Source organism: Dactylosporangium sp. NPDC050588, from assembly GCF_040654975.1.
Classification (GTDB): domain Bacteria; phylum Actinomycetota; class Actinomycetes; order Mycobacteriales; family Micromonosporaceae; genus Dactylosporangium; species Dactylosporangium maewongense.
On the sequence record NZ_JBFAJA010000056.1, the window covers coordinates 1 to 94,192 of the forward strand.

The following is a 94,192-nucleotide window of genomic DNA, read 5'->3' on the forward strand; positions in this document are numbered from 1 at the left end:
TCCCCCTTTTCCTTCTTTCTTTTCTCTTTCCTCCGCTTCTCTCTGCGCGTTCTGGGCTCTTTCTTCTTGGGGGGGGGGGGGGGGGGGGCCCCCCCCCCCCCCCCCCCCGGCCAGGGGGCGGTCAGCCCTTGTTCTTGATCTCGGCGTTCCAGTGGTTGATCCACTGGGTCTCGTTCTTGGCGATGACGTCCCAGTCGACGTCCATCGGCTTGAGGTTGAGGTCCGCCAGCCACTGCGGCTTCTCGGAGATCGGCACGGCGGGGATCTGGAAGAAGTCCTTGGCCAGCTTGGCCCGCAGCTCGCCGTCGAACAGGAACTCGATGAAGGTCTTGGCGCCCTCGGTGTTGCCGCCCTTGATCGCGGCGACGCCGTCGACGAGCACCGGCGCGCCGGACGCCGGCATCACGTAGCCGAACGGCATCTTCGACTGCTCGGACTGCAGCAGGATGTCCTGGAGGTTCCAGGCGCTGAGCACGCCCTGCTCGCGGGACATCTTGACGTACAGGTCCGTCGGGTTGGCGGCGTAGTCACCGGTGTTGGCGTCGAGCTTGCGCAGCCAGTCGTAGCCGGGCTGCGGGTTGCTGCCGTCCTTCGACAGGCGCTGGATCATCGAGGCGTAGATGGACCGCATGGTGCCCGACGCGGCCACGTCGCGGATGATGACCTTCTTCTTCCACTTCGGGTCGAGCAGGTCGTCCCAGTCCTTCGGCGCCTGGTCGGCCGGGATCGCCTTGTTGTTGTACATGATGACCTCGGGCAGCAGGATCTCGCCGAACCAGCGGCCCTGCGCGTCCTTGTACCGGGCGTCCATCTGTCCTGCGAAGGAAGGCTGCCACGCCTCGAGCAGGCCGTCGCCGGCACCGGCCGACAGGCCCTGCTGCGTGCCGCCCCACCAGACCGAGCCCTGCGGGTTGGCCTTCTCGGCGCGGGTCCGCTCGAGCACCTCCTGGGCGCCCATGTTGAGCACCTCGACCTTGCCCTTGTACTCGGGGTGCTTGGCGACGAACTGCTCGACGACGAAGTCGGTGACCTTCTTGTCGCGCGCGCTGTAGACGACGATCTTCTCGGCCGGCTTCCCGGAGGCGCCCGCCGAGGCGGAATCCTTGTTCTCATCACTCCCGCAGCCGGTCAGACCGGCCACTAACGTGCTGACCGCGAGGGTGAGGGCAACGCGACGTCTCATGACTTCCTCCGCATGCAGAAAGGGGGGGGTGTTATCGGTGGTGGTTCGTGGTGAGGAAAGGGCCGGGTAGCCGTACCGCGGCCGACAGGGCGTAGCTGATCGCGCCGTGCAGCACCGCCTGATCCCCGAGCACGGCCCGGCGCACCTCGGTGGAGGCCGGAACCCTCGCGGAGACCAGGTCCTGGATGCGGGCCAGCGCCGCGTCGTCGAGCTCTGCCGCCGCACCGCTGAGCAGCACCCGGCCCGGGTCGACGACGCAGGCGCAGGAGATGACGAGCCGGGCCCACGCCTCCAGCACCTCGTCGAGGTAGGCGCGGGCCGCCTCGGACGTGGCCGCGAGCTCGATCAGCTCGCTGACCGGCGCCTCGGGGCGGCGGCCGGGGTTCAGCGCGACGACCCGCTCCGCGATCGCGTTGGCCGACCAACGCGCCTCGAAGGGGCCGACCCCGCTGTAGGCGCGGTCCGCCTGCGGATCGAGCGGGAGGAAACCTATCTCCCCCGCCGCGCCGCTCGCCCCCCGCCGCACCTGGCCGTCGAGGATGAGACCGGCGCCGATGCCGTCGGCGACGTGCAGCAACAGCAGGTCGTCGACGTCCTTCCCGGCGCCCGCCATCCGCTCCCCCGCCGCCATCAGGTTGACGTCGTTGTCGACGACCACCGGCACGCCGAGCTCCTGCTGCACCGACTGGCCGATCGGCCGCGCCTCGACGAGGCCGACCGAGGGCGCCAGCCGGACCGCGCCGTCGGACGACACACCGGGCACGGCGATCGCGACCCCGCACAGCGACGGCCGGTTGTCGGCGACCAGCTCCGCCACGAACTGGCAGACGGTCTCGACGACGTCGCGGCCGAGGCGGGACGTGCGGTGGGCGATCACCGTGCCGTTGCTGTCCGCGATCTCGCACGTGATGCGGGGCGGCTCGAGCGAGACCGCGGCCACCAGCTCGGCGCGCGGGTTGAACTCGAGCATTGCCCGCGGTCGCCCATGCGTGTTGGCGCCCGGGCCGCGCTCGATCAGGTATCCGTCGGCGATCAGGTCACGCACGAGCGCCGTCAGCGTCGCCGCAGGAAGTCCGGTGAGCTCGGCCAGATCGACCCGGGACAGCACACGCGCTTCCCGGGCAGCCGAGATCACCGACTGGCGCTTGATCTCACGCGACCGTTCCCGGCTGACCGGACTTGTCGGTGCTCTCCCCACGGCGATCACCCTTTCTTACTAGTGCGAAGAAAATCGGGGGTCAAGTCACGGAACGATCTCGAAGGGCCACGGTGCCCCCGCGATATCCGACGAGCTGGACATGGCAAAAGGCCAGGTGGCTCGCATAAAAGGACAGTAATGTGGACAGATCATAAACACAAATATGGACATTCATGGTCGGATCGGGACCACGCTCGGACGCGCCTGATCGGCGATTCTTTCTAGAGCGAAGAAAATGCCCGTCCGAGGTGTTGACAGCTCTTTCGGGCGGTCCCTAGCGTTACGCCACAACACCCTTCCAGTGCTGACCGGCTTGCCGGCCGCTGTGATGCATGGCGACTGTCCATTGTGGACGGTCGTCCTGCCGTGCCGGGCGCCGTCGCGTCCACGCACTAATTTCGCAGTCTGAATTAACTCGGCAAACCGCCAGCGGTCCAGGAGTACCCCCGTCTCCACCACACGAAGAAGGTTGCCCTATGAGATGGCGCGGCAAAGCCGTGATCGCCACGTGCGGTCTGTTGATGGTGGGCCTGGCAAGCCCTGCACAGGCCAAACCGAACGCACCGATCGACCTGGACATCATGTTCATCGGTGCGCACCCGGACGACGAGGCCGGACAGCTCGGCATGTTCGGGTACTGGAACGAGTACCACAACATGAAGGCCGGGGTCATCACGATGACCCGGGGCGAGGGCGGCGGCAACGCGGTCGGCCTCGAGGAAGGGCCCGCGCTCGGCATCCTGCGTGAGGCCGAGGAGCGCCGCGCCGTCGGCCGGGCCGGCGTCATGAACGTCTACAACCTCGACGCGCTCGACTTCTACTACACCGCGAGCGCGCCGCTGTCCGAGCAGATCTGGAACTACGAGAAGTCGCTGTCGCGCATCGTGCGCACGATCCGGACCACCAAGCCGGAGGTCATCGTCACGATGAACCCGTCGGCGACCCAGGGCAACCACGGCAACCACCAGGAAGCCGCGATGCTCGCCGTCGAGGCGTTCTACGCGGCGGCGGACCCCAACGCCTTCCCCGAGCAGATCAAGAAGGAGGGGCTCCAGCCCTTCCGGCCCGCCCGCCTCTTCCAGGGCGGCGGCGGCGGCACCAGCTCCAACGGCCAGGCCTGCGAGACCACCTTCACCCCCTCCCAGGCGACCAACACCATCTTCGGCACCTGGCAGGGCTACGAGTCGGCCCGCAACGGCGGCATGCGGTGGAACCAGGTCGGCGTGCTGGCCCGGCGTGAGTACGCCTCACAGGGCTGGGCCGACACGGCGGACGCGCAGACCAACCCGGCGAGCATCGGCTGCAACCGGATCACGATGATCGACAGCCGGACCCCGTACCCGGACCCGAACGTCGGCGGCACCGCCGCGCTGCAGGGCACCAGCATCCGCGCCGCCGGCGGGCTGCCGCTCGGCACGGAGCTGCACGTCCGCTCCGAGCAGTGGGAGGTGCTGGCCGGCCAGCCCTTCGAGGTCAAGACCCACGTGCGGGCCACGCAGGCGATCCCGGGCGCGCAGGTGGCCCTGGCGGCCCCGGCCGGCTGGACCGTCACGGGCCAGGGCGACATCGGCACCGTCACGCCCAACAACAAGGAGTCCGTCGCCACGTTCACCGTCACCCCGCCGGCCACGCTGGTCGCGGGCGAGCGGTTCCAGCTCAAGGCGACCATGACCACCAAGAAGGACGGCACCGGCAGCAACACCACGCTGGTGCAGGCCACCGCCCCGGTCCGCGGCACGCTCGAGCCGCTGCCCGAGGTGGGTGACTTCCGCGAGTGGACGCAGCGCAACCAGGTCCAGTCCCTCGACGCGCTGATCGAGTCGATGCTGAGCATCCCCAGCGGCGGCACCCGGCCGATCCGCGTCGACCTCACCAACCACAGCAACCAGGTGCAGTCCGGCTCGGTGAAGCTCAAGGTGCCCGCCGGCTTCGCCGTGGCCGAGGCGCAGCAGAGCTACAGCGGCCTGCAGCCCGGCGCGCGCGGCTCGGTCACGTTCACGGTGACCAACACCGACGCGTCGCTGCCGACCGCCAACCGGGCGCCCAACGACGGGCGCTACGCGGTGCAGATCGAGACCGGCTACGTCGGTGGCAGCGCGGTCGAGCCCGGTGTCCTCAATATCGTGCCGGTCACGTCCATCCCCAAGGCGGCGAAGGCCCCGGTCGTCGACGGCACGGCGAGCCCGGGCGAGTACGGCGGTCAGGCCATCGACATCTCCACCCGCTGGGAGGGCTCCGCGGCCACGGCGGCGGACATCTCCGGCAAGGCCTGGCTGACCTACACCGACGACGCGATCTACGCGCTGTTCGAGATCACCGACGACGTGCTCGGCACGGTGCTGCCGCCCGAGGACTGCAAGCGTCCCCGGCGCAACGACAACATCGAGTTCGGCATCGACCCGCGCGGCGGCTCGCCGAACACTTCCACGGTGTTCAACGTGGCGCTCTTCCCGGCGACGAAGGACCCGGCCAACGGCAACCCGCCGTGCTACGCCCGGGAGCGGGACAACCACCAGGGCGCCGGCCCGGTGACCGCGCCCGGCATGCAGGTCGCGTCCGTCGTCTCCAGCAACCCCTACACCGGCTACCGCATCGAGGTGAAGGTGCCGTTCAGCGTCCTGCCCGACAACGTGGACGCGGCGAAGATGGGCATGAACATCCTCGTGAACGACTCCGACACGCAGGACCTGGCGGCGCAGACCCGCGTCGGCTGGTCCACCTGGAGCGGCGTTCGGGCCGACCCGTGGCGCTGGGGCGTCGCCAAGCTGGAGGGCTACCAGACCCAGCCCTCCTCGCCGAAGGCGCCGATCATCCCGGACACCGCGGCGGAGAGCGTGAAGTCGCCGCAGACGATCCTGCAGTCGAGCTCGGACATGGTCGCCCCCGGCGGCTGGACGGCGCTGCCCGCGGGCACGATCCAGATCAAGGACGCGGTCAAGCAGCAGAACGGCGTCCAGGTCGAGCTCAAGGCCCGCCAGGCCGGCACCGCCCGGGTGTTCGTCTGGGACGGCAACGCGATCCTGGCGCAGTCCACGGTCGAGTTCGACCGCAGCGGCTCGAGTGCCGTGTGGCTGCCGACGACCGGTGCCCTGCCGGCCGGTGCCACGCTGCTGGTCTCGTACCAGTCCGGCGAGGCCACCACGGGCATCGCCCAGCAGCTGAGCTGAGCACGCTGAGCTGAGCACGCTGAGCTGAACGCACAAGGGAGGGGCCGGCGAACGCCGGCTCCTCCCTTCGCGTCCGCCTGATCCCACGAAGCCCGCGAGGACCACCACCCTCACGGTCACTTCCGCATGGCACGGCGACACCTGGCAGCTGCCACGCCTGTGCCGCCGCCACCGGCGGCACAGGCGCCTCCACCGTCGCCTTCGGCGTCGCGTCCCCACCCCAGATGTGGCTGTTCTCCTTCTGCGCCCACTCTTGAATGATTCGTCCGGGTTTGGTCCCTTCGGGACGTCATGGACTCCGCGCGCCTGCCATCATGAGGGGGGCACCGTCGCCCTCGCGTCGGTGGCGGTGAACATCAGAAGAACGGCCCCTGACATGCCCCGCGTGGAGGCGTGTAAAGGGTGCAGGCAGTGCCGGGCGTCACTGTGCGCGGTCAGGGTGCGCCGGTCAGGGTGCCTATACTCGGGCCGCAGCTTACGGCGAAACCAGAAGGTGACTCTCACGATGACTCTGGCTCAGCAGGCCGAGCACGACGGTGGTGTCCAGTCCGACGAACAGTCGCCCGGCCCGGTGCGGACGGCTGTCTGGAGGTCCGGATGGTTACCGGCGGTGCTAGTGGCGGTCGCCACGGTCGGAGTGCTGTGGTTCTACGACGTGTCACCGGCGACGACCGGGATCTTCGCGGCGTACATCGCGATCGGGATCACGCTGCCGGGGACGCTGTTGTGGCGGCTGGTGCATCGGGGGGCGCGGGCGCTGCCGGAGGACCTGGCGGCCGGGACGGCCATCGGGTACGCGATCGAGGTGCTCGCCTACATCCCGGCCCGCGCCCTGGGGGTGCCGCTGGCAGCGCAGCTGGTGCCGCTGGCGGTCATCGTGGCGTTCGCGGGTGTGCCGAGGCTGCGGCGGTACTGGCGCGGCGCCGGCCCGGCCGCGCGGACGCCGCTGGGCTGGTCGTGGGCGATGGCGGTGCTGGCGTTCGTCATGCTGGCGTGGGCGGCCAACTACTACCGGTTCGTCGGCATGAAGTGGCCCAGCTACGGCATGACCGACATCGACCTGCCGTTCCACCTGGCGCTCACCGGCGAGATCAAGCACCACATGGACCTCGTGACGCCGTGGGTGACCAGTGAGGGCGTCTTCTACCACTGGTTCGTCTACGCGGACTTCGCCTCGACGAGCTGGGCGACCGGGATCGAGCCGTGGGTGCTGCTCAACAGGCTCTCTCTGCTGCCGATGGTCATGGCGTACGTGTTGCTGATCGCCGCGTTCGGGCGCCGGGTGACCGGGTCGTGGCTGGGCGGGGCGCTCGCCTCCCTGGCCGCGTTCCTCGTCCTGTCTCCCGACCCGTACGGCTGGCAGCTGAACGGGTTCTACCAGACGTACGCGTTCAACCCCATGGACGACGGGTCCAACCTGAAGCTGTTCCTGTGGACCAGCCCGACCCAGACGTTCGGCAGCCTGCTGTTCGTGCCGCTGATGCTGCTGCTGGTCGACCTGCTGCGGGAGCACGGCGGGGACCGGCGGCGGTGGGTGCTGTTCGCGCTGCTGCCCGGGGCGATCATGGGCGCGAAGGCGACGTTCCTGCCGACGCTGCTGTGCGGGCTGCTGCTGGTCGTCTGCGCGCAGCTGGTGTTCCGGCGGCGGCTCAACCGGGTGGCGCTCGCCGCGCTCGTCGTCGTCGGGGCCTGGATGGCGTTCGCGAACCTGGTGCTCTTCGGCGGGGAGAGCCAGGGGCTGGACATCGTGCCGCTCGGCGGGATGCGGCACAACCCGGCCGGCGGCACCACCGGCTTCGTGGCCGACCCGAAGATGTACCGCCTGGTGATCCTGCTCGCCCTGACCGTGCTGTGCTGGGTCTGCATGTGGGCCGGCGCCGCCGGGCTGCGCCGCCGGCTGTTCGACGCCGAGGTGCTGCTCATGGCCGGGCTCGGGATCGTCGGCATGGCGGCGCTGATGCTGTTCGCGCACTCCGGCGGGTCGGCCGAGGGCTTCTTCCTGATGGGCGCGCGGCCGTACCTGGCGACCCTGGCCGTCTGGGGGCTGCTGCTGCTCGCGCCGGCGCTGACCTGGCGCACCGCCCGTCCGCTGCTGCTGGCCGTCGGCTCCGGCGCGCTCGTGATCTTCGCGATCCGCGCCATCGACGGCACGCACCTGCCGAAGTTCAGCCCCACGTACCGCACGGTCCAGCTGACCGCGAAGCTCACGTACCCGTACGCGATCCTGGCGCTGGTCATCGTCGTCGCGGCGGTCCTGGCCTGGCGGTACCGGTCCCGGCTCGGCGGCGTCAGGCCGGCGGCGCTGGTCGTGACCCTCATGCTCGGCTTCACCCTGCCGACCGTGGCCAGCCAGATCGCCAACGTGTACCCCACCGCCCAGAAGGACGGCTGGAAGAACGCCGCGAAGCTCTGGCCGATCGTCACCGAGGGCACCCTCGACGCCGGCCGCTGGCTGCGCGACAACTCCTCCTCCGACGACCTGGTGGCCACCAACGCGCACTGCGTGTACCTCACCCCCGAAGACGGTTGCGACCGCAGGCACTTCGGCATCGCCGCGTACAGCGAGCGCCGCGTCCTCGTCGAGTCGTGGGCCTACACGGCCGAGGCGCACAGCCAGGAGCGCACGCAAGGCGTGATGCAGCAGTACTCCATGTACTGGCACCCGCAGATCATCATCGACAACGACGCCGCCTTCACCGCGCCGTCCGCGGAGACCGTCGGCAAGCTGCGCGACCAGTACGGCGTGCGGTGGCTGTGGGTCGAGGACGTCTCCAACTGGTACTACGTGGACAAGCCGCCGTACCCCGAGGAGGTCAACGTCTCACCGGACCTCGGCAAGTTCGCCAAGCTGCGGTACCGCGCCGGACACGTGGCCGTCTACGAGATCAAGTAGCCCGGGGAGCGGTCTCAGAACTGGGCGTGGGTCATCGTGTACCAGGTGGGCACGAACGTCGTCAGGGCCAGCCCGACCAGCACGGCCAGCGACGTCAGCGCACGCCGGGTCGTGAGGCGGGCGGGCTCGGTGGGGCGCATGGTGGACCGGCCGGCGGCGACGAAGGCGGCCACCCCACCGAGCACGACGGTGGCCGGGACCAGCGCGTACTCGCCGCGGACGAGGTGGAAGCCGGCGGCCAGGACCATGGTGAGCGCGAGCCCGGCGGCGGCGAGCGGGACCAGCCGCGGCCTGACCCTGGTGATCGCCGGCAGGATCAGGCCGATGCCGCCGAGCACCTCGGCGACCCCGATGAAGACGATGAGCGGCTGCGGCACCGCGGCGTACCAGGCGACGGCCCGGGGCGCCGCGGCGTAGAGGGCGTCGTCGGCGAGCAGCACCTTGCCGAAGCCGCTGCCGGCGAAGAAGAAGCCCCACAGCACCTGCAGGGTCCACAGCACACCGTTGAGCGTGAAGCGGATCTTGGCGGCGGGCCGGATCGTGGTGGCGGTCGCGTCCATGGTGTCTCCCTGATGTCGTGGTGCGGGTGTCGCTGACGGGAGACAGCTGACCACCGCGGCGGCCCGCCGCGCGCCGGCCGTGGGACACCGTGGGACACCCGCAACGCGCCCCGCCTGCGGGAACACGGGAGCGTTCCGGCGGCGCCGACCGGGACGCGGCTCAGGACGGGCGGGCGCCGGGCAAGATGTGGGGATGGACGGCGATCATCTGCCCTACCCGGCGCGGCGCGGGCTGCAGGCCGCGCGGGCCCTCGCGGGCGCGGCGGACGGCACGCTCGCCGCGACGCTCGCCGCGCTGCGCGCCGGGGAGCGGCACGAGCGCGAGGTGGCGCTGTTCATGGCGCTCGTCGGGCGGGACCGGCAGGCAGTGCTCGCCGCGCTCACCGACGAGGACCCGCACATCCGGCGCAGCGCGCTGCTCGCCTGGGCCGGGTCGGCCGAGACCGCGCCGGAGCCGGTCGCCCGGGTCGTCGCGGACGCGCCCGCCGACACGCGGGTCGGGCTGTACCGGCGGATCCGCGTCCGCGGGCGGACGGACCTCGCCGAGGCGCTCGTCGACCCGGTCCGCGCCCGGTTCGGCGACGCCGAGGCCGCGGCGCTGCTGCCGGTGTGCGGCGAGGCCACGGTCGCCCGGCTGCTGCCGCAGCTGGCCCACGCGCTCGGCGACCGGGCCGCGCTGACCCGGCGCCACCCGCGGGCCTGCCTCGACCAGGCGGAGCGGGAGCTGGCGGCGCTGCCGGAGGCCACCCGCGGACCGTGGTGGGCGCGGCACGGCGCGGGCGTGCTCGCCGCGGCGCCCGCGCTGCCGCACCGGGTGCTGGAGCTGCTGGAGCATTACGGGCCGCGGGAGTCCCTGCCGGCGCCGTTGCGCGCCTACGGCGTGCTCACCGCCGCCGACCCGCTGCTGGTCCTGGCGCTGCTGACCCGGCCTTCGCGGGCGGCGTGGCTGGCCAGGACGGCGCTGCCTCGGGCGGTGCTGTCGCGGCTGGGCCGGCTGCCGGTGGCGGGGCTGGTGGGGCCGGCGCGCCGGCTGCGGGGGCACGGGCCGGCGTTCGCGCGGCTGCTCGCCGCGGTGCCGCCGCACGACCGGGCGGAGCTCTTCACCCGGGCGATGTCCGATGTGGACCGCTCCCGGTCGCTGCCGGAGGCCGACGTGCACCGGGTGCTGCCGGCCGGGCTGCGGGTGGCGGAGGCGCGCCGGGCGCTCACGCTCGACGCGGTGCGGCAGAGCGAGGCGCTGACCCTGGCCTACACCGCGCACCTGCCGTGGGCGGAGGCTGAGGAGCCGCTGCTCGCCGCGACCCGCCGGGCCCGCGCCGAGGACCGCGTCACCGCCTGGCAGCTGCTGATCCGGTGCGCGGCCGCCGAGCTCGACCCGGCCGCCGTCCTCGCCGCGACGCACCACCTGCTGCGGCTGCGCAACGAACAGGACCCGGTGCGCGCCGCCGCGCTGTGGAGCCTCGCCGACGTGCGGCCGGCGCTGCTGCGGCCCGAGCTGGTCGAGCCCCTCGAGCAGGTCGTCGCGGTCGTCGTCCAGGCGCGGGACACCTCACCGATGGCGCTCGGCCGGCTCAGCGACCTCGCCGTGCTGGTGCTGCGCGAGCGGTTCGACTCGCCGGTGCTGGTCCGGTGGGCGCTGCACACGTTTCAGCGGCTCCTCGGCGACGACCGGGTGCCACGCCTCGGCGGCCTGCCCCGGCTGCGGCGGGGGCAGGAGACGCAGGCGTTCGAGGCGGTCCGCGGCTGGGTGCGGCTCGGCGCGGAGCGGGCGAAGTTCGAGCCGCTCTTCGCGATCGCCCGGGCCCTCGGCGAACGGGCCTGGCGGCTGCCGGACCTGCAGTCGATGCTGGAGCGCGCCACCCGCCGCGGCAACCTCGCGAACGTCGCCCGCACCGCCGTCGACCTGTGGCTCGCCGATCCGAGGCACCGCGCCGAGCGGGTCGAGGCGGTGCTGCGCGAGGACCCCTCCGCGATCGCCCTGCCCGCCGTGTGGCGGGCCGTCTGCGCCCGGCGCGGCGACCTGCTCGACGCCGCCCTGACCGGCCCGCCGCCGACCGGCCGGTTCGTGCCCGCCGGGGTCCGCTGGGTGCCGCCGCGCCCGGTGCACCTGCGGCGCTGGCTGCCCCACCAGCACCGGGCGTACGTCGAACGCCAGGCCGAGGTGGTGCGGGACGTGGGCGCGACACCGCAGGCCCGGGCGGCGGCGCTGCGCGACGCGGCCCCGGTCCCCGTCTACGGCGAGGCCCTGGTCCTGGAGTGGGTCGACGCGGGCGACGTGGTCCTGGCGGAGGCGGCCCTGGCGGCGCTCGCCTGGACCGACCGGCCGGCGGCGGCACTGCCCGTGCTGCTCCGCCACGTCGGTGACGACCGCGCCCGGGTGGTGGTCGCGGCGGCCGGCCGGGTCAGCCGCTTCACGCCGCCGTCGGTGCTGCTGGCGGCGCTCGACCCGGCCCGCGGCAAGGTGACCGCCCGGAAGCAGGCGGTCCGGCTGCTGGCGACGCGGTCGGTGCCCGGCGCGGCGGACACGCTGTGGCGGCTGTGGCAGGACCCGGGCCTGCACCGCTCCGTCCGGGTCGCGATCGTGGCCGCGGCCCGGCAGCGCGCCGGCGACCCCGCGATGTGGCGGATCCTGCGCACGGCGGGCGCCGACCGGGACCGTGACAGCGGCCGCGACGAGCTGGCGGAGCTCCTGGCGGCCAGCCCGTGGGCGGTGCCGGTGCCGCTGCGCGGCGACTACGCGGCGCTGGTGGCCGCGGCGGCCGCCGGGCCGGACAAGCACGCGGCGACGTGGGCCTGGGCGATGCTGCCCGACTGGGCGCCGTGGCTGGCGGACGTGACGGGCGCGGCGGTGTCCCGGCTGACCGACCTCGACGACCGGATCGTGTGGCGCCCCGTCGTGCGGGCCCTGGCCGGCCTCGTCGACACCGGCCTCGGCGAGGCGCCGCTCGTCGCCGCCGTGCGGGCCCTGGCGGCGGCCAGCACGGACACCTCCGATGCCGCGCGCGACACCGCGCGGCGGCGGGTCGAGGCGATCGTCGACGCGGTCGTCGCGTGGTCCGACCGGGCGGCGCACGACGCGGCGGGGCGGGACGCGACCGGCGCCGCGGGACGGGCACTGTCCACGGTGGACGGGTACGTCCCGGCGGCGGCGGCCCTGCTGGTCGAGGCCGCCGACCTGGCCGACCCGGCGACCGGCTGGCTCGACGAGGTCCGCCGGCTGACCGCGGACCGGCCGGTGCTCGCGGCGCGGCTCGCCGGGCGGGCAGGCAGGCGGCTGGAGCGGCCGGCCGCCGAACCGGGCACGACCCTGGCGATCGCCACCCGGCTCGCCACGGGGGACGGGCTCGCCGACGGGCTGTTCGGCCTCGCGTACGCCGCCCGGGGCGGCGACCTGGGCTGGCCGGAGCCGTGGCGCGACGTCGTCGCCACGCTGCGCCGCCACCCGGTCGCGGAGGTGCGCGACGCCGCGCTGGCCCTGTCGACGGACCCGACCACGATGAATGAAACCGGATCAATGAACATCGGCTTTCCAGACGGCGTACACCTCGCGTGAGCCATCCCCGAACCCGGCGGGCGTGCCGCACCATGTCCGGCGTGAGAGTTGCGCACTTCTGCGACAGCCATCCCGGCCGCTCCGACGGCGTGGCCATCTCGGTCGCGACGACCGTGGCGCTCCTGCGTGACGCCGGGCACGAGGTCCAGGTGTACCAGCCGGCGCCGCTGCTGCGCGGGCGGGCCGAGCCGTGCGGGGTGCGGTCGGTGCCGGTGCCGCTGCGCAACGTCCGGATCGGGGTGCCGAGGTTCCCGGGGATGCGGCGGGTGCCGGAGGTCGTGCACATCCACACCCAGGGGCCGGTCGGCGTCGGCGGCCTGCGGTACGCGCGGGCCCACGACATCCCGGTCGTCATGACCTGGCACACGGACCTGCTCGCCTACTCGGCGCACTTCATGGAGATCCAGCTCGGCGCCGCCCACGCCGCGCAGCGCCTGCAGGTCGGCTGGACCGTCCGCGACTACCTGAAGCTGACCCGGCCCGGCACCGAGCGGCGGGCCCAGCTGGTGCGGGTCGGCCAGGAGTTCCTGGACCGCACCGCGATCCTCATCGCGCCGTCGGAGAAGACGGCGGCGAGCCTCGCCGAGTTCGAGCGCGTCCCTCCTGTGTGGACGGTGCCGACGTCGGTGGCGCTGCCGGACTGCCCGCTGAGCCGCGACGACCTGCGGCGGTCGCTGCGGCTGCCGGCGGACGCCCCGGTGGTCCTCGCCGTCGGGCGGGCCACCAAGGAGAAGGACCCGCAGCTGCTGCTCGAGGCGTTCGCGCGGCTGCTGCGGCGGCTGCCGGACGCGCGGCTGGTGATGCTCGGCGTGCTGCAGCGGCGGCAGGCGGTGCTGCGGCAGGCGCGGCAGGCCGGGGTGGCGCACGCGCTGCGGCTGGTCCGGCCGGTGCCGCACGCGAGCATGGCCGCCTACTACCGGATGGCCGACGTCCTGGCGTTCGCGTCGACCACCGACACGCAGGGCCTGGTGCTCATCGAGGCGGAGGCGCAGGGCCTGCCGGTCGTCCTCGCGGACGCGGCGCTCGCCGGCACGCACCGGCTGAGCACCGCGCCCGACGCCGACTCGTTCGCCGCCGCGCTCGTGCGGGTCCTGACGGATCCGTCGCTGCACCGCGAGGTGGCCGAGGCCGGTCGGGCCGCCGCCGGGGCGTACTCGACCCAGAACTACCTCGACCACCTGCTGCGTGCGTACAGCGCGGCTCAGGGTGTCGCGAGGGCCTCCGTCGGGGCGAGCCGGGCGGCGCGCACCGCCGGGTAGAGGCCCGCGATCGCGCCGATCACCAGCGTCGCGACGATCCCGCCGGCGGTCGCCCACGGCGGCACGACCGCCGGCCACGATCTCGTGAGCGCGTAGACGCCGGTGACCGTGACCCCGAGGAACACCCCGCCGACCCCGCCGAGCGCCGACAGCAGCAGCGACTCGGCGAGGAACTGCAGCAGGACCTGCCCGCGGGTGGCGCCGAGCGCCCGCCGCAGGCCGATCTCGGCGCGCCGCTCCAGGACCGAGATGACCATCGTGTTGGCCACCCCGACGCCGCCGACGAGCAGCGCGACCGCGCCGAGGCCGAGCAGCAGCCCGGTGAACGTCCTGTCCGTCGCCTGCCGGGCGGCGAGCGCGTCGGACGGCCGGGACACCTTGACCTCGTTGGGCTTCTGCGGGTTCGCGGTCGCGGCCAGCACCGACCGGACCGCCTCCACCTGCTCGTCGCGGGACCGCGTGTAGACGGTCGTCGGGTGCCCGTCGAAGCCGAGGTAGGTCTGTGCCGCCGTCCAGCCGACGAGCGCGGCCGCGTCCAGCTCCGGCGCCAGCGGCACCGGCCGCAGCACCCCGACCACGGTGAACCACCGCCGGTCCAGGTACACCTGGACGCCCTCGCCGGCCGTGTCGATGCCGAGCCGCCGGGCCGCCGCCGCACCGAGGACGACCGCCGGGTAGCGGGCCGTGGCGTCGTTGAGCCAGACACCGCCGGCGAGCGACGCGCCGACGGTGCGCGGCAGGTCCAGGTGCGCGGCCTGGACGCTGATCGCGCCGGTCTGCGCGGCCGGGATGTGGTCGCTGCGGTACACGTGCGCGCCGGACACCTTGCCGGTCGCGGCGACCTCGGTGACGGGGCCGATCCGCGAGATCATCGGCACCGACTCGTCGGGCAGGGTCGCCTCGCCGCCGAACAGGTCGTTGCCGGGGGCGACGGTCAGCAGGTTGGTGCCGAGCGCGTCGAGCTGCCGGTCGAGCTCCGCCCGGCTGGACGAGGAGATGCCGACGACCGCGGTCATCGCGGCGATGCCGATCGCGATGCCCAGCGCGGACAGGAACACCCGCATCGGCCTGGTCCGCAGCCCGGCGCTGCCGACCCGCAGCACGTCGCTGAGGAACAGCCGGGCCGGCCGCAGCGGGCGGGGGGCGCTCGCGGTCGTCATGCCACCACCTCCCCGTCGCGCATGACCACCTGGCGGGGCAGGGCCGCCGCGATCGCCTGGTCGTGGGTGATGACCAGCACGGTCGTTCCCCCCGCGTGCAGCTCGCGTAGCAGCTCGACCACGCCGGCCCCCGACGTGGAGTCGAGGTTGCCGGTCGGCTCGTCGGCCAGCAGCAGCGCCGGCTCGCCGACGACGGCACGGGCGATCGCGACCCGCTGCCGCTCGCCGCCGGACAGCTCGTGCGGCAGGTGGTCGAGGCGGTCCACGAGGCCGACCCGGACGAGGGCCGCCTCCGCCCTGGCCCGCCGCTGGGCCCGCGACGGCCCCGCGTAGAGCAGGCCGTCGGCGACGTTGTCGAGCGCGCTCTGGCCGGGCGCGAGGTGGAACTGCTGGAAGACGAACCCGATCCGATGGGCCCGCAGCGCCGACAGCTGCCGGTCGGTGAGCGCGGAGACGTCGTGCCCGTCGATGCGCACCGTGCCGGACGACGGGCGGTCCAGCGTGCCGATGAGGTGCAGCATGGTCGACTTGCCGGAGCCCGAAGGCCCGACGATCGCGACCATCTCCCCCGGCTCGACGGTCAGCGACACCTCCCGCACCGCGGTGACGCCGCCGGGGTACGACTTGCTGACCCGCTCCAGCGCGACCACCTCGGCCGGTCCGGCGGCGACGGCGTCCCCCGCCGACAGGTCGATCACGGCGGTCATGACGGCACCCCGACCTGCATGCCCTCGGTGAGCCCGCCGCCGCTGACCTCGACCCGCCCCGCGGCGAACATGCCGAGCTCGACGGCGACGACGCGGCCGGCGCCCTGCTCGACGACCTGGAGCCCGTAGCCGCCCTCGGCGAGCGCGAGCAGCGCCGAGACCGGCACCGTGAGCACGTTCTCCTTGCGCGAGGCGGTGAACACGACCTCGACGGTGATCTGGTCGAGCCCGGCGAACGCGGCGCCGTCGTCGGGCGTCACGGTCACCTCCAGGTTCGTCTCCGCCGGGGTGTTGCCCTGCGCGGGCGTGATGACCGTGACGACCTTCACGACCTTGCCGGGCACCGTCTTGCCGGTCGGCAGCTTGACGGTGACGGCGGTCCCCACGGCCGCGAGCCGCTGCTCGGAGACCTCCAGGGAGACGGTGACGACCGGCCCGGTGCCGGTGCAGGTGAGCAGCGCCCCGCCGGCGGGGTCGCCGAGGGCCGCCTTGTGCTCCTCGACGCGGACCGCGCCGACCGCGTAGACGACCCGGCCGAGCTCGACCACGCCGGTCTTCGTCAGACCGAGCTTGCCCTGCCACGCCTTGACCGCGGTCGCCGTCGACGCGGTGTACTCGTCGTCGACGGTGAACCCCTTGTAGCCGAGCGCGGCGAGGTTCTCCTCGAACTGGCGGACGTCGGCGCCCTCCGTGCCGGGTGCCAGGTTCCGGTAGGCGGGCAGGCCGCCGTACAGGAGCACGACCGGCGTGTCGTCCACCTTGTACAGCGGCTGTCCACGCTGGACGGTCGCGCCGACGGCCGGCAGCTCGGTCAGCGTGCCGCTGAGCCGCCCCGACACGGTCGCCGAGGTGCCGTGGCCGAGCTTGCCGTCCTCGGTCTGGGTGTCGACGAGCGTCTGCCGGGTGACCTTCGTGGTCTTCGGCGGCGCCGCCGCGGCCTGGGTGCTCGCGTCGCTGTCCCGGTCCGGCAGCCCCAGCCCGGCCGCGGCGGCCGCCCCGACGGCCGCGACGGCGACGACCGCCACCGCCACCCGCCCCGCCCTGCTCCTCCTCCTGCGCCCGACGGTCATGCGTTGCCGCCGGTCTCGGTCTTCTGGTTGGTGGCGGGGCCCCCGTCGCCGGGCCGCTTCGGGCCGAACTGCTGGCACGCCTGGTCCGCCTTCTTGAAGGCCTCGCTGCCGGGGTCGAGGTTGCTGCCCTGGCCGCCCTCGATGCGGATGCCGCCGTCCTCGCTCGGGTCCGGGAACTCCGGCACGCCGTTCTCCCGCATGCACTGCGAGTACTTGCGCATCCGCTCCTGCATCTCCGGGTCGGCCTTCATCGGCTGGCCGCCGTTGGGCATGTACTGCTTGCACTCGGCGTTCGCGGCGTCGACCTTCGCCTTGTCGGCGCCCTGCGGGAGCATCATGCTGACCCCGCCGCCCTCGAATTGCGGGTCCGGCATGTCGATGCCGTGTTCACGCATGCACTGGGCGTACTTGAGCATGTTCTCCTGGTCCTTGGCCGGGTCCCGGGGCTGGTTCCCCGGCCCGGCGCTCGCGCTCGCGGTCGGCGTGCCGCCGGCGCTCGCCACCCCGTCGTCGCCGCCGCCGGTGTTGCCGCACCCGGAGACGGCGAGGCCGGCGACGAGCAGCAGGCCGAGCAACAGACCCCGTGCCGGGGCTGTCCTGACGCGCATCATGGAGTTCCTCCTGAGAGGGGCCGGGCCTTCGCCGGCCGCTGCGCCGAAGTCAAGCGGGGAGCGCGTCACCGGGCCGTAACCGCGAACGTTGACGCCGGCGTGACGTCACCACGCGTCACCATGGAGGCATGCGCATTCTGGTGGTCGAGGACGAGCCGCTGCTGGCCGAGACGGTCGCGCAGGGGCTGCGGCGCGACGCGCACGCGGTCGACGTGGTCCACGACGGCGGCGCCGCCCTGGAGCGGCTCGACGTCAACGACTACGACGTCGTGGTCCTCGACCGGGACCTGCCGGTCGTCCACGGCGACGACGTGTGCCGGTCCCTGGCGGCCCGCGACGGCGCGGCCCGCGTGCTGATGCTGACCGCCGCCGCCGACATCGACGACCGGGTCGCCGGCCTCGCCATCGGCGCCGACGACTACCTGCCGAAGCCGTTCGCGTTCCGGGAGCTGTCGGCGCGGGTCGCCGCGCTCGGGCGGCGGGCGCGGGCGGCGGCTCCGCCGGTCCTGGAGCGCGCCGGGATCCGGCTCGACCCGCACCGCCGGGAGGTGTTCCGCGACGGCCGGTACGTGCCGCTGTCCCGCAAGGAGTTCGCGGTCCTCGCCGAGCTGCTGCGCGCCGACGGCGCCGCGGTCTCCGCCGAGCAGCTGCTGGAGAAGGCGTGGGACGAGCACGCCGACCCGTTCACGCACACGGTGCGGATGACGATCCTCAAGCTGCGGCGCAAGCTCGGCGACCCACCGGTCGTCCACACCGAGCCCGGCGTCGGCTACCGGGTGGCGTGATGACCACCAGGCTGATGAACAGGCTGACGATCCGGGCGCGGCTCACGCTGGTGTACGGCGGGCTGTTCCTCCTCGCCGGGCTGCTGCTGCTCGGGGTCACGTACGTCCTGCTGTACCAGCGGCTCAGCGGCAACGCGATCATCAGCGGGACCGTCAGCGGGTTGCCCCCGGGTGTCGCCGCGCCGCCGCCGGACGGGCAGCTGTTCGTCCGGCAGATCAGGGACGACATCACCACCGACGCCCGGCAGACGCTGATCGTCCAGGGCGGCATCGCGCTCGCCGTCATCGCGGCCGCGGCGACCGCGTTCGGCTGGCTGATCGCCGGGCGGCTGCTCCAGCCGCTGCACCAGGTGACCGCCACCGCCCGCCGGATCGCCAACGCCCCCGACCGCGGGCTGCACGAGCGGATCGCGCTGCCCGGCCCGCACGACGAGGTCAAGGAGCTCGCCGACACGTTCGACCTGATGCTGGCCCGGCTCGACCACGCGTTCGACGGGCAGCGGCGGTTCATCGCCAACGCGTCCCACGAGCTGCGGACCCCGCTGACGCTCAACCGGACGCTCCTGGAGGTCGCGGTCGACCCCGAGGACGCCTCCCCGGAGCTGCGGCAGCTCGGCAGGACGCTGCTGGCCGTCAACGCCCGGCACGAGCAGCTCATCGACGGGCTGCTGCTGCTCGCCAGGTCGGAGCGGGAGGTGACCGACCGGTCGTTCGTCGACCTCGCCGACATCGTCGAGCACGTCACGGCGCAACTGTCACGCCCTTCCGGCAGCTCCCGGCTGCCACCGGGCAGGGCCGCCGTGGACAGCGCACCGCAGGAGGCCCCGACGACCGGCAACGCCGTGCTGCTCGAACGGCTCGTCCACAACCTGGTCGAGAACGGGGTCCGGCACAACCTGCCCGACGGCGGCTGGGTCCACGTCAGCTGCGGCACCCGCCCCGACGGGACAGTCGCGCTGACCGTCAGCAACACGGGTCCGGTCGTGCCGCGGTACGAGATCCCGCGCCTCTTCGAACCGTTCCGGCGGCTCGGACCCGAGCGGGTCGCGGCCGGCGTGCCCGGCGCCGGGCTCGGCCTGTCGATCGTCGGCGCCGTCGCCCGCGCCCACGGCGGGCGGGTGCGGGCCGAGCCGCGGGAGGGTGGCGGGCTGGTCGTCACGGTGATCTTGCCCGTCGCACCGCCGGATTCCTGACATAACGGGTTGCTTTCGTCCGGCAGACTCGGATCATGCCAGTTCCGACCGACCCACCGGCCAGCACCGCCGAGCTCATCGCGCTGATGTCGACCGGCGCGCGGGTCCGCTTCCTGCACTTCTGGGGGCACCAGCCCAACCGCGACGGTTCCGTCGGGCCGGGCTGCCTGAGCCAGTGGTGGCCGGCCGAGTTCCAGGTCGGCGGCGTGCGGTACGCGTCCGCCGAGCACTACATGATGTGGTCGAAGGCCACCCTGTTCGGCGACGCCGCCACCGCGGCGAAGGTGCTGAAGGCCGGACACCCGAACGACGCGAAGACCCTCGGCCGCGAGGTCCGCGGCTTCGACGAGACCATCTGGAAGCGGGAGCGCTTCGACATCGTCGTCAACGGCAGCGTGGGGAAGTTCGGCCAGCACGAGGACCTGCGCGCGTTCCTGCTCGGCACCGGCGACCGGATCCTGGTCGAGGCGAGCCCCGTGGACCGGGTCTGGGGCATCGGGCTGAGCGCCCAGGACGCCTCCGCCGACGAGCCGGCCCTGTGGCGCGGCCTCAACCTGCTCGGCTTCGCCCTCATGCGGGCCCGCACGATCCTGGCGGCGGCATGACGTCGCTGAAGAAGCAGTCCCGCGAGCCGGAGCCGCTTCCCGACTGGCTGGCGTGGCCGGTGCGGGTGGTCGCGGTCGTCGTGGTCGTGCCGTTCAAGCTGCTGTGGGAGCTGCTCGTCGCGATCCGCAGGTATGTCCTGGAGCCGATCCCCCGGCTCGTCCACCGGTACGTCCTGCGCCCGATCGGCATCGCGATCGACTACGTCCTGCTCCGGCCGCTCGCCTGGGTGTGGCGCACCCTGATCTGGATCCCGCTGGTCTGGGTGCTGCGCAACCTCGTGGCGACGCCCCTCGCGTGGCTCATCGAGCACGTGGTCGCGCCCGCGCTGCAGGCACTCTGGGACGCGACCGTGTGGCTGGCGAAGCGCACCCGCCTGTTCTGGGTCTACCTCGGCAAGGGCGTCTACTACGTCCTCTGGGCCCTGGTCCAGGGGGTCCGGTGGACCGGGATCGGGCTGTACCGCTACGTCCTGCGCCCCATCGGCATCGCGATCGCGTGGCTGGCCGAGACCGGGTACCGCTACGGCATCCGCCCGCTGGGCATCGCCATCGCCTGGCTCGCGGTCGCGCTGTGGCGCTACGTGCTGAGGCCGGTCGGCCTCGCGGTCGCGTTCGTCGTCGGCGTCATCGGCTACTACGGGTTCCGGCCGGCGGGCCTGCTCATCGCCTGGCTCTGGCGCAACCTCGTCGTGCCGATCGGGCGCGGGATCGCGTGGGCCTGGAACCACTCGGTCGTTTTGCTGTGGAAGTACCTCGTGGTGGCCCCGGTCCGGTGGGTCTGGCAGTCGGTCGTCGCCCCGACCGGCCGGTGGATCCGCGATGCGGTCCTCCGGCCGGTGGGGCAGACGGTCGGGCGGGTCCTCGCCGCCCTCGGGCTGCGCTGAGGCGCCGCGCTGAGGCGCCGCGCTGTCGCCGCCCTGGGGGCAGCCCCGGGGCGGCGCTGGGGCTTACGCCACGGGTGCGAGCTCTCGCTCCTCGGCGGCCTCGACCTTCACGTGCGGCAGGAGGCGGTCCAGCCACGCGGGCAGCCACCAGTTGGCGCGGCCGAGCAGCGACATCGTCGCCGGGACCAGGACCAGTCGGACCAGGGTCGCGTCGACGAGGACGGCCGCGGCCATGCCGACGCCGATCATCTTGACCGTCACGTCGGGGTCGAGGGCGAACCCGATGAACACCGCCACCATGATGGCCGCCGCGCCGCTGATGACCCGGCCGGTCGCGGACAGGCCGCGGACCACGCTGCCCTGCGCGTCGCCGGTCGCCAGCCAGTCCTCGCGGACCCGGGACAGCAGGAACACCTCGTAGTCCATCGACAGCCCGAACAGGACGGTGAAGAGCAGGATCGGCACCCAGCTCGACACCGGCACCGAGTGCGGCAGCCCGACCGCCTTCGCGCCGGCGTCGGTCTGGAAGACGGCGGTCATCACGCCGTACGCCGCGGCGACCGACAGCAGGTTCATGACGGCGGCCTTGACGGCCACGACCGGCGCCCGGAACAGGACGGTGAGCAGCAGCAGCGATAGCGCCACCACGAACGCGACCACGATCCACAGCCGGTCGGAGAGCCGGTCGGAGATGTCGGCGAACACCGCGACGAGCCCCGTGACGAGCGCGCCGTCGGGCAGGACGTCGGCACGGAGACGGTTGAGCAGCTCGGTGGTCCGCTCGTCCTGCGGTCCGGTCGTGGGCTCGACGAGGATGACGGCGGCGTCGGCGGTACGGGCGGCCGGCGCCACCAGCGCCACACCCGGCACGGCGCGCAGGGCGGCGACGAGACCGTCGACGTCCGGCACCTTGGCCGTGTCGACGGCGATGACGAGCGGGCCGTTGGCTCCGGCGCCGAACTCGGCGGAGGTCAGGTCGTAGGCCTGCCGGGTCGTGTTGGAGGTCGGCTGGCTGCCGGCGTCCTGCGGCCAGGTGCGCATGCCGAGGACCGGCGCGGACAGCACACCGAGGACCAGCAGCGACGCCAGGGCCGCGACGACGGGCCGGCGCCCGACGAGCGCCGCCCACCGCGCCGTGAGCCCGGGCCGCGCCACCGTGTTCCGCGCCGCCGTGTCCCCCGCCGAGGCGGTGCCCTTGCGGACCGCGCGGGGCAGGACCCGGTGGCCCGCCAGGCCGCACAGCGCCGGCACGAGGGTGATCGAGGCGAGCATGACGGCGCCGACGGCGGCGAACGTGGCGTAGCCGAACGACGAGTAGACCGGCAGCGTCGCCAGCCTCAGGCCGAACAGCGACACCAGCACGGTGAGCCCGGCGACGATGACCGACGCGCCCGCGGTCGCGTTCGCCGCGGCGGCCGCCTCCCGCGGGCTCAGCCCCGCCCGCAGCCCTTCGACGTGCCGGGCGACGAGCAGCAGCGCGTAGTCGATGCCGACGCCGAGCCCGACCATGGTCGCGATCGTGGGGGCGGTGCCGCTGATGTCGGTGACCTTCGCGAGCAGCGCGATGATGGCGCTGGCGACGCCGAGCCCGCTGATCGCCACGATCAGCGGCAGGCCGGCCGCGATGACCGAGCCGAGCGCGAAGACCAGGATGAACAGCGCGGCGACGATGCCGACGGCCTCGGCGGTGCCGGACGGCGCGGAGATGTTCTCGGCGACCTGGCCGCCGAACTCGACCTGCAGGCCCTCGCGGACGAGCGGCTCGGCGGCGGTCCGCAGCGCGTCCATGCCGGCGGTGCCTTCGAAGTCGGTGACCGGGATGGTGTACCGGACGGCGATGAGCGCGGTGTCGCCGTCGGCCGACATGCGCGGCTGCGACACGTCCCCGGCGCTCGGCATCGCGGCGAGCCGGGTGCGGAGCCCCTCCAGGGTCGCGGGGTCCACCTTGCCCTTGCCGTGGACCACGACGCGGGCGTCGGTGCCGGCCAGCTCCGGCAGGTGCTTGCGCAGGAACTCGGTGCCCGCCTGCGACTCGGTGCCGGGCACGTTGTAGTCGTCGTGCGGGGTGCCGCCGAAGCCGGCGGACAGCGCGGTGAACGCGACGAGCACGATCACCCACGCGCCGATGATGCGCCAGGGATGGGCGGCGGCCGCTCCTCCGAGCCGGCCGAGCAAGCGGGACATATGTGGTGCCTCCAAATCGTCTGAATCAGCAGCGACACCATCCCGGGTGCCACTTACAGCCGACTTGGAGGTGACTAGGACAGCACTAGAGCCGCATGACCGGCGGCGGCTGGAACGCACCGGACAGGACGGCCTGGCTCGGCTCGTACACCCGCAGCACCGGCCGGAAGCCTCCCTCCGGCGCCGGCAGCCAGTTGGCGACGTCGTCGGGCCGCTCGTGCTGGATGCGGATGGTGAGCGAGCCGTCGGCCTCGGGCCGCAGCCCCGGTGTGTCCGTGCCGATCGCGCGGCGGTCCAGGGGGTTCGGCACCGGGAAGGAGCCGGGCGCGTCGTACATGGACAACGACCACCCGGCCTCGGCCGGCGGCGGCTCGGGGAAGCGGAGCTCGTAGCGGTGGGCGCCGCTGAGCCGGACGCCGGCCGCGTCCTTGTGCACGGTCGGCGCGACCGACTCGTAGGCGTGGTTGCCCCACAGGCCGGTCCGCGCCGCGACGGCCCGCATCACGTGCGCCTCGTCGCGGTCCGGCATCGTCCACTCCGGCGTGTCCATCGTGCCGACCTCGAAGAAGTCGAGGTTGAAGTCGAACATGTGCAGGTCGTTGGTCCAGCCGTTGACGAGTTCGGCGTGCCGGGTCGTCGCCTCCTCCTCCAGCTGGTCGCGGGCCGCTTCGAGCCCGTCGCGCAGCGTCTCGCGCAGCTCGCGCGGCGCGCCCGCGTACGGCGACGTGCCCGGCTCCAGCAGCCCGATCGCCGCGAACCTGCGCTGGTAGCGCCGCTCCGCCGGCGACGGGGGGAACGCCGCGAGGGCCCGCCGCAGCGTCTCGAAGAACACCAGGTCCTCCGGGACGCCCGCCTGCGGGTGGGGCAGCCCGTCGAGCGGGACCTGCGGGTACATCGGCTCGATCCGCAGCGCGTCCTGCAGCGCGTGCACGGCGGTCGCGTCGTCGGCACCGCCGCAGGCGAACCGCCCGATGAGCGTCGTCACCATCGTCGGGATCCTGATGACCTGGGCGCCGGGGGCCTCCCGTCCGGCCCACCCGGGCGGGACGAGCAGGAACTCGCGCTCGCCGCCGCCGGTGGACCGCCGGCCGACGTACGCGAAGTTGTCCGTCCACGCGTCGACGAACTGCAGCACGTGGTACCGGTCGCCGGTGTCGGGGACGCGCAGCCACAGCGGCCCGCCGGACAGGTCGAGCCGCGCCGTCGAGTGCAGCAGGTCCGGGTTGGCGTTGGCCCGGTCGTCGAAGCGCCGCTGATGCCTGAACGTGTTGTCCGCGCCACCCTCCCGCTCCACGGCGGCGAGGCTGGTCAGCAGCGGGTAGCCGTACTGGAACGCCTCGGCGGCCAGCGTGGTCAGGTCCATCGCGCGGAAGTCCATGCGTCCCTCCCGGAATTGGATCGCCTCCTCTGGACTCCAGCCTGCCCGCCGGCCGTGACGCCGGTGGGTGAGTCGCCGGGTGGCTTCACCCGCATGGGTTCGCGCGGCCTCGGTTGGCTTCACCCGCGCGGGGTCCCGCGCCCGCCGGTGCTTCCTTTGCGCGGGCTGGTGCGTCTGGCCGAGGTTCACTTGCGCGGGTTGGTGCGTCTGGTCGGGGTGGCGGTGGCCGGGTCCTCGGGCCATGGGTGGCGCGGGTACCGGCCCCGCAGCTCGGCCCGGACCTGCGGATATCCGGTGCGCCAGAAGGACGCCAGGTCGCGGGTGACGGCGGTCGGACGCCCCGCGGGCGACAGCAGGTGCAGCAGGACCGCCACCCGGCCGTCGCCGATGCGTGGGGTCTCCAGCCAGCCGAACGCCTCCTGGACCTTCACCGCGAGGACCGGCGCCTCGGGGTCGCTGTAGTCGAGCCTGACGAGCGAGCCGCTCGGCACCGGCAGCCGCTCGGGCGCGAGCTCGTCGAGCCGGGCCGCCGCGGGCCACGGCAGCATGGCCCGGAGCGTCGTCCCGGGGTCGACCGCGGAGAGCTTCGTGACCCGGCTCAGGTCGGTGTGCGCGATGACGGCGGCGTCGCTGACGTCGGGCCACGGCGGGCCGAGGGCGCGGTGGCAGAAGTCCATCCGCTGCCGCAGCTGGGCCGCCTCCTTCGTCCAGCGCAGCCCCTGCTTGGCGAGCGCCTCGCGGAGCGCCCGCTCGACCAGCTCCCGCGGCGGGTCCTTCAGCTCGCGCCGCCGCAGCGTGATCGCGCCGAGCCGCTCCTGGCGCTCCGCGCCTTCCGCCGTCACCTCGTCCACCGTGGACAGCAGCGCGGCGCCGGCCTCGCGGGCGGTGTCCTCGTCGATCGCGGCGGCGAGCCGGACCCTCGCGGAGGCGCTGCCGGGCTGCCGGTCGGCGACGGCGACCGCGAGCCACGGGTGCCCCGTCAGCGCCGACCCCTGTGCCAGGGCCGCCTCGGTCCCGCCCGCCATCAGGTACGCGCCGCCGCGCAGCCGGGCGAGCCGCTCCGGGTGGGCGAGCCCGACGATCAGCCCCGCGACCAGGTCGTCGGGCATCGTCACGGGCGCCCCATCCCCTCCGGCGGCACGCCGCCGGCCGCCGTCCTGGTCGGCGCGCTGCCGGTCGTCGGCGGCGGGCTGCCGGCCTTCAGTGGCGGCGCGCTGCTGATCGACGGCGGCGGGCTGCCGGTCTTCGGTAGCGGTGCGCTGCGGGGCGTCGGGGGCGGCGCTGCGCTGCAGGCGGTCGGCCTCGGCGCGCCAGCGGGGGTCCCGGGCGTCGCGGAGGTGGCGCCAGGCGGCAGCGAGGTCGTCGCCCCTGGCGAGGGTGTCGTCGGCGAGGATCGCGACCACCTCGGCCGCCTTCCGCGCCCCCACCGCCGGCGCGCCGTCCAGCAGCGCCCGCGCCAGCCGCGGATGCGCGCCGACGCGCGACATGCGGTGCCCGCGCGGCGTCGCCCGCCCCGCGTCGTCCACCGCGCCGAGCGCCCGCAGCGTCGCCTGCGCCACCCGCATCGCCGCGTCCGGCGGTGTGTCCGGCAGGGCGAGACCCACCCCGCCCGGGTGCCCCCAGCAGGCGAGCGCGAGGGCGAACGCGCTCAGCTCCGCCACGGCCACCTCGGGCTCGGGCTGCGCCGGCAGCCGCTCGTCGTCCAGTTGCGACCAGCAGCGGTACACGACGCCGGGCCCCTCCCGTCCGGCCCGCCCGGCGCGCTGGACGGTGGAGGCCTTCGCCGCCCGTACCGTGGCGAGAGAACCCAGACCGCGAGCATGATCCGTCCGTGGGACCCGCGCCAACCCGGCGTCGACCACGACCCGCACTCCCGGCACCGTCAGGCTGCTCTCCGCCACCGCCGTCGCGAGCACGACCCGGCGCCGGTCGCCGGCCCTGATCGCCGCGTCCTGCGCCGCCGCCGGCAGCCGGCCGTGCAGGACGTCCGTGGGCAGGTCGGCGAGCTTGCCGCGCACCGAAGCGATCTCCGCCGCGCCCGGCAGGAACACCAGCAGGTCCCCGGCCGTCTCCCGCCACGCCCTGCGCACCACCGCCGCCACGTGGTCCAGGAACGCCGGGTCGACCTTGAGCCCGTGCGGCGGCCTGACCGGCCGCTCCGGCGGGCACCACACCACCGCCACCTCGTGCGGCGACCCCTCCGCCGCGACGACACCCGCCTCCAGCAGCTCCGCGAGCCGCTGCGTGTCGGCCGTCGCGGACGTCGCCAGCAGCCGCAGCTCCGGCCGCAGCGTCTGCCTGCTCTCCACCAGGAACCCGAGCGCCAGATCCGTGTCCAGGTGCCGCTCATGACACTCGTCGATCATCACGGTCCCCACCCCCGCCAGCTCCGGGTCCGCGAGGAGCCGCTGCACGAGCAGCCCGGTCGTGACGACCTCGACCCGCGTCCCGGGCCCGACCCTGCGGTCGCCGCGGACGCTGTACCCCACGCTCTGCCCGACCCGCTCGCCCCGCAGCTCGGCCATCCTGCGCGCCGCCGCCCGCGCCGCGATCCGCCGCGGCTCCGCCACCACCACCCTGCCCTCGAACGCCCCCGCGAGGACCCCCGGCACCAGCGTCGTCTTCCCACTCCCCGGCGGCGCCACCAGCACCCCGGCCCCACCCCCGAGCACGGAGACCACATCCCCGAGCACCCGCTCCACCGCCAGCTCACCCACGCCCCCACTCCTACCCCATCCCGGCCGCGACCCGTGGCCGGGGGCCGGTCATGGGCGGAAGGTGACGGTGGGGAGCGACTTTCGGCGGTAGGCGGGGCGGTGGCGGGCCGGTGGACTGGAGGCATGGGAGCGTTCATCCGCAAGGTGGCGCCGGTGGCCGGGCTGCTCGTGCTGGCGCCGTTCGTCGGGGAGTACCTGCTGGGCAACATCTCGGTGCGGGAGCTGGCCGCGCTGCCGTTCCTGGTGCCGATGTACGGCGCCGGCGCGCTGCTCATCAGGGAGGTGGTGCGGCGGGCCGGGTTCGGGTGGCCGGCGGTGCTGCTGCTCGGGGCGGCGTACGGGGTGATCGAGGCGGGGCTGGCGGACCAGTCGATGTTCAACCCGGCGTTCGAGGGGCACGACTTCCAGTCGGTGACACCCGTGCCGGCGCTGGGGATCAGCGCGCTGCACTCGCTGGCGTTCGTCGTCGGACACGCGGTGTGGAGCATCACCCTGCCGATCGCGCTGGTGGAGCACCTGACGCCCGGCCGGCGCCGCACCCCGTGGCTCGGACCGGTGGGGCTGGTGGTGACGGCGCTGGCGTACCTCGGCGGGCTCTGGATCATCTTCAAGGAGCTGCACGACTCGTCGGGGTTCCTCGCCACGCCGGCGCAGCTGACCGGGGCGGCCGTGGTGGCGGCGTTGCTGGTGGTGGCCGCGTTCCTGACCCGCCGGCCGGGACCGCGCGGCGCGGGCGGGTGGGTGCCGAAGGCGTGGCTGGCCGGGGCCGGTGGCTTCGTGCTGTCGGGGGCGTTCGTGGCGGTGCCGGAGAGCTGGGCCGGGGTCGGGATCGGTGTGGCACTGCTCGGGCTCGCCGCCGTCGTCGTCTCCCGGCTCGCGCGGAGCCCACGGTGGACGCACGGGCGGCACATCGCGCTCGTCGGCGGGGTGCTGCTGACGTACGCGTGGCTCGGCTTCGTCCTGACCTGGCTGGTGCGGCCCGACGACCAGGTCCGGTGGTGGGGCAACGCCGGGTTCGCGCTGGCCGCGGTCGCGCTCCTGACCTGGTGCGGACGGGTCCAGCGCAAGCCCAGCGCAGACTCGGGGCAGGTTCAGCGCGGGTGAGCGCGGAGCGCCGACAGGGCGGCCTCCGCGTCGGCGACCCAGTGGGCGGCGCCCCACGTGGCGGCGACGTCCCGCGACAGCTGGAAGTGCTCCGCCGCCCGGTCGTGATCGCCGAGGAGCTCGAACAGCCGGCCGAGGGTGTACGCGACCGGGCGCATCGCGATCGAGGTGCTGCTCACCCCGGCGATCTGCGTGCGGACCGGCAGCAGCGCCTCGATGACGGCGGGCGCCAGGTCGGTGCGGCCGAGCGCGACGACGGCCAGCCCCCGCACCGCCAGGAACGCGGACTGGAAGTAGTCGGGCCGGTGCCGGTGCTCGCCGACCGCGACGGCCCGCGCCTCGTCCGGCCGGCCCGCCTCCACGAGCGCCAGGGCGAGGGCGTCGTCGGCGATCGGGCCGAGCGCCTCCCGCGTCGCGCGGGTCTGCGCCAGGTACTCCCGGAAACGGCCCTGGCTGATGAGCAGGCTCGCGGTGGCGAGGAAGTGGAACCCGTCGGCGTGCAGCGACCCCTGCCGGCGCATGTGTTCGAGCGCCTCGTCGTAGAGCCGCTGCGCCTCGGCGTAGTCGCCGGCGACGTGCGCGAGCATGGCCCGGGCGCTGAGGATGATCGCCTGGGGCTCCGGCAGCTGGTACGCCGTGGCGAGCACCCCCTGCCGCGCGATCCGGTCCCGCACCCCGGCGGCGTCGTTGCCGGCGGCGGCGCAGTTGGCGAGGATCTGCTCGGCGGTCCACTCGTAGGCGACCATGTCGTGCGCCCTGGCGAGCTCCGCCAGCCGCGCGCCGACCTCGGCCCGCTCGCCGGCCTCCAGGTCGAAGCGCATCGTCCTGGCCCGGGCGGACAGCCCGAGCGCCCGCACGGCCGGGTCGGGCAGGGCCGCGGCGAGCTCGAAGGCCTCCAGGCCGGCCGCCGGGCCGCGCGGGTCGTCCTCGCCGTCGAGCTCGGCGGTGAACGCGTCGAGCAGCCGCACCCTGGTCGCCGGGTCCAGGTCGGGCTTGCGCAGCAGGCGGCTCAGCAGGCCGACGACCCGGTGGTCGATCACGCCGTACGGGCGGATCTGCCACGGCGTCGGCACGTTCCACGCGGTGAACGCCGCGATCAGCAGGTCCTCGCGCCCGCCGGAGACGGCGATGTCCAGCGCGCGGTCGCGGGTCTGCCGGGCCTGCCCCACCGCGCCCGCCCGCGCCTGCGCCCGCAGCAGCCGGCCGAGGAGGTCGATGCGCAGCTGGTCGCGGTCCCCGGCGACGGCCTCCACGGTCTGCACCGCGCCTTCGAGCAGCTCGATCGCGGCGTCGTACGCATAGCGCCGCTCGGCCAGCTCCGCCGCCCGCACCGCGTAGTCGACGGCGAGCGCCGCGGTGTCCGACGAGGCGGCCCGCGCGTAGTGGTATGCCAGCGCGGGGTAGTCGTCGGGGCGCAGCTGCCTGGTGCACGCGGCGACCTTCGCGTGCATGCGGGTGCGGCGCAGCTGCGACAGGTCCGTGTACATCGTGTCCCGGACCAGCCCGTGCACGAACCTGACCCGCCCCGGCGCCGGCTCCGTCAGCAGGCCCGCGATGAGCCCGGCCTCGAGCGCGTCGAGCACGGCGCCCTCGTCGGTGTCGGCGGCCCCGACGAGGGTCTCCACGTCGGCCTCCCGCCCGACGACCGCGGCGAGGCGCAGCACCGCGACGGCCGGCTGCGGCAGCCGCGACAACCGTCGGCGCAGCACGTCGCGTACCCCTTCCGGCACCTCGGACGTGGCGACGAGCGCGCCTTCGGAGGCGAGCAGCCGCGCGGACTCCCGGACGTAGAACGGGTTGCCGCCGGTGCGTTCGGCGAGGGCCGCGACGGTGCCGGCGTCGGCGTCGGCGAACGCGCCGACGAGCCGCTGCACGTCGGCGGGCCCGAGCCCGTCGAGGTGGACGCGCAGCGGCGACCGCCGGGCGAGCGCCGCCAGGGTCTCGGCGAGCCGCTCCCTGTTGTCGGCGGGCCGCAGCGCGGCGACGATGAGCACCGGCGCGTCGGTGAGCTCGGCGACGCTGGCGAGCAGCAGCAGCGTCTCGGCGTCGGCGGCGTGCAGGTCGTCCAGGACGATGGCCACGGGCCCGCGGGCGGCGGCCCGCCGCAGCCACGCGCGCACGGACCGGTGCAGGCGGAACCGGCCGCCGGCCACGTCGCTGACCTCGCCCGGGATCGCCGGGGGCCGGTCGGCGTCCTCGAGCAGCGGCGCGAGCGCCGGCGCGAGGTCGTCGGGCGGCACCTCGCCGGCGAGCCCGCGCAGCGCCTCGACCCAGGCCCACGCCGGTGGCGCGCCGTCGACCTCGGGGCACCTGCCGACCGCGACGAGCCAGCCGCCGTCGAGCAGCTCCTGCCGGAACCGGGCGAGCACACTGGTCTTGCCGACCCCGGCCTCGCCGCTGAGCAGCACGATCCGCGGACCGCCGGCGACCGCCTCGGCGGCGACTCCGGCGAGCGTCGCCAGCTCCTGTCCCCGCCCGACGAACACCTCGTCCTGCCCGGCTCCACGCGCCTGCGGTGGCGTCGTCCGCTCGTGTACGGCGCTGCCGCCGGCGCGTTCGCCCGCCTCCGCCCGCCACCCGCCGGCCCTCGCGTGGTGCTCCTGGCCCGCCACCCGGGGGTGGTGCTCCTGGCCCGCCACCCGGGCGGCGGGCGATCGGTCCGGCGGCGCCGCGCCCTGCCCGCGGTGCGCAACGCCCGCCGGTCCCGCACTCTCCGCGGGCCACCCATCGGCGCCGCCGGAGCCGGGCCGCGCGCCGTGCCCGCCGGAGCCGAATCGTGGGTCAGGCCCGCCGGGTTGCGGGTGCGGGGCGGGCGCGGCGGTCGCCGGTACATCGGCCCGGACGCTGCCCGCGGAGCCGGGCGCGGGGCGCAGGCTGTCGAGGACCTCGACGCGCTGGCCGAGGATCGCGGACTCCAGCTCCACCAGCGCGGGGCCCGGGTCCAGGCCCAGCTCGTCGGCGAGGACGGCGCGGGCGCGGCGCAGCGCGGCGAGGGCGTCGGCCTGCCGGCCGGTGCTCCACAGAGCGAGGGCGAGCAGCCGCCACCCCTCCTCCCGCAGCGGCGCCTGCCGGGTCAGCAGCTCCGCCTCCGGGACCGCCTCGGCGGCGCCGCCGGTCCGCAGCGCCACGTCCAGCAGCAGCTCCCGGGCGACCAGGCGGAGCTCTTCGAGGCGCGCCGCCTCCGGCTGCGCCCAGGGCTCCTCGGCGAACTCGGCGTACGCGCCGCCCTGCCACAGCTCCAACCCGGCCCGCAGCAGCAGCCGAGCCCGGCCGGGCTCGGCGGTGTGCGCGGCGCGCGCCTCGGCGAGAAGGGCCTCGAAGCGCCACGCGTCGACGGCGTCGGGCGGCACCCGGATCGCGTAGCCGGGCGGCGCGCTGATCAGCAGCCGGGCCGGCGCGCGGCGTTCGCGGGCAGGTTCGAGGACGCGGCGGAGGTTGGAGACATACGCCTGCAGGGACGCGATCGCCCGCGGCGGCGCCTCCCCGCGCCACAGGTCGTCGATCATCCGGTCGACGGAGACGACGTCGCCGCCGGCGGACAGCAGGAGCGCGAGCACGGCGCGCTGGCGGGGGCCGCCGAGGTCGGCCGCACCGCCGCTGACGTCGACCGCGAACGGCCCGAGCACCCGCATCAGCATGACGCGGGCCATCGTAGCCGTCCCCAAGCGTGTTCCAAGACCGCTACAAGACAGTCCCCGCACCTTGAACGCACCACTGAAACCCGCGTTCTAGGAGTTACCGATATGACCACCACCGTTGAGCGTCCCTGGGTCCAGGAGATGGTCGTCGTGCACCGCGTGTTCCGGCGCGAGTCGCGGCTGATGCCCCAGCTCGTCCGCAACGTCCGGCCCGGCGACGTGGAGCGCGCCAGGTTCCTGGGGTCGATGTTCCGCGAGTACGACGCCGGCCTGCACTCCCACCACACGGGCGAGGACGCGATGCTGTGGCCGAAGCTGCTCGCCCGCGTCGACCTGGACGCGGACCTGGTGCTGCGGATGGAGCAGCAGCACGAGGTCGTCGCCGCCGGGCTCCGCGAGGCGATGGCCCTGCTCGCCGCGTGGGAGGCCGACGCGTCGGCGCCGGCCCGGGACGCGCTCGCCGACGCCATGGACCGGCACCGCCAGGACCTGCTCGTGCACCTCGACGAGGAGGAGCACTCGGTGCTGCCGCTGGTGTCGGAGCACATCACCGTGGCGGAGTGGGCGGCGCTCGGCGAGGAGGCCCGGTCGCACACGCCGAAGGACAAGCTGCTCTTCATGCTCGGCGCGCTGCTGGAGGACGCCACGCCCGAGGAGACGAGCCGCTTCCTGTCGCACCTGCCCATGCCGGCCCGGGTGCTGTGGCACACGGTGGGCCGCCGCCAGTACGAGAAGCAGATGCGCAAGGTCCGCGCAGGGCTCAGCTAGGTGCTCGGCTAATTGGAGGTGTAGCCGGGGACGTCCTGGGAGCCGTCGGCGCTCTCGACGCGGTCGACCTCGCCGTCGAAGTCGTCGTCGTGGTAGATCAGGTCGATCTTGCCGTCGTGGTCCTGGTCGTAGGCGACCTGGTCGATGAGGCCGTCGTCGTTGGTGTCCCACATGGCGATGTCGGTGACGCCGTCGTGGTTCTCGTCGGCGACCAGCACGTCGGCCACGCCGTCGCCGTCGCTGTCGTAGCTCGCGGTCTGCAGCCCCTCGGTGGACGGCGGCGCCTGCGACCCGGCGGCGGCTGCGGCGGAGTCGGAGTCGGACTCCTCGGTGCCGGGGTCGGCCGTGGTCTCGCTCGCGGGGCTGAGGCCGGCCTGCACCCCGTGCTCCTCGCCGAAGACCGCGTGCGGGTCGGCGAAGTCGGACACGCCGAGGTCACCCGGGTCGAAGTCGACGCCGAAGTCGGACTGCAGGCCGAAGTCACTCATGCCTGTCACCTTTCCAGCACCGGCGAACCCGGCGCCACCCGGGACACGTGCGGGTCGGTATGAGAAGACCCGCAATCCGGGGGCGCCGGCTCCGCGTCCCGTCCGGCCCGAGCCTTCCTACGACGTCCGGTCGCCCGGCGCTTCCCGGTCGTCCGGTCGCCCGCCGCCCCCGGTGAGCCCCTCCCGGGCTTCCGTGGCGAGCGCGAGGTTGGCGCGGCGCATCCCGTACAGGAAGAACAGCACCAGACCGGCGGCCATCCAGATCAGGAACCGCACCCAGGTCACCACCGGCAGGTTGAGCATCAGCCACAGGCTGGCCAGCACGCTCAGCGCCGGCAGCCACGGCACTCCCGGCGCCCGGAAGGCCCGGGGCAGGTCCGGCCGCGTGCGCCGCAGGACGATCACGCCGAGCGACACCACGATGAACGCGAACAGCGTCCCGATGCTGGTCAGCTCCGACAGCTCCGACAGGGGCACGAACGCGGCGAGCACGGCGACCACGACGCCGGTGATCGTCGACATGACCCACGGGGTGCCGTAGCGGGGGTGCACCTTCGACAGGACCGGCGGCAGCAGGCCGTCGCGGGCCATCGCGAACGACACCCGGGCCTGCCCGAGCAGCAGCACGAGGATGACGGACGTGATGCCGCACACGGCGCCGAGGGAGATCAGGTCGGCGGCCCAGCCCTGCCCGACGAGGTCGAACGCCTTCGCCAGCGGCGCGGCGGTGTCGAGCTGCTCGAAGGGGACCATGCCGGTCACCACGAAGGCGACCGCCATGTACAGCACGCCGCAGATGACCAGGGAGCCGATGATGCCCCACGGGACGTCGCGCTGCGGGTTGCGGGTCTCCTCAGCCGTGGTCGCGACGACGTCGAAGCCGATGTACGCGAAGAACACGATGGACGCGGCCGCGACGATGCCGAACCAGCCGAAGTGCTGCGGCGTGATCCCGGCCAGGACCTGCAGCAGCGGCGCGTCGCCGCCACTGGCCTTGGTCGACGGCTCGGCGGCGGGGATGAACGGCGTGTAGTTGGCCGCCTTGATGAAGAACACGCCGAGCCCGATGACGAACACGACGACGGCGACCTTGACGACGACGAGGAACCCGGTGACCCGCCCGGACAGCTTCGCGCCCATGACCGCCACGATCGTGAGGGCGGCGACGATGAAGGCGGCCCCGAAGTCGGGCAGGGCCTTGTCCCCGGCGAGCCAGGTGGGCAGGTCGAACAGCTCCTGCAGGTAGGCCGACCAGCCGCGGGACACGACGGCGGCGCCGAGGGCGAGCTCCAGGCACAGGTCCCAGCCGATGATCCAGGCGACGAACTGCCCGAGGGTGGCGTAGGAGAAGGTGTACGCGGAGCCGGCGACCGGCACGCTGGAGGCGAACTCCGCGTAGCAGAGGGCGGCGAGGGCGCACACCACCCCGGCCAGGGCAAACGAGATCACGATGGCCGGGCCGGCGTTACGGGCGGCCTGCTGGCCGGTCAGCACGAAGATGCCCGTACCGATGATCACGCCCACCCCGAAGACCGTCAGGTGGAACGCCGACAGGTTCTTGCGGAGTCCTCTGCCCGGTTCGTCCGTGTCCCGCAGCGACTGCTCGATCGGCTTGGTCCGAAAGATCGACATCGGTACACCTCCTCGGGGCCTGACAGGCCCTGAACCCGACATGCCCGGACGATCTGGGTTCTACACCCGGGTGGCCGCACCTAGTACAGTTAAAACCTACCGGTTAGATAGAAATTAGGGGCGGGCATGCAAACCACAGTGGTCGTGGGCGGAGGCTGTAGCGGCGCCCTGACGGCGATCCATGTCAGCGGCCCGGCGGACCGGGTCGTGCTGGTCGACCCGGCGCCGGCGGACACGCTCGGTCGCGGCGCGGCGTACCGCACGACCGACCCGACACATCTGCTCAACTCGCGGGCGGCGGCGATGAGCGCGCTCGCCGACACCCCGGACGACTTCGTCGACTGGTGCCGGGAGCAGGGGCTCCCCATCGGCCCGGCGGACTTCGCGCCCCGCGCGGTCTTCGGCGACTACCTGCACGACCGGCTGCGCGGCGCCGACTTCGAGCACGCGCGCGGCGTGGCGATCCGCCTGGACGCAGGCCGGGAGCGACTGAGCGTGGTGCTGCGAGGCGGGCAGACCGTGGCCGCGGACCGGGTCGTGCTCGCCCTCGGCCACGGCGCCCCGGCGGGCCCGCTGTCGATCACCTCGGCCGTGCGCACCCACCCCTACTATGTGGGAAACCCGTGGACGCCGGGCGCGCTGGACCGGGTCCCGGGAGACGTGCCGGTGCTGCTGATCGGCACGGGGCTCACCGCGCTGGACGTCGCGATGTCGCTGAGCAACCGGGGGCGCCGGGCGCCGTTGCACGCGGTGTCGCGCCGTGGCCTGCTCCCCCAGCCGCACCTGGAGACCCAGCCGAAGGCCACCGGGACGTTCGCCCACGACGGCGCCGACGCCCGCGGGCTGCTGCGGGCGGTCCGGCGCTACGCGGCGACCGAGGCCGACTGGCGCTGCGCCGTCGACACGCTGCGGCCGCAGATCGACCGGCTGTGGCGGCAGCTGTCGGTGGACGCGCGGCGGCGGTTCCTGCAGCACGTCGCGGCGTACTGGGAGGTCCACCGGCACCGGATGGCGCCGACGGTCGCGGCGCGGGTGGCCGCGCTGCGCGACAGCGGCGCCCTCCGCACGCACGCGGCGGCGATCCACTCGATCCGGCGCGGCGAGCGCGGCTTCGTGGTGACGCTGCGGTTCAAGGACAAGGATGTGAGCTGGCCCGTCGGCGCGATCGTCAACTGCACCGGTCCGGGTGGCGCCGCCACCAGCACGCTCGGCCGGGCGCTGCTGGACGACGGGCTGGCCCGGCGCGACCCGACCGGCACCGGCCTCGACGTCGACGGGCACGGCCGGCTCGTCGGCCGCGACGGCGAGCCGTCCGACCGCATCTTCGCGATCGGCCCGACCCGCCGGGGTGCCTGGTGGGAGACGACGGCCGTGCCGGAGATCAGAAGCCAGGCCGCCGCGCTGGCTCGAGTGCCGGTGCCTGCTTGATCGTCATGACGTGCTCGACGAGCGCGATGAGCACGCCCTTGATCGAGCGCCGGTCGCGGGCGTCGCAGAGCACCACGGGCACGTCCGGGTCGAGGTCCAGCGCCCGGCGGACCGCCTCCGCGGTGTGCTTCTGCACGCCGTCGAAGCAGTTGACGGCGACCAGGAACGGCGTGTTGCGCTCCTCGAAGTAGTCCACCGACGGGAAGCAGTCGGTGAGCCGCCGGGTGTCGGCGAGCACGACCGCGCCGAGCGCGCCGAGCGCCAGCTCGTCCCACAGGAACCAGAAGCGGTCCTGTCCCGGGGTACCGAAGAGATAGAGCACGATGTCGTCGTTGATGCTGATCCGGCCGAAGTCCATCGCCACCGTCGTGGTGGTCTTGCCCTCCACGCCGTTGACGTCGTCGATGCCGACGCCCGCGTTGGTGAGCACCTCCTCGGTCTGGAGGGGACGGATCTCACTGACCGCGCTGACGAGCGTGGTCTTGCCGACGCCGAACCCCCCGGCGATGAGGATCTTCACCGCCAGCGGGATGTGCCCGTCAGAGCGATCGGAGACCATTGACAACCGCCTTGAGAATGCGATCGTCGGGCCGCTGCGGCCCGACGGATTGGTCGTACACAGGTTCGTGCATTTCGATGAGGCCCTGCTGGAGCAGGTCGCCCAGCAGCACGCGCACCACGCCGAGCGCGAGATCGAGGTGTGAGGCGAGCTCCGCGACCGTGATCGGCACGCGGGTGCGGGCCAGGATCGCATAATGCTCGGGCTGCAGGTGCCGCGGGCCCGTCCCGCCGTCGGCGTTGACGACGAACGCGACCAGGTCGAAGCCGCCGACGACGGGCTTGGCCCGCCCGCCGGTCACCGCGTACGGGCGCACCACCGGGCCGGCCTCGGAGTCGAGCCAGTCGTGCTCACCCCGCGACATCGGACGGAGCGCCCGTTCGTGACGGTGCGGTGAGGTACTGCCCGACCCGGGTCACCAGCATCGCCATCTCGTAGGCGATCACGCCGATGTCGGAGTCCGCCGTGCTCAGCACCGCCAGGCAGGCGCCCTGCCCGGCGGCCGTGACGAACAGGAACGCGTCGTCCATCTCCACGATCGTCTGCCGGACGGTGCCGCCGTTGAAGTGCCGGCCGGCGCTGCGGGCCAGGCTCTGAAACCCTGACGCGACCGCCGACAGGTGCTCGGCGTCGTCCCGGCCGAGGTGGCTGGACGCGCCCATGAGCAGCCCGTCGGCGGAGAGCACCACGGCGTGCTGCGCCGACTCGACCCGATCGACGAGGTCGTCGAGGAGCCAGTCGAGCTTGCCGGTGCGACTCGTCGATTGTGCCACCTATGCGTCCCTTTCCAGTGTGGGTTGATCGTCGGTGAGCGCCGCCTCCCGGCGCCCCCGGGTGAACCCCGCCTGCAGCGACGTCATCATCGCGCGGGTCTGCTCGGGCGACCTGCCACCGGTCCCGGCGGCCGCGAACTGCGACGCCGGCACGCCGTCGACCGTGTGCTCGTCGTCAGGTCGCTCCCGGAGCTGCGGGGCGAGGCTCGCCTGCCGGCGCCGCTTGGGGAGTCCGTCGTCGGTGAGATCGACGGGTTGCTCTGGTGGCGTCTGCCGCGTCGGTACCGCCTGAGCCGGCACGACCGGTGGCGGCATCTCGGCGTCGGCGTCGCGCCCGCGGACGGGCAGGGGCACGTGCGTGGCGGCCGTGCTCACCTGCGACGGGACGAGCTCCAGGACCTCCGCGGTGAGCCGCTCGTCCGGCCCGACCCGGCGCGTCTCGAACTCGGGCTGCGCCGCCACCTCACCGGCCAGTTCGCCGTCCAGCTCACCGGCCAGCTCGCCCGCCAGCTCCGACGCCGCCTCCGACGGGGTCGACGCGGTCAGCTCCGGGGTGGCGCCCGTGATCAGGTGGGGCGGGATCAGCACGACCGCGGTGACGCCCCCGTACGGCGACGACCGCAGCGTGACCCGGACGCCGTGGCGGGCCGCGAGGAGCGCCACCACGAACAGGCCGAGCCGGGCGCTGTTGGCCGGGTCGAAGTCCGGCGGGTGCAGCAGCCGCTGGTTGGCCTCCTCGATCGCCTCCGGCGACATGCCCAGCCCGCGGTCCTCGATCTCGACCGCGAACCCGTTCGGCACGAGCTGGCCGCTGATCTGCACCCGGGTGTGCGGCGGCGAGTACGACGTCGCGTTCTCGATCACCTCGGCGAGCAGGTGGATGACGTCGGCGACGGCCCGACCGACCAGCGACGCCTCGGGCAGCGTGAGGAAGCCGACCCGCGCGTAGTCCTCGACCTCCGACACCGCGCCGCGGACCACGTCGACCATCGGCACCGGGTTGCGCCAGCCGCGGCCGGGGGTCGCGCCGGCCAGGATGACCAGGTCCTCGGCGTGACGGCGCATGCGGGTGGCGAGGTGGTCGACCCGGAACAGGTCCTCCAGCTCCTCCGGGTCGCCGGTCCGGCGCTCCATCCGGTCCAGCAGCGCGAGCTGGCGGTGCAGCAGCGTCTGGCTGCGGCGGGCGATGTTCAGGAAGACCTCGTTGAGCCCCCGGCGCAGCTGCGCCTCGTGCGCCGCGGACTCGATCGCGGTGCGCTGCACGGCGCTGAACGCGTTGCCCACCTTGCCGATCTCGTCGGTGCCGTACTCCAGCGGCGGCGCCGCCTCGGCCAGGTTGAGCTCCTCGCCCCGGCGCAGCCGGCCGACGAGCTCCGGCAGCCGCTGGTCGGCGAGGACCTGGGCGTCCTGGCGCAGGCCGGTGAGCCGGTTGATCAGCGACCGGCCGATCCGGATCGACAGCACGACCGAGATCGCGATCGCGAGCAGACCCAGCACCGCGGCGAGCACCAGCCGGACGATGATCGCGACACCGACGGGCTCGGCCCGCTCCAGGATCGTGTCGCCGTACTGCAGGTCCAGCTGGCGCAGCTGCTCGGCGAGCTTGTCGTAGGCGTCGCGCCACACGGCGATGTCGACCGGGATGGCGACGTTCGGCCTGGCCTCGGCGATGATCTTGTCCTCGAAAGCGGTCAGCTTCTTGTGCGCGTCGCCCGCGACGATGTCCCGGTAGACCCGCTGCACCGTCTCGGGCAGCTCCGCGGACTGCTCCGCGTATTCGGCGCGCTTCGCTCCGATCGCCGCGATCAGGTCGGCGGCCTCGGTGCGGATGAACTTGCCCGCCGCGGCGGCGCCGTTGACCAGCGAGTCCTCCCGCGCGAGCAGCTCCCGGGCCCGGCTCATCGCGATGTTGGTCCGGGCGTCCTTGCTCAGCTGCGCGTCACTGACGCCGGGCAGCGCGTTGTACCAGCGGTAGATCGCGTCGATCGGCCCGTTGTAGACCTCCATCGCGCCGGTCCGGTCGATCTGCCCCAGCGAGATCCCCGAGCGTCCCGACACGATCCCGTCGAGCGCCACCATGATCTCCGTGAGGCGCCCCCTGGCGGCCTCCGGCATGGCGTCCTTGGTCTCCCCCTTGCCGGCGAGGGACCGGAAGTGGCTGATGGCGGTGTCGGTCTTGCGCCGCTGCTCGGCCAGCAGCGCCGCCTCCGGCTTCCCCTCGGCCCGGCCGGACCCCAGGTACACCTGCGAGAGCTTCCGCTCCCGCTGCAGCTCGACGGTCATCGTCTCGGCCGGCTCGGCGGCCAGCTTGTAGTAGGTCTGCGCATCGAACAGCTCGACCACCGCACCGGACGTCAGGCTGGTCGCGAAGACCCACAGCACGACGAGCGACAGCAGCGGCGGGAGCAGCAGGGTCACGATCTTGGCGCGGATCGACCACGTGCGGATTCTCCACGTGCGGGTCTTCATGTGGTCCTCGTGGGTCGCGTCGACAAGGGGGGTGGCGCGTCTCGGGCATGATACGGACAGACAGGCGAGGAAGTCACCAACAAGGTCGTCGCCGTCCCAAACCCGGCTCGCTCCTGATCTCCCTCCCCCGCCGGTGTGCATTCCCCGCCCCCGGGCAGGGCGCCCCGCATGCGGCGTGGACGGTGGGTTTTCGCGATCAGTGCCTGGGCCGTGTGCACGACGGCGCTCAGCGTCGTCGGCATCGACAAGGTGGAGTCCATCCGCTCGTCCATGGTGGCCGCCACCAGCGGCGGCCGCCCTTCCGCCGCCGCTTCACCGTCCTCTTCTCCGTCGCCCGGCTCCACGCAGATGCTGCCCACCCCCGGCGGCACCGTCGCCGCCCACTGCAACGCCGGCCTGACCTGGGCCGACTACCTACGCCCGGCGACCGGCTTCCACATCGAGGACGCCCAGCAGGGCCCGGCCGCCGAATACCGGGTGACCTTCAAGACGAACGGCCAGGAGGTCCGCGTCGTCGTCCACTGCGACCCCAAGACCCTCCTCCCCACCACCGAGGTCACCCTCGGCTGAACCACCCACCCCACAGAACAAACCCCACGAACCACGACGCTGCGCGATCCACCCCCTATTCAGAGATCGACTTTGGGGTGGATCGCGCAGCATCTATGGAACAAAAGCCGCGAATTCGGGCATTGACCAACGTCTGTGCGGGTGGGCGAGGAGGGCGTGCGCGGAGCGGAGAAGTCGAGCGGCCCGCTGGCGAGTAAGGGCGGGGTGCAAGTCCGGCGCCGCGGGTTGCGCGGCGGCAAGACCGGACGAGCGCGGGACCGGTCCAGCGTGGCGGCGGGTGGCTGGTGGTGGGGTCAGGCTGGGGTGGGGTCCAGGAAGCCGAGCTGGGCGGCGGCGAAGGGGAGGTCGCGGTCGCGGATGGCGGCGCAGCGCTGGGCTGTGGCGGCGGCCTCCGGCAGGGCGGCGCCGGCGAGCTGGGCGAGGACGAAGCCGGCGACGTACGCGGACCGGTTGCGCGGTGTCGGGGCCGCCGAGGTGTGGACCGTGTCGGCGTCGTGGCTGTGCACGACCGCACCGTCGGCGTCGAGGGTGACGGCCACGACGGCGGCGGCGGTCGAGCGCAGGAGCATGCCGCGGGATGCGATGACGGCGGCGGTGGTCGTCCCGTCGACGACCCCACCGACGGTGTCGAGGGTGGGCGTGACGAGGTCCGGGCCGAGGTGGGCCCACGGCGCGAGGTCCAGCGCGTCGACGGCGAGGAGCGGCACGTCGAGGCGCCGGCTGGCCAGGAGCGCGCGGACGGTGGGCCCGAGGGTGCCGGCGCCGAGGTCGCAGACGACGACCGCCGCGGGGCGCTCGGCGAGGGACTCGCCGAGGCGGTGCAGGAGTGTCTCGGCGGCCCCGCCGGTGAGGGGGCTCGTGTCGCCGTCGTCGAACCGTGCCACCACCTGACCTGCGGCGACGACGCGGCGCTTGGTGAGCGTACGCCGGCCGACCGCGACGACCAGGCGGTCGGTGGCGCCGCCGTCCCACACCCTGGAACGCAGCGTGGCGCCCGCGTCGTCGTCGCCGGTCACGCCGACGACGGTGGTCCTGGCGCCCAGCCCGGTGAACGCGCCCGCGACGGCCGCGGCACCGCCGGCGACCTCGCGGGTCGTCTCCAGCGTGATGACCGGGACGGGAGCCTCCCGGCTCATGCGGGTCGGGGTGCCGGTCAGCCAGCAGTCGAGCACGGCGTCGCCGACGACGAGCACGGGTCGGTCCTGCCAGCGGGCGGCGAGTTCGGCGAATCTCACGCCTCCATGCCTACCCGACTCGAAACGGAACATTCTGCAACATCACAACATCGCCTGCGACAATTGCAGGATCGAACGCGCAGACGTGGCGATGATCGGTGGGGGCATGGCCGGCCTGTCCCTCGCCGCGGAGCTCGCCGAGCTGGACAGCCGGATGGTCGCACGGGTGGAGGCGGCGGGTGGCCACCGCGAGCCGTTGCGGATCGTGGTGCTCGAACGGGAGAACCAGTTCGGTTACCACACGACCGGGCGGTCCGTGGCCGCCTTCCTCGAGAGCTACGGCACGCCGGAGGTGCGGGCGCTGACCCGCGCGTCGCGGACGATCCTCGACGCGCTCGGCGCCGAGTCCGGCACGCCGCTGCTGCGGGCCAGGCCGTTGGTCTGGATCGCCGGCGAGGAGCAGCTCCCGGCGATGAACGCGCTGCTGACCGCCAACCCGGCGCTGCGCGGCACGGACGTCGCCGGGGCGCAGACGCTGTGCCCGGCGCTGCGCCCGTCGGCGGTCGCCAGGGCCGCGGTCGAGCGCACCGCGCAGGACATCGACGTCGATGCGCTGCATCAGCTGTACCGCAAGCGCGCCGCCGCCGCGGGGGTGGTGCTGCGCACCGCGATCGGCCTGGAGGCCGGCGAGTGGACCGGGCGCGGCTGGCGGCTCACCACCGACCGCGGCGAGCTGGAGGCCGAGCGGGTCGTCAACGCGGCCGGTGCCTGGGCGGACGCCGTCGCCGGGCGGCTCGGGGTGGCGGCCGCGGGGTTGAAGCCGCTGCGCCGTACCGTGGCGATCGTCTCCATCGAAGGGGTCGCGCCCGGCTGGCCGCTGGTGCACGACGTGGGCGACGAGTTCTACTTCCGCCCCGAGGGCGGCGGGCTGCTGGTGTCGCCGTGCGACGAGACGCCGTCGCCGCCGGTGGACGCGGTCGCCGCGCCGGAGGACGTCGCCCTCGGGGTCGAGCGGGTCGCCGCGGTCACCACCCTGGACCTGCGGCGGGTGCGGACGAGCTGGGCGGGGCTGCGGACGTTCGCGCCGGACCGCAACCCGGTCGTGGGGCCCGACCCGGTGCAGGACGGGTTCTACTGGTTCGCGGGGCAGGGCGGCTCCGGCATCCAGACCGCGCCGGCGTTGGCGCGGCTGGGCGCGGCGGAGCTGCTGGGCGAGCCGTTCGAGATCCCCGGCCTGCGGCGGGGCGCCCTGCACCCCCGTTAGGCGGGTTGTTGCAGCTGGTCCGGGCCCGTCGGCCGGACGCCCTTCAGCGTGGCGACCGTGGCCGGATCGCTCAGCAGCGCCCGCTCCGCGTCGTCGACGAACGCGAGGTCGGCCTCGACGTGCCGGGTCGCCGCCGACAGCAGCAGCCCGACGACCGGGTCGGCCGCCTTGCGCCGCAGGCCGTCGAGGTTGCGCAGCTCGCGCAGCAGGTACGTGCGTTGCTGGCCCAACACGGTGCGCACCACCTCCCCGTCGCCGGAGCGGGCCGCCGCGGTCACCTTGAGGAAGAAGTCGTCACGGAAGCCGCCGCTGCGCGGGCTCGCCTCGTCCAGCCAGCGCCGCAGCTCGCCGCGGCCGGCGTCGGTGATCTCGTAGACGACCCGGTCGGGCTTGACCGCCTGGGCGTGCCGCTCGGAGCTGACCATGCCGTCGCGGGAGAGCCGGTCCAGGATCTGGTACAGGTGGCCGATGTTCAGCGGGCCCCACTGCGGGCCGACCGCGGTCTCGAACGCGCTCTTCAGCTCGTACCCGTAGCTGGGCCCGTGCGACAGCAGCGACAGCACCGCGTGATGGATCGGCATGTCCAGAGCCTACTCGCCCCTTGCATTGTCGCAATGCATTGCGACAGAGTAGGGCGATGACCGCACCGTCCACCGGCGCCACCATCTCCACGGGCGCCGCGCTGTCCGTCGCCGGGTTGACCAAGCGCTTCCACACCGGGGAGCAGGACATCGTCGCCGCCGACGAGCTGACCCTGAGCGTGGAGCCCGGCAGCTTCACCGCGGTCACCGGGCCGAGCGGGTCGGGCAAGTCGACGCTGCTGCACCTGGTCGGCGCGATCGAGAGCGCCGACGCCGGCACGATCGTCGTCGACGGCGTCGAGGTGACCGCGCTGCGGCGGCGCAAGCTCAGCGAATACCGGCGCACGGTCGGGTTCGTGTTCCAGCGGTACCACCTGCTGCCCGCGCTCACCGCGCTCGACAACGTCATCGCGCCGGTGCTGCCGTTCCGCGTCGGGTTCGACAAGCAGCAGCGCGCCCGCGAGCTGCTCGACGCGGTCGGCCTCGCCGGCCGGGAGCGGGCCCTGCCGGCGCAGCTGTCCGGCGGCCAGCAGCAGCGGGTGGCGATCGCCCGGGCCCTGATCGGGTCGCCGAAGCTGCTGCTCGCCGACGAGCCGACCGGCAACCTCGACTCCGCCAACGGCACGCAGATCCTGGACCTGCTGCTCGACCTGCGGGAGGCGCGCGGCATGACGGTGCTGCTCGCCACGCACGAGCAGCAGATCGCGGCGCGGTGCGACCGGCTGCTGCGGCTCGCCGACGGGCGGCTCACCGACGACATCGACCTGACCGCCGGCGAGGACCCGTCGTCGACCCTGGCCCGAGCCACGCAGCTCCGGCTTTAGTCTGATTTAGCCCCTTTGCGCGGGTACCATCGACCTAGCTGCTCGCGGGTTGGGGGTGGACATGCCGCAGCTCGACCTCGGTGTGCTCACGCAGCCCGAACGGCTTGCCGCGCTCCGGCGGGCCCAGACGCTGCTGGCGTCGTCGTCCGCGCCGGTCGACGGCCTGGTCCGGCTCGCCGCGCGCTCGGTCGTCGCCCCCGTCGGTCTGCTGACCCTCGTCGACGACGAGCGGATGCACATCATCGGCCGGCACGGCCTCCCGCCGGACCTCGACCGCGTCCACGCCGAGCCGGCGACCAGCTCGTTCTGCCAGTACGTGGTGACCGAGAACGCACCGCTCGTCGTCAGCGACGCCCGGGACCACCCGGTGCTGCGCGACCTCGGCGCGGTGCTCGACCGGGGCGTCACGGCGTACCTCGGACACCCCATCCACGACCTGCACGGCAACACGCTCGGGGCGATCTGCGTCACCGACTCCGTCCCCCGGCACTGGACCGACGACGACATCGCCGCCGTGTCGGAGTGCGCCGCGATGCTGGAGGTCATGCTCGGCGCCGAGACCAGCCGGCAGGACATCTCGATCGCCGCGGCCGAGACCGACGCGGTGCTGGAGACCGCGCTGGAGGCGTTCATCGCCATCGAGCTCACCGGCGAGATCACGCGCTGGAACAAGGCGGCCGAGCGCACCTTCGGCTGGTCCGCCGCGGAGGCGATCGGCAAGCAGGTGGACGAGCTGATCATCCCCGAGCGGTTCCGGGCCGCGCACCGCGCCGGGCTGACCAGGCTGGCGCGGGGCGGCGTACCGAAGCTGATCGGGCAGCGGCTGCAGCTGTACGCCACCAACCGGGCCGGCGACGAGTTCCCAGTTGAGCTGACCCTGAACGTCGTGGAAGGGCCGGCCGGGCGGCACGCGCACGCGTTCGTGTACGACATCAGCGAACGCGTCACCGCCGAGCGGCAGCTCGCCCGCGAGCGGCATTTCCTCAGCGCCCTGCTCGACAACCTCGACGCCGGCGTGGTCGCCTGCGACGAGCGCGGCCGGATGATCCTGTTCAACCGCGCGATGCGGGAGATCACCGGCGGCGACGCCGACCAGTCGACCGCCTCGAGCTGGGTCGAGGCCTACCGGTCCTACGGGGACTCCGGCTCCTCGCAGGCGGAAGACCTGCCGCTCGTCCGCGCCTTCCACGGCGAGCACGTCCGCGAGGCCGAGGTCGTCGTCCACATGCCCGGACGCCCCCGGCGCAGCTTCACCGCCAACGCCCAGCCGATCCGCGACACCGACGGCAACCGGCTCGGCGCCGTCGCGGCCCTGCACGAGGTCACCGACCGGCGCCGGGCGCAGCGGCTCATCGAGTGCGAGCTCGCCGTCTCCCGCATCCTGGAGCAGGCGCCCACGATCGAGGACGCCGGCCCGGAGCTGCTCGGCACCGTCGCGCGGACCCTGCAGTGGCCACACAGCGAGCTGTGGCTGGTCGACAAGGTCGGCAACGTCCTGCGCAACGCCGCCATGTGGACCGAGCCCGGCTACGTCATCCCCGAGCCCGGCCCCCTCGCCCCCGGCGTCGGCGTCTCCGGGGTCGCCTGGGAGACCGGCCAGCCCGCCTGGGTCCCCGACATCTCCGTCGTCGGCAGCCGCCTCAACGTGCCGTCGCTGGCCCGGCACGGCCTGCGGGTCGGCCTGGCCGTGCCGATCCGCGACGGCACCGGGGTCACCGGCACGCTCAGCTTCTTCGGCGACGCCGCCGAGGAGCCCGAGCAGTCCCTCATCGCGCTGCTGTCCGGGATCGCCGCGCACGTCGGGCAGTTCCTGGAGCGCCGCCGCGCCGAGGACCTGGCCCGCCAGCTGGCCCGCACGAAGGACGAGTTCATCTCCCTCGTCGGCCACGAGCTGCGCACCCCGCTCACGTCGATCTCCTCGTATACCGAGCTGCTCCTGCACGACAACGACGACGAGACGACCCGCTCGCAGTTCCTGTCGGTCATCGCCCGCAACGCCGAGAACCTCCGGGCGATCATCGACGACCTGCTGGACCTGGCCGGCCTGGAGAGCGGCTACGTCTCCCTCGTCGAGCGTCCCCTGGATTTCGCGGCCGTGGTCGGCGACTCCACGCTCGCGGGCACCCGCGCGGCGCAGGAGAAGGACATCGACATGCGGGTCACGCTCCCCGACGGCCCGGCGCCCGTCGCCGGCGACCCGCCGCGGCTGCGCAAGGTCGTCGACCACCTCGTCACCAACGCGGTGAAGTTCACACCCGCGGGCGGCCGGGTCGAGATCGAGCTGACCCGCGACCGGGCCGGCGTCGACCTGCGGGTCACCGACACCGGCGTCGGCATCCCCGAGGAGGAGCGGTCCCGGCTCTTCGAGCGCTTCTTCCGCGGCTCCAACATCCGCAGCCTCGGCCTGCCCGGCACAGGCCTCGGCCTGGCCATCAGCCGCACCGTCATCGAACGCCACGGCGGCACGATCACCGTCACCGACCATGGCGACAAGCCCGGCACCACGTTCCTCGTCCGCCTGCCGTCGCTGTAGCCCGTGGGCACCGCCAGGTTGCCGTACTTGCGGACCGGGGCACAATGGTTGCTGATGCAACTACGACGACTGACCTCCGTGTTCGTGGTGAGCGCCCTGCTGCTCGCCGGCTGCAGCGACCCCGCCCCGTCCTGGAAGGGCGGCGGCAGCGGCTCCAGCGCGGCCGCCGGCACCGTCAAGGTGACCGCTCCGACCGACGGCGCTCGCGATGTCTCGACGGCGGCTTCCATCGTGTACGAGGCGTCCTCCGACGCCACGGTCACGCTGCAGGACGCCTCGGGCGCCACTGTGTCCGGCGCCGCCCGGCCCGCTGGTGGCCAGGGTGCGCCCGCCACCGGCACCTCGGGTGCGCCCGCCTCGCCCGCCACCGGCGCCTCGGGCTCCACCGGCGCCTCGGGCTCCACTGGGACCTCGGGCAAGGGGGTCGAGTGGATGCCGGACAAGCAGCTGAAGTACTCCACCGAGTACACGGCCACGATCACCGCCGGCAGCGCCAAATCCACGGTGAAGTTCACCACCATGGCCAAGCCGTCCAGCCTCGCCCGCACCAGCAGCCAGATCGGCGACGGCCAGGTCGTCGGCGTCGGCATGATGATGATCCTGTCCTTCGGCGTCGAGATCCCGAAGGACAAGCGCGCCGGCATCGAGCGGCGGCTCCTCATGTCCTCCGACCCGCCGCAGGAGGGCAGCTGGAACTGGTACACCAGCAAGGAGATCCACTACCGCCCCAAGGAGTACTGGCAGGCGGGCACGAAGCTCTCCCTGCGCGCCGCCGTCGGTGGCGTCTCCTTCGGCGGCAAGTCCTACGGTGAGAAGGACATCACCGTCGACGCCACCGTGGGCAAGAAGCTCATCATGGAGGTCGACAACGCCACCAAGCAGATGACGATCACCGAGGACGGCGTCCTGCTCAAGACGATGCCCGTCTCCCTGGGCAAGCCGAGCAACCCCTCCGACAGCGGCAACTTCATCGTCATGGTGAAGAACGAGTGGGAGTGGTTCGACTCCTCCACCTACGGCGTCCCCGTCGACTCCCCCGACGGCTACCGCACGAAGGTCGAGTACCCCCAGCGGATCACCTGGAGCGGCCAGTACATCCACGCCGCCCCCTGGTCCGTCAAGGACCAAGGCAAGCGCAACGTCTCCCACGGCTGCGTCAACATCTCCCTCGACCTGGCAAAATGGCTGTACGGCGTGACCCACATCGGCGACCCCGTCATCGTCAAGGGCACCGAGGAGCGCGTGAAGTACGGCGACGGCTGGACCGACTGGGAACTGTCCTGGGACGAGTACAAGAAGGGCAGCGCCCTGTAAGCCCCCACCCCACCGTGGCCGCCCGTTTTGGCTGGCAGGGTGGGGACCTGGTAACCTGATTCATCGCGCACGGTGACGCGTCCCTGTTGCTTGCGCCTAAACTTTTCCAACCCGAGCTAACAAGACGAGGTCTGTCGCGTGGCGAACATCAAGTCCCAGATCAAGCGCAACCGGCAGAACGAGAAGCGCCGCCTGCGCAACAAGTCGGTCAAGTCTTCCCTGAAGACCGCGATCCGCAAGTTCCACGAGGCCACCGCCGCCGGCGACACCGAGGCCGCCACCACCCTGCTCCGCGACGCCTCGCGCAAGCTGGACCAGGCCGCCAGCAAGGGTGTCATCCACAAGAACCAGGCGGCCAACCGCAAGTCGGCCATCACCAAGAAGCTGGGCTCGCTGGCCGCCTGACCGGCCCCAGCACTTCTTCTCAGCTCCGCGAAAAGCGCCGCCCCCACCGAGGGCGGCGCTTTCGCTGTTCCCACCCCCGCTGCGGACACCGGGGGCTGCCACCGGCCCGGCTCCGCATACATCCGGGTCCTCGCAGCGGCCCCACCGCCTCGGCTCCGCATACATCCGGGTCCTCGCAGCGGCCCGACCGCCCCGGACATCGCAGCGCTGGAGGCGACCAGGCCGGTCAGGCGTCCGCTTCCGGCACGCCGCTCGAACCCCGCTGGCAGTCCGCCAGACCCGGGTCCTGGTCGAGCCAACTCTTCCGCCGCCGCCAGGCCACGCCAACGCAGCGCCCCGGACACCGTCACCAGGCCACGCCGACGCAGCGCCCCAGACGCCGTCACCGGCCAATGCAGCGCCCTCGGACGCCAAGAGCCGGAGGCGACCAGGGCGAGTGCCCTGAGCCGCCTCCGGCTCGTCGTTCATGGCGTCCAGCGCCCGTCAGGCCCCCCGTACTGGCCGGCCTGCTGTTCGGCTCAGGCGAACCGGCCCTGGTTGAAGCCGCCGGTCCGCTGCCGGGTCAGGTCGTCGTCGGTCCGCCAGGGCCGCTCGGCGTGCCGCCCCGACTGGAACTGCCCGGACGGGAAGTGCCCCGTGTCATCCGCCCTCCGGCGCCCTCCCGGCTGGCGCTGCGCGTGGCGCCCCCCGGCGGCGTCCCGGTTGGCGGCGGTCCGGCCGTTGTCGACGGGTCGCACCGGCTCGTCGGTGTCGGGCTCGTCGGCTGGCTCGTACCCGTTCCACGCCGCCTGACCCGCTCCCCAACCGGTCTGCCCACCCCGGCTCGGCGCGGCACCCCACTGCGACTGGTCCGCCCAGCCGGTCTCGTCGTCCCACTCCGCCCACGGGTCGACCGGCTCACCAGGCACCACGTTTCCGTGCCCGTCGCCCCGCCCGCTCTGCTCGCCACCGGCGTACCCCGAGCCCGCCTGCCCGGCATACCCCGCCTGCCCGTCGCCCGCGTACTCCGCCTGGCCATCGCCCGCGTAGCCCGCCTCACCGCTGCCCGCGTAGCCCGCCTCACCGCTGCCCGCGTAGCCCGCCTGACCGGCCGCGTAGCCTGCCTCACCACTGCCTGCGTAGCCCGCCTGACCGGCCGCGTAGCCTGCCTCGGCGCTCGCCGCGTAGCCCTGCTGACCGGGCACGTAGCCAGGCCCGCCGTCGCCCGCGTGCCCCTGCTGGCCGGTCGTGTAGCCGGCATCGCCGCTTGCCGCGTAGCCCTGCTGACCAGGCACGTAGCCCGCGTCGCCGTGGCCCGCCTGACCGGACGCGTAGCCCGCTTCGCCGTGGCCCGCGTAGCCCTGCTGGGCGGCGCCTGCGTAGTCCGCCTGGCCGTGGCCGCCCGTGTAGCCAGCCCCCTGCTGCGCGTCGGGGTGGCCGTTCGAGGCCTGACCGTCCGCGTACGCCTCCATCGCCGCCCGCGCGCCCGGGGCAGCCTGCTCGGTGCGTGCGGCGGCGGCGCGGCTGATCCACGCGGCGCGGTCGCCCCAAGCGGTCTCGTCGCCCCAGTTGGCCTGGCCGTCGCGGGCACCTTGCCGGCCGGCCCACGCCGCCTCGTCGCCCCAGCCGGCCTCGGTGTCCTCGCCCCACGCCTGCTGGCCCTCGCCGACGCCCCCGTGCCCGGCGCGCGTCACCCGATCCTGGCCGGCGTCCTGGGCGACCTGCTCCCAGCCCGCGGGGGTGGCCCGGTCCCAGCGCTGACCCTCGTCGTCATGTCCCCACTCCGGCGCGCCGTGGCCGGTGTAGCCCTTCGGGTCGCCCTGCCAGCCCTGGGGACCGTGCTGCACGCCGCGCCAGCCACGGCCGTCGGAAGCGTCCTGGCCCCCCTGCGAGCCGTGGCCGTCGTGGCCGCTGCGCCAGCCGTGGCCGTCGGAAGCGTCCCGATCGCCCTGCGAGCCGTGACCGTCGTGGCCGCTGCGCCAGCCACGGCCGTCGGAAGCGTCCCGATCGCCCTGCGAGCCGTGACCGTCATGACCGTCGTGACCGCTGCGCCAGCCGCGGCCGTCGGAAGCGTCCCGATCGCCCTGCGAGCCGTGACCGTCGTGACCGTCGTGACCGCTGCGCCAGCCGCGGCCGTCGGAAGCGTCCCGATCGCCCTGCGAGCCGTGACCGTCGTGACCGTCGTGACCGCTGCGCCAGCCGCGGCCGTCGGAAGCGTCCCGGCCGTCCTGCCAGTCGCGGCCGTCCTGACCGGCGCGCCAGCCACGACCGTCCGAAGCGTCGTGGTCTGCCCCACCGTCGTGCTCCCAGGCGCCGCTGTCGCGGGCTCGGTCCTGGGTGGGCCGACCGGGCGCGTCCCAGGCCTCGGTCGCCTCGTCGTCGCGGCTGCGGCGCTGGCTGATCTGCGTGGCCTGGCCCCGGTCCTGGCCGGCGCGGCCCCCGCGGTCCCAGTCCTGGCCGGTCTCGCCGGAATGGTCCCAGTCCTGGCCGGTGCCGGAGTGGTCCCAGCGCTGCCCCGCGTGTGCGGGCTCGGCCGACTCGTCCCAGCCGCTGCGGGCCGGCCAGGTGGCGTCGCCGGTGGCCTGGTCCCAGCCCTCGTGCTCGCCGGTCCGGCCGTGGGACTCGTCGGCGTGCACGCGCGATCGACGGCCGTCCGAGGTCTGGTACGCCGAGTGGCTGCCCGTGTCCGCCTCGTGGATGTCCTCGTGACCGCCCTGGCGGAACGCGGACCGGGCGCCGCCGCCCTCCCCCGTCCGGAACGCCGGGTGAACCCCGGTGTCCCCGTCGCGGACCACGACCTGCTGACCCGGGACGCCGTCGCGGAGCGCCCGGCCAGCACCCGTGTCACCCTCCCGGAACGCACGACCAGCACCGGTGTCCCCGTCCCGGAACGCCCGACCGGACCCGGTCGTTTCCCCGTCCCGGAACGCCCGACCCGAACCCGTGGTGTCGCCGTCGCGGAAAGCCCGGCCCGAATCCGTCGTGTCCCCATCCCGGAACGCCCGACCCGAACCCGTCGTGTCCCCATCCCGGAAAGCCCGGCCCGAACCCGTCGTGTCGCCGTCCCGGAAAGCCCGGCCGGAGCCTGTGGTGTCGCCGTCGCGGAAAGCGCGGCCGGAGCCCGTCGTGTCGGCGTCGTCGAACGCCGCGTGGGAGCCGGTGTCGGCGTCGCGGACGGCCTGGCCGGAGGCGGTGTGGTGGCCGGCGCTCCCAGCGGTGGGCGGGGCGTCGCTGGCCGGCGAGATGCCGTATTCGTTGTTCGTCTCCGGCTGGCGGGCGCCGCGCGGGCCGCCGTCGCGGGCCGGGACCGAGATCCGGATGACGCCGACCTTCTTGCGCTGCGCCGGGGGCTCGCCGGATGCCGGCCGGGTCGCGGTGCGCGTGGCACCCGCGCCGCCCTGGCGGACGCCGACCCCGCCGGAGCCGTTGCCGGCGGAAGCGGCGGCGGCACCGGCGGACGAGCCGGCACCCCGGGCCCCGCCAGACGGATCCGAACCACCCGCCGGGCCGAAGCCCGCCGAACCCGAACCACCTGACGAGCCAGAGCCGGACGAACCCGAACGGGAGCCGTAGACACCGGAGCCGCCGACGCCTGCCGCGGCGAAGCCGGACCTGGCGACGCTGCCCGCGGCCGCGCGGCCCGAGCCGGCGGTCGAGACCCCGATCCCGGACGAGTCGCGCCCGGCGCCCGCGGCGCGGGCCGCCGCGCCGGAGCCGGTGCCGGTGCCCCGGGCCATCTCGGCGCGGTCCAGCGCGGTCGTGGTCCGCCGGGTGGCGGAGGTCGGCTCATCGGTCTCGGTGGCCGGATCCACCCGAGTGGATGACGCCCGTTCGGATGAACCCCGGGCCGCGGAACGCGCCTGCGCCCGGACCCGCTTCGAGCCGCCGATGGCCAAGTCGTTGACCTTCACCATGACGGCGACGACGGCGGGGAGGACGGGGACCGCCCACCAGCTGGCCAGCTCGGCGAGTGCGAGCAGCACACCGCCCGCGATCATGCACTCGAACAGCATGAAACTGACGAATCCGCCGATATGCAGGTGGCGAAGCCGCAGCGCACGCACATACAGCGGCGCCTGTGAGGCGAACCCGTTGCTCGTCGTCATCGTCCTATTCCTCCAGCACGCGCCGCGACCACTGCGAACACAGCCCGCTCGAGCGCATAGCCGCGGTCGTCCGAGCCACCCTTTACGGCGGCATTGCACTCTGCCGCCACTCGCATGGCATCAACGAGCGCCTCGGCCGTCCAGCCACGGGCTTGGCGCTGTGCGCGTTCGACCTTCCACGGAGGCATTCCCAAATTTCCGGCGAGTTGATATGCGCTGCCCTTGCCCGCGGCGGCCACCCGGGCAACGGTGCGGACGCCGTCGGCGATGGCGTCGGCGATCGGCACGGGGTCCACGCCGACGTGCATCGCCCACCGCAGGGCCTCCAGCGCCGCGGCCGTGTCGCCGACCATGACGGCATCGGCGACGGTGAACCCGGAGACCTCGGCGCGGCCGCGGTAATACTGCGCCACGGTGCTCACGTCGATCCGCCCGCCGGTGTCGGCGACCAGCTGCGAGCAGGCGGCGACCAGCTCGCGCAGATCGTTGCCGACGGCGCTGAGCAGGGCCTCCGCCGCGTCCTCGCCGATCTTGCCACCCTGCCGGCGGATCTCGTTGCGCACGAAGTCGACCCGCTCGCGGTGCTTGCCGATCTTCGCGGCGGGCACGACGTCGGCGCCTGCGGCCTTGAGCCCGTCGGCGAGGGCCTTGCCCTTGGCGCCGCCGGCGTGGGTGACGACGAGGACGACGTCGTCCTCGGGGTCGGCGGCATAGGCGAGCAGCGCCGCGACGATGTCCTTCTTGGTGTCCTGGCCGCTGTCGACGACGAGGACCCGCCGCCCGCCGAACAGCGACGGGCTCAGCAGCTCGGCCAGCTCACCGGCCGTCAGATCGGCCCCTGGACGGCGGTGGACCTCGGTGTCGGGGTCGTCCGCCCGGGCGGCGGCGATGGTGTCGGTGACGGCGCGGGAGACGAGCAGCTCCTCGTCGCCGATCACCAGGCGGAGGCGGGGCAGACCAGATCCAGACACGCGAGCCATCGTGTCACGACCCCCTGACAAAAGCGGACGAGCCGTGGGCCACGACCGCGAGCCGACCGGCGGCGTCCCGGACGACGGCGATGTCGCCTTCCTCGTCGGTACGGACGACCCGCGCACCCCCGCGGACCAGGCGGCTCAGGACGGCGGGGCTCGGGTGGCCGTAGTCGTTGCCGGCGCCGACGCTGACCAGGGCGACCCTCGGGGCGACCGCGTCGAGGAACGCCGGATCTTGATACGCCGAGCCGTGGTGGGCGACCTTCAACACGTCGGCGTGCAGGGGCTCGTCGAGCAGACTCAGCTGCTCCTCCGTCTCGGCGTCGCCGGTGAGCAGGATCCGGATCCCGCCGACGGTGACCGCGACGACCAGCGAGTTGTTGTTGACGTCGGACCGGGTGCCGGTCACGGGGCGGGCCGGGCCGAGGACGGTGAGCCGCGCCCCGCCGGCGGTGAGGACGGTGCCGGCGGGTGCGTCGAGAGTGGCGACGCCGCGGGCGAGGACGGCCCGGCGGCCACTCGCGGGCTCGGCGAACGGCGGCACCAGCAGCCGGTCGACGCGGCGGCGGCGCAGGACGCCGTCGAGGCCGCCGATGTGGTCGACGTGGAAGTGGCTGACGATCAGCAGCGGGACGCGGCGGACGCCGAGGTCGCGCAGGCAGCGGTCGACGGGGTCGGCCTGCGGTCCCGCGTCGACGACGACGGCGTCGCCGCCCCCGGCGGCCACGACGAGCGCGTCGCCCTGGCCGACGTCGCAGGCGACGACGACCCAGCCGGGCGGCGGCCAGCCGCCGGCGAGGATTCTGACGGGGACGGCGCCGAGCACGCCGGCGAGGGTGATGACGACGACGATCCGCCGCACCGCCCGGCGCCGGAACGCGAGGATCAGCGCCGCGAGCAGCCCGCCGAGCAGGATCCCGCCGAACGCGCCGCCCGGCCACGGGAGCACACCGTCCGGGACGGCGGCGCCGTGGTGGGCGATCGCGACGAGCCAGCGGGCCGGCCAGGCGGCCACCCAGGCGGTGAACGCCGCGACGCCCGGCAGCACCGGCGACGCCACCGCGGTGATGATGCCGAGGATCGTGGCGGGGGCGACGGCGGGCGCGGCGAGCAGGTTGGCCGGCACGGTCGTCAGGCTGACGCCGCCGGAGATGCCGGCGATCACCGGCGCGCACGCCGCCTGCGCCGCGGCGGGCACGCAGACCGCCTCGGCCGCGAACGCCGGCCAGCCCTTGGCGCGCAGGGCCTCCGCCCAGCGCGGCGCGAGCAGGACCAGGCCGCCGGTGGCGAGGACGGACAGCGCGAAGCCGGCGTCGACGGCCAGCTCGGGGTCGGCGACCACGAGCACGAGGACGCTGGTCGCGAGGGACGGCAGGACCGCCCGCGGGCGGCCGAGCGCGAGCGCGACCAGGGCGAGGCCGCCCATCGCCGCGGCCCGCAGCACGCTCGGCGACGGCCGGACCAGCACGACGAACCCCGCGAGGGCCAGCACGCAGATCAGCGCGGCGACCTTCGGGCCGGCGCGGCACCATCGGGCGAGCAGCAGCACCAGCCCGACCACGATCGCCAGGTTCGCGCCGGACACGGCGGTCAGGTGGGTCAGGCCGGTGGCGCGGAAGTCGTCGGCGAGCTGCTGGTCGAGCCGGCTGGTGTCGCCGACGACGAGCCCCGGCAGCAGCCCGCCCGGCTCGGCGGGCAGGGGCAGGCAGGCCCGCTGCAGGCCGGACCGCAGCGTGCCGGCGGCCCGCTGGATCGCCGGCGCCGGGGTGACGCGGGCCGGGGCGTCGGTGACGGAGATGATCGCGGCGCGCAGGTCGCCGCCGTCGGCCGGGGACAGCCGGCCGGTCGTCTCGACCCGCTGGCCCGGCAGCAGCCCCAGCCAGCCCTTGTCGGCGGCGAGGACCAGCACCCGTGCGCCCAGGTCCACGTTCATGCCGTCGGCCGTGCGCAGCCAGGTCAGCCGGGCGGGCACGACGACCGTCGGCGACCGGCCCGCCGAGGAACGGCCGAGCCGCGGGTCGTCGGAGATCCGCAGGCCGAGCCGCACCGTCGTGTGCGCGGCCGCGAGGCCGGCGAGGGGCTCGGCGTCGCGCTCGCCGACCCGGGCGGCGGTGGTGACCGCGCCGCAGGCGACGCCGAGCAGCGCCGCGACGACCACCCACCGGGTCGGGCGCAGCGCCCGCACGGGAAGCCGCCCCCACAGCGCGGCGAGGGCCACCGCGCCGAGACCCACCGCCCAGCCGGCCCGCGCGGGGCAGAACAGGCAGCCCAGCGCGGTCAGCCAGCAGCCGATCGCGGCGCCGGCCAGGCGCAGGTCGGTGCTCACACCGTCACCCGGTCCTTGAGCTGCGCGAACTTGGCGTCGCCGATGCCTTCGACCTGGCGCAGGTCGGTGACGGCGCGGAAGCCGCCGTGACGGTCGCGGTGGTCGATGATGCGCTGGGCGAGGACCTGACCGATGCCGGGCAGCGTCTGGAGCTCCGCGACGGTGGCGGTGTTGAGGTTGACAAGGCCACCGCCGCCGGAGCCCCCGCCCGTGCCTGGCGGCGCGGCACCGGGCGGCGCCGGGATCCCGACCGCGATCATCTCGCCGTCGACGACCTTGCGGGCGAGGTTGAGGCCGGTCGGCTCGGCGCCGGGCAGCAGTCCGCCGGCGGCGGTGATGGCGTCGGCGACGCGGGCCCCGGGCGGCAGGTCGACGAGGCCGGGGCGCTGCACCTTGCCGACGACCGAGACGACCAGCCGGGGCGGGGCGCTGGAGGACGCGGCGGGCGGGGCGGCGGAGACGGAGGCGACCGGCGGCGCCGGGGTGACCTGCGGCCGGGAGCGCCAGGCCAGGAACGCGGCCACGCAGACGACCAGCGCGGCGACCACGACGAGCGCCCGCGCACCCCGCCGCCCGGGGTCGGCCGCCGACAGCCACGACCGCCCACCGGAGGCGCCCGGACCGGGGTCCGGGCCAAGGTCCGAACCAAGGTCCGGACCAAGGTCAAGGCGAGAGTCCGGAGACCCGGCGGACCGAAACGACTCATCCCACGGATACGGATCGGGATCCGGCGGGAGCCCGACCACCCTCGCCAGCCGCCCCGCTGTCTCGCTGTCACCGTCTGCAGTACTGCGCCTCATGCCCGGTCACGCTAAGACCGGTCACGACCGCGCCACCCCCGCGAACGCATCGCCCTGTGGACAACCACACGCTTGTGGACAACCGACACGAAGGGACAACCGACACGAAGGGACAACCGACACGAAGGGACAACCAGACACGAAGGGACAACCGACAGCGGCGGCTACACCGTGTGCACCACCACGGCCACCATCCCCGGCCCGACGTGGGCGCCGACGACCGCGCCCACCTCCGTCAGGTACGCCCCCCGCAGCCGCTCCCCGAGCCGCTCCTTCAACGTCGTGAGCAGCGCATCGGCGCGCTCCGGCGCGGCCAGATGGTGCACCGCCACGTCAACGACCGACGACCCCGCCGCCTCGTCGGCCATGTCGACCAGCCGGGCCAGCGCGCGGCTCGCCGTGCGGACCTTCTCCCGCACGACGACACCTTGGTCGGTGGTGTGCAGGATCGGCTTCACCGACAGCGCGGTCCCGAGCAACGCCGCCGCCGCCCCGATCCGCCCGCCCCGGCGCAGGAACTCCAGGGTGTCGACGTAGAAGAGCGTCGAGGTGCGGCCGACCGCGTCAAGGACGGCCTGCCTCGCCTCCGGCAGCGCGGCACCCGAGGAGGCCGCGGCCGCCGCGGCGAGGGCGGGAAAGCCCAGCCCCATCCCGGTGGACTGGGTGTCGACCACGGAGACGGCATCGCCGAACTCGGCCGCCGCGAGGCTGGCCGCGTCGTAGGTGCCGGAGAGCTTCGCCGACAGGTGCACGGACAGGACCGCGGTCGCCCCGGCGGCGAGCAGCCCCCGGTAGACGTCGGCGAACGCCTCCGGCGAGGGCCTGGAGGTGGTGACGGCGACCCGCCGGGCGTTGAGCGCCTCGGCGACGGTGGCGGAGTCGACATCGACGGTGTCGAGGCCGGGGACACCGTTGACGACGACGGCCAGCGGCACGACGGTGAGGCGCCGCGCCGGGTCGGTGGCCAGCTCGGCCGGCAGGCAGGCGGTCGAGTCGGTGACAACGGCGACGGCGGGGGGTGCGCCGGTCATGCCGCCACCTCCGCTGCGCTCCGGTGTCGGCCTGGCCGACGGACTGCGCTCATGATGCCGACGCTCCGCTCCGGTCCGGTCATGACGGCACGGTACCCGACCGTCCGCTCCGCTCCGGTGCGGTCCGGTAGCCGATCAGCCGCCCTGGACCGAGGTCACCTGGAACGGGGTGCCCTGCTGGCACGTGCTCATCAGGTCCGGGGTGGGCCGCCCGGTGACGGTGACCTGCTTGCCGACCTGCAGCACGGCCCGGTCACCACCGATCAGCAGGTACGTCTTGTCGGCCGCGCGGAGCAGCAGGCAGCCCGACTCGACACCCTCGACGACCTGACCGGAGACGGTGATGGCGGCGGGAGCGGAGCCGGGGGCGGCGGACGACGGCGCGACCGACATGGACGACGGAGCGGGAGCGGGAGCGGAGACCGACGGAGGCTCCCCGGGAGAGGAGGTCGGAGACGCGGCACAGCCGCCGAGCGCGAGAGCTACGGCGGCCACCAGAAGCACAGAACGCACTGCCATGATCCCTTCGACGCTACCGGCGCCCGCCCGGTTCCGCGACAATCATGGCAGGTTGTGGCCGGCCAGCTGCCACCCCCGGGTCGCGTCGAACCGCAGGTCGGTCGAATGGCAGTTGTGCAGCGCGCCGAGCGTCGCCGCCAGCGCGTGCGGCCAGCCCAGCAGCGCGCACGTGCCGTGCCGGGCCACGGCGCCGTGCGTCGCGACCACGATCGTCGACCCGTCCGGCGCCGCCGCGACGATCTCCTGCAGCGCCTCGATCATGCGCTTGCTGAGCGCGTCGACCTCCTCGACGCCGGCGTCGTCGACGGACTCGCCCCGCCGCCACCGCTCGAACGCCTCCGGCCAGGTCGCGCCGATCTCGGCGTGCGTCAGCCCCTCCCATTCGCCGAAGCTGCGCTCACGCAGGCGCGGGTCACGGGTGACCGGCACGTCCACGAGCGCGGCCAGGGCGTCCATGGTGGTGCTGGCGCGGCGCAGATCGCTGGAGACGAGCACGGCGGGCTCGAGCGCGGCCAGCCGCGGCGCGGCCGCGGCCGCCTGCGCCAGCCCGGTCTCGGACAGCGGCGTGTCGATCTGCCCCTGCACCCGCCCACCGGCATTCCAGGAGGTCTGTCCGTGCCTCCAGAGAATCAGCCTGGTCACGCCGGCGCGGGCAGGTCGCGGTCGACGAACTCGATGACCGGGCAGTCCTTCCACAGCTTGTCGAGCTGGTAGAACTCGCGCTCCTCGCTGTGCTGCACGTGCACGACGATGTCGACATAGTCCAGCAGGACCCAGCGCCCGCCCCGGTTGCCCTCGCGACGCACCGGCTTCGCCTTCTCGGGCAACTGCACCAGCTGCTCCTCGATGGCGTCGACGATCGAGAGGACCTGCCGCTCGTTGGGCGCCGACGCGATCACGAACGCGTCGGTGATGGCCAACTGGTCGGCGACATCCAGGATGACGATGTCTTCAGCCTTCTTGTCGGCGGCCGCCTGTGCAGCGGTGAGCGCCAGCTCGATGGCACGCTCAGTCGCGGGCACCGGGCTCCCTTCGTCGGTCTCCCCCGGCCTGCTGTGCCGGGCTCGTTCTAGCCTCTCACGCCCGTACGACACTCTGCCCCTCAGATGTTGTCGACTTTTCGGTACAAACCGCGCTTAGCGATGTATTGCACCACTCCGTCGGGGACGAGATACCAGACCGGTTTGCCGGACGCGACCCGCCGCCGGCAGTCGGTGGACGAGATCGCCATCGCCGGCACCTGGACCAGGCTCACCGAGTCCGCCGGCAGGTGGGAGGCGTCGAGCTCGAACCCGGGCCGCGTGACGCCGACGAAGTGCGCGAGGTCGAAGAGGTCCCGCGCGTCCTTCCACGACAGGATCTTCTTGAGCGCGTCGGCGCCGGTGATGAAGAACAGCTCCGCCGACGCTCCGTACTGCTCGCGCAGGTCACGCAGCGTGTCGACGGTGTACGTCGGCCCGCCGCGGTCCACGTCGACGCGGCTGACGGTGAACCGCGGGTTGGAGGCCGTCGCGATGACCGTCATCAGGTAGCGGTCCTCCGGCGAGCTGACCGCCGATCCCGACTTCTGCCAGGGGTCGCCGGTCGGCACGAACACCACCTGGTCCAGCCCGAACCGATCGGCCACCTCGCTCGCCGCGACCAGGTGGCCGTGGTGGATCGGGTCGAACGTCCCACCCATGATGCCCACGCGCATCCTGGCATCGTAGTGATCACCACGTCGCCCGGACGAGTGCTCCGTTTCCGTCGTCCCATGTTGTACGTGTAGCCTCAAGTTCCATGACGTTGTCGCACCCGAAGGGTGCCTTTGACAGCTCCCGCGCCGTGTGGCGCTCGGCCCCGGGCGAGAGCCACGGCAGCCGCGTGGAGGTCGCGTTCGTGGACGACCTGATCGGCCTGCGCAACGGCGCCGACCCGCACAGCCCGGTGCTCGTCTTCACCCAGGACGAGTGGGACGCCTTCGTGGCCGGCGCCAAAGACGGCGAATTCGACGTCTGAAAGCCGCACAGCGGCAACAGACGCAAAGCCGTGACGCCGCGGCCGCCGCGACAGCGACGGCCGCGGCGACGACCGACCGTCACGGATACAGCAGCGACCGGATCGGCGGCATCCGCTCCAGCTGCGGTGCCAGCGCCCGCAGCCGGAGCGCCAGCGTGACCGCCTCCAGCGTCACGTCGGCGTTCCCGGCGGACGGCACCGGCGCCCGGTGCAGGTCGAGCCAGGCGGACACGTCCGGCCAGTGGTAGACCGGCCGCCGCGGGTGCTCCCGGACCGGCGCCGGAAACCCGGCGTGCGTCCATCCCCGCACGACCTCGACCGGCCGCCGCACCCGGGCCGCGATCACCTCCAGGGTCACCAGCGGGTCGTCGGCGACGGCCCGCACGATGCCGACCCCCGCCGCGTCCAGGTCGCGGACCCCGGACACGACCGCGTCGACCAGCGTCGGCGCGACCCGGTCGAACGCCACCCAGGCGACCCCCTCGCCGGGCACCACCTCCACGCTCAGGTCGTCCGCCCTGTCGAACAACAGGTCGGCCCGCTCGTCGTCCAGCGGCCCGCCGGCGGTCAGGCGAAACTGGCGCAGCATGGTCACCGCCCGCACCGCGCGTGCCGCTGCACGAACGCGTCGATGCGCCGCGCCACCAGTTGCGCCGCCGTCCCCGGCGGCACCTCACCGGGCACCCCCAGCCACCCCCGGCAGCCGGGACAGCTGAGCCGCAGCCAGTGCCGCTCCCCCGCCACGTCGATGTCCGCCCCTGTCATCTCGTGCATGTCGCGCCTCCCCGATCGAACCTCCGCTCCAGCCAACACCTGGATCCGCCGCTTGGGAGGGGCCAGAGAGGGGGCCACTGTGACCACGGCAAGTGCCATCGCGGGCTGCTATGGTGGTGACGTGCTGCACCGTGATTCGAGCTGGCGCGCCCGCTAGGGGCGGCCGCTGTTTCCTGCACACATCCCCATCGAGGCCGTCCGTTTCCGGGCGGCCTTTTGCGTGTCCCGGTGGCGGCGGGCCTCCAGACCCAGACCGAGGAGCCCCAATGTCCCGTCGCATCTCAGGCTTCAAGCCCACCGGCCCGCTGCAGCTCGGCAACTACGTCGGCGCCATCAGACCCGTCGTCCGGGGCCAGCACGAGCAGGACACGGTGGCGTTCATCGCCGACCTGCACGCCCTGACCGTCCAGCACGACCCCGTCCTGCTGCAGAGCCGGTCCCGCGAGGTGGCCGGCCTGATGCTCGCCGCGGGCGTCGATCCCGATCGGACGCTGCTCTACCGCCAGTCCGACGTCGCCGCCCACCTGGAGCTGCACTACCTGCTCGAATGCGTCGCCAGCTACGGTGAGGCGCACCGGATGATCCAGTTCAAGGAGAAGGGCGGCGGTGGCGGCTCACGGCTGTCGCTGCTGACGTACCCGGTCCTGATGGCCGCCGACATCCTGGTGCACGACATCGACGAGGTACCGGTGGGCCGCGACCAGCGCCAGCACGTCGAGCTGACCCGCGACCTGGCGGAGCGGTTCAACGAGCGGTACGGCCGCACGTTCACCGTGCCGCGGGCGGTCCATCCGGCGTTCGCCGCCCGGATCGCGGACCTCGCCGACCCGGCCCGCAAGATGGGCAAGACCAACGCCTCCACCGCGGGCGTGCTGTTCCTGCTCGACCCGCCGGACGTGCTGCGCCGCAAGGTGATGCGGGCGGTCACCGACGCCGGCACGGAGGTGGTGTACGACCCGGAGGGCAGCCCCGGCGTCGCCAACCTCCTCGACATCCTGGGCGCGCTGACCGACCGGGCTCCGGAGACCATCGACTTCCGGGGCAGCGGGTACGGCCGGCTCAAGACCCAGGTCGCCGACGCGGTGATCGCCACCCTGGAGCCGATCCAGCGCCGCTACCAGGAACTGACCGACGAGGAGATCGAGGCCGTCCTCGCCAAGGGCGCCGAGCAGGCCGCCCAGACCGCCGACGCGACCGTGCGCCGCGCCAAGGCGGCGATCGGCCTCACAGGTGGACGGCGCGCTCCCGCAGGTAGCCCAGCGACGCCGGTGACGGCCGGTCGACCGCGGTGAAGCGCGCCGGCCGGAAGTCGATCTCCTCGATCAGCAGGTCGGCCTCGATCATCAGCGCCCACGGCACGTAGAACACCCGCTCCCCCGGGAGCGCCACCCCGACGAAGTCGACGACCGGCAGCAGCGTCGGCGTGCCGACCGCCCAGACGGCGGTGGTGAACGTGGAGCCGTCGGGCCGGGCGGTCAGGGTGCAGTCGGACAGGCGCGGGTCGGCGAGGGTCCGCCGCTGGTGCTCGGCCACGTCGGTGGCCAGGCGGCGGCGGGCCTTCGCCGCGGCGTGGAACGCCGGGTGGCCCGGCGACGGGTCGAAGGGCACGACCCGTCCGTCGTCGTCGGTGGTGTACGCCATGGGCGACAGCGGCACCGGCGTGCGCGCGTACTCGTCGGCGGCCAGGTCGAACAGCTGCTCCACCAGGCGCGGCTCGTCGGCGCAGACCAGCAGCATCAGCGTGCTCGGCAGGAACGCGACGGCACGCCCGCCGACCTGCTCGTCCAGGTCGGCCAGCCAGCCCTCCAGGAGCACCCAGGAGACCAGGTGGTCACCGGAGTGGTCGGGCACGTGCAGCACCGACGGGCCGAAGAGCGCGGCGCTGGCCGGCAGCTCGGCGCGGGCGAGGGTGTGCTCGTGCGCGGCCGCGAAGATCTGCTCGGCGCTGACCCCCCAGCGGGCCGGGCTGTCCAGGTCGACCGGGATGTCCTCGACGAGCACGACCTCGTCGAGGTGCGGCAGCGCGGGCCGGCGCAGCGTGCGGGTGCCACGGGCGGCGTGCCGCAGCGCGAGGCGCAGCCGCGGCAGCGCCTCTTCGAACGTCGAAGGCTGGGCCGGCGGCGCGAGGCTGCTGGCCACGAAGTCCCGCACGAAGCGCTTCCGGTCGCCGGGTCTGCGTTGGTACTGGCTGAATGCCTTGGCCAGGAAGAGCCAGCTGTACGCGTCCTGACCGCACTCGCACACGATCGCGAACTGGGTCGGGCGGAACTCGGCGTCCCGGACACCGAGCCTGCGCAACTCTGCCAGCACCTGGTCGGCGAAGCGCTCACGTGGCGATCGCGCAGGTCGGGTCAGCCGCTCGAGGATGCCCACCGACCGAACATTAGCCTCACGCGCGCCCCCGCGCGATGGCCTCGGCGGCCATTGCCGGATTTTCGTAGCAGAGGCTGAGCGGACAGTAGACGGACGTAACCCGCAGATTCGTACAAACGGATCGACGGGTCAGAAGTCGTCCTGGTCGTCCTCGTCCGAGGGGGCGAGCTCCAGCGTCTCGTACGGCTGGCGACGGGCACCCCGCATGGCCTTGCGCTCCGCGGCGCGGACCCGCTTGTTGGGCTCCTCCAGGCGGTAGTCGGTGCCCCGGTTGCCCGGCACGAAGTCGTCGGCGGTGTACGTGTTGGGCTGCCAGTCGAACTCGCGGGCGCCGATGCGGACCGGCGACCCGGGCTCAGCGCCGGCCTTCTTGAGCGCGTCCTCGACGCCGAGGCGGGCGAGCCGGTCGGCGAGGTAGCCGACGGCCTCGTCGTTGTCGAAGTTGGTCTGCCGGACCCAGCGCTCGGGCGCGCCGCCCCGGACCACGAAGACGCCCTCGTCGTCCTGGACGATGGTGAAGCCGCTGTCGTCGACGGCGGCGGGACGGATGACGATGCGGGTGCGCTCCGGCGGCGGGGCCAGCTTGCGCTGCTGCCCGACCAGCTCCGACATCGCGAAGATGAGCTCCTTGAGCCCCTCGTGGGTGACGGCGCTCACCGCATACACGGCGTAGCCGCGCTCCTCCAGGTCGGCGCGCATGATGTCGGCGAGGTCGCGACCGTCCGGCACGTCGATCTTGTTCAGCGCGACGATCCGCGGCCGGTCCTCCAGGCCGCCATACGCCGCCAGCTCGGCCTCGATCGCGTCGATGTCGGACACCGGGTCGCGCTCGGTCTCCAGGGCGGCGGTGTCGACCACGTGGACCAGCACCGCGGTGCGCTCGATGTGCCGCAGGAACTGCATGCCGAGGCCCTTGCCGGTGGCGGCGCCGGGGATCAGGCCGGGCACGTCGGCGACGGTGAACGTGTTGTCGCCGGCCTGCACGACACCCAGGTTGGGCACCAGGGTGGTGAACGGGTAGTCGGCGATCTTCGGCCGGGCCGCGGAGATGACCGAGATCAGCGACGACTTGCCGGCCGACGGGAAGCCGACCAGGCCGACGTCGGCGACGCTCTTGAGCTCCAGGACGACGTCGATCTCTTCGCCGGGCTCGCCGAGCTCCGCGAAGCCGGGCGCCTTGCGGCGGGTGTTGGCGAGGGCCGCGTTGCCGCGCCCGCCCCGCCCGCCGCGGGCCAGCTCGAACTCGGTGCCCTCGCCGATCAGGTCGGCGACGACCTCGCCGTCCATGCTGTGCACGACGGTGCCGTCGGGCACCCGCAGCACCAGCGTCTGCCCGTTGGCGCCGTCGCGGTTGTTGCCCGCGCCGCCGGCGCCGTTGCCACCCTTCTGGTGCGGGTGGAAGTGGAAGTCGAGCAGCGTGTGCACGGCCGGGTCGACGACGAGCTTGACGCTGCCGCCGTGGCCACCGTCACCGCCGTCGGGGCCGCCGAACGGCTTGAACTTCTCGCGGTGGATGGACACGCAGCCGTGGCCACCGTCGCCCGCCCTCACGTGCAGCACGACGCGGTCAACGAACGTGGTCACGACCCGATCCCCTCAACCTCACAGATCGCCGGCGGCACGGCACTGCCGCACCCCGAGAACCTCACGAACACAAGAACGGCGGGCCGGGAGCGAATATGCCCCCGGCCCGCCGTCCGGAAAAGCTGCTTCAGCCAGCGACCGGGGTGATGCTCACGGTCTTGCGGCCCCGCTTGGTGCCGAAGAGCACGTGGCCCGCGGCGAGCGCGAACAGCGTGTCGTCGCCACCGCGGCCCACCAGGTCACCCGGGTGGAACTTGGTGCCGCGCTGCCGGATGATGATCTCGCCGGCGTTGACCAGCTGGCCGCCGAAACGCTTCACGCCGAGCCGCTGGGCAGCGGAGTCGCGCCCGTTCCGCGAGCTGGACGCACCTTTTTTATGTGCCATCGCGCTGCCCCTACTTCCCGGTGGAGATGCCGGTGACCTTCACCTGGGTCAGCGGCTGGCGGTGACCCTGGCGCTTGTGGTAGCCGGTCTTGTTCTTGAACTTGTGGATCCGGATCTTCGGACCCTTGGTGTGCGCGACGACCTCAGCGGTCACCGCAGCGCTGGCAAGCTTCGCCGCGTCGGTGATGAGATCTTCGCCGTCGACAAGCAGCACCGCCGCGAGCGACAGGGAGTCGCCAGGCTGGCCCGCGAGCTTCTCGACCTCGATCACATCGCCCTCGGCGACCTTGTACTGCTTGCCGCCGGTCTTGACGATCGCGTACATCGGACGCGGACTCCTGTCGTAGCTACTGGCGGTTGGTCATCCGCGTGACCCATACAAAGCACGCAAAGACCCGACGCACGAAAGTGCGCCTTGAGAAGGGTACGCCATCGGTGGCGTACCCCCCAAATCAGGGGCGGGTCCGCCTGCGCAGACCACCCCGGCGGGTCCGGCGGCGGGCACCGTTGCCGGCCGACTCGTCCTCGTCGTCGTCGATGTTGTCCGGGTCGTCCTCGGAGGCGATCGGCGTGAACTCCGCCTCCTCCTCGACGTCCTCCACCGTGTGCGGCACGTCCACCGAGTCGGTCTCCTCCTCGACGGCCTCGGCGACCTCGGCCACCTCCGCGACCGCGGCGCCACCCCGGCGGCCACGCCGGCGGCCGGTGCGGGCCGGCTGGACGTCGGCCTCTTCCACGCCGCTGGTGACGGTCGCCGCGGCCACCTTCGCCGCGCCGTGACCGTTGCTGCCGGCGCTGCCGCCGCCACCGCGCTTCTCGGGGATCGGCTCGGTGTGGATGATCAGGCCGCGGCCCTTGCACACCTCGCAGGTCTCGCTGAACGCCTCGAGCAGGCCCTGGCCGACCCGCTTGCGGGTCATCTGCACCAGGCCGAGCGAGGTGATCTCGGTGACCTGGTGCTTGGTCCGGTCCCGGCCCAGACACTCGGTCAACCGGCGCAGCACCAGGTCGCGGTTGGACTCCAGGACCATGTCGATGAAGTCGATGACGATGATGCCGCCGAGGTCCCGCAGCCGCAGCTGGTGGACGATCTCCTCGGCCGCCTCGAGGTTGTTGCGGGTGACCGTCTCCTCGAGGTTGCCGCCGGCGCCCGTGTACTTGCCGGTGTTGACGTCGATGACGGTCATCGCCTCGGTGCGGTCGATGACGAGGCTGCCGCCGGAGGGCAGGAACACCCGCCGATCGAGGGCCTTGATCAGCTGCTCGTCGATGCGGAGGTCCGCGAAGACGTCGTTGACGCCGGTGTACCGCTTGACCCGGTCGACCAGGTCCGGCGACACGTGCGACAGGTACGGCTCGACCGACTCGTAGGCGTCGTTGCCCTGGATGACCAGCTCACCGAAGTCCTCGTTGAACAGGTCCCGGACGACCCGCACGACCAGCTCGGGCTCCTCGTAGAGCAGGGCCGGCGCGCTGCTGCTGCCGGACTTCTCCTGGATGGCCTCCCACTGCGCCTGCAGCCGCTTCACGTCGCGGGCCAGGTCGTCCTCGCTGGCGCCCTCGGCCGCGGTGCGCACGATGACCCCGGCGCCGTCGGGCACCAGGTTCTTCAGCACGTCGCGGAGCCGCTTGCGCTCGATGTCCGACAGCTTGCGGCTGATGCCGGACGCGTTGCCGTGCGGCACGTAGACGAGGTGCCGGCCGGACAGCGCGATGTGGCTGGTCAGCCGGGCGCCCTTGGTGCCGATCGGGTCCTTGGTCACCTGGACCAGCACCGAGTCACCCGACTTGAGCGCTTGCTCGATGGAGCGGGAGCGGCCCTCCATGCCGGTCGCGTCCCAGTTGACCTCGCCGGCGTACAGCACCGCGTTGCGGCCCCGGCCGATGTCGACGAACGCCGCCTCCATGCTGGGCAGCACGTTCTGCACGCGGCCGAGGTAGACGTTGCCCACCATCGAGCTGGACGAGGCCCGGGTGACGTAGTGCTCGACGAGCACCTTGTCCTCCAGGACCGCGATCTGCGTGCGGTCGTTCTTCTGCCGGATGACCATCGTGCGGTCGACCGCCTCGCGGCGGGCCAGGAACTCCGACTCCGACAGGATCGGCGGGCGGGTCCGGCGCTGCTCGCGGCCGTCGCGGCGACGCTGGCGCTTCGCCTCCAGGCGGGTCGAGCCGGAGATCCCCTGCACCTCGTCGCGCTCGCGCTCGCGGGCGGCCGGGCGGGGCTCGCGGATCTTCACGACCACGTGCGGGTCGTCGGCGGGCTCGGTGTCGGCGGAGCCCTTGCGCCGGCGGCGGCGCCGGCGGCGGGTCAGGCCCTCGCCGTCCTCGTCGCCCTCGTCGGACGCCTCGGCGTCCTCGTCGGCGGCGGCCTCCTCGCCCTCGGCGTCGGTCTCGGCCTCGCCCTCGACATCGTCCACGTCATCGCCGAGCGGGCCACGGCCACGGCCACGGCCACGGCGGCCGCGCCGCCGCCGGCGGCGGGTGCCGGGCTCGAACTCGTCCTCGTCCTCATCCTCGTCGACCTCGGCGTCGACCTCGTCGGTCTCCACCGGAGCCTCGACGGCGGCGGGCGCCTCCTCGGCGCCGCGGCGGCCCCGGCGCCGGCGGCTGCGGCCGACGGGCTCCTCGGGAGCCTCCTCGCCCAGGTCCTCGTAGTCGACGGCGGCGACGGCCGGCGCGGCGAACGGGTCGATGCCGGACGTGGCGCCGGACGCGGCACCGAACGCCGGGGCGGCCGGGCGGACCGGCTCCACCTCCTCGCTCGGCGGCATGAACAGCACCTGGATCGGCGCGGCCCGGCGCCCCCGGCGGGCGGGCGGCTCCTCGACCGGCGCGACGACCTCCTCGGCGGCGGTCTCCTCGACCGCCTCCTCGTCCTCGGTCCCGGCCGGAGCGGTCTCCTCCGGAGCCTCGGCGACCGGAGCCTCGGCGACCTCAGGGGTGACGGCCTCGGGCACCGGCAGCGGCTCGGGCTCCTCCACCGGCGCGGCCTTGACCGCCCGGCGGCGGGTGCGCTTGACCGGCGCGGCGACGGCCGGCTCACCAGCCTCAGGGGCCTGGTCGCCGACGGCCGCTGGGCTGTCCGCAGCGGCGGCGGCCGGGGTGCCCGCGTCCAGCGGCAGCGCTTGCTGTCCGGACTCGCCCAAATCGCCCGATTCGGCGCTCGCCGTCGCCTTCACCGCTCTGCGGCGCGTCCGGCGGACCGGCGCGGCCTCCTCCGCCGGTGCCGCTTCCGGTGCCGCTTCCGGGGTCACCTCCGGAGTCGCCTCGGCAGCGGCCGCGTCTGGCTCGGCGGCGGGGGTGGCGGCCGCCTTGGTGGTCCGGCGCCGCGTGCGGCGGACGGGAGTGGTCTCTTCGGTGGTAGCGGCGTCTGCAACCGGCGCGTCGCCGGTTGCCTCGCCGCTTGCCGACTCGTTGTCGAACATGCGGACGTTCTCCAGTTCTGGCGCTCCCGGGCGCGTAGCAACGCAGCCACACGGGGGCACCGCATATATGTTGTGCCGGCGGAGGTATCCGCTCACACGGACGATCCGCCGAAAGTCTGCCAACCTCGCCGACTACTCCAGTGACGAAGCCCCGACGACGACCGCCGGCCGATCCGCGGCGAGCGGATCGACAAGCTCTCCCTGCGCGGTCAGCACTCCCTGAGCCAGTCGGGTCGCACGAGGCGGGACCGGAGGCTCCAGGTCGGCTACTACACGCAGACCGGACAGCACATCATCGGGTCGCACGGTCGGGGTTCCCTGCCGCACGACAAGGTCGAGTATCGCACACGGTGCCTCGGTGACCTCGGAAGGTACGTCACCGGGGGTCGAAGGGACGGAAAGTACGGCGAGCCGGACAACCGCGGCACGCGTGTCGAAGACCCGCTTGCCCTGCTTGGTGAGCCGCTCCACGAGCACCTCGGCGGCGCCCAGGAAGGCCTGGACCGCCGCCTCGGCCTCGGCCGGCGTCACGCCGGGCAGCTCGAGGTGCCAGGCCGACGCGTCGATGCGGTCGGCCAGGCTGCCGCCGCCGTTGAGCGGCGACTGGACGGCCTCGATCACGTCGAGGCCGGGCGAGAGGGCCGCGTCGAGGGCGGCCCGCAGGTCGCCCGGGTCCACGACGGCCCGCAGGCCGATCTCCAGGTATTCGGCCTCGCTGGCCACGCCGGTCGGAGCGGCGGAGGCGTAGGAGACCTTCGGGTGCGGGGTGAAGCCCTGCGAGTACGCGATCGGCACGTTGGCGCGCAGCAGCGCCCGCTCGAACGCCCGGGCGAAGTCGCGGTGCGAGGTGAAGCGCATCGGGCCCCGCTTCGAGTACCGCAGCCGGATCCGCTGCACGACGGGGTCCTGGCCGCCCTCAGGCTGTCGCTTAGCCATGACGGTGCACCGCCTCAGGCATCCGCAGTCCCGCGCCGACCGGGGTCAGCGGCAGCAGCTTCTTGCCCGTGGGGCCGATCTGGATCTCGGTGTCCTGGCTCGGGCACACGCCGCAGTCGAAGCACGGCGTCCACCGGCAGTCGTCCTGCTCGAACCCGGTGAGCGAGTCCTGCCAGTCCTGCCAGAGCCAGTCCTTGTCCAGGCCGGAGTCGAGGTGGTCCCACGGCAGGACCTCGTGCTGGTCGCGCTCGCGGGTGGTGTACCAGTCCAGGTCCACGCCGCGCTCGGGCAGCACCGCCGCGGCGGCGTCGACCCAGCGCTGGTAGGAGAAGTGCTCGGACCAGCCGTCGAAGCGGCCGCCGGACTCCCAGACCCGCCGGATGACCGCGCCGACCCGCCGGTCACCCCGGCTGAGCAGGCCCTCGATCAGGGAGGGCTGGCCGTCGTGGTACCGGTAGCCGATCGCCTTGCCGAGGTTGCGGTCGGCGTTGATCGCCGTCTTCAGCGCCCGGAGCCGGTGGTCGATGACCTCCGGCGGCTCCATGCGCGCCCACTGGAACGGCGTGTGCGGCTTGGGGACGAACCCGCCGATCGACACCGTGCAGCGGATGTCCCGGGAGCCGGTGGCCTCCCGGCCGGCCCGGATGACGTCGTGCGCCAGCTTGGCGATCTGCAGCACGTCGTCGTCGGTCTCGGTCGGCAGCCCGCACATGAAGTACAGCTTCACCTGCCGCCAGCCGTTGCTGTACGCCGTGACGACGGTCCGGATCAGATCTTCCTCGGTGACCATCTTGTTGATCACCTTGCGGATCCGCTCCGAGCCACCCTCGGGCGCGAAGGTCAGGCCGGTGCGCCGGCCGTTGCGGGCCAGCTCCTGGGCGAGCGTCACGTTGAACGCGTCGACCCGCGTCGAGGGCAGCGACAGGGAGACGTTGGTCCCCTCGTACTGCTGGGCGAGGCCGGAGCACATGTCGCCGATCTCGGAGTGGTCGGCGGAGGAGAGCGAGAGCAGGCCGACCTCGTGGAAGCCGGAGAACTCGAGCCCCTCCTTGACCATCTGCCCGACCGTCGTGATCGAGCGCTCGCGCACCGGGCGGGTGATCATCCCGGCCTGGCAGAAGCGGCAGCCCCGCGTGCACCCGCGGAAGATCTCGACGGCGTAGCGCTCGTGCACCGTCTCCGCGAGGGGCACCAGCGGGCGCTTGGGGTAGGGCCACGCGTCCAGGTCCATCGTGGTGCGCTTGTGCACCCGGAAGGGCACGTCGGCACGGTTGGGCACGACCCGCTGGATGCGCCCGTCGGGCAGGTAGTCGACGTCGTAGAAGCGCGGCACGTAGACCGACTCGGTCCGCGCCAGGCGCAGCAGCAGCTCGTCGCGGCCGCCGGGCGAGCCGTCGGCCTTCCACTGCCGCACGATGGCGGTGATCTCCAGGACCGCCTCCTCGCCGTCGCCGAGCACGGCGGCGTCGATGAAGTCGGCGATCGGCTCGGGGTTGAACGCGGCGTGCCCGCCGGCGACGACCACCGGGTGCCGGTCGTCGCGCTCGCGCGAGTCGAGGGGGATGCCGGCCAGGTCCAGCATGGTGAGCATGTTGGTGTAGCCGAGCTCGGTGGCGAACGAGATGCCGAACACGTCGAACGCGGTCACCGGGCGATGCGCCTCCACGGTGAACTGCGGCACACCTTCGGCGCGCATGAGCGCCTCCAGGTCGGGCCACACCGCATAGGTGCGCTCGGCGAGCACGTCCGGCTGCTCGTTGAGCACCTCGTAGAGGATCTGGACGCCCTGGTTGGGCAGGCCGACCTCATAGGCGTCCGGGTAGGACAGGGCCCACCGCACGGTGGCGGAGTCCCAGTCCTTGACGACCGCACCGAGCTCACCTCCCACATATTGGATCGGCTTGCTGATCCTGGGCAGGAGACGCTCGAGTTGCGGGAAGACGCTTGCGACGCTCACGAGCTACCAGGGTACCCGCAGCCTCAGAACGCCCCCGGCCGCCGCCTCAGGAGTTCCGATGCCGACGCCTCGGCTCCCGCCTGGCGGGCGGCTTCGGCGCCGGCGTGGCCGGCCGCGGCGGCGGGACCCGCAGCGTGACCGGTTTGTCCGCCGCGACGGTGAACTGCTCGCCGTGGTGGCGCAGCGTCATCTCCCCGGAGTCCAGCTGGTACGTCGCCTCCTCGTGGTCGACGGTGACCCGCAGGATGCCGCCGTGGCAGGTGATCGCGAACGACAGCCGGTCCAGGCGGTCCGGCAGCCGCGGCATGAACGACAGCTCCCCGCCGTGGTCCCGCATCCCCCCGAAGCCCGCGACGAGCGCCAGCCACGTCCCGGCGAGCGAGGCCATGTGCAGTCCGTCACCGGAGTTGTGCTGCAGGTTGTACAGGTCGACGAAGGCCGCCTCGCCGAGGTAGTCGTAGGCCAGCTCGGTGTGCCCGACCTCGGCGGCCATCACCGCCTGCGTGCAGGCCGACAGCGAGGAGTCGCGGACCGTGCGCTCGTCGTAGTAGGCGAAGTTGCGGGCCTTCTCCTCCGCGGTGAAGGCGTCGCCCCGCCAGTGCATGGCCAGGACCAGGTCCGCCTGCTTGACGACCTGCCTGCGGTACAGGTCGAAGTACGGGTAGTGCAGCAGCAGCGGATAGTGGTCGTCGGGCGTGTGCTCGAAGTCCCACTCCTGGTGCCGGGTGAAGCCGGTGGACTGCTCGTGGACCCGCAGCTCGCTGCTGTAGGGCAGGTGGATCCTGGCGGCCGCGTCGCGCCACGACGCGATCTCCTCGTCGTCGACGCCGACCGCCCGTGCCTCGTCCGGGTGGCGTTCGGCGGCGCCGGCCGCGGCGACGAGGTTCTGCTGGGCCATGAGATTGGTGTAGATGTTGTCGTCGGCGATCGCGCTGTACTCGTCGGGCCCGGTCACCCCGTCGATGTGAAAGACGCCGTGCCGGTCGTGGTGGCCCAGGGAGCGCCACAGCCGGGCGGTCTCGACCAGCAGCTCCAGGCCGCAGTCGGCCTCGAAGGCGGTGTCGCCGGTCGCCTGGACGTAGCGGACCACGGCGGCCGCGATGTCGGCGTTGACGTGGAACCCGGCGGTGCCGGCGGGCCAGTACGCGGAGCACTCCTGCCCGCGGATCGTCCGCCACGGGAAGGCCGCCCCGGACAGGCCCAGCTGCGCGGCGCGGTCGCGGGCCAGCTGCAGCGTGTCGTGCCGCCAGCGCAGCCCGTCGCGGGCCGCCTGCGGGTGCGTGTAGGTCAGCACCGGCAGCACGAAGCTCTCCGTGTCCCAGAACACGTGCCCGTCGTAGCCGTGGCCGGTCAGGCCCTTCGCCGCGATCGGCCTGGCCTCGGCCCGCGCGCCGGCCTGCATCAGGTGGAACAGGGCGAACCGCACGGCCTGCTGGATCTCCGCGTCGCCCTCGACCTCGACGTCGGCCTGCGCCCAGAAGCCGTCGAGGAACCGCCGCTGCGCCGCGACGAGGCCGTCCCAGCCGCCGAGCCGGGCGCCGGCGATCGCGCCGTGCACCTGGTCGCGGATCGCCTGCCGGGACCGCTGGCTGGACCAGCCGTACGCGAGGTACTTGACGATCCGCAGCCGCTGGCCGGGCTGCAGCTCGCACGCGAACGTGGTGCGGGCCCAGTCCTCCCTGGCCTCGGTGTGCGAGCGGACCGGCACCGGCGCGTCGACCTCGTGGTCCATCTCCGCGCCGAGCCGCAGCCAGCTCGCCTTCGTGCGGTGCAGCAGCTGGCCGTTGAGTTCGTTGGCCGAGTGCTCCTCGGGCTCGAGGGCGTGGCCGAGCGCCGCGGCGACCCGCGGATCCTTGCTCGGCTGCGGGATGTCCTCGTTGGCGACCAGCTCCGACTGCACGATCACCCGCGCCGGGCCGTCGACGGGCTCGACCTCGTACAGGAACGCGGCGATCGACCGCTGCTCCAGCGACACCAGGCGGGTGGTGCTGACCTTGACCCGCTGCTGGGCCGGCGACATCCAGTCGACGTCGCGCCGCAGCGTGCCGGCCCGCAGGTCGAGGACCCGCTCGTGGCTCAGGAGGTTGCCGTACCGCACGTCGAACGGCTCGTCGTCGACCAGCAGGCGGAACACCTTGCCGTTGGTGACGTTCAGGATCGACTGGCCCTCTTCCGGGAAGCCGTAGCCCGCCTCCGCGTAGGGCAGCGGGCGCTCCTCGTAGAAGGAGTTGAGGTACGTGCCGGGCAGCCCGAACGGCTCGCCCTCGTCCAGGTTGCCGCGCAGCCCGACGTGCCCGTTGGACAGCGCGAACAGCGACTCGGTCTGGCCCAGGTCGTCGAGGTCGAGCTCGGTCTCGCGGACCGCCCACGGCTCGACCGGGAATGTCGCCATCAGCGGTCCCGCCCTTCCGGCTGGTCCTGACCGTCCAGCAGCGCGTCGAGGTCCGGCACGACGATGTCGGCGCCGGCGGCCCGCAGGTCGTCGGCGTGCCTGCCGCCGATCCGGTCGATCCCGACGACGTAGCCGAACCCGCCGGCCTTCCCCGCCGCGACCCCCGAGAGCGCGTCCTCGAACACGGCGGCGTGCTCCGGCGCGACGCCGAGATCCCGCGCCGCCGCCAGGAACGTGTCCGGGGCGGGCTTGCCGCGCAGCCCCTGCTCGCGGACCGTGACGCCGTCGACCCTGGCCTCCAGGTAGGCGTCGAGACCGGTCGACGTGATCACCTGCAGCGTGTTGGCGCTGGAGCTGACCACCGCCCGGCGCAGCCCTTCCGCGACGGCCGCCTTCAGGTAGCGCACGCTGCCCGGGTACGGCTCGAGCCCCTCCTTGATGAGGGTGAGCAGCAGCTCGTTCTTGCGGTTGCCGAGCCCGTAGACGGTCTGGGCGTCCGGAGGGTCGTCGGGGGTGCCTTCGGGCAGCGTGATGCCGCGGGAGGCGAGGAAGTCACGGACGCCGGCCTCGCGCGGCTTGCCGTCGACGTGGTCGTTGTAGTCGGCGACCGGGTCGAACGGCCGCTGGCCGTCGCGTCCGGCGAGGAAGTCGTCGAACGTCCTGGTCCATGCCTTGTTGTGGATGATCGCGGTCGGGGTGAGCACCCCGTCGAGGTCGAACAGGCAGGCGGTCACGCGTTCCGGTAGACCCAGCACACCGCAACCGTATCCGCGCGAGGTGTCCGTCAAACCTGCCGCCGCTGAACGGCGGGCCGTGCACGGGGTCGCTAGCCTTCAGGGTGTGACACATCCGGATGAATCGCCGACCGACCGCCAGCCGGCCACGCCGACGTGGGTGGGCTCGGCGTCGGTGCCTCCGGGCGGGTCACGCCGGCGACGGCAGTGGGAGGACACCCTCGATCTGCCCGCCGCGCCGCGGACGGTCCCGCTGCCCGCTGATCCTTCGCCGCCCCCGCCGGAGATCCGGTACGTGCCGGTGCCGCAGTACGGTCCGCCGCCGCCGGGGTACCGTCCCCCGCCCGGTTATCGCCCGCCGCCCGGCTACGGTCCGCCGCCCCCGCCCTATCAGCGGCGCAAGCGGCGCTGGCCGTGGGTGATGCTGCTGCTCTTCGCCCTGTGCGCGGGCTGCTGCGGCGGCTCGTACGCCTGGGCCCGGCCCTACTGGGTGCAGTACCCGGCCTCGGTGCAGGTGGACGCGACGGTGCCGGGGCTCACCCGTTCCAGCGACGCGAACGCCAAGAAGGCGGCCACGGACCTGCAGAAGGCCCTGACCTCCGACCACCTCGACGAGTCCGGCTTCACGGTCACGTACACCGACGCGTCCAACAGGCAGCTGCGCGTCCTTGTCGCGGGCGCCACCCGCTTCATCACCGATCCGACCCGCGACCTGGAGGCCTCGATCCGCAAGCTCCCGGCCGCGATGCAGGTCGGCGCGGTGCGCGACATCGATCCCGGCCCCTTCGGCGGCGAGCAGCGCTGCGCCGCGGCCCGCTTCGACGGCCGCTCGGCGACCGTCTGCGGCTGGGCCGACCACGGCGTCATCGCCCTTGCCGTCTTCCCCGGCAAGTCCGTCGAACAGGCCGGCACCCTGACCCACAACATCCGCGGCTCCATCGTCCGCCGCGGCTGACTCAGTCCTTCTCTGCCGCGCCGTTCGCGGCGGCGATCTGGTCGGGGCGCTTCGGGGCGTACCGGGTGACGTACTCCTGGCCGGTGAGCTGCTGGATCGCGTTCATGAGCTTGAGGGTCAGCTCGCGCAGGCCACGGCTGTCGATCTCGCCGCCCTGCCACTGGCTCAGGTCGAGCGGCTCGCCGACGCGGACCTCGACCGTCGGGCCGAGGCGGGGCACGGAGGCGCCGATCGGCTGGATCTTCTCGGTGTTGAGCAGGCCGATCGGGATGATCGGGGCGGGCGCGTCGAGGGCGAGCTTCGCCACTCCGGGGCGGCCGCGGTACAGGCGGCCGTCGGGTGAGCGGGTGCCCTCGGGGAAGATGCCGAGGACGTGGCCGTCGCGCAGGACGGGCAGCGCGGCGTCGAGGGCCATCAGGCTGGCCCGGCCGCCGGAGCGGTCCACGGGGATCTGGTTCAGCCCGTACATGACGTTGCGCATGACGGTGCCCTTGACCCCGGGGGCGATGAAGTACTCGTCCTTGGCGAGGAAGTAGACGTTGCGCGGCATGAGCGCGCCCATCAGCACCGAGTCGATGACGGACTGGTGGTTGCTGGCGAGGATGGCCGGGCCGGTGGCCGGCACGTTGTCCAGTCCGCTGACCTTGGGCCGCCACAGCAGGCGGGACACTGGAGAGATCGCGAACTTGCCGACCGCATACAGCGCGGACAAATGCCCTCCACCAGGCTCAACAGACGATGCCGCCCACTGTAGACGGCGCGGGTCGTCAGGTCAGCCGCTGAGCTCACACCGTGGGCAACACCACCCGCGGCTCATGCCGCCACCTCCCCTACGCTCCGGCGCCGGCCCGAGCGCCGACCTGCGATACCGATTCGCAGCCCTCCGCTCCGCTCCGGCCCGCTCATGAGGCGACGAGCACCAGCGCGGTCGCGGCCAGCCCGAGCCCGGCAAGCTGCACCGGGCGCAGCCGCTCGCGGTCGACGAGCATCGCGAGCAGGACGGTGCTCACCGGGTACAGCGACGCGACCGGCGCGATGATGCTCAGGTCCCCACGCTGGACGGCCAGGACATAGAGGGCGTTGGCGCTCATGTCGAGCATCCCGGCGGCGAGCAGCCAGCGCAGCGGCGTCCCGGACGGACGTGCCGCGCCCCGGCCGCGCAGCAGCGGCGCGCCGAGCACGACGGCGGTGACCTGCGCGCCGAGGACCGGCCACATCCCGGCGGCACCGCCGGCGGCGTCGCTCGCGGCGGACAGGCAGATGAAGAACAGACCGAACGCGACGCCGGCGCCGAGTGCCATGCCGAGGAGCCGGACGGAAAGCCTGGCGTCGCCTCCGGGCGCGAGGCTGACCAGGCCGATCGCGACGATCGCGCAGCCCGCGCCGGCCAGCGCGAGACCACCCGGGCGCTCGCCGGAGAGCAGGCCGGCGGCGACGGGCAGCAGCGCGGTGGTGACGGCGCTGACGGGAGCGACGATCGTCATGGCGCCGCCGGCCATCGCCCGGTAGAACACCATCATCCCGACCATGCCGAGCGCGCCGGCGGCGGCGCCCCAGCCGAGGGCGCCGGCGTGCGGCGCGGCGGGCATGAGCACCAGGAAGAGCAGCAACAGCGGGATGCTGGCGGCCTTCGACAGCACGACCACGGTCTTCGAGTCGACGCGCTGGCTGGCCTTGCCGCCCGCGAAGTCACCGACGCCCCACACCAGCCCCGACAGCGCGGCGAGCACGATCCCGATCACGCGAGCCTCCGCACGGTGACCGTGTCGGCGTCGAGCAGCTCGGCGAGCATCTCCGCGGCCGGCGTGAGGTCGGTGTCGAGTCCTTCCAGGAGGAAGACGGCCGAGGTGGTGGCGGCGGTGATGGCGGTGCGGCGGCCCTGGCGCCAGTTCCACCGCCGGCAGGTCACCCCGAGGTCGTCGCGCCAGATCACCTCGCCGGGCTCCGGCGTCTCCACGACCGGCGCGCCCTCCTTCACCGTGTCGAACGGCTCGTCGCCGGCGGCGAGCACGAGCCGCTCGGTGCCGGCGAGCGCGGCGCGGTCCTCGCCGCCGATCGGCACGGCGAAGCGGATGCTGACGGCGTTGTACGCGTCGACGATCCGGTCGATCACGGGCACGTCCCCGCGGGCGGCCCGCTTGCGCAGCGCCTCCGCCGAGCACGGCGTGCGCTGCGGCTTCGCCCCGAAGGCCCGGTAGACGTCGCGCCATGCCTGCAACGGGGCGTCGAGCGGCAGGCCGGGACCACCGGCGTCCTTGATCGCCTGGTGCAGCACGGCGCCGTCACTGGGACCGTTGCGGAGTCCGTCGGCGAGCACCGCGAGGACGGTAGCCTCATGGCCCACGGACCGGCACAGGTCGAGCACCTCATCGGCGATGGCGAACATGCCGCAGTCGTATCACGATATTGACTGTGAAGGAAAATATTTTGACCGACGATGTGGCGCAGGTCGCCCAGGCGGCGATCGCCAGACACGTGAAGGCGTTGCGGCAGGGCCGGCGCTGGTCCCTCGACGAGCTGGCCAGCCGGTCCGGCGTCAGCAAGGGCATGCTGGTGCAGATCGAGGGCGCGAAGACCAACCCGAGCATCGGCACGCTGTGCCGGATCGCGGAGTCGTTCGGGGTGAGCATCGGCCGGCTGCTGGAGTCGGAGCCGGAGCCGGTGGTGCGGATCGTCGGCGCGGACGAGCCGCCGGTGCTGTGGCGGGGCGGCGCGGGCGGGACCGGCAGGCTGCTGCGTGGCGTGAACGACCCGGCGTTCGTCGAGGTCTGGGAGTGGCGGATGCCGCCCGGCGAGACGCACGACTCCGGCGACCACTCCTCCGGCACGCGGGAGCTGATCCACCTGCGGGAGGGCTCGCTCGTGGTGACGGTCGACGGCTCGCAGTACACCGTGCGGACCGGCGAGACGATCGACTTCCGGGCCGACCGCCCCCACACCTACCGCAACGCGGCGGACGTGGAGGCGGTCCTCACGATGGTGGTCGTGATGCCCGAGGGCGAGTTCGACCGGCGGGCGCCTAGGCCTTCGTCACCTTGACGACGACGGCCTGACCGTCGCCGACCTCTCCGGCGAAGCCCTGGGGCACCGCCCCCAGCGACACCGTGTCGGCGAGGACCTCGCCGGCCACGAACGCGCCGTGCGCGGCGAGCACCGCGTCCAGCCCGTCGCCCTGCACGAGGACCGTGACGCGGTCCGAGACGTTCAGGTCCGCGTCCCGCCGGGCCTGCTGCACGACCCTGACCAGGTCGCGGGCGAGCCCCTCGGCCGCCAGCTCCGGGGTGACCGTGCTGTCGAGCACGACCACGCCCTCGCCGCCGGGCAGCGGCGCCGACTGGGTCGGGTCCGCCGCGACGAGCTTCAGGTCGTATTCGCCGTCCTGCAGGGTCACGCCGCCGGCCACGACCTCGTCGCCGGTGTGCTGCCAGTCGCCGGCCTTGACCGCCTTGATCACCTGCTGGACGTCCTTGCCGAGGCGCGGGCCGAGCACCCGCGGCACCAGCGTCAGCACCGGCGTGCAGTGCGCGGCGACGTCGCCGGTGAAGACGACCTCCTTCACGTTGACCTCGTCGGCGACGAGCGCGGCGAAGGGCCGCAGCGCCTCCGCCCGCGGCGTGGCCACCGTCAGGGTCTGCAGCGGCAGCCGTACCCGCAGCCCGCGGGCCTTGCGCAGGGAGAGCGCCGCCGAGCAGACGTCCCGCACCGCGTCCATGTCCGCGACCAGCGCGTGGTCGGCGGGGAACTCCGCCGCCGACGGCCAGTCGGTCAGGTGCACCGACCGCTCGCCGGTCAGGCCGCGGAAGATCTCCTCCGCGGTCAGCGGCGCGAGCGGCGCGACGACCTGCGTCAGCGTCGACAGCACGGTGTAGAGCGTGTCGAACGCGTCGTGGTCGCCGGACCAGAACCGGTCGCGGGAGCGGCGCACGTACCAGTTGGTCAGCGCGTCGAGGTAGGACCGGACCGTCCCGCAGGCGCCGGACAGGTCGTAGGCGTCCAGCTGCGCGGTCACGGTCGCGACCAGCTCGCCGGTCTTGGCCAGCACGTACCGGTCGAGCAGGTGCGTGCTGTCGGCGCGCCGCCGCGCGGTGTAGCCGTCCGCGTTGGCGTACAGCGAGAAGAAGTACCAGACGTTCCACAGCGGCAGGAGCACCTGCCGGACCGCGTCGCGGATGCCGACCTCGGTGACCGGCATGTCACCGCCGCGCAGCACCGGCGACGCCACGAGGAACCACCGCATCGCGTCGGAGCCGTACTCGTCGAACACCCGGTAGACGTCGGGGTAGTTGCGCAGGCTCTTGGACATCTTGCGGCCGTCCTCGCCGAGGAGGATGCCGTGGCTGACGCAGTTGTTGAACGCCGGGCGGTCGAAGAGCGCGGTGGCCAGCACGTGCATGGTGTAGAACCAGCCGCGGGTCTGGCCGATGTACTCGACGATGAAGTCGCCCGGGTAGTGGTGCTCGAACCAGTCCCGGTTCTCGAACGGGTAGTGGACCTGCGCGAACGGCATCGAGCCCGACTCGAACCAGCAGTCGAGGACCTCCGGCACGCGGCGCATGACGGACTGCCCGGTCGGGTCGTCCGGGTTGGGCCGGGTCAGGTTGTCGATCTCGGGCCGGTGCAGGTCGCCGGGGCGCACGCCGAAGTCGCGCTCGAGCTCGTCGAGCGAGCCGTACACGTCGACGCGTGGGTACTGCGGGTCGTCGGACTTCCACACCGGGATCGGCGAGCCCCAGAACCGGTTGCGGCTGATCGACCAGTCGCGGGCGTTGGCCAGCCACTTGCCGAACGAGCCCTCCTTGATGTGCTCCGGCGTCCAGGTGATCTGCTGGTTGAGCTCCACCATCCGGTCGCGGAACGTGGACACGGCCACGAACCACGACGAGACCGCCTTGTAGACCAGCGGCGAGTCGCAGCGCCAGCAGTGCGGGTAGGAGTGCGTGTAGGAGTCGTGACGCACGACGACGCCCGCGGCCTTCAGGTCGCGGATGACCGGCTTGTTGGCCTCGAAGACCTGCAGCCCCTGATACGCGGGGACGACCGAGGTGAAGCGGGTGTGCTCGTCGACGGTGACGACGGTGGGGATGCCGACGGACGCGCAGGCCGCCTGGTCGTCCTCGCCGAAGGCGGGCGCCATGTGCACGACGCCGGTGCCGTCCTCGGTGGTGACGAAGTCCGCGCCGATCACCTGGAACGCGTTGGGGGTGTCGGCGAGGAAGTCGAACAGCGGCGTGTACCGCCGCCCGACGAGCGTCTCACCCTTGACGGTTTCGACCTGGACCGCGCTCGCGAGCTCCTTCTCGTAGGCGGCGACGCGGGACGATGCCAGGATGAACCGCTGCCCGTCCTCCTCGAACACCGCGTAGTCGATGTCCGGGCCGACCGCGAGGGCCAGGTTGGACGGCAGCGTCCACGGGGTCGTCGTCCAGGCGAGGATCTTCTCGCCGCTCTCCAGCTGGAAGGCCACGGTCAGCGCCGGGTCCTGCCGGTCGCGGTAGACGTCGTCGTCCATGCGCAGCTCGGTGTTGGACAGCGGGGTCTCGCAGCGCCAGCAGTACGCGAGGACCCTGAACCCCTCGTAGACGAGACCCTTGTCGTGCAGGGTCTTGAAGGCCCACATGACGCTTTCCATGTAGTCCAGGTCGAGCGTCTTGTAGTCGTTGGTGAAGTCGACCCAGCGCGCCTGGCGCGTCACGTACCGCTCCCACTCGGCCGTGTAACGCAGCACGGACTCCCGGGTGGCGGCGTTGAACTTGTCGACGCCGAGCTGGAGGATCTCCGCCTTCGTGCTGATGCCGAGCTGCTTCTCGGCCTCGACCTCGGCGGGCAGGCCGTGACAGTCCCACCCGAAGCGGCGCTCGACCCGGAAGCCGCGCATCGACTTGTACCGCGGGACGACGTCCTTCGCGTAGCCGGTCAGCAGGTGGCCGTAGTGCGGCAGGCCGTTGGCGAACGGAGGGCCGTCGTAGAACACGAACTCGTTGGCGCCGTCGACGCCCGCGTCACGCTGCTCGACGGAGGCCTCGAAGGTCTTGTCGGCGGCCCAGTAGTCCAGGACGCCCCGCTCGACCTCGGGCAGGTCGGGGCTGGCCGGCACACCCGGCGCGGCATTGTGCATCGGATAGGCCATCGGCGGTCGCACTCCTCGCGTGACGTCAGCTGTCTCGACTCCACGCGGGGACGAACCTTCGCAGGTCCGCGGTACCACCCCGCTTGCCACCTGACGGTGGCCGCTCGTTGGCCGGCTGTGACGGACCGGTGCCCGTCCGGTTCTACTGAGGCCGCCGATGACCCGGCGGCCCGTTCTTCCGGAGGCTCGCCGGTGATGGCCGGGTCGACGCCTGTGCGTCCAGGGTACCGCGTCGCGCATCCAGGTTTCCCCGGCTGCCATAAAGAATAGTAAAGAAACCTTGACATTAATTCCCCGCTGGAGTTTCGTGACACCAAACGTCGACGCCCATCGACGTCACCCCCACCTGGAGCCACGATGCGTCCACGCACTATCGCCCTGCTCGCGGGCACCGGAGCGGCCGCGCTGACCCTCGCCGGGGTCGTGATCGCGCTGCCCGCCTCGGCCGCCGAGCTGCTCACCAACCCAGGCTTCGAGACCGGCAACGCCAACAGCTGGAGCTGCGAGCCGTCGGCCGCGGTCACCTCCGGCGGCGCCCGGTCCGGCAGCTACAAGCTCACCGGCACGCCCGGCGGCACCACCGCCCGGTGCCAGCAGACGGTGTCCGTGCAGCCGAACACAAAGTACACCTTCTCCGGCTACGTCAACGGCTCCTACGTGTTCATCGGCGTCACCGGCGGCGTCGACGCCAGCACCTGGACGCCCGGCACCGGCGGCGCATACTCGCAGCTCTCGGTGTCGTTCACCACCGCCGCGACGCAGAAGACGGCGGTCGTCTACGTCAACGGTTGGTACGGGCAGCCCGCCTACACCGCGGACGACTTCTCGCTGAACGGCCCCGGCGGCACCCCGCCGACGACGCTCGAGCCGACCACCCCGTCCGCGTCCCCGTCGCGGTCGACCTCGCCCTCGCCGTCGGTGTCGCCGTCGGTCTCGAAGTCCCCGTCGACCTCGCCGTCACCGTCGACCTCGACGCCGCCCAGCCCGCTGCCGAAGCACTTCCTGACCGGCTACTGGCAGGACTTCGTCAACAGCGCGGCGAAGCTGAAGCTGCGTGACGTCCCCAGCGAGTACGACCTGATCGACGTCGCGTTCGCCGAGACCGGCTCGCAGCCGGGCCAGCTGACCTTCGCGGTCGACCCGCAGCTCGCCTCGGCGCTCGGCGGCTACACCGACGCGGAGTTCAAGTCCGACATCGCCACCCTGCACGCCCGCGGCAAGAAGGTCATCCTCTCCGTCGGCGGCGAGGCCGGACGGGTCAGCGTCGGCGACGCGGCCGCCGCGACGAACTTCGCCAACAGCGCGTGGGCGCTGATGCAGCAGTACGGCTTCGACGGAGTCGACATCGACCTGGAGAACGGGCTCAACCCGACCTACATGGCCCAGGCGCTGCGCTCGCTGCGGGCCAAGGCCGGCGCGAACCTCATCATCACGATGGCGCCGCAGACGATCGACATGCAGTCCACCGGCAGCAGCTACTTCGCGCTGGCACTGTCCATCAAGGACATCCTCACGGTGGTCTACACCCAGTACTACAACTCCGGCGCGATGCTCGGCTGCGACCAGATGGCCGCGTACTCGCAGGGCACCGTCAACTTCATGACCGCGCTCGCCTGCATCCAGCTGGAGAACGGGCTGCGCCCCGACCAGGTCGCCCTCGGCCTGCCGGCCGGCCCCGGCGCCGCCGGCGGTGGCGTGGTCGCCCCGGCCCTGGTCAACCAGGCGCTGTCGTGCCTGGCGTCCGGCACCAACTGCGGCACGTTCAAGCCGCCGCACACCTACCCCGGCATCCGGGGCGCGATGACCTGGTCGATCAACTGGGACGTCACGAACGGCAACAACTTCGCCAAGACCGTCAAGCCGCACCTGGCGACGCTGCCCTAAGGCTTTCTTCCCCAACACAGTGAGGAGGGCGGGTGTCCCAGCACCCGCCCTCCTCGCCATTCAGGTCTCGCCCATTCAGGGTGATTTTTATTCCGCGAGCTCCGGGAACCACAGGGCGATCTCACGCTTCGCGCTGTCCACCGAGTCGGACGCGTGCACGAGATTCTCCCGGTTGGACAGCGAGAAATCGCCGCGGATGCTGCCCGGCGCGGCCTTCCTGCCGTCGGTCGAACCGATCAGGGTGCGGATGACGGCGATCGCCTCGTCGCCCGAGACGACCAGCGCGACGAGGTCGCCGCTGGTCATGAAGTCACGCAGCGGCGGGTAGAAATCGCGCTCCACGTGCTCGGCGTAGTGCTGGTCGGCCAGGGTCCGATCCATGGTGCGCAGCCGCATCGCGTCGATGGCGAGGCCCTTGCGCTCCAGGCGCCCGATGATCTCGCCGACGAGTCCACGGCGCACGGCATCAGGCTTGATCAAAACGAGCGAACGCTCGGCCACGAGGTGCCTCCAAGATGGGTCCGGTTCGCCCCCGAGCCTACCCAGCGTCACCGAACCCGACCCGCCCGGGTGCCGAAGACTTCCGTTCCGGCGATGATCAGGCATAGCCTGATGTCAGTCGTCTGGGGAGGTCGACTTTGCCGTCCAGCAATCGTGCGCAGGACACCGGCACCAGGAAACTCGTGATCGCACTGCTCGTCGTGGTCGGTAGTTTCCTGGCATTCTGCGGACTGGGAATGACCAACGCGTTGGTGGTCGCGTTGGGCATCATCCTGGCCGCGGCCGGTCCGGTGCTGATCCTTGTCCTCAACTCGCGCAACAAGGTGCGGCAATACGTCTACGGCACAGCGAGGGTCGCCGATATCTCGCCCCGCCCGACGACCGACGGACGCACCGCCCGCGGGCGGCTCAAGCTCGTCGTCAGGGCGACGGGCATCAACGGCGTCACCGTCTCCACCGTCGACCCGGCCATCCCGCTGGACAAGTGGCCCGACGCCGGCGCGACCCTGCCGGTCCAGGTCCTCAAGGGCAACCCGCGCAAGCTCGCCGTCGTCTGGGACAAGGTCCAGTCGCACCAGGACGCCCAGGCGTCGGAGCGGCGCCCCTCCGGCGGCGGCGCCCCGCGCTACTCCGTCGACGGCGACGAGCTCGACGTCGTCGACTCCCCCACCGACGACTACGAGCGCGAGCGTGAACGCGCCAGGGTCGCCGCCGGCGGCGCTGTGGGTGGCCCGGTCGGGGGCTCAGGCAGGGGGCCAGGCGGTGGCTCGGTCACGCCCTTCGAGCGGCCCGCCGAAGACCTCCCGCCCGACAACCGGCCCACGCTCACCGACCTCCCCCCGATCGCGGCGCCGGTCATCGAGCCGGTCCGGCTGTCGGGGCGCGGTGACCGCACCGGCCAGACCCGGCCCGCCCAGCGGCCGACCTCCCCCGCGCCCGGCGGCACCGGCGACCCCGCCGGCACGTCGGGATTCGCGGCACCGGCGGCGGTCGCCTTCACCAAGACGGGCTCGCAGGCCACCGGCTCGCCCACGGCGAGCGCTTCGCCCACGGCGACCGGCTCGCCCACGGCGGCCGCCTCGCCGGCATCGGCAGGCGGGCAGGCGACGACCGGGGAGCACGCGCTGGCCGGGGAGCACGCCGGGGTCGGGACCGTCACCGCCGCGCCCGTCAGCGGGGCCGGGGTCGCGGATCCCGCCGCCGGCGCCCAGGCCGCGCACGCGGGTGTCGTCACCGATGACACCCCGCCGATGGTGGTGCGCCTGCCGTCCAACCCGGTGCGGGGCGGCGACCGGCGCCGGCCGAGCCCGCGTCCCCGCCCCGGCACCCACGACCGCGCACCGGCGAGGACCGTGGAGCCGGCGGTCGCCCCCACCCCGGAGGAGACCCCGGCCGCGGTCACGGAGGCCGCGCCGTCGTACACGATCCCGGAGGCGGGTTCCACCCTCTCGCCACCGCCGGACCTGCCGTCCTCTGACCAGCCCTCTGAGCAGGCCTCTGAGCAGGCCTCTCAGCAGGCCACGGAAGAGGCCACGGAACAAGCTCCGGAGCTGACGCCCGCGGTGCAGGACGTCGAGACCGCCGTCGAGGGGGGTGTCGAGCAGCCCGCCGACGAGCCCGCGGGCGCCGCCGCTCTTCCGCCGGGGATCACCTGGTGGCCCGACCGCGAGACCGAGCAGCTGCCGACCCGGCTCCCGCACCTGGAGCACATCCAGGTGCACGACGCCGAGCCGCCCACCGACACCGCTCCCACCGACACCGCTCCCACCGACCCGACGCCCACAGACACCACTCCCTCGGACTCGGCCCCGGCGGACAGCGACCCCGCCGACCCCGCCGACACCGCCGACACCGCCGACACCGCGCCCGCGGGCGGCACCGACGAGTCGGCACCCGTCGTGGGGCCGGCACCGGTCGTCGGGGCGTCGCCGGTCCTCGGGCCGTCGCCGGCCGGGCCGCCGACGCCGCTGCGGTCGGCGAACGAGGCCGCCGCCGGCGACCCGGCGAGCAACGGCAACGCCACCGTCCGCCCGTGGGGTACAGGCGACGCCGGCGGGCGCACGACGTCGGCGTGGTCGAGCAACGGCCACTCGCGCGACGCCACCCCGCCCGGCACCGGCGTGTTCGACACCGCGCCCGCGTGGCCGAAGCCCGGCACCGCGCTGCCCGGCGGCGACGACGATGACGAGGAGCCGGTCGCCCCGAACCCTTACGCCACCGAGCACTACGTCGGCGACTCGCCCGAGGACCAGCTGGAGGAGCAGCCGCCGTCCGAGGGCGCGGTCGGGCAGTTCCTGGCGACCGAGCAGCGGCAGCAGCCCAACCCCCTCGACGGCGTCAACGGGGTGAGCATCACGCTGATCGTGTCGGACCTGGAGCGGTCCCGGCGGTTCTACCGCGACACCCTCGGCCTCACCGAGCTCGACAGCGGCGACACCGCCGCGGTCCTCGCCACCGGCGACGCCAGGGTCGTGCTGCGCCGGGTCGCGGACATGCCGCCGGTCGACCGCCGGGTCGTGCACCTCAACCTCGAGGTCCCCGACGTGTACGAGGCGTACGAGCGGCTCCGCGAGCAGGGCGTCGACTTCGTCCACCGGCCGCGGGTCGTGCCGCAGGGCGAGCAGCTGGAGCTGTGCTCGGCGACGTTCCGCGACCCCGACGGCCACGCGATCGCGCTGACCAGGTGGGAGCTGCGGCGCTAGCCGGAGTAGCGGCGGAGGGTCTCCTCGGCGGTGCGGCGCATCAGTTCGCGCAGCTCCGCCGGGGCGAGCACCTCGACGTCGGGGCCGAAGCGGCCCAGGTCGACCCGCACGTGCTCGAAGGTCTCGATCGGCAGGACGATCTCCACCCAGCCGTCGGCGTCGGGCGGGCCGGCGGTCTCGCGCAGGGCCCGTTCGGCGACCGGGCCCAGCATCCACCACATGCTCGCCGCGCGGGGGCCGACGCGGACGGTGGCCTCGCCCCCGCGGTACAGGGTGCGCTGGAGCCGATCCGACCACCCGGTCCAGTAGTCGCGCAGGTCGAAGCCTTCGGGCCGCTCGAACCGCTCCGGCAGCACGTCGACGGCGTCGACGCGGGAGATCCGGTAGGCGTTGACGCGCTCCCGTCCGCGGGCGACGACGTACCAGGCCGTGCCCTTCAGCACCAGGCCGAGCGGCTCCAGGGTCCGTTCGACCTGGGTGCCGTCCCACTTGCGGTACGACACCCGCAGCCGCCGCTGGTCCCACACCGCGCCGGCGACGGCGTCGAGATGCGGCGGCGCCTCCGGGTCGCGGAACCAGCCGGGCGCGTCGACGTGGACACGCTCCTGGATGCGCGCCGCCATGGTGCGCTGCTCCTGGGGCATCGCCGCGAGGAGCTTCAGCTGCGCCGCGTCGAGCGTCGGCCCGAGGCCCAGGTGCCCGGCGGTGGCGCCGCTGCCGGCGAGGAAGAGCGCGGCCGCCTCGTCGGTGGTCAGCCCCGTCAGCGTCGTGCGGTAGCCGTCGACGAGCTGGTAGCCGCCGGCGGGCCCGCGGTCCGCGTACACGGGAACCCCTGACGCGGAGAGCGCCTCGATGTCGCGGTAGACGGTGCGGATCGAGACCTCGAGCTCGTCGGCGATCTGCTGCGCGGTGAGCCGGCCCCTGGTCTGCAACAGCAGCAGCGTCGAGAGCAGCCGGCTCGCCCGCATGCGTCAGGGTTTGTTCGCGTAGACGGCTCGCCGCACGTACAACACGTAAGCCCACGTCAGGCCGAAGACGATGCCGAGGGCGAGCAGGGACCAGTGCAGGGCGCCGCCGGCGAGCAGCGCGACCGGCACGACCAGCGCCGCGTGCCATGCCCATCCGTGCCGCAGCAGCCCGCAGAGGGCGAAGCTGAGCACGGCGAGCCCGCCGCAGAGCCACAGCGCGCCGGCCGACTGGCCGAGCTTCGCCAGGGGCAGCAGCGCGAGCAGCAGGACCAGGCCGAACACGACGAGCGCGGACGCGCCGACGCCGCGAACGGCGCCGCCAGGGTTCTTCAGTCCGGTATTGCTCATCGCTTCAGCAGCCCGCGGGCGTCGGCGACGGTGACGACCGAGCCGGTGACGAGGATGCCGATCGAGCCGGGGATCGCGTTGTCGGACTCGGCGAGCGTGACGGCCGCGTCGATCGCGTCGGCGAAGTCGGACACGACGTGGACCCGTTCGGGCCCGTACAGCTCCTCGGCGATCGCGCCGAGCTGCGCGGCCGACATGGCCCGGGGCGAGCTGTTGCGGGTGCAGACGATGCTCTCGGTGATCGGCTCCAGCAGCTCCAGCATGCCTTCGACGTCCTTGTCGGCGAGGGCCGCGACGACGGCGACGAGGCCGCTGAACGCGAACTCCTCGTTGAGCGCGCGGACGGTGGCCTGCATGCCGACCGGGTTGTGTGCGGCGTCGACGAGGATCGGCGGTGACTTGCGGACCCGTTCGAGCCGGCCCGGTGAGGTGGCGCCGCCGAACCCCTCGCGGACGGCGTCGGCGCTCAGCGCCCGCTCGTTGCCGGCGCCGAGGAACGACTCGACGGCCGCCAGAGCGATCGCCGCGTTCTGCGCCTGGTGCTCGCCGTGCAGCGGCAGGAAGACGCCCTCGTAGGTGCCGGACAGGCCCTGCAGGGTGAGGACCTGCCCACCGACGGCGAGGTCGCGCCGGACGACGCCGAACTCGCGGCCCTCCCGGGCGATGGTCGCGCCGACCTCGGCGCAGCGCTCCAGGATCGGGCGCATCGCCTCGTCCGGCTGCGCCGCACAGATCAGGGTCGACCCCTTGTGCACGATGCCGGCCTTGGCGAGCGCGATGTCCTCGATGGTGTCGCCGAGCCACTCGGTGTGGTCGAGGCCGATCGGGGTGATCACGGTCGTCTGCGCCTGCAGCACGTTGGTGGAGTCGTCGGCGCCGCCGAGGCCGACCTCGACGACGGCGACGTCGACGGGCGCGTCGGCGAACGCGGCGAACGCCATCGCCGTGGTCATGTCGAAGTACGTCAGCGGCGCGTCGCTGCGCGCGTCCAGGTACTCGGCGAGGGGCTGGACCTCGTCGTACACCTCGACGAACCGTTCCTCGGTGATCGGCTCGCCCTCGATGCTGATGCGCTCACGGATCGTCTGCAGGTGGGGGCTGGTGTAGCGCCCCGTCCGCAGGCCGTGCGCGCGCAGCAGCGAGTCGATCATCCGGGCCGTCGAGGTCTTGCCGTTGGTGCCCGTCAGGTGGATCGCCGGGTACGCCCGCTGCGGGCTGCCCAGCGAGTCGAGCAGGGCCTCGATCCGGCCGAGGTCGAACACCATCCTGGTGAAGCCCCGGCCGTTGAGCTCCTGCTCGACCTCGTTGAAGCGACCCGGTCCGCTCACGCCGCCCCCTCCGCTGCGCTACGGCGACGGCGTGAACTCCACCCTGTGATGCTGGTTCGCGGTCCTCCGCTGCGCTCCGGCCCGCTCACAGCGCGTCCAGCTGCCCGTTGATCCGGGCCAGATCGGTCTCGGCGGCGGCGAGCCGCTGGCGGATCTTCTCCACGACCGCGTCGGGTGCCTTGTCGGTGAACGCCGGATTCTCCAGCTTGGCCCGGCACTGCGCGGCTTCCTTCTCCGCGGCGGCCTTGTCCTTGCCGAGCCGGGCCCGCTCCGCGGCGACGTCGATCGTGCCGCGGGTGTCGAGCTCGACGGTGACCCCGACGCCGACGCTGAGCTTCGCGGTGGCCGCGAACTCCGCGCCGGGCGCCTCGAGCCGCGCCAGGGACCGGATGAGGCCCTCGTGCGCGGACAGGCCGGCGGCATCGAGACCCTCGAGCCGGGCGACGACCCGCTGGGCCGGCTTGACGCCCTGGTCGGCGCGGAACCGGCGGACCTCGGTGACGACCCGCTGCAGGTCGGCCACCTCCCGCTCGGCGGCGTCGTCCACCAGCGTCTGGTCGGCGACCGGCCAGGCGGCCCGCACCAGCGTCGGCGCGCCGGTCAGCGTCGTCCACAGCTCCTCGGTCACGAACGGCGTGATCGGGTGCAGCAGCCGCAGCAACTGGTCGAGCACGTGACCCAGCACCCGCTGCCGCTGCGGCGTCATGGCGCCCTTCGACAGCTCCAGGTACCAGTCGCAGACGTCGTCCCACGCGAAGTGGTAGAGCGTGTCGCACACCTTCGCCAGCTCGAACGCCTCGAACTGCTCGTCGACCTCGGCGATGACGTGCTGGAGCCGGGACAGGATCCACCGGTCGACGGTCGACAGGTCCTCGATGGGCAGGTCACCTTCGACGGTCGCGCCGTTGGACAGGCCGAACCGGGTGGCATTCCACAGCTTGTTGCAGAAGTTGCGGGCGCCCTGCACCCACTCCTCGCTGACCGGCACGTCGGCGCCCGGGTTGGCGCCGCGGGCGAGGGTGAAGCGGGTCGCGTCGGCGCCGAACCGGTCGATCCAGTCGAGCGGGTCGACGACGTTGCCGAACGACTTCGACATCTTCTTGCCGTGCTGGTCGCGGACCATGCCGTGCAGCATGACGACGTCGAACGGCTGGCGGCCGTCCATCGCGTACAGGCCGAACATCATCATCCGGGCGACCCAGAAGAACAGGATGTCGTAGCCGGTCACCAGGACGCTGGTCGGGTAGAACTTCGCCAGGTCGGGGGTCTCGTCGGGCCAGCCGAGCGTGGAGAACGGCCACAGCGCCGAGGAGAACCACGTGTCGAGGACGTCCTGGTCCTGCGTCCAGCCCTCACCCGCGGGCACCTGCTCGTCGGGGCCGACGCACACGACCTCGCCCTGCGGCCCGTACCACACCGGGATGCGGTGCCCCCACCACAGCTGCCGGGAGATGCACCAGTCGTGCATGTTGTCGACCCAGCCGAAGTAGCGCTTGGTGAGCTCCGGCGGCTCCACCCGGACCCGGCCGTCGCGGACGGCGTCGCCGGCGGCCCGCGCCAGGGGCTCGGTGCGCACGAACCACTGCAGCGACAGGCGCGGCTCCACGGTGGTGCCGCACCGCTGGCAGTGGCCGACGGCGTGGACATACGGCCGCTTCTCCGCGACGATGCGCCCCTCGGCGCGCAGCGCGGCGACGACGGCGGGCCGCGCCTCGAAGCGGTCCAGGCCGAGGAACGGGCCGTGCACGGTGATGACGCCGTGCTCGTCCATGATGGTGAGGCTCGGCAGGTCGTGCCGCTGGCCGATCTCGAAGTCGTTGGGGTCGTGCGCGGGGGTCACCTTGACCGCGCCGGTGCCGAACGCCGGGTCGACGTGCGCGTCGGCGACGATCGGGATCCGGCGGCCGGTGAGGGGCAGCTCGACCTCGGTGCCGACGAGGTGCTTGTAGCGCTCGTCGTCGGGGTGCACGGCCACCGCGGTGTCACCGAGCATCGTCTCGGCCCGCGTGGTGGCCACGACGATCGCGTCGGCACCCTCGCCGTAACGGATCGAGACCAGCTCACCGTCGTCGTCGGAGTGCTCGACCTCGATGTCGGACAGCGCGGTCAGGCACCGGGGGCACCAGTTGATGATGCGCTCGGCCCGGTAGATGAGGCCGTCGTCGAAGAGCCGCTTGAAGATGGTGAGGACGGCGCGGGACAGGCCCTCGTCCATGGTGAACCGCTCACGGCTCCAGTCCACGGAGTCGCCGAGGCGGGTCATCTGGCCGAGGATCTTGCCGCCGGACTCGGCCTTCCACTGCCAGACCTTCTCCACGAACGCCTCGCGGCCCAGGTCGTGCCGGGACTGCCCGGACGCGGCGAGCTGCCGCTCCACGACGTTCTGCGTGGCGATGCCGGCGTGGTCCATGCCGGGCAGCCACAGCGCCTCGAAGCCCTGCATCCGCTTCCGGCGGGTGATCGCGTCCTGGACCGTGTGGTCGAGGGCGTGACCGATGTGCAGCGAGCCCGTCACGTTGGGTGGGGGCAGCACGATCGTGAACGGTGGCTTGTCGCTGGCCGCGTCGGCCTTGAACAGACCGTCGGCCACCCATCGCTCATACCGCCGCTGTTCCACCTCGCCGGGCGCATACTGGGCCGAGAGCACCGAGGCAGTGGGGGCGGTCGGCTCGGCGCTGCCGGGCGTCCGTTGAGTCTCCGTCACAACAGCGAGTCTAGAACTTCGCGCGTGGGGTCTACGCTCGCCATTGCCCCCTCACTCAGGAGACTGATCGACGGTGACTTACCCGCCCCGCCCGTCCGACGACGAGCCCCACTCGCAGCCGTTCCAGCCCCAGTCGTACGACCTGGCGCCGGAGTTCGGCACGCAACAGGCTCCGAGCGGTGGGTCCTACCCCCAGCAGCCCGGCCCGTACGGCCCGCCGCAGTCGTATGCGCAGCCTCAGCAGCCGTACCAGCAGCCGGCGTACCAGGACCCGTACCAGGCGTCGGCACCGCCGTTCCAGCCGTCTGCACCGCCGTTTCAGCCCGCGGCGCCGTTCCCGGGGCAGGGCCCGGCCTTCCCGCCGCCCCCGCCGCCGCGCCGGGGCAAAGGGCTGAAGATCACACTCGGGATCCTGGGCGCGCTGTTCCTGATCTGCGCGGTCGGCTGCGGCGTGTTCCTGTACCCGATCATCGACGCGTCCGGCACCACGGTGACGGCGCCGGAGACGCTGCCGGGCGGGCTGAAGAAGGAAACCTCCGACGAGATGCAGACGATCGTCGACCAGATGGAGCGTGATCTGCGCAACGACGTCGGCGACGTGGACGAGGTCGCGGCGGGCATCTACAGCACCGGCGACCCGCAGAAGCTGGTCGTGATCGTCGCGGCGACCTCCACGGTCGTCTTCCCCGACGACGAGATCGAGGACGCGTTCAAGGGCTTCAACTCCACCGGCGGCAGCGTCGGCGGACAGACCAGCTACCCGGCCGGCGACCTGGGCGGCACGGTGAAGTGCGCGAGCGGCACCGAGGACGAGCTGCCGATGACCCTGTGCGCCTGGGCCGACCACGGCAGTGTCGGCATCGGGGTGTTCATCGGCCGGGACCTCGGGGAGGCCTCGGACCTGTTCCTGCAGATCCGCCCGGCGGTGGAGTCCCGCTGATCGCGTTTTCCGCTGATGTACCGGTGGGGTCGGGCCGCTGCGGTCCGGCCCCACTGTGCGTGCGGGGCCTTGCTAGGCTGCGCCGATGGTCGATCTTCCGGGCATCTCCGACGCGGATGAGCCTGATGACGAGCCGCGTTCTTCCGTCAACGTGAAGAAGGTGGCCATCGTCTGCGGGGCCCTCGCCGGCGTGGCCCTCCTGGGCTCCGCGGTCGTGTACGGCCCGACGGTCTGGCGGGTGACCCAGCAGAGCGACACCAAGGTGTCCACGCCGACGCAGATCGGCTCCTACACGCTGTTCTCCACCGACGAGGCCGCTCAGGCCTCCGAGTACGTCCGGGACGCGATCGTGACCGAGGTCAGTCTCGACGAGAGCCTCGGCGCCATCTACCGGGAGCCGAACGGCTCCGAGACCCGCACGGTCATCCTCGTGGCCGGGACCGGCCGCATCTGGAAGCCGGAGCGGTCCCTGGACGGTGCCTTCAAGGCCGTCGCCGGCGCGGACACCGCGATCCGCGGGGTTCATGACGTCGACGCCGGCGACCTGGGCGGGGTGGCCCGGTGCGGCGAGATCGACGACAAGGACGGCGTGATCGCCGTGTGCGGCTGGGCGGACAACGGTTCGCTCGGCGTCGTGGTGCTTCCCGGCAGCAAGACGGCGGACGCGGAGAAGGCCCTGTCGACGATCCGGCCGGCCGTCGAGAAGCGCTGACCCGCGGCTTCCGCTTTCAGCGCCTTCTGGCGCTGTTTCTGGTCTGGAAATGCGAGTAGCCCCAGCCGTGAGGCTGGGGCTACCGCGAAATTTTG

General features: G+C 73.2%; 72 protein-coding genes and 1 pseudogene. 25 read left to right on the plus strand and 48 right to left on the minus strand.

Annotated features, from left to right (window positions below; all coding sequences use genetic code 11):
- Window positions 1-121: 121 nt before the first annotated feature.
- A complete protein-coding gene (locus AB0I21_RS33930) occupies window positions 122-1,183 on the minus strand; it encodes an extracellular solute-binding protein (RefSeq protein ID WP_360567302.1) in 1,062 nt (353 codons plus the stop codon).
- A 31-nt stretch (window positions 1,184-1,214) separates the two neighbouring features.
- Entirely contained in the window at window positions 1,215-2,291 is a 1,077-nt protein-coding gene (locus tag AB0I21_RS33935; RefSeq protein ID WP_360567304.1) for an ROK family protein, read from the minus strand.
- 611 nt (window positions 2,292-2,902) lie between these two features.
- Between AB0I21_RS33935 and AB0I21_RS33940 the strand changes: the two genes are divergently transcribed.
- Window positions 2,903-5,548, plus strand: coding sequence for a sugar-binding protein (locus AB0I21_RS33940; protein ID WP_360567306.1), 2,646 nt, complete (start codon window positions 2,903-2,905; stop codon window positions 5,546-5,548).
- A 610-nt stretch (window positions 5,549-6,158) separates the two neighbouring features.
- On the plus strand, window positions 6,159-8,441 hold the full coding sequence (locus AB0I21_RS33945; protein WP_360567308.1) for a hypothetical protein: 2,283 nt from the start codon (window positions 6,159-6,161) through the stop codon (window positions 8,439-8,441).
- A 14-nt stretch (window positions 8,442-8,455) separates the two neighbouring features.
- Here the strand turns inward: AB0I21_RS33945 and AB0I21_RS33950 are convergent, their stop codons facing one another.
- A complete protein-coding gene (locus AB0I21_RS33950; RefSeq protein WP_360567310.1) occupies window positions 8,456-9,001 on the minus strand; it encodes a DoxX family protein in 546 nt (181 codons plus the stop codon).
- Window positions 9,002-9,194: 193 nt separating this feature from the next.
- On the opposite strand from AB0I21_RS33950, the gene AB0I21_RS33955 reads away from it, so the two are divergent.
- Together AB0I21_RS33955 and AB0I21_RS33960 are read left to right on the plus strand one after the other, a co-directional pair.
- Complete coding sequence (locus AB0I21_RS33955; protein ID WP_360567312.1) at window positions 9,195-12,554, plus strand: hypothetical protein; 3,360 nt, start codon at window positions 9,195-9,197, stop codon at window positions 12,552-12,554.
- Window positions 12,555-12,595: 41 nt separating this feature from the next.
- Window positions 12,596-13,813, plus strand: coding sequence for a glycosyltransferase (locus AB0I21_RS33960; protein ID WP_360567313.1), 1,218 nt, complete (start codon window positions 12,596-12,598; stop codon window positions 13,811-13,813).
- Here AB0I21_RS33960 and AB0I21_RS33965 read toward each other — a convergent pair.
- The 4 genes from AB0I21_RS33965 to AB0I21_RS33980 are packed head-to-tail and all read right to left on the minus strand — an operon-like array spanning window position 13,756 to window position 17,361.
- Entirely contained in the window at window positions 13,756-14,973 is a 1,218-nt protein-coding gene (locus AB0I21_RS33965; protein ID WP_360567315.1) for an ABC transporter permease, read from the minus strand. The two genes, AB0I21_RS33960 and AB0I21_RS33965, sit on opposite strands and share 58 nt — an antisense overlap.
- On the minus strand, window positions 14,970-15,623 hold the full coding sequence (locus AB0I21_RS33970; RefSeq protein WP_360567402.1) for an ABC transporter ATP-binding protein: 654 nt from the start codon (window positions 15,621-15,623) through the stop codon (window positions 14,970-14,972). Before AB0I21_RS33970 ends, AB0I21_RS33965 begins: the two co-directional genes overlap by 4 nt.
- A 53-nt stretch (window positions 15,624-15,676) precedes the next feature.
- Window positions 15,677-16,711, minus strand: coding sequence for a peptidoglycan-binding domain-containing protein (locus AB0I21_RS33975; RefSeq protein WP_360567317.1), 1,035 nt, complete (start codon window positions 16,709-16,711; stop codon window positions 15,677-15,679).
- 35 nt (window positions 16,712-16,746) lie between these two features.
- Complete coding sequence (locus tag AB0I21_RS33980; RefSeq protein WP_360567319.1) at window positions 16,747-17,361, minus strand: hypothetical protein; 615 nt, start codon at window positions 17,359-17,361, stop codon at window positions 16,747-16,749.
- Between the two features lie 128 nt (window positions 17,362-17,489).
- On the opposite strand from AB0I21_RS33980, the gene AB0I21_RS33985 reads away from it, so the two are divergent.
- Genes AB0I21_RS33985 through AB0I21_RS34000 form a run of 4 tightly spaced genes read left to right on the plus strand, consistent with a single transcriptional unit; the run spans window position 17,490 to window position 20,828 of the window.
- Window positions 17,490-18,146 (plus strand): response regulator transcription factor, encoded by a 657-nt coding sequence (locus AB0I21_RS33985; RefSeq protein WP_344512378.1) that lies wholly within the window; start codon window positions 17,490-17,492, stop codon window positions 18,144-18,146.
- 14 nt (window positions 18,147-18,160) lie between these two features.
- On the plus strand, window positions 18,161-19,339 hold the full coding sequence (locus tag AB0I21_RS33990) for a HAMP domain-containing sensor histidine kinase (RefSeq protein ID WP_360567403.1): 1,179 nt from the start codon (window positions 18,161-18,163) through the stop codon (window positions 19,337-19,339).
- 35 nt (window positions 19,340-19,374) lie between these two features.
- A complete protein-coding gene (locus AB0I21_RS33995) occupies window positions 19,375-19,944 on the plus strand; it encodes an NADAR family protein (protein WP_360567321.1) in 570 nt (189 codons plus the stop codon).
- Entirely contained in the window at window positions 19,941-20,828 is an 888-nt protein-coding gene (locus AB0I21_RS34000; protein ID WP_360567322.1) for a hypothetical protein, read from the plus strand. The genes AB0I21_RS33995 and AB0I21_RS34000 overlap by 4 nt, the downstream gene beginning before the upstream one ends.
- Before the next feature lie 63 nt (window positions 20,829-20,891).
- Here the strand turns inward: AB0I21_RS34000 and AB0I21_RS34005 are convergent, their stop codons facing one another.
- The 3 genes from AB0I21_RS34005 to hrpB all read right to left on the minus strand — a co-directional run bounded on the left by AB0I21_RS34005 (window position 20,892) and on the right by hrpB (window position 27,107).
- On the minus strand, window positions 20,892-23,012 hold the full coding sequence (locus AB0I21_RS34005; protein ID WP_360567323.1) for an MMPL family transporter: 2,121 nt from the start codon (window positions 23,010-23,012) through the stop codon (window positions 20,892-20,894).
- Between the two features lie 85 nt (window positions 23,013-23,097).
- Entirely contained in the window at window positions 23,098-24,390 is a 1,293-nt protein-coding gene (locus AB0I21_RS34010) for a DUF1254 domain-containing protein (protein ID WP_360567325.1), read from the minus strand.
- Window positions 24,391-24,575: 185 nt separating this feature from the next.
- Window positions 24,576-27,107: an ATP-dependent helicase HrpB gene (hrpB, locus tag AB0I21_RS34015; RefSeq protein WP_360567326.1), complete on the minus strand. Its 2,532-nt coding sequence runs from the start codon at window positions 27,105-27,107 to the stop codon at window positions 24,576-24,578.
- Window positions 27,108-27,230: 123 nt separating this feature from the next.
- Here hrpB and AB0I21_RS34020 point away from each other — a divergent pair, with 123 nt between their 5' ends.
- Window positions 27,231-28,211 carry a hypothetical protein gene (locus tag AB0I21_RS34020; protein ID WP_360567328.1) on the plus strand — a complete coding sequence of 327 codons (981 nt, stop codon included), beginning with the start codon at window positions 27,231-27,233 and terminating at the stop codon, window positions 28,209-28,211.
- On the opposite strand, the gene AB0I21_RS34025 is transcribed toward AB0I21_RS34020, so the two are convergent.
- Window positions 28,199-31,849, minus strand: a complete 3,651-nt coding sequence (locus AB0I21_RS34025; protein ID WP_360567330.1) for a BTAD domain-containing putative transcriptional regulator — start codon at window positions 31,847-31,849, stop codon at window positions 28,199-28,201. The genes AB0I21_RS34020 and AB0I21_RS34025 overlap by 13 nt on opposite strands.
- A gap of 105 nt (window positions 31,850-31,954) precedes the next feature.
- On the opposite strand from AB0I21_RS34025, the gene AB0I21_RS34030 reads away from it, so the two are divergent.
- Window positions 31,955-32,617 (plus strand): hemerythrin domain-containing protein, encoded by a 663-nt coding sequence (locus tag AB0I21_RS34030; RefSeq protein ID WP_360567331.1) that lies wholly within the window; start codon window positions 31,955-31,957, stop codon window positions 32,615-32,617.
- An 8-nt stretch (window positions 32,618-32,625) separates the two neighbouring features.
- On the opposite strand, the gene AB0I21_RS34035 is transcribed toward AB0I21_RS34030, so the two are convergent.
- Together AB0I21_RS34035 and AB0I21_RS34040 are read right to left on the minus strand one after the other, a co-directional pair.
- Window positions 32,626-33,105 (minus strand): hypothetical protein, encoded by a 480-nt coding sequence (locus AB0I21_RS34035; protein WP_360567332.1) that lies wholly within the window; start codon window positions 33,103-33,105, stop codon window positions 32,626-32,628.
- 117 nt (window positions 33,106-33,222) lie between these two features.
- Window positions 33,223-34,737 carry an amino acid permease gene (locus AB0I21_RS34040; protein WP_360567334.1) on the minus strand — a complete coding sequence of 505 codons (1,515 nt, stop codon included), beginning with the start codon at window positions 34,735-34,737 and terminating at the stop codon, window positions 33,223-33,225.
- Window positions 34,738-34,863: 126 nt separating this feature from the next.
- Between AB0I21_RS34040 and AB0I21_RS34045 the strand changes: the two genes are divergently transcribed.
- Entirely contained in the window at window positions 34,864-36,165 is a 1,302-nt protein-coding gene (locus AB0I21_RS34045; RefSeq protein ID WP_360567335.1) for an FAD/NAD(P)-binding protein, read from the plus strand.
- Here the strand turns inward: AB0I21_RS34045 and AB0I21_RS34050 are convergent.
- Genes AB0I21_RS34050 through AB0I21_RS34065 form a run of 4 tightly spaced genes read right to left on the minus strand, consistent with a single transcriptional unit; the run spans window position 36,119 to window position 39,966 of the window.
- Window positions 36,119-36,724 carry an ATP/GTP-binding protein gene (locus AB0I21_RS34050; protein WP_344512360.1) on the minus strand — a complete coding sequence of 202 codons (606 nt, stop codon included), beginning with the start codon at window positions 36,722-36,724 and terminating at the stop codon, window positions 36,119-36,121. The genes AB0I21_RS34045 and AB0I21_RS34050 overlap by 47 nt on opposite strands.
- Window positions 36,705-37,088 carry a DUF742 domain-containing protein gene (locus tag AB0I21_RS34055; RefSeq protein ID WP_360567337.1) on the minus strand — a complete coding sequence of 128 codons (384 nt, stop codon included), beginning with the start codon at window positions 37,086-37,088 and terminating at the stop codon, window positions 36,705-36,707. The genes AB0I21_RS34050 and AB0I21_RS34055 overlap by 20 nt, the downstream gene beginning before the upstream one ends.
- Window positions 37,075-37,497 carry a roadblock/LC7 domain-containing protein gene (locus AB0I21_RS34060; protein WP_344512356.1) on the minus strand — a complete coding sequence of 141 codons (423 nt, stop codon included), beginning with the start codon at window positions 37,495-37,497 and terminating at the stop codon, window positions 37,075-37,077. Before AB0I21_RS34060 ends, AB0I21_RS34055 begins: the two co-directional genes overlap by 14 nt.
- Complete coding sequence (locus AB0I21_RS34065; protein ID WP_360567339.1) at window positions 37,498-39,966, minus strand: nitrate- and nitrite sensing domain-containing protein; 2,469 nt, start codon at window positions 39,964-39,966, stop codon at window positions 37,498-37,500. It abuts the gene before it with no gap.
- Between the two features lie 168 nt (window positions 39,967-40,134).
- Here AB0I21_RS34065 and AB0I21_RS34070 point away from each other — a divergent pair, with 168 nt between their 5' ends.
- On the plus strand, window positions 40,135-40,536 hold the full coding sequence (locus tag AB0I21_RS34070; protein ID WP_360567340.1) for a hypothetical protein: 402 nt from the start codon (window positions 40,135-40,137) through the stop codon (window positions 40,534-40,536).
- Window positions 40,537-40,829: 293 nt separating this feature from the next.
- Here AB0I21_RS34070 and AB0I21_RS34075 read toward each other — a convergent pair whose 3' ends face one another.
- Window positions 40,830-41,771 carry a PfkB family carbohydrate kinase gene (locus AB0I21_RS34075; RefSeq protein WP_360567342.1) on the minus strand — a complete coding sequence of 314 codons (942 nt, stop codon included), beginning with the start codon at window positions 41,769-41,771 and terminating at the stop codon, window positions 40,830-40,832.
- A gap of 91 nt (window positions 41,772-41,862) precedes the next feature.
- On the opposite strand from AB0I21_RS34075, the gene AB0I21_RS34080 reads away from it, so the two are divergent.
- Window positions 41,863-42,975: an FAD-binding oxidoreductase gene (locus tag AB0I21_RS34080; protein ID WP_360567405.1), complete on the plus strand. Its 1,113-nt coding sequence runs from the start codon at window positions 41,863-41,865 to the stop codon at window positions 42,973-42,975.
- Here the strand turns inward: AB0I21_RS34080 and AB0I21_RS34085 are convergent.
- Window positions 42,972-43,556: a PadR family transcriptional regulator gene (locus tag AB0I21_RS34085; protein ID WP_344512346.1), complete on the minus strand. Its 585-nt coding sequence runs from the start codon at window positions 43,554-43,556 to the stop codon at window positions 42,972-42,974. The two genes, AB0I21_RS34080 and AB0I21_RS34085, sit on opposite strands and share 4 nt — an antisense overlap.
- A 56-nt stretch (window positions 43,557-43,612) precedes the next feature.
- On the opposite strand from AB0I21_RS34085, the gene AB0I21_RS34090 reads away from it, so the two are divergent.
- The 4 genes from AB0I21_RS34090 (at window position 43,613) to rpsT (ending at window position 48,632) form a co-directional block, all read left to right on the plus strand.
- A complete protein-coding gene (locus AB0I21_RS34090) occupies window positions 43,613-44,380 on the plus strand; it encodes an ABC transporter ATP-binding protein (RefSeq protein WP_360567344.1) in 768 nt (255 codons plus the stop codon).
- A gap of 61 nt (window positions 44,381-44,441) precedes the next feature.
- Window positions 44,442-46,913: a PAS domain S-box protein gene (locus AB0I21_RS34095; protein ID WP_360567345.1), complete on the plus strand. Its 2,472-nt coding sequence runs from the start codon at window positions 44,442-44,444 to the stop codon at window positions 46,911-46,913.
- A 54-nt stretch (window positions 46,914-46,967) separates the two neighbouring features.
- Window positions 46,968-48,227, plus strand: coding sequence for an Ig-like domain-containing protein (locus tag AB0I21_RS34100; protein ID WP_360567347.1), 1,260 nt, complete (start codon window positions 46,968-46,970; stop codon window positions 48,225-48,227).
- A gap of 138 nt (window positions 48,228-48,365) precedes the next feature.
- On the plus strand, window positions 48,366-48,632 hold the full coding sequence (gene rpsT, locus AB0I21_RS34105) for a 30S ribosomal protein S20 (RefSeq protein WP_344512338.1): 267 nt from the start codon (window positions 48,366-48,368) through the stop codon (window positions 48,630-48,632).
- Window positions 48,633-49,150: 518 nt separating this feature from the next.
- Here rpsT and AB0I21_RS34110 read toward each other — a convergent pair.
- The 9 genes and pseudogenes from AB0I21_RS34110 to nadD all read right to left on the minus strand — a co-directional run bounded on the left by AB0I21_RS34110 (window position 49,151) and on the right by nadD (window position 60,063).
- Window positions 49,151-52,717 (minus strand): hypothetical protein, encoded by a 3,567-nt coding sequence (locus AB0I21_RS34110; RefSeq protein WP_360567349.1) that lies wholly within the window; start codon window positions 52,715-52,717, stop codon window positions 49,151-49,153.
- On the minus strand, window positions 52,714-53,697 hold the full coding sequence (gene holA, locus AB0I21_RS34115) for a DNA polymerase III subunit delta (protein WP_360567351.1): 984 nt from the start codon (window positions 53,695-53,697) through the stop codon (window positions 52,714-52,716). The genes AB0I21_RS34110 and holA overlap by 4 nt, the downstream gene beginning before the upstream one ends.
- 4 nt (window positions 53,698-53,701) lie before the next feature.
- On the minus strand, window positions 53,702-56,017 hold the full coding sequence (locus AB0I21_RS34120; RefSeq protein ID WP_360567353.1) for a DNA internalization-related competence protein ComEC/Rec2: 2,316 nt from the start codon (window positions 56,015-56,017) through the stop codon (window positions 53,702-53,704).
- Window positions 56,014-56,604 (minus strand): annotated as a pseudogene (locus AB0I21_RS34125) (ComEA family DNA-binding protein); the annotation flags it as partial. The gene AB0I21_RS34120 and the pseudogene AB0I21_RS34125, both read right to left, overlap by 4 nt.
- Window positions 56,605-56,981: 377 nt before the next feature.
- Window positions 56,982-57,848 (minus strand): DegV family protein, encoded by an 867-nt coding sequence (locus AB0I21_RS34130; protein WP_360567355.1) that lies wholly within the window; start codon window positions 57,846-57,848, stop codon window positions 56,982-56,984.
- Window positions 57,849-57,983: 135 nt separating this feature from the next.
- Complete coding sequence (locus tag AB0I21_RS34135; protein WP_360567356.1) at window positions 57,984-58,241, minus strand: hypothetical protein; 258 nt, start codon at window positions 58,239-58,241, stop codon at window positions 57,984-57,986.
- A gap of 168 nt (window positions 58,242-58,409) precedes the next feature.
- Window positions 58,410-59,009 (minus strand): histidine phosphatase family protein, encoded by a 600-nt coding sequence (locus tag AB0I21_RS34140; RefSeq protein WP_360567358.1) that lies wholly within the window; start codon window positions 59,007-59,009, stop codon window positions 58,410-58,412.
- Window positions 59,006-59,389, minus strand: coding sequence for a ribosome silencing factor (rsfS, locus tag AB0I21_RS34145; RefSeq protein WP_344512322.1), 384 nt, complete (start codon window positions 59,387-59,389; stop codon window positions 59,006-59,008). The genes AB0I21_RS34140 and rsfS overlap by 4 nt, the downstream gene beginning before the upstream one ends.
- Window positions 59,390-59,469: 80 nt before the next feature.
- Window positions 59,470-60,063: a nicotinate-nucleotide adenylyltransferase gene (gene nadD / locus AB0I21_RS34150; RefSeq protein WP_360567360.1), complete on the minus strand. Its 594-nt coding sequence runs from the start codon at window positions 60,061-60,063 to the stop codon at window positions 59,470-59,472.
- 83 nt (window positions 60,064-60,146) lie between these two features.
- On the opposite strand from nadD, the gene AB0I21_RS34155 reads away from it, so the two are divergent.
- Entirely contained in the window at window positions 60,147-60,365 is a 219-nt protein-coding gene (locus AB0I21_RS34155) for a DUF397 domain-containing protein (protein ID WP_033365485.1), read from the plus strand.
- A 79-nt stretch (window positions 60,366-60,444) separates the two neighbouring features.
- On the opposite strand, the gene AB0I21_RS34160 is transcribed toward AB0I21_RS34155, so the two are convergent.
- Together AB0I21_RS34160 and AB0I21_RS34165 are read right to left on the minus strand one after the other, a co-directional pair.
- Window positions 60,445-60,960 carry a hypothetical protein gene (locus AB0I21_RS34160; RefSeq protein WP_360567362.1) on the minus strand — a complete coding sequence of 172 codons (516 nt, stop codon included), beginning with the start codon at window positions 60,958-60,960 and terminating at the stop codon, window positions 60,445-60,447.
- Complete coding sequence (locus AB0I21_RS34165) at window positions 60,957-61,139, minus strand: hypothetical protein (RefSeq protein WP_360567364.1); 183 nt, start codon at window positions 61,137-61,139, stop codon at window positions 60,957-60,959. Before AB0I21_RS34165 ends, AB0I21_RS34160 begins: the two co-directional genes overlap by 4 nt.
- 266 nt (window positions 61,140-61,405) lie before the next feature.
- Between AB0I21_RS34165 and trpS the strand changes: the two genes are divergently transcribed.
- The gene (trpS, locus tag AB0I21_RS34170; protein WP_360567366.1) at window positions 61,406-62,431 is read left to right on the plus strand and encodes a tryptophan--tRNA ligase; all 1,026 of its coding nucleotides are present in this window, start codon (window positions 61,406-61,408) and stop codon (window positions 62,429-62,431) included.
- On the opposite strand, the gene AB0I21_RS34175 is transcribed toward trpS, so the two are convergent.
- The 9 genes from AB0I21_RS34175 to AB0I21_RS34215 all read right to left on the minus strand — a co-directional run bounded on the left by AB0I21_RS34175 (window position 62,364) and on the right by AB0I21_RS34215 (window position 74,949).
- Window positions 62,364-63,449, minus strand: coding sequence for a hypothetical protein (locus tag AB0I21_RS34175; protein ID WP_360567367.1), 1,086 nt, complete (start codon window positions 63,447-63,449; stop codon window positions 62,364-62,366). The two genes, trpS and AB0I21_RS34175, sit on opposite strands and share 68 nt — an antisense overlap.
- 192 nt (window positions 63,450-63,641) lie before the next feature.
- Window positions 63,642-65,096 carry a GTPase ObgE gene (gene obgE, locus AB0I21_RS34180; protein WP_360567369.1) on the minus strand — a complete coding sequence of 485 codons (1,455 nt, stop codon included), beginning with the start codon at window positions 65,094-65,096 and terminating at the stop codon, window positions 63,642-63,644.
- 127 nt (window positions 65,097-65,223) lie between these two features.
- A complete protein-coding gene (rpmA, locus tag AB0I21_RS34185) occupies window positions 65,224-65,481 on the minus strand; it encodes a 50S ribosomal protein L27 (protein ID WP_360567371.1) in 258 nt (85 codons plus the stop codon).
- 10 nt (window positions 65,482-65,491) lie between these two features.
- Window positions 65,492-65,806 carry a 50S ribosomal protein L21 gene (gene rplU, locus AB0I21_RS34190; RefSeq protein WP_033365478.1) on the minus strand — a complete coding sequence of 105 codons (315 nt, stop codon included), beginning with the start codon at window positions 65,804-65,806 and terminating at the stop codon, window positions 65,492-65,494.
- Window positions 65,807-65,933: 127 nt separating this feature from the next.
- Window positions 65,934-68,909, minus strand: coding sequence for an Rne/Rng family ribonuclease (locus tag AB0I21_RS34195; RefSeq protein ID WP_360567373.1), 2,976 nt, complete (start codon window positions 68,907-68,909; stop codon window positions 65,934-65,936).
- Window positions 68,910-69,041: 132 nt separating this feature from the next.
- On the minus strand, window positions 69,042-69,845 hold the full coding sequence (locus tag AB0I21_RS34200; RefSeq protein WP_360567375.1) for a TIGR03936 family radical SAM-associated protein: 804 nt from the start codon (window positions 69,843-69,845) through the stop codon (window positions 69,042-69,044).
- Window positions 69,838-71,802: a TIGR03960 family B12-binding radical SAM protein gene (locus tag AB0I21_RS34205; protein WP_344512301.1), complete on the minus strand. Its 1,965-nt coding sequence runs from the start codon at window positions 71,800-71,802 to the stop codon at window positions 69,838-69,840. The genes AB0I21_RS34200 and AB0I21_RS34205 overlap by 8 nt, the downstream gene beginning before the upstream one ends.
- A gap of 46 nt (window positions 71,803-71,848) precedes the next feature.
- On the minus strand, window positions 71,849-74,194 hold the full coding sequence (locus tag AB0I21_RS34210; RefSeq protein ID WP_360567377.1) for a glycoside hydrolase family 65 protein: 2,346 nt from the start codon (window positions 74,192-74,194) through the stop codon (window positions 71,849-71,851).
- Entirely contained in the window at window positions 74,194-74,949 is a 756-nt protein-coding gene (locus AB0I21_RS34215) for a beta-phosphoglucomutase family hydrolase (protein ID WP_360567379.1), read from the minus strand. The genes AB0I21_RS34210 and AB0I21_RS34215 overlap by 1 nt, the downstream gene beginning before the upstream one ends.
- 85 nt (window positions 74,950-75,034) lie before the next feature.
- Between AB0I21_RS34215 and AB0I21_RS34220 the strand changes: the two genes are divergently transcribed.
- A complete protein-coding gene (locus tag AB0I21_RS34220) occupies window positions 75,035-75,883 on the plus strand; it encodes a hypothetical protein (protein WP_360567381.1) in 849 nt (282 codons plus the stop codon).
- Window position 75,884: 1 nt separating this feature from the next.
- Here the strand turns inward: AB0I21_RS34220 and AB0I21_RS34225 are convergent, their stop codons facing one another.
- From AB0I21_RS34225 to AB0I21_RS34235, 3 genes are all read right to left on the minus strand, one after another.
- Complete coding sequence (locus AB0I21_RS34225; protein WP_360567383.1) at window positions 75,885-76,595, minus strand: lysophospholipid acyltransferase family protein; 711 nt, start codon at window positions 76,593-76,595, stop codon at window positions 75,885-75,887.
- Window positions 76,596-76,785: 190 nt separating this feature from the next.
- The gene (locus tag AB0I21_RS34230) at window positions 76,786-77,625 is read right to left on the minus strand and encodes a DMT family transporter (RefSeq protein ID WP_360567384.1); all 840 of its coding nucleotides are present in this window, start codon (window positions 77,623-77,625) and stop codon (window positions 76,786-76,788) included.
- On the minus strand, window positions 77,622-78,269 hold the full coding sequence (locus AB0I21_RS34235; protein WP_360567386.1) for a phenylalanine--tRNA ligase beta subunit-related protein: 648 nt from the start codon (window positions 78,267-78,269) through the stop codon (window positions 77,622-77,624). Before AB0I21_RS34235 ends, AB0I21_RS34230 begins: the two co-directional genes overlap by 4 nt.
- Window positions 78,270-78,310: 41 nt before the next feature.
- On the opposite strand from AB0I21_RS34235, the gene AB0I21_RS34240 reads away from it, so the two are divergent.
- On the plus strand, window positions 78,311-78,922 hold the full coding sequence (locus AB0I21_RS34240; RefSeq protein WP_344512288.1) for an XRE family transcriptional regulator: 612 nt from the start codon (window positions 78,311-78,313) through the stop codon (window positions 78,920-78,922).
- Here AB0I21_RS34240 and ileS read toward each other — a convergent pair.
- Entirely contained in the window at window positions 78,903-82,010 is a 3,108-nt protein-coding gene (gene ileS / locus AB0I21_RS34245; RefSeq protein ID WP_360567388.1) for an isoleucine--tRNA ligase, read from the minus strand. The genes AB0I21_RS34240 and ileS overlap by 20 nt on opposite strands.
- A gap of 357 nt (window positions 82,011-82,367) precedes the next feature.
- Between ileS and AB0I21_RS34250 the strand changes: the two genes are divergently transcribed.
- A complete protein-coding gene (locus AB0I21_RS34250; protein WP_360567390.1) occupies window positions 82,368-83,894 on the plus strand; it encodes a glycosyl hydrolase family 18 protein in 1,527 nt (508 codons plus the stop codon).
- 87 nt (window positions 83,895-83,981) lie between these two features.
- Here the strand turns inward: AB0I21_RS34250 and ndk are convergent, their stop codons facing one another.
- Window positions 83,982-84,395 carry a nucleoside-diphosphate kinase gene (ndk, locus tag AB0I21_RS34255; RefSeq protein ID WP_354901747.1) on the minus strand — a complete coding sequence of 138 codons (414 nt, stop codon included), beginning with the start codon at window positions 84,393-84,395 and terminating at the stop codon, window positions 83,982-83,984.
- A gap of 236 nt (window positions 84,396-84,631) precedes the next feature.
- On the opposite strand from ndk, the gene AB0I21_RS34260 reads away from it, so the two are divergent.
- Complete coding sequence (locus tag AB0I21_RS34260) at window positions 84,632-87,097, plus strand: VOC family protein (protein WP_360567391.1); 2,466 nt, start codon at window positions 84,632-84,634, stop codon at window positions 87,095-87,097.
- Here the strand turns inward: AB0I21_RS34260 and AB0I21_RS34265 are convergent.
- The 4 genes from AB0I21_RS34265 to AB0I21_RS34280 all read right to left on the minus strand — a co-directional run bounded on the left by AB0I21_RS34265 (window position 87,094) and on the right by AB0I21_RS34280 (window position 92,445).
- Window positions 87,094-88,065, minus strand: coding sequence for a YafY family protein (locus AB0I21_RS34265; protein WP_360567392.1), 972 nt, complete (start codon window positions 88,063-88,065; stop codon window positions 87,094-87,096). The two genes, AB0I21_RS34260 and AB0I21_RS34265, sit on opposite strands and share 4 nt — an antisense overlap.
- A gap of 3 nt (window positions 88,066-88,068) precedes the next feature.
- Window positions 88,069-88,413, minus strand: a complete 345-nt coding sequence (locus AB0I21_RS34270; protein ID WP_360567394.1) for a DUF4233 domain-containing protein — start codon at window positions 88,411-88,413, stop codon at window positions 88,069-88,071.
- Window positions 88,410-89,678, minus strand: a complete 1,269-nt coding sequence (locus AB0I21_RS34275) for a folylpolyglutamate synthase/dihydrofolate synthase family protein (protein ID WP_360567407.1) — start codon at window positions 89,676-89,678, stop codon at window positions 88,410-88,412. The genes AB0I21_RS34270 and AB0I21_RS34275 overlap by 4 nt, the downstream gene beginning before the upstream one ends.
- A gap of 148 nt (window positions 89,679-89,826) precedes the next feature.
- On the minus strand, window positions 89,827-92,445 hold the full coding sequence (locus AB0I21_RS34280) for a valine--tRNA ligase (RefSeq protein WP_360567396.1): 2,619 nt from the start codon (window positions 92,443-92,445) through the stop codon (window positions 89,827-89,829).
- 73 nt (window positions 92,446-92,518) lie between these two features.
- On the opposite strand from AB0I21_RS34280, the gene AB0I21_RS34285 reads away from it, so the two are divergent.
- The gene (locus AB0I21_RS34285) at window positions 92,519-93,385 is read left to right on the plus strand and encodes a hypothetical protein (protein ID WP_360567398.1); all 867 of its coding nucleotides are present in this window, start codon (window positions 92,519-92,521) and stop codon (window positions 93,383-93,385) included.
- A gap of 85 nt (window positions 93,386-93,470) precedes the next feature.
- A complete protein-coding gene (locus tag AB0I21_RS34290; protein WP_360567400.1) occupies window positions 93,471-94,097 on the plus strand; it encodes a hypothetical protein in 627 nt (208 codons plus the stop codon).
- Window positions 94,098-94,192: the final 95 nt, after the last annotated feature.

Excerpts from the sequence above, each read along its gene's own strand:
- AB0I21_RS34200 (WP_360567375.1), bottom strand. The coding sequence starts at position 69,845 with ATGGCTAAGCGACAGCCTGAGGGCGGCCAGGACCCCGTCGTGCAGCGG.
- AB0I21_RS34085 (WP_344512346.1), bottom strand. The coding sequence starts at position 43,556 with ATGCCGATCCATCACGCGGTGCTGTCGCTGCTGTCGCACGGGCCCAGC.
- AB0I21_RS34070 (WP_360567340.1), top strand. The coding sequence starts at position 40,135 with ATGCGGCGTGGACGGTGGGTTTTCGCGATCAGTGCCTGGGCCGTGTGC.
- AB0I21_RS34055 (WP_360567337.1), bottom strand. The coding sequence starts at position 37,088 with ATGTCGCGGGGTGAGCACGACTGGCTCGACTCCGAGGCCGGCCCGGTG.
- AB0I21_RS34035 (WP_360567332.1), bottom strand. The coding sequence starts at position 33,105 with ATGAGTGACTTCGGCCTGCAGTCCGACTTCGGCGTCGACTTCGACCCG.
- AB0I21_RS34065 (WP_360567339.1), bottom strand. The coding sequence starts at position 39,966 with ATGAAGACCCGCACGTGGAGAATCCGCACGTGGTCGATCCGCGCCAAG.
- AB0I21_RS33985 (WP_344512378.1), top strand. The coding sequence starts at position 17,490 with ATGCGCATTCTGGTGGTCGAGGACGAGCCGCTGCTGGCCGAGACGGTC.
- rpmA (WP_360567371.1), bottom strand. The coding sequence starts at position 65,481 with ATGGCACATAAAAAAGGTGCGTCCAGCTCGCGGAACGGGCGCGACTCC.
- AB0I21_RS34090 (WP_360567344.1), top strand. The coding sequence starts at position 43,613 with ATGACCGCACCGTCCACCGGCGCCACCATCTCCACGGGCGCCGCGCTG.
- AB0I21_RS33965 (WP_360567315.1), bottom strand. The coding sequence starts at position 14,973 with ATGACGACCGCGAGCGCCCCCCGCCCGCTGCGGCCGGCCCGGCTGTTC.
- AB0I21_RS34250 (WP_360567390.1), top strand. The coding sequence starts at position 82,368 with ATGCGTCCACGCACTATCGCCCTGCTCGCGGGCACCGGAGCGGCCGCG.
- AB0I21_RS34025 (WP_360567330.1), bottom strand. The coding sequence starts at position 31,849 with ATGCTGATGCGGGTGCTCGGGCCGTTCGCGGTCGACGTCAGCGGCGGT.
- AB0I21_RS34265 (WP_360567392.1), bottom strand. The coding sequence starts at position 88,065 with ATGCGGGCGAGCCGGCTGCTCTCGACGCTGCTGCTGTTGCAGACCAGG.
- AB0I21_RS33990 (WP_360567403.1), top strand. The coding sequence starts at position 18,161 with ATGAACAGGCTGACGATCCGGGCGCGGCTCACGCTGGTGTACGGCGGG.
- AB0I21_RS34270 (WP_360567394.1), bottom strand. The coding sequence starts at position 88,413 with ATGAGCAATACCGGACTGAAGAACCCTGGCGGCGCCGTTCGCGGCGTC.
- rplU (WP_033365478.1), bottom strand. The coding sequence starts at position 65,806 with ATGTACGCGATCGTCAAGACCGGCGGCAAGCAGTACAAGGTCGCCGAG.
- AB0I21_RS34030 (WP_360567331.1), top strand. The coding sequence starts at position 31,955 with ATGACCACCACCGTTGAGCGTCCCTGGGTCCAGGAGATGGTCGTCGTG.
- AB0I21_RS34165 (WP_360567364.1), bottom strand. The coding sequence starts at position 61,139 with ATGCACGAGATGACAGGGGCGGACATCGACGTGGCGGGGGAGCGGCAC.
- AB0I21_RS33940 (WP_360567306.1), top strand. The coding sequence starts at position 2,903 with ATGGTGGGCCTGGCAAGCCCTGCACAGGCCAAACCGAACGCACCGATC.
- AB0I21_RS34010 (WP_360567325.1), bottom strand. The coding sequence starts at position 24,390 with ATGGACTTCCGCGCGATGGACCTGACCACGCTGGCCGCCGAGGCGTTC.
- AB0I21_RS34260 (WP_360567391.1), top strand. The coding sequence starts at position 84,632 with ATGACCAACGCGTTGGTGGTCGCGTTGGGCATCATCCTGGCCGCGGCC.
- AB0I21_RS34195 (WP_360567373.1), bottom strand. The coding sequence starts at position 68,909 with ATGTTCGACAACGAGTCGGCAAGCGGCGAGGCAACCGGCGACGCGCCG.
- AB0I21_RS34020 (WP_360567328.1), top strand. The coding sequence starts at position 27,231 with ATGGGAGCGTTCATCCGCAAGGTGGCGCCGGTGGCCGGGCTGCTCGTG.
- AB0I21_RS34080 (WP_360567405.1), top strand. The coding sequence starts at position 41,863 with ATGATCGGTGGGGGCATGGCCGGCCTGTCCCTCGCCGCGGAGCTCGCC.
- AB0I21_RS34290 (WP_360567400.1), top strand. The coding sequence starts at position 93,471 with ATGGTCGATCTTCCGGGCATCTCCGACGCGGATGAGCCTGATGACGAG.
- ileS (WP_360567388.1), bottom strand. The coding sequence starts at position 82,010 with ATGGCCTATCCGATGCACAATGCCGCGCCGGGTGTGCCGGCCAGCCCC.
- AB0I21_RS34275 (WP_360567407.1), bottom strand. The coding sequence starts at position 89,678 with ATGGTGTTCGACCTCGGCCGGATCGAGGCCCTGCTCGACTCGCTGGGC.
- AB0I21_RS34095 (WP_360567345.1), top strand. The coding sequence starts at position 44,442 with ATGCCGCAGCTCGACCTCGGTGTGCTCACGCAGCCCGAACGGCTTGCC.
- AB0I21_RS34045 (WP_360567335.1), top strand. The coding sequence starts at position 34,864 with ATGCAAACCACAGTGGTCGTGGGCGGAGGCTGTAGCGGCGCCCTGACG.
- AB0I21_RS34000 (WP_360567322.1), top strand. The coding sequence starts at position 19,941 with ATGACGTCGCTGAAGAAGCAGTCCCGCGAGCCGGAGCCGCTTCCCGAC.
- AB0I21_RS34235 (WP_360567386.1), bottom strand. The coding sequence starts at position 78,269 with ATGTTCGCCATCGCCGATGAGGTGCTCGACCTGTGCCGGTCCGTGGGC.
- AB0I21_RS34100 (WP_360567347.1), top strand. The coding sequence starts at position 46,968 with ATGCAACTACGACGACTGACCTCCGTGTTCGTGGTGAGCGCCCTGCTG.
- trpS (WP_360567366.1), top strand. The coding sequence starts at position 61,406 with ATGTCCCGTCGCATCTCAGGCTTCAAGCCCACCGGCCCGCTGCAGCTC.
- AB0I21_RS33995 (WP_360567321.1), top strand. The coding sequence starts at position 19,375 with ATGCCAGTTCCGACCGACCCACCGGCCAGCACCGCCGAGCTCATCGCG.
- holA (WP_360567351.1), bottom strand. The coding sequence starts at position 53,697 with ATGGCTCGCGTGTCTGGATCTGGTCTGCCCCGCCTCCGCCTGGTGATC.
- AB0I21_RS33955 (WP_360567312.1), top strand. The coding sequence starts at position 9,195 with ATGGACGGCGATCATCTGCCCTACCCGGCGCGGCGCGGGCTGCAGGCC.
- AB0I21_RS34040 (WP_360567334.1), bottom strand. The coding sequence starts at position 34,737 with ATGTCGATCTTTCGGACCAAGCCGATCGAGCAGTCGCTGCGGGACACG.
- AB0I21_RS34005 (WP_360567323.1), bottom strand. The coding sequence starts at position 23,012 with ATGTCCCGCTTGCTCGGCCGGCTCGGAGGAGCGGCCGCCGCCCATCCC.
- AB0I21_RS33930 (WP_360567302.1), bottom strand. The coding sequence starts at position 1,183 with ATGAGACGTCGCGTTGCCCTCACCCTCGCGGTCAGCACGTTAGTGGCC.
- AB0I21_RS33950 (WP_360567310.1), bottom strand. The coding sequence starts at position 9,001 with ATGGACGCGACCGCCACCACGATCCGGCCCGCCGCCAAGATCCGCTTC.
- AB0I21_RS34155 (WP_033365485.1), top strand. The coding sequence starts at position 60,147 with ATGACGTTGTCGCACCCGAAGGGTGCCTTTGACAGCTCCCGCGCCGTG.
- AB0I21_RS34110 (WP_360567349.1), bottom strand. The coding sequence starts at position 52,717 with ATGACGACGAGCAACGGGTTCGCCTCACAGGCGCCGCTGTATGTGCGT.
- AB0I21_RS34135 (WP_360567356.1), bottom strand. The coding sequence starts at position 58,241 with ATGTCGGTCGCGCCGTCGTCCGCCGCCCCCGGCTCCGCTCCCGCCGCC.
- AB0I21_RS33980 (WP_360567319.1), bottom strand. The coding sequence starts at position 17,361 with ATGATGCGCGTCAGGACAGCCCCGGCACGGGGTCTGTTGCTCGGCCTG.
- AB0I21_RS34050 (WP_344512360.1), bottom strand. The coding sequence starts at position 36,724 with ATGGTCTCCGATCGCTCTGACGGGCACATCCCGCTGGCGGTGAAGATC.
- AB0I21_RS34130 (WP_360567355.1), bottom strand. The coding sequence starts at position 57,848 with ATGACCGGCGCACCCCCCGCCGTCGCCGTTGTCACCGACTCGACCGCC.
- nadD (WP_360567360.1), bottom strand. The coding sequence starts at position 60,063 with ATGCGCGTGGGCATCATGGGTGGGACGTTCGACCCGATCCACCACGGC.
- AB0I21_RS34210 (WP_360567377.1), bottom strand. The coding sequence starts at position 74,194 with ATGGCGACATTCCCGGTCGAGCCGTGGGCGGTCCGCGAGACCGAGCTC.